Source organism: Pectobacterium parmentieri (assembly GCF_001742145.1).
In the GTDB taxonomy this organism is placed as follows: domain Bacteria; phylum Pseudomonadota; class Gammaproteobacteria; order Enterobacterales; family Enterobacteriaceae; genus Pectobacterium; species Pectobacterium parmentieri.
In genome coordinates this window covers 1095756-1211098 of record NZ_CP015749.1, presented here as the reverse complement: position 1 = coordinate 1211098, position 115343 = coordinate 1095756, and the positions used below count along the sequence as shown (strand labels likewise).

Annotated in this window: 105 protein-coding genes, 3 tRNA genes, 2 pseudogenes and 1 riboswitch (1 of these 111 only partly in view); of the genes and pseudogenes, 36 read left to right on the top strand and 74 right to left on the bottom strand. The window is 51.2% G+C overall.

From position 1 onward, the window contains the following. Positions 1–5 precede the first annotated feature (5 nt). The 5 genes from pdxY to anmK all read right to left on the bottom strand — a co-directional run bounded on the left by pdxY (position 6) and on the right by anmK (position 4780). Positions 6–866 carry a pyridoxal kinase PdxY gene (gene pdxY / locus A8F97_RS05390; RefSeq protein ID WP_033071625.1) on the bottom strand — a complete coding sequence of 287 codons (861 nt, stop codon included), beginning with the start codon at positions 864–866 and terminating at the stop codon, positions 6–8. Positions 867–950: 84 nt separating this feature from the next. Further along, complete coding sequence (tyrS, locus tag A8F97_RS05385; RefSeq protein ID WP_014700285.1) at positions 951–2228, bottom strand: tyrosine--tRNA ligase; 1278 nt, start codon at positions 2226–2228, stop codon at positions 951–953. A gap of 234 nt (positions 2229–2462) precedes the next feature. Then, positions 2463–3146 (bottom strand): pyridoxamine 5'-phosphate oxidase, encoded by a 684-nt coding sequence (gene pdxH, locus A8F97_RS05380; protein WP_014700286.1) that lies wholly within the window; start codon positions 3144–3146, stop codon positions 2463–2465. A 107-nt stretch (positions 3147–3253) separates the two neighbouring features. Next, positions 3254–3571: an MliC family protein gene (locus A8F97_RS05375; protein ID WP_033071626.1), complete on the bottom strand. Its 318-nt coding sequence runs from the start codon at positions 3569–3571 to the stop codon at positions 3254–3256. Between the two features lie 96 nt (positions 3572–3667). Then, positions 3668–4780 carry an anhydro-N-acetylmuramic acid kinase gene (gene anmK, locus A8F97_RS05370; protein WP_015730661.1) on the bottom strand — a complete coding sequence of 371 codons (1113 nt, stop codon included), beginning with the start codon at positions 4778–4780 and terminating at the stop codon, positions 3668–3670. A gap of 350 nt (positions 4781–5130) precedes the next feature. Between anmK and A8F97_RS05365 the strand changes: the two genes are divergently transcribed. Then, positions 5131–5598, top strand: a complete 468-nt coding sequence (locus tag A8F97_RS05365; protein ID WP_005972534.1) for an outer membrane lipoprotein — start codon at positions 5131–5133, stop codon at positions 5596–5598. 131 nt (positions 5599–5729) lie between these two features. Here A8F97_RS05365 and slyA read toward each other — a convergent pair whose 3' ends face one another. Next, positions 5730–6167: a transcriptional regulator SlyA gene (gene slyA, locus A8F97_RS05360; protein WP_005972535.1), complete on the bottom strand. Its 438-nt coding sequence runs from the start codon at positions 6165–6167 to the stop codon at positions 5730–5732. 230 nt (positions 6168–6397) lie between these two features. Then, positions 6398–6637, bottom strand: coding sequence for a DUF1289 domain-containing protein (locus A8F97_RS22985; RefSeq protein WP_014700289.1), 240 nt, complete (start codon positions 6635–6637; stop codon positions 6398–6400). A gap of 289 nt (positions 6638–6926) precedes the next feature. Between A8F97_RS22985 and gloA the strand changes: the two genes are divergently transcribed. Together gloA and rnt are read left to right on the top strand one after the other, a co-directional pair. Further along, entirely contained in the window at positions 6927–7334 is a 408-nt protein-coding gene (gene gloA / locus A8F97_RS05355) for a lactoylglutathione lyase (protein WP_010276601.1), read from the top strand. A gap of 159 nt (positions 7335–7493) precedes the next feature. Further along, a complete protein-coding gene (rnt, locus tag A8F97_RS05350; RefSeq protein ID WP_005972538.1) occupies positions 7494–8165 on the top strand; it encodes a ribonuclease T in 672 nt (223 codons plus the stop codon). Between the two features lie 113 nt (positions 8166–8278). On the opposite strand, the gene A8F97_RS05345 is transcribed toward rnt, so the two are convergent. Further along, positions 8279–8629, bottom strand: a complete 351-nt coding sequence (locus tag A8F97_RS05345; RefSeq protein WP_014700290.1) for a Grx4 family monothiol glutaredoxin — start codon at positions 8627–8629, stop codon at positions 8279–8281. Between the two features lie 341 nt (positions 8630–8970). Between A8F97_RS05345 and A8F97_RS05340 the strand changes: the two genes are divergently transcribed. After that, complete coding sequence (locus A8F97_RS05340) at positions 8971–9822, top strand: C40 family peptidase (protein WP_014700291.1); 852 nt, start codon at positions 8971–8973, stop codon at positions 9820–9822. A 90-nt stretch (positions 9823–9912) separates the two neighbouring features. Here A8F97_RS05340 and cydH read toward each other — a convergent pair whose 3' ends face one another. Beyond that, positions 9913–10002, bottom strand: a complete 90-nt coding sequence (cydH, locus tag A8F97_RS23810; protein ID WP_014915740.1) for a cytochrome bd-I oxidase subunit CydH — start codon at positions 10000–10002, stop codon at positions 9913–9915. 391 nt (positions 10003–10393) lie between these two features. Between cydH and purR the strand changes: the two genes are divergently transcribed. Next, on the top strand, positions 10394–11419 hold the full coding sequence (purR, locus tag A8F97_RS05335; RefSeq protein WP_014700292.1) for an HTH-type transcriptional repressor PurR: 1026 nt from the start codon (positions 10394–10396) through the stop codon (positions 11417–11419). Between the two features lie 317 nt (positions 11420–11736). Beyond that, complete coding sequence (cfa, locus tag A8F97_RS05330; protein ID WP_033071627.1) at positions 11737–12891, top strand: cyclopropane fatty acyl phospholipid synthase; 1155 nt, start codon at positions 11737–11739, stop codon at positions 12889–12891. A 59-nt stretch (positions 12892–12950) separates the two neighbouring features. On the opposite strand, the gene A8F97_RS05325 is transcribed toward cfa, so the two are convergent. After that, positions 12951–13586, bottom strand: coding sequence for a riboflavin synthase (locus tag A8F97_RS05325; protein ID WP_014700294.1), 636 nt, complete (start codon positions 13584–13586; stop codon positions 12951–12953). A gap of 248 nt (positions 13587–13834) precedes the next feature. Between A8F97_RS05325 and A8F97_RS05320 the strand changes: the two genes are divergently transcribed. The 6 genes from A8F97_RS05320 to A8F97_RS05290 all read left to right on the top strand — a co-directional run bounded on the left by A8F97_RS05320 (position 13835) and on the right by A8F97_RS05290 (position 20514). Then, complete coding sequence (locus A8F97_RS05320) at positions 13835–15208, top strand: MATE family efflux transporter (RefSeq protein WP_014700295.1); 1374 nt, start codon at positions 13835–13837, stop codon at positions 15206–15208. A gap of 499 nt (positions 15209–15707) precedes the next feature. Continuing rightward, positions 15708–15784, top strand: a tRNA-Val gene (locus A8F97_RS05310). A gap of 284 nt (positions 15785–16068) precedes the next feature. Next, entirely contained in the window at positions 16069–17622 is a 1554-nt protein-coding gene (locus A8F97_RS05305) for an L-lactate permease (RefSeq protein ID WP_033071628.1), read from the top strand. A 46-nt stretch (positions 17623–17668) separates the two neighbouring features. Continuing rightward, on the top strand, positions 17669–18388 hold the full coding sequence (locus A8F97_RS05300; RefSeq protein ID WP_014700297.1) for a (Fe-S)-binding protein: 720 nt from the start codon (positions 17669–17671) through the stop codon (positions 18386–18388). Positions 18389–18397: 9 nt separating this feature from the next. Beyond that, positions 18398–19819 (top strand): LutB/LldF family L-lactate oxidation iron-sulfur protein, encoded by a 1422-nt coding sequence (locus A8F97_RS05295; RefSeq protein WP_014700298.1) that lies wholly within the window; start codon positions 18398–18400, stop codon positions 19817–19819. Then, positions 19819–20514 (top strand): LutC/YkgG family protein, encoded by a 696-nt coding sequence (locus A8F97_RS05290; protein ID WP_033071629.1) that lies wholly within the window; start codon positions 19819–19821, stop codon positions 20512–20514. Before A8F97_RS05295 ends, A8F97_RS05290 begins: the two co-directional genes overlap by 1 nt. Before the next feature lie 53 nt (positions 20515–20567). Here the strand turns inward: A8F97_RS05290 and A8F97_RS05285 are convergent, their stop codons facing one another. Both A8F97_RS05285 and A8F97_RS05280 read right to left on the bottom strand, forming a co-directional pair. Beyond that, a complete protein-coding gene (locus tag A8F97_RS05285; RefSeq protein WP_014700300.1) occupies positions 20568–21266 on the bottom strand; it encodes an aspartate/glutamate racemase family protein in 699 nt (232 codons plus the stop codon). A 41-nt stretch (positions 21267–21307) separates the two neighbouring features. Beyond that, the gene (locus A8F97_RS05280; RefSeq protein ID WP_014700301.1) at positions 21308–21514 is read right to left on the bottom strand and encodes a tautomerase family protein; all 207 of its coding nucleotides are present in this window, start codon (positions 21512–21514) and stop codon (positions 21308–21310) included. 102 nt (positions 21515–21616) lie between these two features. Here A8F97_RS05280 and A8F97_RS05275 point away from each other — a divergent pair, with 102 nt between their 5' ends. Beyond that, positions 21617–22471 (top strand): LysR family transcriptional regulator, encoded by an 855-nt coding sequence (locus tag A8F97_RS05275; protein ID WP_014700302.1) that lies wholly within the window; start codon positions 21617–21619, stop codon positions 22469–22471. Positions 22472–22488: 17 nt separating this feature from the next. On the opposite strand, the gene A8F97_RS05270 is transcribed toward A8F97_RS05275, so the two are convergent. From A8F97_RS05270 to A8F97_RS05220, 12 genes are all read right to left on the bottom strand, one after another. Continuing rightward, on the bottom strand, positions 22489–23430 hold the full coding sequence (locus tag A8F97_RS05270) for an AEC family transporter (RefSeq protein WP_014700303.1): 942 nt from the start codon (positions 23428–23430) through the stop codon (positions 22489–22491). Between the two features lie 102 nt (positions 23431–23532). Continuing rightward, positions 23533–25005: a glycoside hydrolase family 1 protein gene (locus tag A8F97_RS05265; protein WP_033071630.1), complete on the bottom strand. Its 1473-nt coding sequence runs from the start codon at positions 25003–25005 to the stop codon at positions 23533–23535. Between the two features lie 9 nt (positions 25006–25014). Further along, the gene (locus A8F97_RS05260; protein WP_014700305.1) at positions 25015–26919 is read right to left on the bottom strand and encodes a beta-glucoside-specific PTS transporter subunit IIABC; all 1905 of its coding nucleotides are present in this window, start codon (positions 26917–26919) and stop codon (positions 25015–25017) included. A gap of 108 nt (positions 26920–27027) precedes the next feature. Then, positions 27028–27879 carry a BglG family transcription antiterminator LicT gene (licT, locus tag A8F97_RS05255; protein ID WP_014700306.1) on the bottom strand — a complete coding sequence of 284 codons (852 nt, stop codon included), beginning with the start codon at positions 27877–27879 and terminating at the stop codon, positions 27028–27030. 213 nt (positions 27880–28092) lie between these two features. Next, positions 28093–31698 carry an urea carboxylase gene (gene uca / locus A8F97_RS05250; protein ID WP_033071631.1) on the bottom strand — a complete coding sequence of 1202 codons (3606 nt, stop codon included), beginning with the start codon at positions 31696–31698 and terminating at the stop codon, positions 28093–28095. Positions 31699–31809: 111 nt separating this feature from the next. Beyond that, on the bottom strand, positions 31810–31950 hold the full coding sequence (locus tag A8F97_RS24405) for a hypothetical protein (RefSeq protein ID WP_162939036.1): 141 nt from the start codon (positions 31948–31950) through the stop codon (positions 31810–31812). After that, complete coding sequence (locus A8F97_RS05245; RefSeq protein WP_014700309.1) at positions 31941–32576, bottom strand: urea amidolyase associated protein UAAP2; 636 nt, start codon at positions 32574–32576, stop codon at positions 31941–31943. Before A8F97_RS05245 ends, A8F97_RS24405 begins: the two co-directional genes overlap by 10 nt. Positions 32577–32587: 11 nt before the next feature. Continuing rightward, positions 32588–33334 (bottom strand): urea amidolyase associated protein UAAP1, encoded by a 747-nt coding sequence (locus A8F97_RS05240; protein ID WP_033071632.1) that lies wholly within the window; start codon positions 33332–33334, stop codon positions 32588–32590. 13 nt (positions 33335–33347) lie between these two features. Next, entirely contained in the window at positions 33348–34139 is a 792-nt protein-coding gene (locus tag A8F97_RS05235) for an ABC transporter ATP-binding protein (RefSeq protein ID WP_033071633.1), read from the bottom strand. After that, positions 34136–34951, bottom strand: coding sequence for an ABC transporter permease (locus A8F97_RS05230; protein ID WP_015730670.1), 816 nt, complete (start codon positions 34949–34951; stop codon positions 34136–34138). The genes A8F97_RS05235 and A8F97_RS05230 overlap by 4 nt, the downstream gene beginning before the upstream one ends. A 23-nt stretch (positions 34952–34974) precedes the next feature. Beyond that, the gene (locus tag A8F97_RS05225) at positions 34975–36033 is read right to left on the bottom strand and encodes a putative urea ABC transporter substrate-binding protein (protein ID WP_015730671.1); all 1059 of its coding nucleotides are present in this window, start codon (positions 36031–36033) and stop codon (positions 34975–34977) included. 59 nt (positions 36034–36092) lie between these two features. Beyond that, positions 36093–36194: riboswitch (guanidine-I (ykkC/yxkD leader) on the bottom strand. A 182-nt stretch (positions 36195–36376) separates the two neighbouring features. Then, the gene (locus A8F97_RS05220) at positions 36377–36790 is read right to left on the bottom strand and encodes a MarR family winged helix-turn-helix transcriptional regulator (protein WP_025918535.1); all 414 of its coding nucleotides are present in this window, start codon (positions 36788–36790) and stop codon (positions 36377–36379) included. Positions 36791–36871: 81 nt separating this feature from the next. Here A8F97_RS05220 and A8F97_RS05215 point away from each other — a divergent pair, with 81 nt between their 5' ends. Continuing rightward, a complete protein-coding gene (locus A8F97_RS05215) occupies positions 36872–37135 on the top strand; it encodes a DUF3861 domain-containing protein (protein ID WP_033071634.1) in 264 nt (87 codons plus the stop codon). Positions 37136–37221: 86 nt separating this feature from the next. Here A8F97_RS05215 and katG read toward each other — a convergent pair whose 3' ends face one another. Next, positions 37222–39396, bottom strand: a complete 2175-nt coding sequence (katG, locus tag A8F97_RS05210) for a catalase/peroxidase HPI (RefSeq protein ID WP_033071635.1) — start codon at positions 39394–39396, stop codon at positions 37222–37224. Between the two features lie 466 nt (positions 39397–39862). On the opposite strand from katG, the gene A8F97_RS05205 reads away from it, so the two are divergent. The 4 genes from A8F97_RS05205 to A8F97_RS23800 all read left to right on the top strand — a co-directional run bounded on the left by A8F97_RS05205 (position 39863) and on the right by A8F97_RS23800 (position 41252). Beyond that, a tRNA-Val gene (locus tag A8F97_RS05205) sits at positions 39863–39939 on the top strand. A 227-nt stretch (positions 39940–40166) separates the two neighbouring features. Continuing rightward, a complete protein-coding gene (locus A8F97_RS22980) occupies positions 40167–40355 on the top strand; it encodes an Arm DNA-binding domain-containing protein (protein ID WP_081440001.1) in 189 nt (62 codons plus the stop codon). Between the two features lie 48 nt (positions 40356–40403). Then, complete coding sequence (locus tag A8F97_RS23805; RefSeq protein ID WP_099092832.1) at positions 40404–40814, top strand: transposase; 411 nt, start codon at positions 40404–40406, stop codon at positions 40812–40814. A 69-nt stretch (positions 40815–40883) separates the two neighbouring features. After that, the gene (locus tag A8F97_RS23800) at positions 40884–41252 is read left to right on the top strand and encodes a conjugal transfer nickase/helicase domain-containing protein (RefSeq protein WP_232487932.1); all 369 of its coding nucleotides are present in this window, start codon (positions 40884–40886) and stop codon (positions 41250–41252) included. A 58-nt stretch (positions 41253–41310) separates the two neighbouring features. Here the strand turns inward: A8F97_RS23800 and A8F97_RS05190 are convergent, their stop codons facing one another. Beyond that, on the bottom strand, positions 41311–42909 hold the full coding sequence (locus tag A8F97_RS05190; RefSeq protein WP_099092831.1) for a sigma-54 interaction domain-containing protein: 1599 nt from the start codon (positions 42907–42909) through the stop codon (positions 41311–41313). 1464 nt (positions 42910–44373) lie between these two features. Here A8F97_RS05190 and A8F97_RS05180 point away from each other — a divergent pair. Both A8F97_RS05180 and A8F97_RS05175 read left to right on the top strand, forming a co-directional pair. Further along, on the top strand, positions 44374–45075 hold the full coding sequence (locus tag A8F97_RS05180) for a hypothetical protein (protein ID WP_033071636.1): 702 nt from the start codon (positions 44374–44376) through the stop codon (positions 45073–45075). Positions 45076–45264: 189 nt separating this feature from the next. Continuing rightward, positions 45265–45642, top strand: coding sequence for a hypothetical protein (locus A8F97_RS05175; protein ID WP_033071637.1), 378 nt, complete (start codon positions 45265–45267; stop codon positions 45640–45642). Between the two features lie 508 nt (positions 45643–46150). Here the strand turns inward: A8F97_RS05175 and A8F97_RS05170 are convergent. From A8F97_RS05170 to A8F97_RS05150, 5 genes are all read right to left on the bottom strand, one after another. Beyond that, positions 46151–46567: a hypothetical protein gene (locus A8F97_RS05170; RefSeq protein WP_127087976.1), complete on the bottom strand. Its 417-nt coding sequence runs from the start codon at positions 46565–46567 to the stop codon at positions 46151–46153. Positions 46568–46579: 12 nt separating this feature from the next. After that, a complete protein-coding gene (locus tag A8F97_RS05165) occupies positions 46580–50815 on the bottom strand; it encodes an RHS repeat-associated core domain-containing protein (RefSeq protein WP_082218631.1) in 4236 nt (1411 codons plus the stop codon). Further along, entirely contained in the window at positions 50808–51242 is a 435-nt protein-coding gene (locus A8F97_RS05160) for a DUF1795 domain-containing protein (protein WP_033071639.1), read from the bottom strand. The genes A8F97_RS05165 and A8F97_RS05160 overlap by 8 nt, the downstream gene beginning before the upstream one ends. A gap of 28 nt (positions 51243–51270) precedes the next feature. Beyond that, a complete protein-coding gene (locus A8F97_RS05155; RefSeq protein ID WP_033071640.1) occupies positions 51271–53118 on the bottom strand; it encodes a type VI secretion system Vgr family protein in 1848 nt (615 codons plus the stop codon). 93 nt (positions 53119–53211) lie between these two features. Beyond that, the gene (locus tag A8F97_RS05150) at positions 53212–53730 is read right to left on the bottom strand and encodes an Hcp family type VI secretion system effector (RefSeq protein ID WP_014699222.1); all 519 of its coding nucleotides are present in this window, start codon (positions 53728–53730) and stop codon (positions 53212–53214) included. A gap of 611 nt (positions 53731–54341) precedes the next feature. Here A8F97_RS05150 and A8F97_RS05145 point away from each other — a divergent pair. Further along, positions 54342–54614: pseudogene (locus A8F97_RS05145) on the top strand (helix-turn-helix domain-containing protein). Between the two features lie 50 nt (positions 54615–54664). Here A8F97_RS05145 and A8F97_RS05140 read toward each other — a convergent pair. The 6 genes from A8F97_RS05140 to A8F97_RS05115 form a co-directional block, all read right to left on the bottom strand. Next, on the bottom strand, positions 54665–54853 hold the full coding sequence (locus A8F97_RS05140) for an Arm DNA-binding domain-containing protein (protein WP_433915677.1): 189 nt from the start codon (positions 54851–54853) through the stop codon (positions 54665–54667). Between the two features lie 243 nt (positions 54854–55096). Then, positions 55097–55172, bottom strand: a tRNA-Gly gene (locus tag A8F97_RS05135). A 400-nt stretch (positions 55173–55572) separates the two neighbouring features. After that, positions 55573–56499 (bottom strand): D-2-hydroxyacid dehydrogenase, encoded by a 927-nt coding sequence (locus A8F97_RS05130; RefSeq protein ID WP_015730682.1) that lies wholly within the window; start codon positions 56497–56499, stop codon positions 55573–55575. A 70-nt stretch (positions 56500–56569) separates the two neighbouring features. After that, positions 56570–58276: a DUF6138 family protein gene (locus tag A8F97_RS05125; RefSeq protein WP_025918545.1), complete on the bottom strand. Its 1707-nt coding sequence runs from the start codon at positions 58274–58276 to the stop codon at positions 56570–56572. 64 nt (positions 58277–58340) lie between these two features. Continuing rightward, a complete protein-coding gene (locus tag A8F97_RS05120) occupies positions 58341–60401 on the bottom strand; it encodes a DUF2207 domain-containing protein (protein WP_033071642.1) in 2061 nt (686 codons plus the stop codon). 4 nt (positions 60402–60405) lie between these two features. Then, on the bottom strand, positions 60406–60948 hold the full coding sequence (locus A8F97_RS05115) for a LemA family protein (protein WP_014700328.1): 543 nt from the start codon (positions 60946–60948) through the stop codon (positions 60406–60408). A gap of 374 nt (positions 60949–61322) precedes the next feature. On the opposite strand from A8F97_RS05115, the gene A8F97_RS05110 reads away from it, so the two are divergent. The 4 genes and pseudogenes from A8F97_RS05110 to A8F97_RS22970 all read left to right on the top strand — a co-directional run. After that, positions 61323–62489, top strand: coding sequence for an MFS transporter (locus A8F97_RS05110; protein ID WP_015730685.1), 1167 nt, complete (start codon positions 61323–61325; stop codon positions 62487–62489). Between the two features lie 70 nt (positions 62490–62559). Further along, a complete protein-coding gene (locus A8F97_RS05105) occupies positions 62560–63699 on the top strand; it encodes a DUF1963 domain-containing protein (protein WP_227001583.1) in 1140 nt (379 codons plus the stop codon). Positions 63700–63798: 99 nt separating this feature from the next. After that, positions 63799–64620, top strand: a complete 822-nt coding sequence (locus A8F97_RS05100) for a hypothetical protein (protein WP_033071643.1) — start codon at positions 63799–63801, stop codon at positions 64618–64620. 29 nt (positions 64621–64649) lie between these two features. Continuing rightward, positions 64650–65058, top strand: a pseudogene (locus A8F97_RS22970) (integrase core domain-containing protein); the annotation flags it as partial. 81 nt (positions 65059–65139) lie between these two features. On the opposite strand, the gene A8F97_RS05095 reads toward A8F97_RS22970, so the two are convergent. From A8F97_RS05095 to narQ, 5 genes are all read right to left on the bottom strand, one after another. Further along, complete coding sequence (locus A8F97_RS05095; protein WP_033071644.1) at positions 65140–65664, bottom strand: DUF4303 domain-containing protein; 525 nt, start codon at positions 65662–65664, stop codon at positions 65140–65142. Positions 65665–65784: 120 nt separating this feature from the next. Next, a complete protein-coding gene (locus A8F97_RS05090; RefSeq protein ID WP_033071645.1) occupies positions 65785–66174 on the bottom strand; it encodes an NTF2 fold immunity protein in 390 nt (129 codons plus the stop codon). Between the two features lie 367 nt (positions 66175–66541). Beyond that, positions 66542–66829: a hypothetical protein gene (locus A8F97_RS05085; RefSeq protein ID WP_014700334.1), complete on the bottom strand. Its 288-nt coding sequence runs from the start codon at positions 66827–66829 to the stop codon at positions 66542–66544. Positions 66830–66986: 157 nt separating this feature from the next. Beyond that, positions 66987–67619: a nitrate/nitrite response regulator protein NarP gene (gene narP / locus A8F97_RS05080; RefSeq protein WP_005970969.1), complete on the bottom strand. Its 633-nt coding sequence runs from the start codon at positions 67617–67619 to the stop codon at positions 66987–66989. Positions 67620–67705: 86 nt separating this feature from the next. Further along, complete coding sequence (narQ, locus tag A8F97_RS05075) at positions 67706–69424, bottom strand: nitrate/nitrite two-component system sensor histidine kinase NarQ (RefSeq protein ID WP_015730689.1); 1719 nt, start codon at positions 69422–69424, stop codon at positions 67706–67708. Positions 69425–69914: 490 nt separating this feature from the next. Here narQ and napF point away from each other — a divergent pair, with 490 nt between their 5' ends. Genes napF through napC form a run of 7 tightly spaced genes read left to right on the top strand, consistent with a single transcriptional unit; the run spans position 69915 to position 75844 of the window. Continuing rightward, on the top strand, positions 69915–70451 hold the full coding sequence (gene napF / locus A8F97_RS05070) for a ferredoxin-type protein NapF (RefSeq protein WP_033071646.1): 537 nt from the start codon (positions 69915–69917) through the stop codon (positions 70449–70451). Beyond that, positions 70448–70768, top strand: a complete 321-nt coding sequence (gene napD / locus A8F97_RS05065) for a chaperone NapD (RefSeq protein ID WP_014700337.1) — start codon at positions 70448–70450, stop codon at positions 70766–70768. The genes napF and napD overlap by 4 nt, the downstream gene beginning before the upstream one ends. Then, positions 70765–73251: a nitrate reductase catalytic subunit NapA gene (gene napA, locus A8F97_RS05060; RefSeq protein ID WP_033071647.1), complete on the top strand. Its 2487-nt coding sequence runs from the start codon at positions 70765–70767 to the stop codon at positions 73249–73251. Before napD ends, napA begins: the two co-directional genes overlap by 4 nt. A 5-nt stretch (positions 73252–73256) precedes the next feature. Further along, positions 73257–73949, top strand: coding sequence for a ferredoxin-type protein NapG (napG, locus tag A8F97_RS05055; protein ID WP_014700339.1), 693 nt, complete (start codon positions 73257–73259; stop codon positions 73947–73949). Beyond that, positions 73936–74799 (top strand): quinol dehydrogenase ferredoxin subunit NapH, encoded by an 864-nt coding sequence (gene napH, locus A8F97_RS05050; RefSeq protein WP_015730692.1) that lies wholly within the window; start codon positions 73936–73938, stop codon positions 74797–74799. Before napG ends, napH begins: the two co-directional genes overlap by 14 nt. Further along, positions 74796–75233 (top strand): nitrate reductase cytochrome c-type subunit, encoded by a 438-nt coding sequence (gene napB, locus A8F97_RS05045; protein WP_005970953.1) that lies wholly within the window; start codon positions 74796–74798, stop codon positions 75231–75233. The genes napH and napB overlap by 4 nt, the downstream gene beginning before the upstream one ends. Before the next feature lie 8 nt (positions 75234–75241). Beyond that, positions 75242–75844 (top strand): cytochrome c-type protein NapC, encoded by a 603-nt coding sequence (gene napC / locus A8F97_RS05040; RefSeq protein ID WP_025918555.1) that lies wholly within the window; start codon positions 75242–75244, stop codon positions 75842–75844. A gap of 573 nt (positions 75845–76417) precedes the next feature. Here napC and ccmI read toward each other — a convergent pair. The 16 genes from ccmI to nrfA all read right to left on the bottom strand — a co-directional run bounded on the left by ccmI (position 76418) and on the right by nrfA (position 90019). Next, complete coding sequence (gene ccmI / locus A8F97_RS05035) at positions 76418–77287, bottom strand: c-type cytochrome biogenesis protein CcmI (protein ID WP_033071648.1); 870 nt, start codon at positions 77285–77287, stop codon at positions 76418–76420. Then, on the bottom strand, positions 77284–77742 hold the full coding sequence (locus tag A8F97_RS05030; protein WP_014700342.1) for a cytochrome c-type biogenesis protein: 459 nt from the start codon (positions 77740–77742) through the stop codon (positions 77284–77286). The genes ccmI and A8F97_RS05030 overlap by 4 nt, the downstream gene beginning before the upstream one ends. Next, entirely contained in the window at positions 77739–78296 is a 558-nt protein-coding gene (locus tag A8F97_RS05025; protein WP_025918556.1) for a DsbE family thiol:disulfide interchange protein, read from the bottom strand. The genes A8F97_RS05030 and A8F97_RS05025 overlap by 4 nt, the downstream gene beginning before the upstream one ends. Continuing rightward, complete coding sequence (locus A8F97_RS05020) at positions 78293–80248, bottom strand: heme lyase CcmF/NrfE family subunit (protein WP_014700344.1); 1956 nt, start codon at positions 80246–80248, stop codon at positions 78293–78295. The genes A8F97_RS05025 and A8F97_RS05020 overlap by 4 nt, the downstream gene beginning before the upstream one ends. Further along, positions 80245–80727: a cytochrome c maturation protein CcmE gene (gene ccmE / locus A8F97_RS05015; RefSeq protein ID WP_014700345.1), complete on the bottom strand. Its 483-nt coding sequence runs from the start codon at positions 80725–80727 to the stop codon at positions 80245–80247. Before ccmE ends, A8F97_RS05020 begins: the two co-directional genes overlap by 4 nt. After that, entirely contained in the window at positions 80724–80945 is a 222-nt protein-coding gene (gene ccmD, locus A8F97_RS05010) for a heme exporter protein CcmD (protein WP_033071649.1), read from the bottom strand. Before ccmD ends, ccmE begins: the two co-directional genes overlap by 4 nt. Continuing rightward, a complete protein-coding gene (locus A8F97_RS05005; protein WP_033072058.1) occupies positions 80942–81682 on the bottom strand; it encodes a heme ABC transporter permease in 741 nt (246 codons plus the stop codon). The genes ccmD and A8F97_RS05005 overlap by 4 nt, the downstream gene beginning before the upstream one ends. A 68-nt stretch (positions 81683–81750) precedes the next feature. Next, positions 81751–82407, bottom strand: coding sequence for a heme exporter protein CcmB (gene ccmB / locus A8F97_RS05000; RefSeq protein ID WP_005970933.1), 657 nt, complete (start codon positions 82405–82407; stop codon positions 81751–81753). Beyond that, positions 82407–83027 (bottom strand): cytochrome c biogenesis heme-transporting ATPase CcmA, encoded by a 621-nt coding sequence (gene ccmA / locus A8F97_RS04995; RefSeq protein WP_014700348.1) that lies wholly within the window; start codon positions 83025–83027, stop codon positions 82407–82409. Before ccmA ends, ccmB begins: the two co-directional genes overlap by 1 nt. 201 nt (positions 83028–83228) lie before the next feature. Continuing rightward, positions 83229–84056, bottom strand: coding sequence for a heme lyase NrfEFG subunit NrfG (gene nrfG / locus A8F97_RS04990; RefSeq protein ID WP_014700349.1), 828 nt, complete (start codon positions 84054–84056; stop codon positions 83229–83231). After that, positions 84053–84454: a heme lyase NrfEFG subunit NrfF gene (gene nrfF, locus A8F97_RS04985; RefSeq protein WP_014700350.1), complete on the bottom strand. Its 402-nt coding sequence runs from the start codon at positions 84452–84454 to the stop codon at positions 84053–84055. Before nrfF ends, nrfG begins: the two co-directional genes overlap by 4 nt. After that, positions 84447–86321 (bottom strand): heme lyase CcmF/NrfE family subunit, encoded by a 1875-nt coding sequence (locus tag A8F97_RS04980; protein ID WP_033071651.1) that lies wholly within the window; start codon positions 86319–86321, stop codon positions 84447–84449. The genes nrfF and A8F97_RS04980 overlap by 8 nt, the downstream gene beginning before the upstream one ends. A 21-nt stretch (positions 86322–86342) precedes the next feature. After that, positions 86343–87305: a cytochrome c nitrite reductase subunit NrfD gene (gene nrfD, locus A8F97_RS04975; RefSeq protein ID WP_005970921.1), complete on the bottom strand. Its 963-nt coding sequence runs from the start codon at positions 87303–87305 to the stop codon at positions 86343–86345. Then, entirely contained in the window at positions 87302–87973 is a 672-nt protein-coding gene (nrfC, locus tag A8F97_RS04970; protein WP_015730698.1) for a cytochrome c nitrite reductase Fe-S protein, read from the bottom strand. Before nrfC ends, nrfD begins: the two co-directional genes overlap by 4 nt. Then, a complete protein-coding gene (gene nrfB, locus A8F97_RS04965) occupies positions 87970–88539 on the bottom strand; it encodes a cytochrome c nitrite reductase pentaheme subunit (RefSeq protein WP_033071652.1) in 570 nt (189 codons plus the stop codon). The genes nrfC and nrfB overlap by 4 nt, the downstream gene beginning before the upstream one ends. A 46-nt stretch (positions 88540–88585) precedes the next feature. Continuing rightward, positions 88586–90019, bottom strand: a complete 1434-nt coding sequence (gene nrfA / locus A8F97_RS04960; RefSeq protein WP_025918561.1) for an ammonia-forming nitrite reductase cytochrome c552 subunit — start codon at positions 90017–90019, stop codon at positions 88586–88588. A gap of 488 nt (positions 90020–90507) precedes the next feature. Here nrfA and A8F97_RS04955 point away from each other — a divergent pair, with 488 nt between their 5' ends. After that, complete coding sequence (locus A8F97_RS04955) at positions 90508–90804, top strand: hypothetical protein (protein WP_014700353.1); 297 nt, start codon at positions 90508–90510, stop codon at positions 90802–90804. A gap of 155 nt (positions 90805–90959) precedes the next feature. Here A8F97_RS04955 and A8F97_RS04950 read toward each other — a convergent pair whose 3' ends face one another. The 7 genes from A8F97_RS04950 to licT (A8F97_RS04920) all read right to left on the bottom strand — a co-directional run bounded on the left by A8F97_RS04950 (position 90960) and on the right by licT (A8F97_RS04920) (position 101281). Beyond that, positions 90960–91973 (bottom strand): nucleoside hydrolase, encoded by a 1014-nt coding sequence (locus A8F97_RS04950; RefSeq protein ID WP_033071653.1) that lies wholly within the window; start codon positions 91971–91973, stop codon positions 90960–90962. Between the two features lie 106 nt (positions 91974–92079). After that, complete coding sequence (locus A8F97_RS04945) at positions 92080–93270, bottom strand: alpha/beta hydrolase (RefSeq protein WP_310793606.1); 1191 nt, start codon at positions 93268–93270, stop codon at positions 92080–92082. 87 nt (positions 93271–93357) lie between these two features. Further along, positions 93358–94989: a DUF5060 domain-containing protein gene (locus A8F97_RS04940; RefSeq protein WP_033071655.1), complete on the bottom strand. Its 1632-nt coding sequence runs from the start codon at positions 94987–94989 to the stop codon at positions 93358–93360. 64 nt (positions 94990–95053) lie between these two features. Next, positions 95054–96610, bottom strand: a complete 1557-nt coding sequence (locus A8F97_RS04935) for a carbohydrate porin (protein ID WP_033071656.1) — start codon at positions 96608–96610, stop codon at positions 95054–95056. A gap of 31 nt (positions 96611–96641) precedes the next feature. Beyond that, positions 96642–98042 (bottom strand): glycoside hydrolase family 1 protein, encoded by a 1401-nt coding sequence (locus tag A8F97_RS04930; protein ID WP_033071657.1) that lies wholly within the window; start codon positions 98040–98042, stop codon positions 96642–96644. 35 nt (positions 98043–98077) lie between these two features. Then, a complete protein-coding gene (gene bglF / locus A8F97_RS04925) occupies positions 98078–99979 on the bottom strand; it encodes a PTS beta-glucoside transporter subunit IIABC (RefSeq protein WP_033071658.1) in 1902 nt (633 codons plus the stop codon). A 438-nt stretch (positions 99980–100417) separates the two neighbouring features. Next, entirely contained in the window at positions 100418–101281 is an 864-nt protein-coding gene (licT, locus tag A8F97_RS04920) for a BglG family transcription antiterminator LicT (protein ID WP_014700362.1), read from the bottom strand. A gap of 628 nt (positions 101282–101909) precedes the next feature. On the opposite strand from licT (A8F97_RS04920), the gene pykF reads away from it, so the two are divergent. Together pykF and A8F97_RS04910 are read left to right on the top strand one after the other, a co-directional pair. Beyond that, the gene (gene pykF, locus A8F97_RS04915; protein WP_025918570.1) at positions 101910–103322 is read left to right on the top strand and encodes a pyruvate kinase PykF; all 1413 of its coding nucleotides are present in this window, start codon (positions 101910–101912) and stop codon (positions 103320–103322) included. A gap of 314 nt (positions 103323–103636) precedes the next feature. Next, positions 103637–103873, top strand: a complete 237-nt coding sequence (locus A8F97_RS04910) for a major outer membrane lipoprotein (protein WP_005970385.1) — start codon at positions 103637–103639, stop codon at positions 103871–103873. A gap of 181 nt (positions 103874–104054) precedes the next feature. On the opposite strand, the gene A8F97_RS04905 is transcribed toward A8F97_RS04910, so the two are convergent. The 7 genes from A8F97_RS04905 to sufA form a co-directional block, all read right to left on the bottom strand. Then, the gene (locus tag A8F97_RS04905) at positions 104055–105077 is read right to left on the bottom strand and encodes a L,D-transpeptidase family protein (RefSeq protein WP_014700364.1); all 1023 of its coding nucleotides are present in this window, start codon (positions 105075–105077) and stop codon (positions 104055–104057) included. A 380-nt stretch (positions 105078–105457) separates the two neighbouring features. Beyond that, complete coding sequence (gene sufE, locus A8F97_RS04900) at positions 105458–105874, bottom strand: cysteine desulfuration protein SufE (protein WP_015730707.1); 417 nt, start codon at positions 105872–105874, stop codon at positions 105458–105460. Between the two features lie 33 nt (positions 105875–105907). After that, complete coding sequence (gene sufS, locus A8F97_RS04895) at positions 105908–107131, bottom strand: cysteine desulfurase SufS (protein ID WP_014700366.1); 1224 nt, start codon at positions 107129–107131, stop codon at positions 105908–105910. Continuing rightward, positions 107131–108477 (bottom strand): Fe-S cluster assembly protein SufD, encoded by a 1347-nt coding sequence (gene sufD, locus A8F97_RS04890; RefSeq protein ID WP_033071659.1) that lies wholly within the window; start codon positions 108475–108477, stop codon positions 107131–107133. Before sufD ends, sufS begins: the two co-directional genes overlap by 1 nt. Beyond that, positions 108452–109198: a Fe-S cluster assembly ATPase SufC gene (sufC, locus tag A8F97_RS04885; protein WP_014700368.1), complete on the bottom strand. Its 747-nt coding sequence runs from the start codon at positions 109196–109198 to the stop codon at positions 108452–108454. The genes sufD and sufC overlap by 26 nt, the downstream gene beginning before the upstream one ends. 97 nt (positions 109199–109295) lie before the next feature. Continuing rightward, positions 109296–110795 carry a Fe-S cluster assembly protein SufB gene (sufB, locus tag A8F97_RS04880; protein WP_014700369.1) on the bottom strand — a complete coding sequence of 500 codons (1500 nt, stop codon included), beginning with the start codon at positions 110793–110795 and terminating at the stop codon, positions 109296–109298. A 13-nt stretch (positions 110796–110808) separates the two neighbouring features. Next, positions 110809–111180 carry a Fe-S cluster assembly scaffold SufA gene (gene sufA, locus A8F97_RS04875; protein ID WP_005970398.1) on the bottom strand — a complete coding sequence of 124 codons (372 nt, stop codon included), beginning with the start codon at positions 111178–111180 and terminating at the stop codon, positions 110809–110811. Positions 111181–111606: 426 nt separating this feature from the next. On the opposite strand from sufA, the gene A8F97_RS04870 reads away from it, so the two are divergent. After that, positions 111607–112008 carry a hypothetical protein gene (locus A8F97_RS04870; protein ID WP_005970399.1) on the top strand — a complete coding sequence of 134 codons (402 nt, stop codon included), beginning with the start codon at positions 111607–111609 and terminating at the stop codon, positions 112006–112008. A gap of 63 nt (positions 112009–112071) precedes the next feature. On the opposite strand, the gene A8F97_RS04865 is transcribed toward A8F97_RS04870, so the two are convergent. Both A8F97_RS04865 and ydiJ read right to left on the bottom strand, forming a co-directional pair. Continuing rightward, positions 112072–112488 carry a hotdog fold thioesterase gene (locus A8F97_RS04865; protein WP_033071661.1) on the bottom strand — a complete coding sequence of 139 codons (417 nt, stop codon included), beginning with the start codon at positions 112486–112488 and terminating at the stop codon, positions 112072–112074. Beyond that, positions 112488–115343, bottom strand: partial view of a D-2-hydroxyglutarate dehydrogenase YdiJ gene (ydiJ, locus tag A8F97_RS04860; protein ID WP_033071662.1) — the 3' portion only. 198 nt of this gene lie beyond the right edge of the window; the window shows 2856 of its 3054 coding nt (coding positions 199–3054); the start codon falls outside the window, past its right edge; its stop codon occupies positions 112488–112490. Before ydiJ ends, A8F97_RS04865 begins: the two co-directional genes overlap by 1 nt.

The window sequence follows — 115343 nt, the reverse complement described above, 5'->3', positions numbered from 1 at the left end:
TCGTTTCACGACAGGCGAACAGCCTGGAAATGATGGCGCGGATTGGCGATACCATCCTGAGCAGCAACCAGTTGCAGTTCATACTCATTCATTTCTTTTGTCACTAGCATGACTTCATACACTGCCGCCGTTGTGTGTTCCAGCGCTTTATCCAACGCTACACCTTTCAGCAGGTTAACCAGCAGCAACCCACTAGTTAAATCGCCCACACCTACAGGTTGACGCTCAAACTCTACCAACGGGCGGCTAATGTGCCAGGCATCCGTCGGTGTGACCAACAGCATTTCGAAACTGTCTTCACGACTTGCCGCTCGGCTAAGGTGCTTCACCAGAACGATTTTTGGCCCTTTTTCACACAGTGCTCGTGCGGTCTCCACGGCTTCCGCCACGTTATGCACGGTACGGCCACCAAGCAGCTCCAGCTCAGGCAAATTCGGCGCGATAATGTCAGCCGCGAGCAGCGACTGATGGCAATGAAAATCAGAAACGCCGGGGGCAACAATACAGCCTTTCTCCGGCGTCCCCATCACAGGATCGCAGAAGTACAATGCAGCAGGGTTGGCGGCTTTTACCTGTCGAACAATATCCAGAATATGTTCGCCTTGTTCAGCAGAGCCGATATAACCACTCAACACCGCATGACACGTCTTCAACTTGTCGATATTCGCAATCCCCTGCACCACTTCAGTCAAGTGGCTGGCAGGCATCACACACCCCGTCCAGTTCCCGTATTGGGTATGGTTCGAGAACTGTACCGTATTCAATGGCCAAACGTTTGCGCCCATCCGACGCATCGGGAACTCTGCCGCGCTATTACCCGCATGGCCAAAAACGACATGTGATTGGATGGAAAGTATATTTTTCATTAGCTATGACTCAAACCCTTGCCAGCGCCTATGCGCCTCAACTTACAAGAAGAAAGGGAGCTTACGCTCCCTTATCAGTAATGCTTATGCTTGCCAGCAGATCAGGCAGTAGTGCTTTTTACCGCGACGCAACAAGGTGTAGCGATCAAACAGACGGTCGGCAGCACTGAAGGTGTATTCAGGATTCGCCTGTTTTTCACCGTTAATTGTTACCGCATTTGAAGCGATCATCGTGCGCGCTTGACCGCGTGACGGCACCAGTTCGGCACTGACCAGCGCCTGCTGTAAATCAGCGCTGTTTTCCAGTTCGATAATCGGCATGCCATCCTGCGCGAGCTGAGCAAAGTCGTCCTGCGTCATATCCTGCAATGCGCCAGAGAACAGGCTTTGCGTAATACGACGAGCCGCTTCCAGACCCGACTCACCGTGTACCATACGCGTGACTTCTTCGGCCAGTACATACTGGGCGCGTGGCGCTGTGCCGCTATTCTTGTCTTCCTCTTCCAGTGCATCGATGTCTTCGAGACTCATGAATGTGAAGAATTTCAGGAAGCGGTACACATCGGCATCTGCCGTGTTGATCCAGAACTGGTAGAATTTGTAAGGGCTGGTTTTGCTGGCATCCAACCAGATTGCGCCACCTTCCGTTTTACCGAATTTCGTGCCATCAGATTTGGTGATCAATGGAACGGTCAAACCGTAAACCTGCTTCTGATTCATACGGCGCGTCAAATCGATACCAGACGTGATGTTGCCCCACTGGTCAGAACCACCGATTTGCAGTTCGACATCATGCTGCTTGTTCAGCGAGGCAAAGTCGTATCCCTGCAACAGGTTGTAAGAAAATTCGGTGAACGAAATACCGACGTCATCACGGTTTAAACGCTGTTTGACGGCTTCTTTGCTAATCATCTGATTAACAGAAAAATGCTTACCGATATCACGTAAAAAATCCAGCACGTTCATACTGCCGAACCAATCGTAGTTATTCGCCGCAATCGCGCTGTTTTTACCGCAGTCAAAATCCAGGAAGGGAGAAACCTGACGGCGGATTTTTTCTACCCACTCACCCACGGTGTCAGCCGTGTTCAGCTTACGCTCAGTGGCTTTAAAACTTGGGTCGCCGATCAACCCCGTCGCCCCACCGACCAGTGCTACCGGTTGATGACCCGCCAGTTGGAAACGCTTCAGGCAGAGCAGTGGCACCAGATGCCCCAAATGCAAGCTGTCAGCGGTAGGATCAAAACCGCAATACAGTGCAATTGGCCCTTGCGCCAGCCGCTCTGCTAACGCTTCCTCATCCGTCACCTGGGCAATCAAGCCCCGCTCTTGCAATTGTTTAATCAGGTTACTACTCGCCATCGATAACTCCATTTTTATAAAAACAGGCCATTACGCTCCCTTTGGGTTTACGCACAGAGCCGTGAGAAATGCGCAGCATACCTGTCTGCTACCGCATGATAATTTCGCTGCTGCATTGCCTTACGCAACAGACCACGCACGCCATATCACCGGGCAATATCCAGCTAACGCGAAACTTCATAGAATAAAGTGCCGATGGTAGGAGCGCCAGCGTTTAACACGGATATTTCGTGATTAAGGCGCTAAACGATCAATCTGCCAGCTCTCTCCCTGTCGCTGGTAGAAAAATCGGTCATGCAAGCGGTGTTCACCGCCCTGCCAGAATTCGACAGAATCGATGACGACGCGGAAGCCCCCCCAAAAACTCGGTAAAGGGACGTCACCACTTTGGAACTTTTGCTTCAATTCCAAAAATTTGCTTTCCAACACGCCGCGCGCCGAAATCCGGCTCGACTGTTTTGATACCCACGCACCAATCTGGCTGTCTTTCGGACGGCTATGGAAATATTTCAACACCTCAAGCGTCGGCAATTTCTCTACGCGCCCCAACACCATCACCTGCCGTTCCAGCATATGCCAAGGGAACAGCAGGCTGATACGTGGGTTGTTTTCCAAATGATGCGCTTTGCGGCTGCCCATGTTGGTGTAAAACACCATGCCTTTCTCATCATAGTGTTTAAGCAAAACGATACGCTGATAGGGTTGCCCGTGTTCATCAACGGTCGCGACAGACATCGCAGTAGGATCGGCCAGTTTCGCCTCACACGCCTGTTTCAGCCAGCGTTCAAATAAATCCAGCGGGTTAGCAGGGAGATCGCCACGGCGCAGTCCGCCTCGCGTGTATTCGCGGCGGATGTCAGCGATATCGTTGAGGTGAAGAAGCGGAGTAGCGTCAGAGGGGGAGCGTTCCTGTGTCATAATATCCTGCTATCGCAATGTCGGGCCAGAAGCGGGCGAAAACCTCATTCTGCTCCCGTACCCGAAAAATCGCAATCAGCAGTGGCACCACTAACGTTCTGTGTCAGTTACATCGGTGACAACATGCAATCGTCCACGATAACGCGTTCACCTCGTTGGATAAATGCACGATCGCCTTTGCTCCAGAACGTATAGGTGTCATTGCTGTACCTGACGCCAGAAGCGGACACCACCTGAGGAAGCGCTAAACGTTCGCCATCCAGCAGAAAACTCACCTGCGCAGGCTTTTCGCCACCCGGCTGTAGCGTGACAGTTAGCGGCATAGTGCCACATTGATAATGCAGCGTTTCCACTGTCTGTTTATGACCAAAATAGCTACATCCGCTCAGCAGAATCAGCGCGGTTCCCGTCAGCAATTGTTTCATTTTTCCTCCTGTCATTCTTGTCAATGGCGACCGTTGACGCTGCCGCTCATTGAAGTTTAACAAGAGGATAAGCACGAACCTCTCGGTAAAATCTGATTAATCCACATTGCTCGGATAAATCGCGCCTAACACCGTTTCCTGACTCGCCCCCGTGACGGACGGCAGATTGCCCGACAATCCCGATAGCGTTCGCGACGCCAGCCAGGCAAATGCCAGCGCCTCCATATCATCGCCACTCACGCCATATTCATCCGTACTGCTGACTTCGATACCCGACAATAGGGCCGAGAGGCGCATCATAATGAGCGGGTTACGCGCACCGCCACCACAGACTAATAAACGCTCACATCCACCAACCAGTAGCACCTGCTCAGCAATGCTCATGGCCGTCAGTTCAACCAGCGTCGCCTGAACATCTTGCGGCGCAATCGGTGGCAGGCCAGCCAGCATTCTTTCCAACCAGCCCAGATTGAAATACTCACGTCCGGTGCTTTTCGGTGCCCGTAACGCAAAATAAGGATCGGCCAACATCCGACGTAGCAATAGCGGATTCACCTGACCGCTCATCGCCCATACGGCGTCTTTATCATACGGTTGTGCGCAGTGCCGCCAGATCCAGGCATCCAGTAGCATATTCCCCGGTCCGGTATCGTAACCCCGCACGGGCGCACCCGGCACCAGCAGTGACAGATTGGCGATCCCTCCGATATTGAGCACGATACGACGCTCGACAGGATGCAGTAACAGCGCATGATGGAATGATGGCACCAGTGGAGCTCCTTGCCCACCATAAGCCAAATCGCGGCGACGAAAATCGCCCACGGTCGTGATACCCGTTAATGCAGCGACACGGTTATTATCGCCTATCTGCAACGTACACGGTGCGTCGCTGGTAGGTTCATGCCAGACCGTCTGCCCATGGCAGCCAATCGCGGTAATATCCTGCGCCCCCAGCCCTGTCTCTTTAAGCAACGTCAGTACCGCTTCGGCAAACAAAATCCCCAAGCGCGTATCCAACTGGCCCAGCGCCGACAGCGTCACTGCCTGCCCCTGACACATCCCCAGGATAGCCATTTTGATATCCTGGGGTATCGGGTGACAGTAGCTGGCCTGCTGAGCAACCGTATGTTCGTCAATCGCGGCTAGCACAACATCAACACCATCAAGACTGGTGCCGGACATCACGCCAATATATCTGCCTGATCTCATTATATAGCCTTTTCCCCTGTGGGATTAAAAAGAGAACACCGATAACAACCGTTACGTTAAGAATAAAAATAGCACGTTAACACGCTGAATTATTAAATTTTTTGCGTTTTTGCCATACGGATTAGGTTTTAACCAAAAGTGGGGTTTTGATAATATTTGCTACAAAAAAAGTCGAATGTTGTGCTATTTACTCCTCTGTTTAGACGCAATTTAAGCGCACTCTTATATTCTGAAAAAAAGAGTAAAAAGAGTGGCATGCTACTCTGAGCCAGACCATAATTTATGGGTATAACACTGCGTCGGCCGAGGCTGAGCCAGCCCGACATATTCGCTATTAAGGAGTTTTTATTATGATGAAGCGTTTGCTTGTGGTTACCCTTGCGGGTATCACGCTCGCTGGTTGTGCTAATACCAGTACGCTTTCCGGTGATGTGTACAGCGCATCCGAAGCTAAACAGGTGCAGACCGTTACTTACGGCACCATCGTTTCTATGCGTCCGGTTCAGATTCAGGCGGGGGAAGATTCTAACGTTATCGGCGCGCTGGGCGGTGCTGTACTGGGTGGTTTCCTGGGTAATACTATCGGCGGTGGTTCCGGTCGTAGTCTGGCGACAGCGGCGGGTGCCGTAGCGGGTGGGGTTGCGGGTCAAAGCGCGACAGGTGCGCTGAACCGTACACAGGGCGTAGAGCTGGAAATCCGTCGTGATGACGGCAGTACCATTATGGTGGTACAGAAACAGGGCGATACGAAATTCAGCGCAGGCCAACGTGTTGCCATGGCCAGCAATGGCCGCAGCATCACTGTCTCGCCACGCTAACGTTGTGTGACGATCGCCGCTTTTTGCGGCGATCGTCACAACGAATAAACAATTCCCGGAATAAATAACCAATAATTGGTATCAGTAATATTACCGGGATTTTATTCTCCCTCTGCGTAACCCAAATTTAGTTACACTTGATTTTCATGTAATGCCAATATATTTTTCTCAAGACGCGCAACCAACAGCGCTAATTCATCAACCTGTTCCGGCGTAATTCCAAATAACACCTCACTTCGTGTATGACTAATTACACCATTGACTGCCTGTATTATTGGTTCTGCTGATTCGGTCAGCATAATACGTTTTGCCCGACGATCGTGAGCACAAACGTGGCGAGTGATTAACCCCTTCTCCTCAAGTTGATCCAATGTTCGGACTAATGAGGGTTGCTCAATACCGATTGCTTTAGCCAATTGAATCTGCGACTGGCCGGGGGGTAAGTGGTATATGTTATGCAACGTGACCCAATGCGTCTGAGTCAGTTCAAGTGGTTTTAATCGGTGATCGACCAGTGCACGCCACACGCGCACCAGACGAGCTAAATCAGATCCTAATGGCAATTCCATCACCTCTCCTTATTGTTAGCACGCTAAGTTATATCCCTGGATTGCAATCAACTCTGATTTATAAGAATAAAAAAACGATATTATTATCGTAAAAATAGAACCTTCACGGAAAGCGATTCTATCAAATAAACGCCTTTTAAAAATGATCTTAGGCTTATTTTATTCAATCGAACGCGCCTGCGTTGCTTAAACAAAATTTCACGTAAATAGATCATCTAAGACAATATGGCTTAAAACAACGATGGCTGATGGGACTCTGCTGGTGTATCGGTTTTTTCTGAACGCTGTGACCGTTTCATTCTTTGCCGACACAAACGCAGCACATCCTGTTTCTGCGCATCACTCATTTGGCTCCAACTAAAGCGTTCGTTACGGCTGCGAAAGCAACCGCGACAATATCCGCTGTCATCCGCCTGACAAATACCACGGCACGGATTAGGGACAACAAAGAGTTCAAGTTGCTCTGGCACACTACCTCCCGCGACAACTCTATTTATTGAAGCCCTGTTCTTTACTGCTGGCAAGCCCAAACGGACCGTCACAATGAAAATAATTAGATAAGCATTGTAATCACTGACGATTTTTTTATACGCAAGGTAGCCTAAAATTCCCCTACAGCGCAATTAACCCCTCCGGTTAGTACGTTTTAACACAAACCTCACCATCGTGTCGCATTTTTAGCATCATCCCAACAGCTTGGACTCACCAGAGCCACAACGCTATACTTCCCTTTTGTTGCACTTTTTTAACGAGGGCATTATGCGTTTACTTCATACCATGCTGCGTGTTGGCGATTTACAACGTTCTATTGATTTCTATACCCAGATTCTGGGAATGCGTGTACTACGCACCAGCGAAAATACCGAATACAAATACACACTGGCTTTCGTCGGTTATACCGAAGAGAGCGAAGGTGCCGTTATCGAACTGACCTACAACTGGGGCGTCGACAGCTATGATTTAGGCAACGCCTATGGTCATATCGCGTTGGGCGTTGACGATGTTGCCGCAACCTGTGAGCGTATCCGTAAAGCAGGTGGCAATGTGACGCGTGAAGCTGGCCCAGTCAAAGGCGGTACTACCGTTATCGCATTCATCGAAGATCCAGACGGTTATAAAATCGAATTGATCGAGAACGCCCACGCCGGTAACGGCATCGGTCACTAATATCCCGTATTCTACAGGTGCTGCATCGGCACCTGTTCTCCTCCTTCGATTCCTCCTGTCTTCTGCTATTTCCACCGTTTGAAAGCCAACGGGCATGCTGCATCTCCGGTCAAAATTTGCAATAATGCGCGCTGCGTTTTGCTGACAATTAAGAGACAAATGGCTGATAAAAGTGATCTGAACGCCCTGAGCGGCCGTTTTCGTGGGTTTTACCCGGTAGTGATTGATGTTGAAACCGCTGGGTTTAATGCGAAAACCGATGCCTTGCTGGAAGTCGCGGCGGTAACATTAAAAATGGATCAAGACGGTTGGTTACAGCCAGATGAAACCCTACATTTTCATGTTGAGCCATTCGAAGGTGCGATTCTAGAGCCTGCAGCGCTGGCGTTTAACGGTATTGATCCCACCAATCCGCTACGCGGCGCGGTGAGCGAATACGATGCGCTGCACGAAATTTTCAAAGTTGTGCGTAAAGGGATTAAAGATCAGGGCTGTAACCGCGCGATTATCGTGGCGCATAATGCCACGTTCGATCACAGTTTTATGGCAGCGGCAGCGGATCGTTGTAGCCTGAAACGTAACCCGTTCCACCCTTTCGCCACGTTCGATACCGCCGCGCTCAGCGGGCTGGTTCTGGGCCAGACGGTTCTGGCTAAAGCCTGTATTACCGCCGGCATTGCGTTTGATTCCAGCCAGGCGCACTCCGCGCTGTATGACACCAACCAGACCGCATTATTATTCTGTGAGTTGGTTAATCGCTGGAAACGTCTGGGTGGGTGGCCACTTGCGCTGGAAGAAAACGCTGCCGAAGACGCGTCAACCGAAGACTGAGAAAACGCGAAAATTAGTGGTAAAAAAACAACGGGTGCCATAAGGCACCCGCTGGAATATTCACGCTCACAACATAACAATACTTAGCATTGTTATTACATATGCTTAAAGCATTACTCTTGCTCGGCCTGCTGCGCTTTGTATTTATCAGCCGTTTCTTTGATCAGTTGTTGCAGTTCACCGCGCTGAAACATTTCAACCACGATATCACAACCGCCAACCAGCTCGCCGTCCACCCACAACTGTGGGAATGTCGGCCAGTTCGCGTATTTTGGCAGCTCAGCACGAATATCCGGGTTCTGTAAAATATCAACATAAGCAAAGCGTTCGCCACAAGAAGACAATGCCTGAACGGTCTGTGCAGAAAAACCGCAGCTTGGCAATTTTGGGGAACCTTTCATGTACAGCAGAATCGGGTTTTCAGCAATTTGGCGCTGAATTTTTTCAATTGTCGGTGTCGTCATCTTTTTGCTTCCTTAAATCTATAGGATGGCTAACGTCCAAAACGCTAGCCATGAGTCGCCGTCAGAGTGTTAAGACAGCGACATTGACTCAATGATATTGTACCGATGCCACTGGCTACAAAAAAACGCCATTTTTTGTAGGGTTATTTTTCTATCTCGATTATTCAGCATTGATGAAATCAACGCCAGAAAACGCTGATAAATCAAACGAAAAAATAACTATTAACGTTTTTTCACTATTCTGTATGAATAAAGCGACCGTGCCCACTTTTTTATGACGCCGTTTTCAGGAATACTGTGCGGATTGAGCGAGTTAAGGATTATGTTCGGTCACTTTTATTATGCGCTTATTTATTACTCTTTTTATATTATTTTTCAGCAACCTATCCCTGAACATCGTTCAGGCTGCGCCGCATACCCCGCATTCTGCACCGAAGAAAAGCACCGTTGAAGAAACGAATAAGAAAGGTCGTCAAACAAAGGGTAATGCTAAATCACCGACGCCAATCAAAAGCAAAAAACCAGAACCCATCGCAGTCAGCAATAAAACCAAATCTCGCACGGCGAACAAATCGACAGAAAAGGCATCATCACGGACGCAAGGCAACACACCTGCGCTAGTGAGAAAAAACCTTAAAAAGCTGAAATCTGGAGAAGATAAGCAAACAATCGCACAGACCAGAGTCAAAACCGGGTTGAAGAAGGCCACGCTCAAAGGGAAAGTGGATAAAGAGCCACCAACCACAGAAAAAGGGATGACGCTGAGTGCGGCACATAAAAAACGCTATCAGCACGCCAAAACGACAGCAATGAATAAGTTGATGAGCCAGATCGGTAAACCTTACCACTGGGGCGGTTCATCTCCTTTTACCGGATTCGACTGTAGCGGACTGGTCTATTACGCGTATAAAGATGTCGTTAAGATCCAAATCCCACGCACCGCAAACGAAATGTACCATCTGCGTGATGCCGCGCCGATTAAAAAGAGTGATCTGGAAAGTGGCGATCTGGTCTTCTTCCGCATCAATAATCGTGGTGCGGCCGATCACGTCGGGGTTTATCTGGGGGAAGGCAAATTTATCCAGTCACCGCGTACAGGTTCAGATATTCGTATCAGCAAGCTAAGTGAAGATTATTGGCAGGAGCACTATGTTGGAGCGCGTCGCGTAGTGACACCACAGACGATTCGTTAAGAGACGATTCGTCGAACAGAAGCGTATTCAGACACGTTTATTCGCCATAAACCTGTCTGAATACCTAACCCGCGCAAAAGCACTGAAGGATTAGTTCAACACCGCAATGAAACTAAACGCGATGATCACAGCCAACGAGCCGACGGTTGTCAGCAAAGACATCTTCAGATCTGTATCCATAAACCACTCCTTATTAGCAAACAAATTTCATCTGAAACTTCATCTGAAAAAAAAGACGCCCCCTTCACAGCCGAATCTGCTTAGGCAGTTAAGGCGACAAATAATAGGGTTATTATGATTCTTTCATAATTCTAGCGAAAAATCTCCGACGAATGCGTCACTAATAGTATAAATTAGCCCTTTCACTTTCATGATAAATCGGACACAATCCGCTGTTTATGAAAGCGCTGCGTATCAGTCGAAAAACGTCAAGCCAGATCCCTTCGGTATAACATTCGGCACTCTCCTTCTGAAATCCTGTTTTTTAGCTTAGAAGAAGAACTTTAAACGTAGGCAAACGATTAACAATATACTTACGTCTGTAACAGGTAAGTTCAGGAGTCATTTTTAGATGGCAACGATTAAAGATGTGGCAAAACGTGCTGGCGTTTCCACCACAACCGTATCGCACGTGATCAATAAAACACGTTTCGTCGCCGAAGAGACTAAGGCAGCCGTCAGGGCAGCAATCAAGGAATTGCACTATTCGCCCAGCGCCGTCGCCCGCAGCCTCAAAGTTAATCACACTAAATCTATCGGCTTGCTGGCCACATCCAGCGAAGCACCCTATTTCGCTGAGATCATTGAAGCAGTCGAAAACAGTTGTTATGCCAAAGGTTACACGCTGGTGCTGTGTAATTCTCATAACGACATCGGTAAACAGCGCGCTTATCTCTCGATGCTGGCGCAAAAACGCGTCGACGGCCTGCTGGTCATGTGTGCCGAATACCCGCCAGAACTCTTGGGCATGTTGGAAGATTATCGCAGCATTCCCATGGTCGTCATGGACTGGGGGCAGATGCACAGCGATTTCACCGATACCATCATCGATAACGCCTTTGAAGGCGGCTATATGGCGGGTCGCTATCTGATTGAACGCGGCCATCGGGATATCGGTGCCATCCCAGGGATACAAGAGCGCAACACGGGGAACGGGCGCTACCTTGGCTTTTTAAAAGCCCTGAAGGAAGCCGACATCACCGTGCGCGATGAATGGGTCGTGCGGGGCGATTTTGAACCGGAATCCGGTTATAAAGCCATGCATCAGATTCTCGCGCAAAAACAGCGACCCACCGCCGTATTCTGTGGTGGCGACATCATGGCGATGGGTGCCATTTGTGCGGCAGACGAATTGGGGTTACGTGTACCACAGGACATTTCGGTGATCGGTTATGACAATGTGCGTCACGCGCGTTTCTTTACACCGGCACTGACTACCATCCATCAGCCGAAAGAGCGTCTGGGCCAATCCGCCTTCTCTATGTTGCTGGATCGGATTACCAGCAAGCGCGAAGATGCACACGTCATTGAAGTGCATCCGACGCTGATTGAACGCCGCTCGGTTGCCGACGGCCCGTTCCGCGATTATCGCCGCTAACCTCGGCGATCCAACATAGACCGATTTTCTTAATTCCTGCCTGCTTCCCTTGTCAGCTTCAGCCAATTTTCTTGTACGTTGGCTGAAGCAGATTTAAACTGAAAACTGCGTTTCACTTTCACTGATAACACCCCAAATAGCGATAGCCGCACGTAAGTAAGCGGATACGCGTTTTTTGCCAATGGGCAGATAACCACCTGCTTATGTGCAAATGTCTTCTTCATTTTTCTCTGGTGACAGCCGATACATCGGCTGCGGTAAGTGCTGTCCAGGTATGTTTTTCCATACTTTCACACGTGAAAAATTTAGGAGACATCATGGGTACACCTTATGCAAAAGAACAGCGTAGCCATACCTCGCCCTGGTTCAACATCATGCAAGACAGGTTAGCCACGGCGGATATCGCCATTAACGGCCCCCGCCCTTTTGATATCTGCGTCAACCACCCTGATTTTTTTAAACGCGTCTTGCAAAAAGGTTCGCTGGGATTAGGTGAAAGCTATATGGACGGATGGTGGGAGTGTGAACGGCTGGATATCTTTTTCCATCTCGTCCTACGCGCCGGGCTAAAGAATACACTCCCCCGCCGTCTGCGCGATCTTATGAGGATCGCCGCCGCTCGCGTCACGAATTTACAATCCCACCGACGCGCCCGAGTGGTCGGCGAACGGCATTACGATTTGGGTAATGACCTTTTTGCCCTGATGCTGGATCCTTACATGCAATATTCCTGCGCTTACTGGAAACAAGCGCAAACGTTGGAATGCGCGCAGGAAGATAAGCTCACCCTGATTTGCGAAAAACTTCAGCTCAAGCCCGGCATGTCTCTGCTGGATATCGGCTGCGGCTGGGGCGGGCTTGCTGAGTTCGCGGCACGTCGCTACGGTGTTTCCGTGTATGGCATCACCATTTCCAGGGAACAGCAGACGCTGGCACAACAGCGCTGTCAGGGGCTGGATGTCATCATTGCGTTACAGGATTACCGCGATCTCGATCGGCAATTTGACCGCGCAGTATCGGTAGGCATGTTTGAGCATGTCGGGCCGCGCAACTATGACAACTACTTTAGCGTCGTGCGGCGTAATCTAAAGCCAGATGGGTTGTTCCTGTTACATACCATCGGGGGCAACAAAACGGCCTCTTATAGTAACGATCCCTGGATGCATAAATACATCTTCCCCCACGGCTGTATTCCATCCATCCAGCACATTGCGCAGGCAAGCGAGCCTTACATGGTGATGGAGGACTGGCACAACTTCGGCACCGATTACGATCGCACATTAATGGCGTGGCATACGCGCTTTCAGCAAGGATGGCCCCAGCTTTCCACACGCTATACTGCCCGCTTCCGTCGGATGTTCAGCTACTATCTGAACGCGTGTGCCGGAGCCTTCAGAGCAAGAGATCTTCAGCTCTGGCAGGTCGTCTTCAGCATTAATGGCATTGACGGTGGATTACGCGTTTTGCGTTGAGAAGAAGAGGAACCGGATGAGCACATCCATCCGGTTTAACAAAATAGGCAACACAAAACTTAATCTTCGCTACCGAGTTCGCTCGCCTGCTTGCTGGCGAGCACACGCTCGACGGTATCCACCACGGCCTGAGTTTGTGGGTCGATTTCAATATTAATGCGATTCCCCAAACGTTTCTGCCCTAGCGTTGTGCGATTCAACGTTTCTGGAATTAAATGCACGCAGAAACGCCCGCGAGTCACCTCGCCCACCGTCAGGCTGATGCCATCAATCCCGACAAAACCTTTGTGCAGCACGTATTTCATCAGCGCTTCATCTGCCAGGCGGAACCAAATCTGGTGGTTGTTCTCTGAAACCTGGATCTTAACCACTTCCGCCGTACACATAATGTGGCCCGACATCACATGTCCACCGATTTCATCACCGAATTTCGCCGCTCGCTCAATATTCACGACATCGCCTTCATGAATATCCCCCAGATTCGTTAGCCGCAGCGTTTCTTTCATGAGATCAAAACTGACACGATCGCCATCAATAGCCGTCACCGTCAGGCAGCAGCCGTTGTGCGCCACCGATGCACCGAGCGTGAGCCCTGGCAGCAGGTCGGGGGGGAGTTGAACAACGTGAGTACGAAAATTGGATTTTTCTTCAATTGACACCACAGGTGCGGTGCCCTGAACAATACCGGTAAACATGCGGCTTGCCTCTTAAAAACAAAGAAATGACGCTGTGCAGTGTGCCCGATATTCCACGGAAAACCAAACCGGAATACCGCGCGTTAAACGCGATCGAAACCGCAGCGTAACAAAAAGAATATATTCTCTTTCATGCTGGTTTACTTTTATTAAGTCGTTACAATAACGCTCTCATTTTATTCTTGACGTTTTTCATATCCAGATTATTCATCCCGCTAGCAAAATTAAGTCATTCAAGGAAGGTATCCGTGCAACAGTATCTGACAGAAGCGCGTAAATTATCGGCGCTTGCTGTTCCTGTCATTATTGCGCAAGTGTCCCAAACATCAATGGGTGTGGTTGACACCATCATGGCAGGTGCTTATAGCGCCACCGATATGGCCGCCGTCGCAGTAGGGACGTCCATCTGGCTACCCGCCATTCTTTTCGGCCACGGTCTGCTGTTGGCGTTAACGCCTGTTGTCGCACAGCTTAACGGTTCCGGCCGTCGCGATCGCATCTCTCATCAGGTGCGACAATCGTTTTTCCTGGCCGCCATCATTTCTCTGCTGACCATGCTGGTGCTATATCAGGGTGAATATGCCATCAATCTAATGAGCACCGACTCACCGGAACTGGCAGCAAAAGCCATCGGTTATCTGCATGCATTGCTGTGGGGCGTTCCCGGCTATCTGTTCTATCAGGTGTTGCGCTGCCAGTGTGAAGGGCTGTCCAAAACCTATCCCGGCATGATGATTGGGTTCATTGGGCTGTTAATCAACATCCCGATTAACTATATCTTTATCCACGGTAAATTTGGTATGCCCGAACTGGGCGGCGTCGGCTGCGGCGTGGCTACGGCATCGGTTTACTGGATCATGATGCTACTGATGATGCTTTATACCCGACGCGCGTCCTGGCTACGCGATATCCGCCTTCATCGCCCGACATTCCGGCCAGATTTTACCGTACTTAAGCGACTGTTTGGCCTCGGTTTACCTATCGCGCTGGCACTGCTTTTTGAAGTTACACTATTTGCGGTGGTAGCACTGTTGGTGTTACCTCTGGGTGTCGTTGATGTGGCCGGTCACCAGATCGCCCTGAATTTCAGTTCACTGATGTTCGTTCTCCCGCTCTCGGTTGGCGTCGCCACGACTATTCGCGTCGGACACCGTTTAGGGGAAGGGTCGGTTGAAAACGCCCGCATTGCCGCGCACACCGGTATCATGGCCGGTGTGGCGTTAGCCAGTTGCACAGCAATTTTTACCACGCTACTGCGTGAGCCTATCGCCCTGCTCTACAATCAGGATCCTCTGGTAGTCGCGATGGCTGCTCAGCTCATGCTGTTAGCTGCCATTTATCAAATCTCCGATGCGGTTCAGGCGATCGGCAGTGGCATACTGCGCGGTTATAAAGACACCCGCTCGATTTTTTATATTACGTTTACGGCATATTGGGTATTGGGGTTACCGAGCGGCTATCTGCTGGCGTTGACGGATGTCATCGTGCCACGCATGGGGCCTGCGGGATTTTGGTGTGGTTTCATCATTGGCCTGACAGCCGCAGCCGTGATGATGGTGACGCGTATTCGTTTTCTTCAGCGTCAGCCCGCCGCGCGAATTTTGGCGCGGGCCGCCCGCTAGATAACGTTTCACTCTGTTTTCTACCCTAAATAATTCGAGTTGCGTGACACAACGCTAGCGTTTTGAACAACGCTCTGCGTTGACCCTTTAGGGCAAGGCTCATTTATGGCCTTGTAACGCGGCAACCGAGTGACAAATTCGTCGGGAACGAATTTGACCAGCCAACGGCTGGCCTTCGGTGAGAGACAGGAAGTCTCTCATTTCATCTCCAGGAGCTTATACAAATATGTGACTGGGGTGACAAATCTGCCGGGAGCAGACTTGAACGCTGCTTGCAGCTGCCCTTTAGGGCGAGGCCCACGATGGGCAGAGTATTTAAGAGCAACCAACGCACAAACAGCTTGAAGTATGGCGGGTATCGTCGAAAAAAACGACGGAATGGATACAAGCTCAGCAATCGCACCAGCAAGCACACAAAATTGCATTTTTCTTCTTGCCAGTTTTCCCCTTGCTCGCTACTATTCGCCCCGCTGTCAGACAGGCAGTCCGGTATCTAAATGCGTTCATAGCTCAGTTGGTTAGAGCACCACCTTGACATGGTGGGGGTCGTTGGTTCGAGTCCAATTGAACGCACCATTTTTTGTTTTCCCCTCTTTTATTCCTTGTGTATTCCCTATCCTTTGATGCAATAAACACCGTCATTCACGACAATTGGCTAGTTTATCTTTTTCACCACACCCACTTAAGTAACTAAAATAACCATTAAGTAACTAATTTCATACCTTTTGTGCACTTCTTTGTTTCATATGACCCGATTCAGCTAAAATTATTTAATAACCACGCATTATATAAGTGTATATAGCACTACGTTGGTATCCCTTATTTTTTACCTTTTAAAATCAGGATGTCAGGACACCGCTATGCACGATTATTTATATTTTTTGCTGGGTAGCTTCCCACTGTTGGTCATGATTGTTCTTATTCTCAAAATAAAGATACCTATTCACCATGCCGTACTGATTACGCTGGCGCTAACCGTCGCGATCGCCGCCCTATTCTGGCACACACCACTAAAAACGCTGGGGTTAGCGGCAAGCTATGGTGCTCTGAAAGGTCTATGGCCAATTGTCATCGTTATTCTGGGGGCCATATACAGTTATAACCTGATGCAAAAAACACGCAGCATGGATGTGCTTCGGGATGTCCTCGCCAGTGTCAGCGATGATAAACGTATTCAGGTGTTGCTGATCTCATGGTGCTTTGGTGGTTTCCTCGAAGCCGCAGCGGGTTATGGCACCGCGGTTGCGATCCCCATCGGCATCCTTATCGCACTCGGCTTCAACCCGATGAAAGCGGCCATCGCATCACTGGTCGCCAATACCGTTCCTACCGCTTTTGGTGCCGTCGGCATTCCAGTTTCTATTTTAGCGGAACAGGTTAACCTCCCGGTCACCACATTAAGCGCCACGGTTGTACTGCAACTGGCGTTATTCAACATTCTCCTCCCTTTTGTCATCATCGCAATCATCGGTGGCGGAATTAAAGCCATTCGCGGCGTGTTCGCTATTACGCTAGTGTGCGGCGTAACCACGCTGGTGCCGCAGTATATTGTGGCCGTTCATCTTGGTGCCGAATTGCCCGCTTTTGCAGGCAGCTTAGTCAGCCTGATAGCTGTCACGTTAATGGCAAAATGCCGTAAAAAAGAGGCCGAAACGGCCTATCTTATCGACAGTGCACAGCGCACTTCCCTATCAGGGTATTCCGCCAGTCAACTGCTGCGCGCCTGTGCGATTTATATCCTGATTTTTACCTTTATTCTGCTGTGTTCGCCGCTGTTCCCCGCCATCAAAGGCGTCGTCTCTCAGATCGCTTCCGTCATTCCGTTTTATCTGACGGATACACAGGTGCTGAAGTTGAAGATCGACTGGATTGCCACTCCCGGCGTCCTGATCATCATCGCCAGTCTGTTAGGCGGTTTTATACAGGGTGCGAAGTTGGGGACCATGCTGAATGTCTTTGTCAGCACAATAAAACAACTCAAGAATTCGATTATCGCGATTACCGCCATCGTCGCCATGGCGACGGTGATGGATGTCAGTGGACTGATCGCCACGTTGGCACAAACCATGGTAGACGTCACCGGAGGGAGCTATCTGTTTATTGCCCCCGTGATTGGGGCGTTGGGCACGTTCGTCACTGGTAGCGACACCAATTCCAACGTGCTGTTTGGCAAGCTACAAACCATGGCGGCGGAAAAGCTGCATGTCGATCCTGTCTGGCTGGCGGCGGCGAATACCGCAGGAGCCACCGGCGGCAAGATGATATCGCCACAAAGTATCGCGATCGCGGTGTCGGCAACGCGCATGGAAGGGCAAGGCAGCGCAATCATGTCCGGTACGCTGAAGTATTGCGGCGTCTACATCATCATTCTCGGGCTCAAGGTCGGCCTGGTCTACTACCTGTTTATGGCCTGATGTAACAATAAAAAAATCCATCTACATTGAGTAATGGGAGTCTGTCGTGAATGTTAATTTTTTTGTTACCTGTATTGGTGACGCTCTGAAATCCCGTATGGCACGTGATTCCGTACTGCTACTGGAGCAGTTGGGTTGCCACGTACACTTTCCTGAAAAACAGTCGTGTTGCGGGCAACCGGCCATCAATGGTGGTTATATCAACAGTGCCATTCCCGGGATGAAAAGCGTGATTGCCGCGCTGGAAGATAATGACGACCCGATCATTTCTCCCGCCGGTTCCTGTATGAACGCCATCCGTCACTATCCTGAGTATCTGGTCGATGAACCTGAATGGGTACTGCGTGCCGAACGCGTCGCCGAACGCATGAAAGACCTCACCTCGTTCATCGTCAATACGCTTGGTGTGACGGATGTCGGTGCACGTCTGTCAGGGACTGCGGTTTATCACCCCTCCTGTAGCCTGTTTCGCAAATTGGGCGTGCGCGAAGAGCCCATCGCGCTGCTCAACCACGTTCAAGATTTGCATTTACTGCCGTTTAAAGCCGAAGAAACCTGTTGCGGCTTCGGCGGTACGTTTTCGGTGAAGATGGCTGAGATTTCCGGCGAAATGGTCAAAGAAAAAGTCAGCCACATGATGGACGTCAAGCCCGACTACCTGATTGGCGCCGATGTCAGTTGTCTGCTCAATATCGGTGGTCGAATGCAACGTGAAGGCCACCCGGTCAAGGTGATGCACATCGCCGAAGTCCTGATGAGCCGCTAAGGAGAGGATATGAGCCTAAAAACCAGTGATGTTAAATTCAAGGATCGTATTCAAACCCAGATTCACGATCCCATCATGCGTAAGGCGGTTGCCAATGCGCAGGAACGTATCAGCGCAAATCGTCAGAAAATGGTCGACGAGTTAGGCCATTGGGAAGCGTGGCGCGATCATGCCGCCCAGATCCGCGAGCATGTCATTAACAATCTCGACGCTTACCTTTACCAGCTCTCGGAAAAAGTAACGTCCAACGGTGGGAAGGTTTATTTCGCCAAAACCAAGGAGGATGCTACCCGTTACATTCTTCAGGTTGCTCAGGCCAATAATGCCAAAAAAGTCGTCAAAGCGAAATCCATGGTCACCGAAGAAATCGGCATGAACCACGTCTTGCAGCAGGCGGGGATTGAGGTTATCGAAACCGATCTGGGCGAATATGTTTTGCAATTGGACCAAGACCCGCCTTCGCATGTCGTCGTTCCTGCAATCCATAAGGATCGCTACCAAATCCGCAAGGTACTACACGAAAAACTGGGCTATGACGGTCCGGAAACACCGGAAGCCATGACGCTGTTCATTCGTCAGAAGATTCGTGAGGATTTTCTCAGTGCAGAAATCGGCGTAACCGGCTGTAACTTCGCGGTGGCGGAAACCGGCTCGGTGTGTCTGGTCACCAATGAAGGTAATGCGCGCATGTGTACCACGCTGCCAAAAACGCACATTGCGGTGATGGGCATGGAGCGTATTGCTCCGACCTTTGAGGAAGTGGACGTATTGATCACCATGCTGGCGCGTAGCGCGGTCGGCGCGCGTCTGACCGGTTACAACACCTGGCTGACGGGGCCACGGGAGGCGGGACATGTTGATGGGCCGCAGGAATTCCATCTGGTGATCGTCGATAACGGCCGTTCACAGATTCTCGGCTCGGCGTTCCGCGATATTCTACGCTGTATCCGCTGTGGTGCCTGCATCAATACCTGCCCAGCCTATCGTCACATCGGTGGACACGGCTACGGCTCCATTTATCCTGGTCCGATCGGCGCAGTCATTTCCCCCTTGCTGGGCGGCTATCAGGATTTCAAAGAACTGCCCTATGCCTGCTCACTCTGCACCGCCTGCGATACCGTGTGCCCGGTCCGCATCCCCTTATCATCACTGATTCTCAAGCACCGGCGTGTCATGGCGGAAAGCGGAATCACGCCGAAAGCCGAACAGCGCGTGACGAAACTCTTCAGCTACGTCAACAGTCACCCGAGGCTGTGGAAGGTCGGTATGATCGCCGGTGCTCATGCCGCAGGCTGGTTTATCAAAAACGGTAAAACGCCCATTGAGATAGGTGCCATCAGCGAATGGACTGAAGCACGCGACCTTCCGGATGCTGACGGTGAAAGCTTCCGCAGTTGGTTTAAGAAACATCAGGCAAAAGGAGGAAAATAATGGAAAACCGAGATAATTTTCTGGCCGAGATTGCCCGTCAGCTTGGCCGCAAGGTGCGCCATATTCCTGCTCCGCTACCCAGGCCAGCAAGCCATCATGCCCGCACCCGATTAACCGATCTAACCGTACAACAGCGTTGTGATGCGTTTATCGATGTCGCCACTAACGTCATGCTGGCACACTGCGAAATCACCAGTGAAGCTGACGCAGCGCAGGCTGCGCTCCGATTGTGCGATAAATACGGCCACGCGCCCGTTATCATCAGCGACGATCGGCGTTTAGCAGCATTAGGGATCACCGCGTGTTTGCAGCGTGAGTGTCAGGCCAGCGTATGGGATCCCAGCGTGGGAGAAGAAAACCTGCGGCTGGCGGAGCAAGCCAAAGTCGGCGTAGTTTACGCGGAATATGGCCTAACCGAATCAGGCGGTGTGGTGCTATTTTCCGCACCACAACGAGGACGCGCCGTCAGCCTGTTGCCGGAGTCTTCTCTCTTTGTACTACGCAAAAGCACATTGTTACCTCGTATCGCTCAGTTGGCGCAGCACCTACATCACATAGCGCAACAAGGCGAGCGTATGCCATCGTGCATTAACATTATTGGCGGCCCGAGCTCCACCGCCGATATTGAACTGATCAAAGTGGTCGGCGTGCACGGGCCGATCAACGCAGCCTATCTGATCGTTGAGGACTGTTAACACTCGGGCAGGCGGCCTCATTTCGCCGCCTGCTAACAGCATGGAAAATTTCATCACTCTTCGGCCAGTATGATTGCCAACAATCTATCAATATGGCTTTGCATGGTATCCAGACTTGCGACTGGCAATGTCACGCCACTGAACAACAGCGGTAGTTCTGTACACCCCAGAATTACCGCGTCGATACTATTTTCCTTTTTCATACGCTGCACAATATCGATAAAAATCTCCCGCGTCTCAGGGATAACAATACCGTGCTCTAATTCGGTCGTTATTTTTTCATCAATCAGCGCTATCGTTGCGGCATCGGGTGTAATCACCGCCATTCCACTCTCACGGAATGGTTTCTTGAAAAAGTCTTCCTCCATCGTGAAACGCGTGCCCAGTAAACCAGCCCTCGTAACACCCAATCGCAGAGCATCATCACGGGTGGATTCGATGATGCTGATTAGTGGAACGGTGGCCTGTTTTTGTAGTTCATCAAATACAATGTGTGGCGTATTTCCGGTTAATGCGACGACACCCACACCCGCAGCGGTCAGGTTGTTTATGCCTGCCATCAGATACTCGACCAGTGCCCCATAATCCTTGTTACGACATAGCGTCAGCACGTCAAACACGTTCAGGCTTTCTATCGTCAGGTTCGGGAAAAAGTGAGCACCAACCCGGCGTTGCGCTTCATACACCAGTTTACGATAGTAGAGCAGCGTAGATTCCGGCCCGATACCACCGATAAGTCCCAGCTTTTTCATCCTTCCTCCTTAGCAACTCGCATCACTATTTTGCGCCTGCGCTACTGCTGCTTCCGGCGCTGTGTCGTGGTTTCACCGCCAACGCCCCAGTTATCCATATCGACTTCATCAATGATGACAACCGTCGTCGCTGGATTCTTGTTTAACACTCTGGCAAGCAGTTGCGTCACTTCGCGGATGAGTTCGCTTTTCTGTTCTGTTGTCGGCGCTTCTGCACCACCGGTCACTTTGATATTTACATAAGGCATGTTTCTCTCCTGAGTCATCAATAGGGTTGAGTCATGTTAGAGAAAAGCGATATTCTTTAAAATTGAAAAGAAATGAACATACCATTCTGTTTTGGAGAAAATGTGGAAGTTGTCGATCTAAAAACGCTCATCGCACTGGTCGAGCAAGGCGGGATTACGCAGGCAGCCAAAACGCTGAATCGCGTGCCGTCCGCCATTACCACTCGTCTCCAGCAGCTTGAGAGTTCTCTGGGCGTTGCACTTTTCCTGCGCGAGAAAAAGCGCTTTATCCTTACGCCGGAAGGTCGCTCGCTGTATGACTACGCCAAACGGATTGTCGAACTGGTCGATGAAGCTGAATGCCACGTCAGGCACCGCGTTCCGGGTGGAAAATTTCGGCTTGGTGCGCTCGACAGTATGGCGGCAACACGCCTTCCCGCTCCGCTTGCCCGGCTCCACGTCCAAAACCCGACGCTAGAACTAGAACTTTCCACGGGAATCAGCAAATGGCTGCATGACGCGCTACTCGATAATCGACTTGATGCAGCATTTCTCGCCGACGCACCGCCGGACGACCGTCTGGAACGTCTAGCCGTTTTTGAAGAAGAATTGTTCATTATTGCGCCCGCCGGACAGAAAGCTATTCATACGCCGGATGATATTCGCAATGGCACCGTGCTCGCTTTCAGCGATGGCTGTTCGTACCGCGATCGTTTGCTTGGCTGGTATCAGACACACCACCGCAAACCGCAGCGTATCGTCGAGATGACGTCATACCACGCCATTCTCAGCGGCGTTGCGGCAGGTATGGGCATTGGCATCATCCCTGCCATGCTGCTTACCCTATTTCCCGATCGTTCGCTGATTGGTACACACGCCATTAACGGTGTCGAAAACCGGATTGTCACCGAGCTACTCTGGCGTAAAGGCATGCGCTCTGCCAACCTTTCCGCCCTGCTTGCCTGTCTGGAGAAATAGCGTAAGCCGGTATTTAATCAGGGGCTAATCCAGGACAGATAAAGGGTGAGCGTCAGGATAGACACGATTGTCGAGTACAGCACCGTGCGAGAAGTGATACGCGCTTCACGACGATAAAACTCTGCCAGCATGAACGGCCCCGTTCCTGTCGGCAACGCGGCCAGCAGTACGGCGGTATGGGTCAACAACGGAGGTAGGCCAAAGACTTTTACAGCTATCACCCAGGTAATGACGGGATGCAAAACCAGCTTTAACGTGACCAGCAAACCCACGATGACATTCGGCTGAAAAGGCGCATCGCGCGAGGTATTGGCCAGAAAAAGCCCTAACGCGATCAGCGCGCAAGGCGATGCCGTGTTGCCCAACAGTTTCAGGAAGACATCAACAGGTTCGGGGACGCTCAGGCCGCTCAACGGGAAAAACAGCGCCACGGTTGGCGCAATCAAGAGCGGATTACGAGCCAGTGCGCTAGCCACCTTCAGCAGCAGCGCCGTTTTGCGCGTTTCCGTCTGGATCCCGACTTCAACAAACACAATCGCCACAGCAAAAAGCACGCAGACGGTCACGATGGTAGCAATCAGCGTCGGTGCCATCGCCTCTTGCCCTAAAAACGCCAGCGCCAGCGGGAAACCGATAAATCCCGTGTTGGCGTAGCTTGAATTCAGTGCATCCAGTGCGGCATCCGCCAAATGGCGCGAGCGATAGAGCTGAAAAACCAGCGTGAGTGCAAAAACCAGCAGCGCACCAAGGCCAAACGTCATGATAAAACCGGGTTGCCAAACGTCAGACCAGCGGGCGTGTGCAATGATGTTGAAGAGCAGCGCGGGTAGCCCGAGATAGACCACAAATCGATTCAGTTCTGACGTCGCATTCGGGCCGAAGATACCGATTTTCCGAGTGAACCAGCCAATGAAAATCAGCGCAAAGATAGGTAATACAACAGCAAAGGTCGATAGCATGACAAAGGCTCAATGTTATTTGCAGGATACCGCCTGCTTCCTCTAAGCAGTAAAAAAGCTCAGCAACACCGTCGCTGAGCTTTTGCGATCGCTGACGACAGCTTAATTACTCAGATCGCTGCCGTTTGAGGCAATCACTTTCTTATACCAGTGAAAGCTTTTCTTACGCGAACGCTGCTTCGTACCGTTCCCCATGTCGTCCTGATCGACGTGGATAAAACCATAGCGTTTTGACATCTGCGATGTGCTGGCGCTCACCATGTCGATAGGTCCCCACCAGGTGTAGCCAAACAGCTGCACGCCATCCGCAATCGCTTCACGCATTTGCTCAATGTGCAGGCGAAGATAATCGATGCGGTAATCATCCTCAATTTGCCCGTTAGGCCCAGCGAGATCCACCGCACCCAGTCCATTTTCGGCAATAAATACCGGTTTCTGGTAGCGGTCATAGAGCTGATTGAGCGCTAAGCGCAGCCCTTTCGGATCAATCTGCCAGCCCCAGTCGCTTTCAGGCAGGTACGGATTTTTGATACCACCGGTGATCAGGTTTCCTTTCACGCCTTCCAGACTTTCCGGGTGAGCGCTCACGGTGCTCGACATGTAATAGCTGAACGACACGTAATCTACCGGGTACTGCTTCAGGATTTCGTCATCGCCGATCTCTTTTTGCAGCACGACGCCCTTCTGTGCAAACAACCGTTCTGTCCAGGCAGGGTAATAGCCTCTAGCCTGCACATCGCTAAAGAACAGCGACACCCGCTGAACATCTTCACAGGCTTGTAAATCATCCGGGTGACAGGTATGCGGATACAGGATCTGATAACTGATCATGCACCCCACCTGTGAACCGGGAATAATCTCGTGGCAGGCTTTCGTTGCCAGCGCGCTGGCGACAAACTGGTGGTGCGCGCCCTGATATTTCGCCTGTTCCAGATTCGGGTGGTTCTCTTCAATGACCCCGACGCTGACGTAAGGGTGATGTTTCACGCAGTTGATTTCGTTAAACGTCATCCAGTATTTCACTTTCTTGCGATAACGCGTGAACACGGTGGTAGCGAAACGCACATAAAAATCGATGACGCTACGGTTCGGCCAGCCGCCATATTCCGTCACCAGCGTCAGCGGCATTTCGTAATGTGATAGCGACACAATCGGTTCGATATTGTGCTTACGCAGTGCGTCAAAAACCTTATCGTAAAACTGAAGGCCAGCTTCATTTGGCTCTAGCTCATCACCACGCGGGAATAGACGAGTCCAGGCAATCGACATACGAAAACACTTAAAACCCATCTCGGCAAACAGCGCGATATCTTCCTCATAGTGGTGATAGAAATCGTTGCCCTGTCGTTTGGGATAGTATTTCTTGCTGTTGGGATCCTGCGCTTCAGCCACCTGCGCGTGTGTCATCCCTGCCCACTGATCTAGCCAGCGCGCTTTCGGCGCACTCGCATCAAAAATGAAGACATCAGAGGCAGAAAGACCTTTACCATCCGCATCGTGTGCGCCTTCCAACTGGTTCGCCGCCGTCGCGCCGCCCCACAGGAAATCCTCAGGGAATGCTTTGTTGAAATTCATCATTTCTCCTTACACCGCAACAGCGGACAGTTTCAAAAATGCTTCACGGGAATCGACGTCATTTTCTTTCATCACGCTGATTTCCTGATAATTTTCTGTATTGGTCACAATCATGATGACGCTTGGGTCAATGTTTTCTGCACGCAGCGCATCAAGATCAAAGCTAATCAGCAGATCGCCCACCGACACTTTTTGCTCGTCCTCAACGTGACGGGTAAAGTGCCGTCCGTTCAGCTTAACGGTGTCGATACCGATATGAATGAGCACCTCAGCCCCTGCGCTGCTCTCCAGCGTGATGGCATGATTGGTGGCGAAAACCGAGCCTACAGTGCCATTGACGGGTGAGCGCAGTTCACCTTTTTGCGGCACAATCGCAATCCCTTTACCAAAGACCTCATCGGCAAAAACCGGATCGCTGAGCTGGTGTAAGGGCACAACATTGCCAGCCAGCGGTGCAAAAAGCGTCTCGTCTTTCGCGGCCTGCGCTGGTGTCGTCGTCCCTGATGCCTCTTTTTCCTTATCACCTGCTAATGGCGTGTTAGATTCTTCGGTTTTATCAACTGGATCGTCAAAACCGATCAGGTACGTGATCACCGTAGCCACCGTAAAGGAAATCGCCAGACTGACCAGCGCCCAACCGAAGGTCGGCCCCACCAGCGCAGGCAGGCCGGGAATGCCGCTTAAGGCATAGGCATATGCCTTCACGCCCAGCGCCAGCGCAAACCCACCGCCGCAGGCACCGCCGATCAACGCCGCAGCGAAGGGTCGCTTAAACCGGATGTTGATGCCGTACATTGCCGGTTCGGTTACGCCCATCAAGGCGCTGAAAGACGTCGACAATGCCAGTGATTTGATTTTTTTATTGCGGGAGCGCAGAAAGACCCCGAATGCAGCGCCAGCCTGACCAAAGTTGGCGACATACATGATGATTTTGAACGGGTCATAACCAAGACGGCTGATGTTATTGATGATGATCGGCACTAGCACATAGTGCATACCAGTGATAATCATCAGGGACAGTGTACCGCCGACGATAACACCGGCAAGTGGCCCCATGTTGTCCACCAGCCAGATAATGCCACCGGACAGAGAATTGCCGATAAAAATCCCCGCAGGCCCGATAAGGATCAGCATGATAGGCGCGACAATCAGCAAACTCAGCAGCGGAACGAACATCATTCTGAGCGCGGAAGGCATATATTTGCTAATAAACCGTTCCACATAGCTAAGCAGCCAGACGGAGACAACAATCGGGATCACCGATGACGCATAAGACACCGGAGAGACACCAAATCCCAAAAACTCGACAGGCTGCCCTGATTTCAACAGGGTGGTAATGGTGGGGTGAAATAACGTGGCGGCCAGCGCGACACTGACAAACGGGTTCGCACCAAATTTCTGCCCGGCACTAAACGCAAGCACGATAGGAATAAAGTAAAAGACACCATCGCCAATCGCCGACAGAATCAGGTACGTCTGGTTGGTGTTCGCCACCCAGCCGAAAGAAATCACCAGCGACAGTAAACCTTTTAATACCCCAGCACCGGCGATAGCAGGAATGATCGGTGAGAAAATCCCTGAAATGATTTCAAATAGCGCCGAAATCGGATTTCTTCTTTTCGTCGTTTCGCTTTTCTCTTCGATGTCAGAATCATTATCACGCTTAGCGTGCGGAACTTCATCGAAAATAGCCAGACAGACCTGCGCGACTTTCCCGCCGATAATGATCTGAAATTGATCGCCAGACAGGTTTACCCCCATCACGCCATCGAGGTTTTCCAGCGCCTGACGATCGACTTTATCGACGTCTTTCAAATAAAAACGTAATCGCGTAATACAATGAAACAAGGAGATGATATTCGGGGCGCCGCCCAAATGTTCAATAATCCTAGAGGCCGTCTGTTTATAATCCATCGATTATATACTCCAGAAAGAAACACAGTTAAGGTCGAATAAATACCAACAGTTTTTTGTCAGTTTCATAGCTTCCTCTGGGCTTTGCCTGATTAAACAGTAACAATCCTAAATGGAATTCTTTTGTCGCTGCATCATATTTTCTATATGCACCGTCAGATATAACTTTTCAGCATCGGTCATTTGATACTGATAATTCTTTTTGATGAAATCACCAATCGCATTGACGCAATTAACCGTTTTCTCATGTTTCTTTTTGACCAGATTAAACAGGTCATCGACATCATCATTGAGTTCGGTTTTTCTCAGCACACGCTGCGCAAAGAATTTAATATGGGTAATAAAGCGCTGATAGTTGATGCTTTGCTCGTCAATCGTTACGCCATACCAATACTTGACGATATTTTGAATTTGATAAATTAACTTTGTTATTTCAGTTACTTGTCCATCAGCATTTTTCATCCCTGCGTTAACAATATGCAACGCGATACTACACGCCTCAGCATTCGGTAATAGCACGCCGCTGCGGGAGGCGATAATAGCCAGCGCCTGCAATGCGACGGAATATTCATCTTTATAAAAATGACGTACTTCCCACTCAAGCGGATTATTGATCTCCAAACCTTGTTTATGTCGCTCAATGGCATAATGCAGATGATCGGACAGTGAAACATAAAGCCCTTCGCTAATTTTATAATTCAGCGAATGCTGCGCCAAATGCACAATATCATCCGTTAACTGAATCACTTCCACCGGAACTTCATTAAGTAACACCATAAAACGGGAATAGATTTTATCGTCATGCAGATGGAAGGTTTTCTCGACCTTATCTGCTGGAATGCTATCCCCTGCGTGAGCCTCAAAACCCAGCCCTCGACCGGTTAAAATAAGCTCATTGCCCGAAGAGTCCGTGGCGCTGACAACATTATTATTTAATATTTGTTTGATATAAAATGTCATACCACTCCCCAAAAACAAAAAACGGGCAAAACGTAAATACAGTCAAGGAAAGAAATAAAAATTTCCCCGTATCTGCACCTAGGTTTTGCCCGCTTTGCGGTAACAAGCTCTAAAAGCAACGTGAATCTAACACCCTGAAAACACGATCGCAAGACACGAGCACATTTTTACTTAGCAGGGTGTTAAATATGTGATCGATACGACAGAGCGCCGCTATTCCGTCAGGGTGTCCAGCACCACCACGCACTGCCCGGCGCGAACAGACGCGCCAGGCTGGCAGCGAATTTCGCGAACCATGCCGCGCTGTGGCGATACAATCGGGATTTCCATTTTCATGGATTCGAGGATCATCAGCGTTTCCCCCTCGGCCACCGTCTTACCGACCTCCGTCGTCACCTGCCAAAGGTTGCCAGAAATCGGGCTTTCTACGCCGATCTGCCCCGGCAGGATGACGGCTTCAACCGTATCCTCAATCACCACGTCTGCGCTATCCGTCACCGCTTGCCCGGCAATGCGCCAGCGTTCGCGCTCCGCCTCAAACGCCGCCCGCTGGCGCACGCGGAATGTCTCGATGTCTTCGGCTTCCCGTGACAGGAAATCCTGATAGGCGCTTAGCGCCAGTTCGCTTTGCTCGATCCGTAGCGGATAGCGCCCTAGTGGGAAATCCCGTCGGATGGATAACAATTCGTCGGCCGAAACCGGATAAAAGCGAATTTGGTCGAAGAAGCGCAGCAGCCACGGCTTGCCGTTAAAGGCGTCAACGCCGCGATAGCGATCCCACATTTGCAGCGTACGCCCGACAAACTGGTAGCCGCCCGGCCCTTCCATGCCATAAACACACAGGTAAGCACCGCCAATACCCACCGAATTTTCCGCCGTCCAGGTACGCGCCGGGTTATATTTGGTCGTGACTAAACGGTGGCGCGGATCCAACGGTGTCGCAACGGGCGCACCGAGGTAAACATCGCCCAGCCCCATCACCAGATAGCTGGCGTCAAACACCGTGCGATATACCTCATCGAGATTATCCAGTTCGTTAATACGACGAATAAACTCAAGATTACTTGGGCACCAAGGCGCATCGCGGCGTACCGTCGTCATGTATTTCTGAATCGCCAATTGGCAGGCGGGATCGTCCCAGGACAGCGGCAGATAAACCACCCGCGATGGCACGGTTAGATTTTGCTGGGCGCAAACGTCCTGCCACAGCGTAGAAAGCACATCCAAAAGGTGCTGTAACGAAAGCACTTCGGGGCGATAGTGCACCTGCAACGAGCGAATACCCGGCGTCACGTCAATGATGCCATCGATCGTCTGTTGCTCCAGCGCCAGCATCAGCGCATGGACACGAAAACGCAGCGCCACATCCAACTCCGCCGCCCCCACTTCCAGCAACAGATGGGTATCACCGGACAGCCGGGCAACCAGCCGTTTATCCGCGTCACCGATATCCAGCACGACGGGAGAAATGAGCGAGGCAGGCGACCAGTCGATATTAATCGGCGCAAGCCGTTCTACCTCAGCATGACGCGCCAATGCCAGCGAACGCGCCGTGGTGAGATCAACGGGGATAAAGCGCACGCGATCGCCGGCATTAAGCTGCCCCAACGCCCACAGGTCGGCTTCAATCACCGTCACTGGACAAACGAAGCCGCCCAGACTTGGGCCATCCGGCCCCAGAATGACCGGCATATCTCCCGTGAAATCCACCGCCCCGATGGCATACGGGTTATCGTGAATGTTCGAAGGATGCAGCCCGGCCTCTCCGCCGCTATCACGAACCCACTCCGGTTTCGGCCCAATCAAGCGCACGCCTGTGCGGCTGGAGTTAAAATGCACTTCCCATTCGGTGGAGAGAAAGGTTTCCATATAGGCAGGCGTAAAATAGTCCGGTGCCGCATGCGGGCCATAAATCACGCGTAGTTCACGTACCGCAGACAAGGTGGTGCGTAACACATCCGGCAGACTGTCGCCGACGCGTCTGTCCTCCAGCGTAACAAGATGCAAGACATCCCCCGCCCGCAGCGCACGTCCGGCATGGCCGCCAAACTGCCCCAGCGTGAACGTGCTTTTACTGCCAAGGTAATCTGGCACCTCAATGCCACAGCGCAGGCAGAGATAGCTGCGCACGCCCTGTTTCTGTATTGCCCCTAAACGCAGTGTGGCACCGGCCGGTATCGCAAATACGCGATCCATCGGGACGGGCTGACCGTCTATCTCAATAGCGATAACCGCCCCCGTAACAACCGCCACCGCATCCGTATTAAAACGCAATGTCGGCCCGTTCATCGTGATCTCCAGCGCAGCCGTTCCCGCTGGATTACCCACGAGTCGATTCCCTAAACGCAGCGCCCGATCGTCCATCGGACCCGACGGTGGCACACCGACCGACCAATATCCAAGACGTCCAGGGTAATCCTGTACGGTGGTTTGCGTACCCGCGCTCACCACTTCGCAGGTTGCCGCCTTATAGGCCAGCGCATCAAGACAGCGCGTCCACGGTAGGCCGCAGGCAAACGGCTCTGCCGCCAGAATCTGACGTAGATAGTCACGGTTGTGTTCCACGCCGTAGAGTCGCGTATCCGCCAGCGCCCGATCCAGCACAACCATTGCCTGTTCACGGGTTGGTGCGCAGGCGATGATCTTCGCCAGCATCGGGTCAAAAAATGGGGGAATGTCACACCCGGCGGTCACCCAAGTATCGACGCGCAGGCTGCGTCCTTCTGACGCGGGGAATTCGACTTCCGTCAATAATCCCGGTGATGGTTGGAATTGTTTGCCCGGATCTTCAGCGTACAGACGCGCCTGAATCGCATGCCCCTGCGGGTTCAGTTGGGCTGCCAGCTCACGTAACGGCGGCAGATCGCCAGCGGCCAGTTCAATCATCCAACGCACCAGATCCACGCCCCAGACCTGCTCCGTCACGCCGTGCTCGACCTGTAGGCGCGTATTGACTTCAAGGAAGTAGAAACGATCGGTCGCGCTGTCATAAACGAACTCCACCGTCCCCGCGCTGCGGTAATCCACCGCCTGAGCCAGACTGATTGCCGCAGAACACAGCGCGTCGGCGACGCCGTTCGGCAGATTAGGCGCGGGCGTTTCTTCAATGACTTTCTGGTTGCGACGCTGCACCGAACAGTCCCTAACGCCCAAAGCCAGTACCTCGCCCTGACCATCGCCAAAAATCTGTACCTCAAGATGCCGGGCGCGTTCGATATATTTTTCGATGAAAACGCCCGCGTCGCTGAAATTGTTCTGCCCCAGTCGCTTTACCGTATCAAACACCTCGGACAGTTCCGTGGCGCTATAGCAGACGCGCATCCCAATCCCGCCGCCTCCCGCCGTGCTTTTGAGCATGACCGGATAGCCGATCTCTGCCGCTGCTCGCAAGGCAGCGTTGCTGTTTTCCAGCAGTTCGGTGCCTTCCAGCAGCGGAACGTTGTGTTTTTTCGCCAGCGCCCGCGCGGTATGTTTTAAGCCGAATACGCGCAGTTGCTGCGGCGTCGGCCCGACAAAAGCGATCTGCGCCGCTTCGCAGGCTTCGGCAAACGCCGCATTTTCGGACAGAAAACCATATCCCGGATGAATGGCCTGCGCGCCGCTACGCTGCGCCGCCGATAAAATTTTCGCGACATCCAGATAGGTATGTGCCGCCGCACCCTCTCCCAGACTAATAGCTTCATCGGCATCCTGAATATGCAGGCTGCTGATATCGGCATCAGAGTAGACCGCGACGCCACGGACGTTCATCTCGCGCAGTGAACGCAGAATACGGCACGCAATCGCACCACGGTTAGCAATCAGAAGTGTATCGAACATACGCTAGACTCATGCAAGGGCAGGTCGTCCCGCCAAAATGCGATCCGCATGATGGTCGTCCATCGCGGTCACGGTCAAAGAATGTAGAGATGTGCCACAACACCGAAATTATCAGGTTTTGTCAGACGAAGAACGGCTCGTCAGCGGCAGAAAATACCGATTTGCCCTCGCTTCCAGCGCACTCACCAGCCACATTTTCACACGCAGCCAACGCATGTGTTTTTCACGATCTCGATCCGGCGTCAATTCCATACCAGCACCTCCGCAGGCGTCGGATTCCAACCGTTACATGGGTTGTTAAGCTGCGGACAGTTGGAAATCAGCACGACGACGTCCGTTTCAGCACGTAACTCCACGTATTTTCCCGGCGCGGAAATGCCGTCCTCGAAGGTCAGCCCGCCTTCCGCCGTTACCGGCACGTTCATAAAGAAGTTGATGTTCGCGCCAATATCTTGCTTGTTCAGTCGGCCATCGTGCAGGCAAGCACAAAGAAAATTGTCACGGCAACTGTGCATGTAGCGTCGGTCGAGCGCATAGCGCACGGTATTGCTCTCCTGCGCACAAGCTCCACCCAAGGTGTCGTGCCGACCACAGGTATCAGCGACGATCGTCAATAACGGATTACCAAGGTTGGAATACAGCACGCTACCTGTCGTCAGATAGACGTTATTCTGACGGCGTAGCGTACGTTGTGGATCGTAGCGTTCACGCGGGTTATCGACACGATAGAACAACGTATCCACCGCCTGATTACCTTCTAAATCCAGCAGCCGCAATGTTTGCCCTTGTTTTACCTCAAACAGATAGGGTTCTCCGGCTGGGATGACATGGCGGAAGACCGCGTCCTCGACTATTTTATTGCTGGCAATTAACGTCATACCCGGCCTCCTTACAGGTAACCGCGTTCGGTATTGTGAAACGCGCGTGTATTTTCCTCACGGAACTCACGGCAGTATTTGGCGACATCCTCGCCCTCTCCTCGACTCCAGGTGAGTGCAATCGGACGCGGCGCATACGTCGGGTTGGGATCCATCGGGTGCTGCAAAGCGGTCAACACGACCAGCGTGTCCATCGGTGCATACAGCTCGATGTAGTCTCCCGTCTGCGAATGATTGGCATGAAAATGAAATTGCCCCTGCGCATCCACCGTGACTTTGCTGAATAGGTTGATCGTCATCAGCAAATCTTGCAGATTGAGGTTCCATTTCCCCATCTCGACCAGCAGGTTATCCATACCGTTACGGAAAAAACCGTTGCGCAATTCCTGATAACGTCCCTGCCCGTATTTCTCATGTACCTCCTGCGCATTAAGCACACCGCCAAAACTGTCGTGCCAGCCGCACGTATCGGTAACGATCGCTGCCAGCACGCGCCCCATATCGGAATAGAGGCAGTGCCCAACCGTTAATTTGGCGGTATGTTGCCCTTTCAGGGTGTCCGGCAGGTTTAGGCGTTCGCTGGTCTGGCGCGCGTTAAACAGCAGCAGGCCGACATTGCCGCCGCCCTCTACATCCGTGATCCGCAAAATTTGTCCGCGCTTGAGAATGAAGGAGGTATGGCCTCCGCCCGGCACCGTTTCTTCATCAAACGTTGGCCGGCCTGTCGATATCTTTGTCGATGTCTGTATCTCTGTCATAACAGAAAGCTCCTTAAACGGGGGATGCCATCGCGCTGACAGCAGGAGACAGCGGCGTAACCGCACGCTGGCGCGTGGCGAGGCGCGCCTGATTCAGCGGAATGTCATAAGTAATGCGTGCGCCATAGGCTTCCGGCGCATGGGGATCGACACGCACCTTGTCGAACACCAGCAAACGTGTGCCAAGGTGGAAGCCTTCTGGCAAATCGTGGGTGACCATAAAGACCGTTAAGCGGGTTTCACGCCACAGCTCCAGTAACAGGGTGTGCATATCACCGCGAATGCCGGGATCCAGCGCCCCAAAGGGTTCATCAAGCAGCAGGATGCGTGGCTGGACAATAAACGCTTGAGCAATCGCAAGCCGCTGCTGCATCCCGCCGGAAAGTTGATTGGGATATTTGTTCATCGTATGCCCAAGCCCGACGCGTGCCAGCATACGGGCTGCTCTGTCGCGCGCCTCCTGCTTACGCCGTCCAAACAGCCTGCCTAGCCAAGGGGAGCGCGGTATTTCTAGTCCAATCACCACATTTTCCAGCACGGTTAAATGTGGGAAAACCGAATAGCGCTGAAACACCACGCCGCGGCTGGCATCCGGTTCGGCGGGTAGCAGTTTCCCTTCGAGCCGTACTTCGCCACGACTGGGCGTTTCCTGCCCCAGCAGCAGACGTAAAAAGGTGGATTTACCGCAGCCGGATGCACCGACCATCGTGCAGAATTCCCCTTCCTCAACGTTCAGGTTGAGCCGTTCCAGCACGACGTGGTCGCCGTATTCTTGCCAGATGTTATCGATCTCGATAAAACTCATGCTTTGCTTTCCTCTGACCACGGGAACCAGCGGCGATGCAGCCAGCGCAGTACCATATCCATCAACCATGCCAGCAGCGTGATCCACACTACGTAAGGCAGAATCACGTCCATCGCCAAATAGCGACGTACCAGAAAGATGCGGTAGCCCAGCCCCGCCGTTGCTGAAATCGCTTCGGCAGAGATGAGGAACAGCCACGCCGCGCCCAGCAGCAGCCGCAGGGAAATCAACAGCCGTGACAGCAGTTGCGGCAGAATGACGCGCAACACTACCACCCAACTGTTCGCCCCCAGCGTCTGTGCTTTGATCAGCATTTCCTGTGGGATATTGCGGGCACGCTGTTCGAGATCGCGCGCCAACATCGGCGTAACACCAATGACGATCAGCATCACTTTCGAGAGTTCATCCAATCCGAAGACGATGAAAAGAATCGGTAAAATCGCCAGCGGCGGGATCATCGACAGCACCGTCATCAACGGCGAGAGCGACGCACGGAACAGCGGAAAAGCCCCTGCTGCAATCCCAAACAACAGGCTCAACAGGCTGGCGATCCCCAGTCCCAGCGCGAGACGCACCAGACTGGCCTGCGTATCCAGCCAGAACAGGTAGTCACCGCTACGTTTGTCTTCGGTCAATGCCATGCGCTGAATCGCCTCGGCCATTTGCCCAAGACTTGGCAGCAGTTTGTCATTGGGATTAGCTTCCAGTCGTAGCGCTGACCCCACGAGGTACAGCACCAGCAGCACGGTAAACGGCAGCAGGACAAGCAGCAGCCGTCCGCCTCGGCTGGGGGAGCGATTGATCAAGCGCACGATAGTCTCTCCAGTCTGCGAGGTCAGAGTTTGTTCTCTGCGGCCAGACGCACGAAGGTGTCGTCAAAGCGTAGTTTCACATTAGTGCTGTCACCTTGCGTGATCTGCCCAGGGAAGGTCATGCCGATAAAATCGGCACTCTGTGCGCCGGTTCCGAGCAGCCCTTTATCAAAGGAGAAATCGGCAACGCGTTTCATGGTGTTCGGAAGATCCGCGCTGGTCAGGAAGGTCAGATTGTCCTGTGCAGAATAAAACAGATGGGTGGTTTTTAGCTGCGCCTGATAACCTGCTAAATTGGTGCCGGAAGCGGCAGCCATCGATTCCAACGTCGACTTGTCGCCCGCTTTCATCAGCGCCATCATTTCAAACCAGGCACCGGCCAGCGCTTTTCCCAGCGCCGGATTTTCTTGCAGCGTCTGCGTGTTCACGACCATCATGTCGATCAGTTCGCCAGGGATCTGGCCGGACTGGAAAACTTCCGTCGTGTCCGGCTGGCTTTTGATCACGGAAAGCTGCGGGTTCCAGGCGACCGCCGCCTGTACGCTGCGAGTCGCGAAAGCGGCAACAATATCGGCATCCGACGTGTTGACGACCGTGACATCCCGCTCACGTAATCCGGCCGTTTCCAGACCACGTACTAGCAGATAATGAGAAACGGAGAGTTCAGGCAGGTTAACCTTCATCCCACGCAAGTCGTTCAACGTTTTCCCTTTGCCTTTGAGTACGATGCCGTCATTGCCTGCGGAGAAACTGCCAAGCAGCAACGCCGTGGTATCCACACCACCCGCAGCCGGAATGGTCAGCGCATCCATGTTGGTCATGGTGCAGCCGTCAAACTGTCCGGCGGTGTATTGGTTGATCGACTCGACGTAGTCGTTAAGCTGGGTAACCTTAATCTTGATGCCGTACTTGTCGGCCCATTTATCGATAATGCCCTGCGTGCCGATGAAACCCCACGGCATCCATCCGGCATAGATAGTCCAGCACACGTTGAATTGCGTTTTAGGCGCAGCCTGTGAAGGGAAGCTCAGCAGCGTTGAGAGACTGAGGACGCAAACGCCCAGTAAACGAGATAGATTCATGCCAGACCTCCGGTTGAGTAGGAAAAAAGCGGGAACAGCGCGACACCATGGGTGTTGCTGTCTCCCGGGCTTTTGTCCCGCCGTGTAACCTCAACTGGAGGTCGCCAGCTCTCGGACCAGACATCCATATTGCATGGATCGGAACCCTAGCCAGCTATTCAGGTTGTTCAGCGCCCTATGTGGTGCTGTCCCGAATAGATAAAAGCAAAATGCGTGCCAGTACCGGAAATGCCGCTATGGCTGGCGTTTGTGCAGGGAAAAACGCCGTTCTCGCGTCATCGCGGTGCAACCGCACGGTGAGTTCGCCTCACGGCAGTGCAGAGAGGGTTAACCGATACAGGGTTTAGTGTGCGGAATCGCTCGCCGCTATTTTTTCCAGCAGCGCACTAAACAGGGTTTGTTCGTCCGAGGACAGTGCCTGAAGCATCTGTGCCTCTATTTGCTTTTCCTTATGCAGAAAAACCTGCGTAAACGCGACGCCTTTATCGGACAAACTGAGCCATACGCTACGGCCATCATCAGGGTTATCAATCTTGCGGACATAATCACGCTTGACCAGCTCAGCCACCATTCGAGTGATCTGCGCCTTATCCCGCCCCACCGTTTTCGCCAGCGACTGAGGCGTAATGCGCCCTTCCGTCGCGATGATCTTACATAGCCTGACGTGTACCACATCCAGACTAATATCATGCGCTTTCATCTGTTCCTGCATCTGTGCCTTATAGCGTTCTAATAAGGCAAAAAGGGCTTTCATCATGTTTTATTGACTCAGTCAACCAATGATCATATAGTTGATTTTATCAACTATCTATCATGAGTTCAATTTAGCGAGGCTACGATGGGAAACGTCTATCAGATTACGGTAGAAGAAAAAGACGAGCAGAAACGCACGCTGTCGTTTGCATTCTCGCTTCACGACGACCAGTTCAAGTTACTGGAAAAAGTCGATGGCAAGATGGACATGACGCCGGAACAAACTCAGGCCTTTATGGTGGGGCTGAAGCTATTTGGTGAAGTGATGATGCAGCAAAGAAAGCATCCACTGTTTAAGGAATTTGCCGCTCCGTTCAGGGAATTTATGATGAACCTGAAGAAACCGTGATCTGCACGGACGCGCCGAAAATGTACCACAGTGGAAAATGAATCTCCCCACGCGGCACAAGCGCCCGCGCAGGGAGTCGTTACGTCTTACTCTGCCAGATCGAAGCGATCCGCATTCATCACTTTCACCCAGGCAGCAACAAAGTCATTCACAAACTTCTCTTTGCTGTCGTCCTGTGCGTAAACCTCGGCGTAGGCACGCAGAATGGAGTTGGAACCAAAGACCAGATCCAGACGCGTTGCCGTCCATTTGACTTCACCCGTTTTACGATCGCGGATTTCATACAGGTCTTTCCGGTAGGGCTTCCACGTGTATTTCATGTCGGTCAGGTTGACGAAGAAATCGTTCGTCAGCGCCCCTTCACGATCGGTAAATACGCCGTGCTTCGTACCGCCATAGTTGGTTCCCAGCACGCGCAGACCGCCAACCAGCACCGTCATTTCTTTTGCAGTCAGCCCCATCAACTGCGTGCGATCGAGCATGAGCTCTTCCACGCTAACGGCATAATCTTTCTTCAACCAGTTACGGTAGCCGTCATGGATTGGTTCGAGGACGTCGAAAGACTCCACATCGGTCAGGACATCAGTGGTGTCACCGCGTCCCGGCGCAAACGGCACTGTCACCTGTACGCCAGCCGCTTTCGCCGCTTTCTCAATCCCCACATTACCCGCCAGCACAATGGTATCCGCCACGCTGGCCCCAGTTGCAGCCGCAATACTTTCCAGTACGACTAGCACACGCGCCAGACGCTCAGGCTCGTTCCCTACCCAATCTTTCTGCGGGGCGAGACGAATACGCGCCCCGTTGGCACCGCCGCGCATATCAGAACCGCGGAATGTACGGGCGCTGTCCCAGGCAGTGGCCACCAGCTCACTAATGGAGAGGCTACTTTCCGCAATCCGCGCTTTGACAACATCAACATCATAATCGGTACGACCTGCCGGAACCGGGTCCTGCCACAGTAAATCTTCCTGCGGCACATCTGGGCCGACGTAGCGAGCTTTCGGCCCCATATCGCGGTGCGTCAGTTTGAACCACGCTCGGGCAAACACTTCAGAGAAGTAGGCCTGATCTCGGTAGAAGCGCTCGGAAATCTTGCGATATTCCGGGTCAACTTTCAGCGCCATATCGGCATCGGTCATCATCGGGTTGTAGCGAATCGACGGATCTTCAACGTCAACCGGTTTATCTTCTTCTTTAATACTGACGGGTTCCCACTGTGACGCACCCGCTGGACTCTTTCTCAATTCCCATTCGTGATTCAACAGCATGTGGAAGAAGCCGTTATCCCATTGTGTAGGATGCGTAGTCCAGGCACCTTCCAGCCCGCTGGTCACGGTATGACGACCTTTGCCCGATCCCGTCGGGTTATGCCAGCCGAGACCTTGTTCTTCAACATCCGCACTTTCTGGTGCCGCGCCCAGCAGGCTGGCATCGCCGTTGCCGTGGGTTTTACCTACCGTGTGTCCGCCTGCCGTCAGAGCGACGGTTTCTTCATCATTCATCGCCATACGAGAGAACGTAACACGCATATCTTGTGCGGTACGCAGCGGATCGGGATTGCCATCGACGCCTTCTGGGTTAACGTAAATCAGCCCCATCTGTACGGCGGCTAACGGATTTTCCAGCGAGGTACGATCGTCGCTACCATAGCGACCCGTGCTCTTTGCCAGCCACTCTTTTTCCGAACCCCAGTAGGTGTCTTTTTCCGGATGCCAGATGTCTTCACGGCCAAAGGCGAAGCCGAAGGTTTTCAGCCCCATAGATTCATAAGCGATATTACCCGCCAGAATAATCAAGTCTGCCCAACTGATCTTATTGCCGTATTTTCTTTTGATCGGCCACAGTAAACGACGCGCTTTATCGAGGCTGACGTTATCCGGCCAGGAATTGAGCGGTGCGAAACGCTGGTTACCCGTTCCGCCGCCGCCGCGACCGTCTGTTGTGCGGTAAGAGCCTGCCGAGTGCCAGGCCATACGAATCATCAGACCGCCGTAATGACCCCAGTCTGCTGGCCACCATTCCTGGCTGTCCGTCATCAGCGCATGCAGGTCTTTTTTGAGGGCATCGACATCGAGGGTTTTCAGGGCTTCACGGTAGCTAAAATCGCTGCCTAACGGGTTGGTCTTAGTATCATGCTGATGAAGAATGTCAAGATTGAGGGCATTTGGCCACCAGTCGGTGTTTGATGTGCCAGTAGAAGTGTTTCCGCCGTGCATAACCGGACACTTGCCGGCTGTTTTCGTTTTATTCTCGTCCATCATTATCTCCCAGTATGTTGCATTGCCTTAATCACTACGCCAGAAGGTGGGTCGTTCTCCGATAGTCTTGTCATGTGACAATGGAGCCTTCACCTATTCCCTCTACTTGATGCAAGACAGTGCCAGAGTCTCCCTATAATTTATAATTGTATACGCTAACTTCTGCGATAGCTTAACCTGATGAAAAGCGTGATACCGGTATGTGACGCATACAGTCTTTCCCAGAGAAATGTTTATCGTGTCCGTCAAGATTGCGTCGTCCCGCGGATAAAACCCAACGGCTTCGTCTTCTTTGACGCTGGCACCATTTGACGAATACGGCTAAACATTCGGCACTTGAAAGAAGAGAATAAACAAAGCGCTTGCCACGAACGCCGGAGCCGTCCATAATAGCGCCCATTCCAAACATTGGAATGAAGAAAAGCATTCTAATCAAAACGTTACTGATTAAGATGTTATCTCCTGTACGACCGTAGCTCAGTTGGTTAGAGCACCACCTTGACATGGTGGGGGTCGGTGGTTCGAGTCCACTCGGTCGTACCAATTCATGCTCTATAGACGTATGCTAATGTCTATAACATCTTGAAAAGAAGAAAATTTTTATCTTCTCTTGTTCCAGTAAAACCTATCAAAATCTACTCATATCCAATGGTTTTAAGTCCATTTTTAAGTCCATTTGAATACGGGTAATCTCACTTCCAGATTGTTACTGTTAAACAACACGACCAAGAACCAAAATCCAGCTCTGATGCTAATCAGGAGCGACGATCATGGTACTTTCTGCTATAGCTGTTCGCCAAGCAAAAGCAATTGGCAAAGCCTATACACTCCCAGATGATAATGGCCTTTCTCTTTCCGTCTCACCGAGCGGTGGGAAATCGTGGCATTTCCGCTATTACTGGCTAGGTAAACAAAAACGCCTATCTCTTTGCACCTACCCCAAAGTGATCTGTCCTTGATTTAGTGCCCACCTTGTTTTCAAATCAGTCAACGAAAGCGAGGTCACTATGACGAGACAACAATATACCCCGGAATTCAAGCGCAGAGCAGTGGCGTTACTGCTCGAAAGCGGCAAGTCTGTTGCCCGTATGGCACAGGAGCTTGATATCAAAGAGAACACGCTCTACAACTGGAAAAAACGCTATCAGGATAAGGCGGTGACGATCGATACCAGTTCCCCCGATAGCAGCGACGCGATGCTTGCCGCACCTGAAGCCGCCGTATCGGCCTCTCCCGCTCACCCCACATCCGTTCTTGCAACAGCACCGTCCCCCACTGCGCCACACGATGTCATGGAAGACATGCTCGCAATGCTGATACCAGCCGAAGCGCCTAGCACAGTAGCATCCTCCAGTGCGTCGAGCGCTGCACAACCCGCATCCTCGCCACCTGATGACACGGATGAGCCCATACCGTAACAGGCCTCGGATACGCCATCCCAACCTGAGTCTGTCAAACCGCTTTCGAGCGAACACTTCATCGCCTGGTTGAGGGAAGGAGTTAAATCACGCAAACTCATCATCAACGACGCCAAAGCGATGGTGCATACCGTGAACGATACGGTCTATCTTGTCAGTCCTGGGATTTTCCAGCGCTATGTGCAGGAGCACCCGACACACGCCACCCTGGAGAAACAAGAGGGATTACAGGATTGGCAGTGGATTCAAAAGCGCTTCGAAAAGCACCAGGCGCATCGAAAGCAGCCCAGCGGCCTGAACATCTGGACATGCCAGATGACGGGGCCAAGAAAAACTCGGCGGTTGCACGGTTACTTACTCACAGACCCGTCGAGCGTCTTCTCGGAGCAACCACCCAATAATCCATACTTAACGCTTCTGGAGAACGAGCCAACTTAATCATGCAATCCGGCGCAGCGCATATGCCCCGTTATCAAGACGCACTGACACAATACCGTCAATACCTGATCCCCAACCTGAGACATTTACGATTGAACGTACGCTTGGGTATATTCAGACTGTCTGCGGCAGCTTGACGATCCCCCCCGAACTGTCGCAGCCTCGCTTGCAGGACGGTGGCCTCACGTAAACACACCGCAAGGCGTAAATCCGCTATGTGTTGGAAATCCTCTCCCTGAACCTGGTCACTTGCCAGCCGTTTCTGCGCCTCGGGCGGCAGTGACTGCATGGTGATCTGCTGGCCAGATGAGGTATGAGCACAAGCAACCTCCAGCAAGTTGCGCAGTTCCCGCACGTTGCCAGGAAAGGCATACTGCATTAACTGACGCAGGAATGACTGCTCCAGCGTCACGGGTGCTTTCTGCTCCCGTCTGCAACAGAGTGCGATGAAGTGACGGCACAGCAGCGGAATATCCTCTACACGTTCGCGCAGTGGCGCTACATGCAATACACACTGGCATAGTCGGTGGTACAGATCCTGGCGAAACGCACCGTCTGATATGCGCTTTGTCAACGAATGATGCGTGGCGGCAATTAGCCGGAAATCCGAATGCACCTCCTGCTCTGCGCCGAGAGGGCGAAAACACTTGGTCTCCAGCACCCGCAATAACTTGGCCTGCATGGCAAGCGGCATATCTCCGATCTCGTCCAGAAACAGCGTGCCGCCATGGGCCTGCGCCACCAGACCAACCTTGTCGCTCAGAGCATCAGAAAATGCCCCTTTCTGGTAGCCAAACAACTCACTTTCGATCAGATTCTCGGGGATCGCGGCACAGTTAATCGCCACAAAGGGCGCATCACCCCTAGCGGAACACTGATGCAACAGGCGGGCCACCACATCCTTGCCTGTACCCGTTTCGCCTAGGATCAGCACCGACAAAGAATGCTCAGCCGCCTGCCAGACCTTTTGTTGCAATGCCCTCATGCCTAGCGACTGGCCGATCAGGGTATCCTGTATACGTTTTATCAACCTCTGCTGGCGCACCTCATCCCGAGCTCGTTTGACAGAAGCACTGAGCATTGACTGCTGATGCAGCCCTCCCGATCGCTGGCGCAAAAGCACCAGTTGGTTGCAGAATATCTGAACCAGCTTTCTGCCTTCTCCACTGTCGTGCCATTGTTGTAAACGCTCTGGTGTATCCAGTAGCGCCAGTGTTCCCAATACGGTGCCGCTATCCGATAACATCGGTATGGCATACAGCCCACACGCAGCTCCCAGCCCCGACAGCATCTGTTGAAAGGCCAAGTGCTCAATACGCGCACCACCATTCAACGATGGCCAGACATGAGCTTTGCTCTCATGCAGGGCATAGGCCAATGGATGACTGAAATCATCCACATCAAGTGTCATCACAACGGGCTCATCTGCCACCTGACCTTGACAAAAAAGTTGCCTGCCGGTGCGATCAACCAGCCCAAGTATCGTACCACGGGGCCGTAAGTGAGACGCCACCGTGGACAAAAGCCAGTCACACAGTTCAGCCTCAGTGTTCTGTGCAGTCAGCGTTAATGCCAGATCAAGCCAGGATATCTGCCCCGACTCTTTACCGTTTTTGTACCTCTGCTCCTCCTTCTGCAATCCTTTGCATTCAGACATCGCCACCTCCCTGCCGTATTTTTATACCTTTACGTTTATAAAATAATTTATTAGCCCAAGATAATCTATTATATTTTATGTCCAAACCACCAAGTATCGCCGCCTATGATACATAGGGATATTCCCCATTAACAAAACCCGCTCACCCCAAATTTAAAAACAACCACCATCATTATATATAAGTTAATAATTAACAGCCTTACAAACAGAAAAATCATCTAAAACCCACACTCCAGAGACAATCTAAAAATAGTGGAGTAAATTTATTTTAAACAACATATTCAGTATTTCAGGCAGATTAAACATGGCACAGAAAAGCAATAATCCCTGCAGAGGGCAACAAACATGGAGTGAGCTTGATCAAGTTTTTAACATTAATACTTGATGGCTACCAAATACCGCCCCTATGAGTCTTTAATTCAGATTATTTTTTGGAAATTTATAAATAGCATTTGACTATCTAATGGGAAAATTAAAGCCCTGGGCTATCCAGATAGAACTTTCGTCTTCCACGATGAACATCGTAGCCTTGAGTGCTTAAATAACTTCGCACCTTGATGCTTCACTCCTAGTCGTGCAAGGCCAGTGCTGGCGGGGGGCTAGCCCTCTGCAAGTGTAGTGCTATTATGCAAAGCTATTTAGTATTCGATAAACTGACCAGTATCGACTGGTTAAAGGCTATAGATAACAAAAAGCGTGGAACAGCATTCAGATTTGCTCAGGAAAATAAGATGAATAGGAAGGTGAAGAAAACGAGAGTTAAGCCCCCCCAGACGTAAGGATCAGGCACGCACACGGAAGCAAACATGCGCTACCAATATCATACTGATAGGCCCTAGATTTTTTGTTGCAAATTTAAATCGATAGAATAAACCATCTACACAGTTAGCATTCAAAAGAATCGTTGATATAATTAAATTCTCAACTAAAAATCGTGTCTACCTATATAAAGCACTGCAAATCCTTACCAACGACAGTTAGACTTCAATGCTGCACAAGGGTTTATATTCAATGCTTATAAAATTTATTGGAAATCTGGTGTTTTCCAAAAATCCATTGCTCACTACAGTGAAATGCGTCAATTCAACTCTAATGGCAATCAAGAGGTTCGTTTTTATTATCAAGTATTATCTGGAACTGGTGGACGATTTCGCCTTGCTACCGGACGATTCCTCAGGAGATATGCGACCGCATCTTCAGTATACGCGCCCCCTCCTCGCTTATAGAAATCCTTCCCCGGATGCAGAAGATTTTACGAAAACTGTTATAAAAATAAAACAGCCATATCCTAGGATTTTTATCAATATATCGTATGCAACCTAACACTGGACACCTAACTTTAGGTGGGATATATGAAACCATTGACCGTGTAAACCATAATGTTAAATTTTTTATTTTCGCCTCAAGAAAAATTAACTGTTCCAATAAAAAATTCAACCCCAACGTGAAATAAGGTTTTTTATAATGAAAAATATTATTGTAAAGCTATTAGATTTCGAAATTACAATGCCTTTTAAAAGAGAGGACATTATAAAAATATTTGATACATTGCCTGAATATGTGATAGAAAAATCCAAAAACAAAAACATCCCTGTAGAACAAGCCATGAAGGCCATAAATAGTGAGATCCAAACCGTTCTAGAGATGCTTAATGAAGATGATGTGGAGATTTTTTTTAATATTGCGAATGAATATAATTCATTAACAATGGATGAATCAAATGACCATGAGCTAGAAATAATGCAACCTGAAAAAGACAAGTGGGGTTTTTACATTAGATTTCAGATTTCAAGACCTCTTGGGATTGATAGTAATCCATTAGTTTTCTTAGATAAGTTTATTATAGAATCGGATTCTGAACTTTCATTGAAAGAGGCCAAGACTCTCAGATTAAGAAATTTAGAAAATTTAATATACAGAGAAATCGCACAAGTTTCTAGAAGAGTTGAGCAAGTTTTGATTTTGGCCTTCGCCGAATTAGGAATTGGCATTGCATACCCTGACAATTTAGCATCTGCAGCATTTCTTGAAAAAATAAAGAGAGAATCGGAAAAGGACTTTATTAGTCGGCATACCAAAAATCATGAAGACTATTACGAGGTACCATTAATTAATTTGAGTGACAAATTTGGCGTTAATTTATTTTTGGAAAAGTCTACGCCATAGGACACTAAAGCAACCCAAAGAACCGATGCTGTCGATATATCAAAATTCGACGACTTCTTCAATCAGCATTACGGTCGATTTGAAGATGTACTTGTTGCTGGTGAATCGTTTAAAAAAATAAAAACAGCAACCCATATCCTCACCACTTCACTTTTTGATGACTCGCTCATAAATAAGATCATTTTATCGATGACCTCTATTGAAGTGTTATCGAGCAAGGTGCGACGTCCCGATGCTGAGATTAAAGCATTAGACTATTTATCCAAAAAATTGAATGAATCAGATATCAATGATGAAGTTAAAACATCCATTGAGAAGGGATTGTTGTCTTTGCAGACTCAATCAATCGGTAAAAACTGCAAGACTCTTGTCAAAAATCTTTTGGGAAAAAAGGACTCTGAACTATTTTATAGGCTATATGATTTCAGATCGCAATTAGTACATACTGGATCCCTAAAAGAAGAAGAAGAGCAAAAAGAGATGCTCAATATTTACATGGACGCCTACAGCTTGGCCAAGAGATTATTAGTAGCATATATAGATAAATCTTCAAAAAATCCATACTAATATAAATAACTACTATTTTTTCCGGCCAGTTCCTCGACAAAGAGGGAACTGGCCGGCAGAGTCTGACTCATTCTGATGTCACTCTCAGCTTCCATAACATGCACTGGGCACTTGAATGTTAGGTATTCGAATACAATTATGCGTTCCATATATACTCTCAGAGAGAGGTGACATTTTTAAGCCGCATTGAAAAAAATCACTTTCTTTCACACAAATACAGACATTCGTAGCAAGTCGATTTCCAGTGTTACTTAGCACAAGTTTTAGGCAATTAATTCGCTCCCCCTCAACATCTCCCTTTTTGATAAGGCATGAAAAATATCGCCTGACGGTAGCTATAACTTACGAAACACTGCTATTTCTACGTCGCTTTTTGGTATTGGAGAATCTATTTTATTGGTTACACTGCCGAACAAACCACCCCCAAAAAACTATCCCTTTCATCATCAAAAATATAGCAACACTCTCTCCAACCCATAGAAGTAAAATCCAGAACTCTTTGCTAATTTCACTCATCAAAGCAAATATTCAACTCATCCTCAAGCCAACCAATACTTTTTAAATGCGTCACAAACCTTTCAATAAAAATATCCAAATCAAGGCCATCAATATTATATTTTATTAATCTAGGACAGAAAAAATCATAAAAACTGCGTCCAAGCCTATACCTTTGCTCTGCCTTACTCAAAAACCTGTAAGTATCTTCACTAACCGTCAGGTCAAAATATATAGTATTGTCTTTTTTAGACCTCCTAACTTTTGACTTCCTTTCATACTTATCCGGAAGACATCGGAAAACAAAGAACAGTTCAATATTTACATCCGAAAATTCATTTTCCAACTTTTCAAAAATCGGTATCAACTCATCAGAGATGATAGCAACCAGTGTTAAACCAGATGTATCAGACGATTTATCTAATTTCATTTGCATCACCACTTAGTGCTTACATTTATTTCCAGGAGGCCGTCGACCTTTCCACGCCTCATAGCCATTAATTTTCATTGATTCCCAGAAACGATTAGTGGGTTTATCAGTACCCTCAAATAAAGTTACATAATCCAAATTATTTCTTTTTAGCCACGCTCCCGAGTAACGTCTTGTAGGATTTTTTGTTTCTCCAATTTTCCACAATTCTCCTTTTCTTAAATAGACTTGCCCAACAGGATTCTTTTTTCCCCATTCCATAACATCGAACCATCCATCCTTAGAGGCAACCAAAGCATATAACTCATCCAATCCAAAAGGGTCTATATATGCTATGGGGTTTCGCACATAAGAATAGTTATTAACTCCACCGTATATGCTGATCGGGTCTGGCGAGATATAACAACCACCACTCGGATCATAATAGCGGAACCTGTTATAGCATAAGCTACTTTCAGCGTCACGGTATTGCCCCGCAAATGCCAATCCTGGATCGAGACTTTCAGTATTATCTGTATAGCGCTGGCCCCATAAATTGGTGCGCGGAGCCTGCCAGCGAATCTCACCTTGTGGATTAAAGATAGCCTGCGGTTCACCATTATGGCCGCTGGTGACAAAGTCCGTTTCCCAACTTCCATTTACAGTCTGGCGCTGTTGCACCAGCAGTTCCCAGCCGTTGTGTATCCAGTGCCGTCGTGAGACGAGGTCACCGTCGCGGTAGTGACGCACTTCAGCTATCTGGTCTCCATCCCACAGGTAGCGGATATCGTCCTGCGTCTGGTCGCAGCGTTTGCCAATGCGCCGCCCAAACGGGTCGTAACGGTAGAACCAGCGTTCACCCGCTGGCGTATCCACAACCCTGAGCTGGTTGCGGCTGTCCCAGCGGTAGTGCCACACCTGCGGCCGATAGCCCGGCTGCACCACCTGTTTGCGTATCAGCCGCCCGGCTTTGTCATACTGATAGTGAGTGTTGTCCTGCTGGGTCAGGCGTCCAACCTGCCATTCGGTCAGGCGCGTGGCATCTTGCGGCAACCCGCTGCGGGTATAGCGGTATTGTTCCTCGGTGTTTACGCTGCGCCCCGCGCCACCGCTCAGTACCGACAGCACCCGTCCGCTGGCATCAAGTTGGTAGCCTGCTGCTTCACGGTTGCGTCGGGTGCCGGTCAGGTTGCCCGCACCGTCGTACAGGTATTCCCGCGTCTGGGTCGGTTGCAGGCGACCGTCCACCGTCTGGCCGCTCATTTCCCGCGTCAGCCAGCCCATAGCATCGTATTCACGGTGCTGCATAAAGCCAGCCTGACTCTGCCGGGAAGACTCCCGACCCGCACTGTCGTGCGCCAGCGTCAGCTCCGCGCCATCCGGTAACTGCACCTGACGCAGTTCACTTGTCGCACTGTAACGGAAGGTGCTGGTGAGTGCCGCACTGTCTTCTTCGCCCTCCCAGTGCAGGCTGCGAGTAACGGTGTGCGACTCTCCCTGATAGTGGCGTCGGATTGCCGTTCCGCTGTTCCGCTCCTGTACCACCCGGTCACGCTCGTCATATTCAAGCTGGATATGACTGGTGGAGGATGTCACTTCGGTAAGCCGGCCTGCCGCATCGTAGCGGTAGTGCAAGGTATCGTCCGGCGCGGTTTCTTTGATAAGCAGGCCACGCCCGTCGTACAGAAAGTGGCGGGTTTCTCCTTCGCCGTTGCGGATACTGATGCAGTGACCGTCTTCATCGTAACCATAGTGGGTTTCCGTCCCCGCCATGTCCCGCTCACGGATAACCCGTGCATCGGCATCCAACCACCATTGCCAGCGGTTGCCATCCGGTGCGGTGACGCACACCAGTTGCTGGCTTTCCTTATCGTAGTCGTACCGCCAGGTGCGGCCTGCCGCATCGGTGCGCGACATCAGCAGGTCGAACGGGCCGTAGGTTTGCCGCCATACCGCGCCGTTGCCATCGGTGTAGTTCAGCAGGTTGTTGTGCTTGTCGTACTGGCGTTGCTCTTGCTTGTCGTCCGGGCGCAGCAGTTGTTCTGGCAGTTTCCAACTGGCGCGGCGGTAGCCAAGGCGATACGTTGCCCCATCCGGGCGTGTCCAGCTCGTGAGCCGGTCTTGCTGGTCATAGCGCAGTTGCCGGGTGCGGGATTCCGCATCAGTGGCACTCATCAGGCGGTGCCGGTGGTCATAAAACAGGTTGGCCTGCGTCCGGCCTTGTTCATCACTCACCTCGGTCAGCAGGCCGTAGCGGTTCCATGCAAACCGGACTTCGCTGGCGTCCGGCCCGGTCAGGCTCAGCGGATTGCCCTTGCTGTCGTACTGCCAGGCCCAACTTCGGCCCAATGGGTCGGTGATGCCGGTCAGCCGCTCGTAGTGGTCATAGTCGTAGTGCCACTGGTGGCCGCTGCCGTCGGTAAAGGTGCTGACCAGTCCACTGTTGTCCAGATAGGCAAATTCCACAACCCGCCCTGCCGGAGAGATTTCCTGCAGCAGGTTGCCCACATCGTCATACTCATAGCGGGTGATATGGCCGAGCGGAGATTTCTCCCACGCCATCAGGTACAGGTCATTGAAGCCGTATTCATGGCGTTGCCCCAACCCGTCGGTCATGACCACGCGGTCAGCCAGGTACTCGAAATTCGCCGTCAGGTAGCCATCGGCACAGGTGGTATAAACACAGCGCCCCAGATGGTCGTATTCATACCGTGCCCAGGTCTGGTCGTTGTCATGCCAGCGAGTCAGACGGTGATGGCTGTCGTAGTCGTAGAACAGGTGATAGGCATGCGCGGCGTCCGCCTCGACCAGCCGTCCCTGTTCATCCTGCCGGTATTCGGCCAGCACCGTTTTCTGGCCGCCATCAATGCGCTGCACCTGGCGCAGAAACTCGCCCTGCCACACCAGCAACAGTTCGATGCCGTCACTGTGCCTGATCTTGCGCAGGTAGCCTTTGGGGTCGCGCAGAAAGTCGATGCGGTTGCGGTGGTTGTCGGTAATGGCTGACAGCAGTAACCGGTCATCTTGTTTGATGGTAAACGCCCGCCAGGTCTGGCTGTCGCGGTGCCACAGGTGAAAGCCGTTATGGCGCTTGACCAGTTTGAATTCGGGGTATTCGGCGCAGTACACCACGGTCGCGCCGACCACGAAGGTAAAGTCGATGTCGTAGCCCTGTGCCAGGGTGAGGGTCACCTGGATGTCACCCTGCTCGGTGCGGCCCACCGTGGCCACCTCACTCCAGCTATCGTGCCAGCCATGCCCCAGCAAGCCGGAGTAAGGGCTACCGGAGCGGTAGGTGCGCTCGAACAGCAATGGAACGGTCTGGCCCAGCTCCAGATCGAGGCGTTTTTCTATGACTTCGCCACTGGCGATGTAGACGGGGTCCTGGAGGAAGCCGCGAATGGATTCGCTGACACGCGCCAGCCCTTTGTTTTCCCTGAAGCCCTTTTTGGCGCACTCCACGGCGCTACGCAGTCCTTCCATAGCATGTGCTGCGCCCGCTTTCATGCCCCGCAGCACGGCCATTGGCCCTTTGGTGAACAGGGTGCCCAGTCCCCGGAACAAACCCCGACTAGGAGGCACCAGAAATTCCACCGCGAGTATCAGCGCTTTTTCCCAGCCGCTGAACTCGTCCGCTACCGTGAGAGGCGATGCCTGGCCTGAACCAAAGAACACCGTCGAGGCCCCTTCCTTGATCGTCGCGCCGCATACAGCCTTGTCCCCCACCCGCGCCGCATAGTAGCCATCAACGAATACCGTAGCACTGCCCTGGGCAATCAGTTGCGGGCCGTTGTGTTTATCGCAGAGCACCACATCGATTTCAGCACGGGAGACCGGATTACCTTCAACAAAAACGGTCTTCGAACCGCCATCAACCTGCCCTGATGAGGGGGACATGCTGTCAACCATCGCGGATACCCGTTTGCTGACACCGCCTATCAGGTCACTCAGCCCATACACCAGCGCCGCCCCTGCAGCCAGTTTGACTACACCCACAACCAGAGCGAGGCCGGCGCCACCCGTGAGACCGGTCAGCACCACCGCACCAGCGACTGCAGCAGCAGCCACGGCAAAGACGGCAGCCGCAATCAGTGCCCCGACGGCGGCCCCCGCCAGTGCGCCCAGAAAACTGCTGTGTTTGATAGGCTTGCCCGGTGAGGTCGGCGGTTTACCCTGCCCCGGTTCAGGCAAATCGGGTGGCAGGGTGGGGCGATTCCCCGCATGCATCGCGCCAACCCGCGCAATGCGCGAGAGGATGTCGTCAAGCATGACGGTTCTCCTTACCCTCCGGGGCCGCCACCGTGAACGTCTCAATCACTGCCAGCAGTTCAGCCTTGCGCGCATCACTCAGTACATCCGCAGCGGTAATCGTAAAGGTCAGCAGCAGGCTGCCGCACACCTGCATCACCACCACCTGATGCATCCGGCCTTCCGGTGACTGCCAGGTGTATTCGACAGCCTGTGCATTCTGCCCATCTAGCATCAGTGTCCACGCTTGCCGCTCTTCGTAGCCTTTAAGCTGCGCCGACAACTGCGTCAGTGTGTCCTGATATGCCTCATCAGCAGTTTTACTGCCCTCAATCGGGGTGCGGTTGACCACCAGATTGGTGGTCTCGTCCGGCAGCACAAACACGTGCAGGGATTCATCACGCCACTGCGCAGGAAGGGTCAGTGTGCCTTCGTTCATCTGGTACATGTTCACGTGTCCTTGTTGTTTTTGTTATTCAGTTCAGGTCAATACGGCTGCCGTTGACGGTAATGGTTTTGCCTTTGATGGTGATGTCACCTTCGGCACTGATGCCGATAAAACCGCCGTTGGTCGCTATCAGGATGTCGCCCTTTTGTGACTGGATGGCGATATTGTTTTTCACCTGCAGGGAGTCGTGCGACTTTCCCTTGCCGTCTTTACCGATGACGGTGCTGCGACTGCCAATAATGGCGATAGCCTGCTCCCCCTGAATTTCAGTGTGCTGGTCTTTCTCCACCGACACCGTCTGATTGCCGCCGACGCTTTCGGTATGGTCAGCGGTCACGGTGGTGCTGCGGTTATTGAGCACCACGGTGTTCATGTCCTTCTGGGCATGGATAAACACCTCTTCCTGCCCGGCCTGGTCTTCAAAGCGCAGTTCATTGAAACCCGCGCCCTTGTGCGTTGAAGTACGCAGCGAGGTGCGGGTCTTGTTGGCAGGCAGCGGATACGGCGATGGATTGGTGGCATGGAAGGTTCTGCCTGTCACAATCGGCTGATCCGGATCACCTTCCAGGAAGCTGACAATCACCTCATGGCCGATACGCGGGATGGCGATCAGGCCATACTGACCGCCTGCCCAGCCCTGGCTGACGCGCACCCAGCAGGAGCTCTGGTCGTCACTCGCCCCGTAGCGGTCCCACGGAAATTGCAGTTTGATTCTGCCGTATTCATCGCAGTAAATTTCCTCACCAGATGGCCCAACCACGGTGGCGATTTGCGGGCCGTCTACCATCGGCTTGTACGGCAGGCCAGCACGCCAGGTAGATTTGGCACTGACCACCTCAAAGCTATTGCTGTAGGTGGTCGGCTCACCGCCGCTCTCTTCTTCCAGCGCCTGTGGCTGTTGTCCGCTATGCGTGATGGCCACCAGTTGCCAGGCCGCGTTGAGCGTCGGATTGGGGTGTTCAGTCAGGGTAAAGCTGCTGCCCGGCATCAGCATCGCGGCGTTGGATTCACCGGAACCGGTCATCGCACCCGCCCGCAGCGCATCCAGCCGATAGCCGGTAAAGGCTTTGCCGCTCGGGTCTTTCTTGAAGCGGCCCGGATAGTCAAAATGCTGGTAAGTCTCGCGCTGGTGCTCCAGCTCACCGCTCATCTTGCGGTGTAGCAGTCCGTAGGCCGGTGTTTTGAAGCTGTAGTCCTTGAGGGCGACCTCGGCGGTACTGACCGCTTCGGCATAGCGAAAGCGGCGGACGTATTCGCCTTCACTCAGGCCCTGCGTGGCAAGGTTGAAGAACAGTTCGGGGCCTTTGCTGAGTGCCCCGGCATCGTCTGCAAAGACCACCCGGTGCTTGCCGGCCTCAAACTCATGGAAGAAGTACAGCCCTTCCTCAGCAGCCAGTCGGGTGACAAACGCCAAATCACTTTCCCGGTACTGCACACAGTATTCGCGGGGCGCGTGGTCGTGCCGCAATGCAAAGGCGTAATCGGTGATGCCAGACTCTTCCAGCAACGTACCAATAATGTCCTCGGGCTTTTGTGCCTGAAAGATGCGGGCATTGGTGCGCAGCCCCAGCCGCCACAGCGCCGGGCGAACCTCTGCCTGATAGCGGGTACGACGAAAACCCGTGTCACCCTGGGCAAAGGCGCTGATGATGCCACTGACCCGGCGTTTGAGTTCCCCCTCGTACCACACCCGCAGTTCACAGGGCTGATCGAGTACCGCGCCAAAGTCGACACCCGGTAACGGGCTGGCCAGATTCAGCGACAGGGCAAACGGCTGGTTCAGGGCCTCGCTGAGCTGAAAATCCACCACCGCAAAGGTGCTTTCGGGCAAGGCACCGACCTTTACCGTGAACTGTAATCCTGTACTGTTTGCCACACGTCCTCCTGATGCTGTCATCCACACTCAGGCATGGCAGGGGCCATGACTCAGTGCAGAAAACCCGGACGTGGCGTCCGGGTTTGAATGGCATCAGGCTTCGACAGGCGTGCGCCAGTCGTCAGAGCCGGACGTACCGGCAACCGTGTGCTCCCAGTCAACCTTGCGGTAGGCCAGAGAGACTTCGATCAACTGGGTGTAATCGAGCTTGGACGGGTCCTGGCAGTGTGGCATCTGGCAGTTGATGTCGACGATGGTGGCATCGGTCAGCACGGTAGAGAAGAAGTGCTCCTGCTTGCCTTCCACCGAGGTGCGATACCACTTCAGGGTGACAGTCGGCAGCATTTCACCAGACGCCAGGGCGTTGTACATCAGCGGAACCGCTTTGTTCAGCGCGACGGTGAACTTGAACGGTTTGTGGACACGCTGGCCGGATGGCTGACCAGACTGCGGGTCGGTCGGTACGGTGACGACGTGTTTGAATTCCTGTACCAGCATTTCATCTTCGTGGCCTTCCACATAGATGTTGCCGACAGAATCAGACGTGAAAGCCCCTGCGGTGATGTTGCCCTGCGTTTTTCCTTCGATGCTGATATAGCATGGAGTTGGCATAGTCTTGCTCCTTTCCTTGTTGTTAGTGTCAATGAAACTCCCATTAACCCTATCAAGATCTATGCCAATTTTTACTTTGTTGTTTTTACTGACTATTTTCTTAAATCAAATTATTCCTAAGCCAAATTTAAGCAAGAAATGGCCCAGCCCCCACTCAAACAATGATAATTCCTTGTAAAACTGGCCCAGACAGTCGAATTATTCTGTAATCTGCGCAAGAAATTGCCTGTACTTCGCAGTTGTTCTGATATTTTTGGTTAGTTTTAGAGACTGCAGTATCTTTTAGAGTTTATGGCTATTGATCATCAAAAAATATTAGAAAAAAACCATCCTTCTTCCTGTAATTGAAAAAACTAATATAACGCACTTAAAAGATTTTGAGTGCGGCGCACTTTTCACTTACCTTGTTTAAGCCTTTGGCAAAATCCATCGGCGGGGCTTCGCAACCCCAAAGTGAGTTACCCATCAGTGTTTACGCACTGGTGTGCCTGATTGTGCCCGTATTATGGCGGTTCAGGCAGGGGAGGACTTGTCCTCGCCGGTTTGGTAACTCACCCGGTATTGCGAACCCTGTCTGAATCGCCACCCGCAACATGGAGCTTTTTATGGTTATGGCGCAACAGCAACAAGACTGGCACCAGGCAGATATCGTCGCCGCATTTCACAAGAAAAACATCAAACTGGCTGCACTCTCACGATAGGCAGGACTCAGCGATGCAACCCTCGCCAATACGTTTTACCGCCCCTGGCCGAAAGGTGAAAAATTGATAGCAGAAGCGCTGGACATGGACCCCGCCGAGATTTGGCCGAGCCGGTATTACGATGAGGCGGATAACAAAGTCATCAGAAGATTCAAAAAAACACGGGCTTCCGTTCGTGGCTAAATTAGCCACTCGCTGGCAAAATCATCTGCCAGCAATAAAATTTATCTTCATTACCCGTTTTCTTCACTGCTTTCCCAATATTCAGGGTAGGTGCCCAAGGACATACGTTTCTGTTTGCCCGCCCAAGAATAGCGGAGATGCCGAGACCGACCGCCCATGTCGGTTACAGCCAAGGAGAGGCCATCAATGTCGCCAAGTGTATAGGCTTTGCCTGTTGCTCTGGCTTGGCGAATGGCCATATCTGATAGTGCTATAGTTCCAGCTCCTAACTTGAAGAGTTAGGCTAGATCCTCACCCCATGGCTCGCTCCGACCCAGCAACAATACGGAACCCCACACACCCATTTTTTATGGACTAAAAAATGGACTAAAAAGTCCCGGACGTGGGTGGATTCCAGCGGACTGCGCTGGAACGAAAAAAGGACCCGAAGGTCCTTTTTTCAACGACTTGCAGACTTCAGTAGCAGTCTACAGATCATAAATTGGAGCGGGAAACGAGACTCGAACTCGCGACCCCGACCTTGGCAAGGTCGTGCTCTACCAACTGAGCTATTCCCGCATAGGATCGGATTTATTATCCTTTATTTCCAGCACACCACGCTGAAACCAGAACAAATAAAATCTCGCCAAATCGCACGTAACTTAATGAATTTAATCATTATTTAACAACACAGCGATTCAACGGTCAGCATTATGTACCAATCAACTTAGCGTGGCAAGCCCTTTTCACTGAAAAACCTTGCAGTACAAGTACAGTTTCAATCCGCTATTTGCGAGCGTGATGAACAATGGCGCGTCGTTGGCAGAAAATCCATTAAACATCAGCATGATAAACGGTGGTAGCTAGAGAAGTCATGCCAGAATTTGCTTTCCACACGCCGTTAAACTGCATGAAAAAGCCACCAGCGGCGTCATTGAGAAATACAATGTTCTATTCATTGGGTGCTCCACTCAACCACTTAATACTCGCGACTAAAATCCACCTCGCCATGCAACGTATTATCAGCATGAAAACGAGCGAGATTGTCCAAAAATAATCGCCCCATCAACCCCGGCACCATCGGCCCTGCAATATGTGCCGTCAACGTCAGATTCGGCGTATTCCAGAACGGATGGCTGTACGGTAATGGTTCTTGCCTAAACACATCCAGCACCGCGCCTGCAATCTGTGCATCGCATAGCGCCGCCCGCAAGTCATCATCCACCACGGCGCTACCGCGCCCGACATTAATAAACAGCGCCGAAGGCTTCATGGCCGCAAACAAATTGGCGTCATAGATATCGGTAGTTGCAGACGTATCTGGCAACAGGTTGATGACATAATCGGCCTCCGGTAGCGCGGTGGGTAGTTCCGCAAGGCTCATGACCCGTTTAAAATCAGGTCGATGCCTTGGTGTACTGACAATGCCGTATAGCATGACGCCAAAAGTCCGTAGGAAACCGGCGACTTCACAGCCGATCTCCCCTGCGCCGACGATCAGTACGTTTTTATCCGCTAACGATCCCGGCAGGCGGTGATCCCATCGCCGTTCTTCCTGACTGATCTGCCGCTCTCCCAGACGCAGTTCGTGTCTGAGCATATAGGCAATCACATATTCTGCTATCGGCTGCCCAAACACACCCACGGCGCGGCTTAAACGGTAATCACGCGGTAACCCATCGGCCAACAGCGGCTTGAACCCTGCCCAGGTAGACTGTAGCCACTTCGGTTTGGCTCCCTGAGCCAACAATGCCGCTGCGGTATCCGGCTCGCCCAGCCAAATCGGACAGTTCGCGGCCTGCTCTGCTGTACCATTTGAAAGCACCAACTCAAGCTCCGGTGCCCCATTATTTAAGACAGGGCCGATTTCATCAGCACGCGAGTCCAGCAGCAGAATAGCGGTCATAAACACGTTCCTTAGCAGGGTTGAGCCACCCACAGCTTCAACCCGATTATTGTCGTCATTACCTTTAAGATTAGGCTGAAGCCTGAATGAGCGACGTCAGCAAAGCGCCGCGCTTCGCTTCCGATTTTTTCACCAGAGCAGCAAGCTTTTTATCATTCCCCCAGATGAGGTACAAAATATGTTCGATCACAGCGGGTTCCCTCCTCCGCACCTCTTCAACCAGCAGTTCGAGCAGTGCGTCATCCTCTAGCGCAGGTAACACATTCAGCTTTAGGCTTTCCGTCGCATGGCTCAGGCAAGCAACCAGTGTCGCTACGTTCTGTACCATCACGCCATGCTTATCGAAAAACGCGCGAATGAAGGCATCTTGTACCGATTGGTGCCCGTCATCCACGCTTTCCATATACTCTTTTACGAGTGGAAAATACCCAGCATCAATCAGGCCTAACCCAAACACCGCATAGCTTCCCGGCATGCAGCACTTCTCGCCTTCTGAATCAGCGTACCATTCAAATTCTTCAATTGCAGCACGAGCATAATCTTCAAGAAACGGATAATTCGACGCATATTGCGATGCGTTAGCAAAAAAACGATGGGTATCTGATTTCGCCAGCCCTTTGATCGGGAGGTACTGCCTTACTGACGATTTCAGGACGATCTTGTAGCTCTTTGGAAAACCGAGTGTCAGTAAACGCGTAATGAAAAGCAACGCCTGCTCATACGCTTCAGCGCTTTCCTGACGAATACGAACCGTGATGGTAGAAAACACATCATTCGCCACGCATTCCACCCACTCGTTCTTCAGGTTAATTTGCGCGTGCTCAAACGCGCCGCTTCCCTCTTCCATAACGCTTACCGCACGCGGATAGCCCAGTTGCTTCGCAATATTCAGGTATTCCAGAGCCCGGGACTTACTATAGGAAGGCTCATAACGCAGGATCATGATTGCGGCATAGAGCAGTAACTCTACGGGGTGAAGCGTCTGCGAATCCTGTAAATCTAATGCCACCTCGGGCTTGAGGGTATAGATTTCCGGTTCTGAAAAATGTTCAGGCGGGGACACATCGCAATACCGCAGCAGAAATTGCTGTTCTACCCACGTTCTTAATGCGTAAATAATGGTGCGCCGATGCTCCAACAATTCCTCATGTCCGGCGTTTCGTTGCTGAATGAGTTCAAACTGAGTGATGATCCAGTGGATATCCTGCGAGGGAAAGAGCTGGACATCAAGCAGGTGACGAGCCAGAAAGAAAGTTTGTTGCTGGTCAGTCGGCGCACTGCCACGCGTAAGATGCCGATCGATATAGGCGTGAATAGACTCAAGTAGCCACTGTTTTTTCGCCTCATTAGTGAACGTAAACAGCGTAACCAGCAGGCGAGCTTCCGTTGTCGGGAATATGGCACGAAAGCAAAACCGATAGTCAATCACCGCACTCTCTGCCAGTTTCTCTACCCACTGGGCAATGGCCTGAGCCAGCGCCGGCACAACCTCCTCCTGTACCTGCGCGATGCTCAATGCCCCTTTTCGACGACCGGGAGACAGCCCATCGGCCTCACGCCTCGACTCAGAGGATATCGACGAACGACCCGGCACATAATCCAATATCACATCATTATAGATGCCCGCTTGCAGCGTGGTTCGCGATACGATTTTATCACCACCGATTCTTCTCTCCTGCGCGTCAAACCATTCGTTGATTACCGTAAGCGATTCATCCCGCATGGGCAGTTCGTGTTGTGGTGATACCCCAGTTTCGTTTGCATGCCCGCCCATCATTTTTCTCTTTTTCCTTGTTCATCGCTGATAAAATATTGCCCCAAAACACGGTACTTGATGATGTTCACCAACCGCCGCCGCCGCCACCGCCGGAACCTCCCCCCGACGATCCGCGACCGGAAGAACCTGATCCACTGGAGCTACTGCCGCCGCTCCTGCCAGAGCCGGTATTCGACACCGTCATCGACGAGGAATTACACGCTCTGTTGAACTGGGAAATACTATCCCACTGCGCACTAGAGAACACGTCAGAGACCATCTGATGGTTCTTCAGATATTGAGCAAACGTATTAGCCCAGGTTTCCCCCACGCCCAACGCCAGCGCATAAGGCAGCATACGTTCAAAATGCCCGACCAGCTTGTCGGGTGGGTACAGCGTTTCATAACGACGCTCTTCGGCGGCGCGAAGATACAGGGTCATTCCTTTGGCTACGGCCAAGCCATTCAGCCCTTTCTGAGTATGACGCGGCACAATGCAGAAGAACCCTAAACACAGTAACAGGCTTACCGATAAGGCCCCCTGGTAGTCATCTGGCAGTTGAGGCGATGTCAGTAAGCGAAATAATGCGAGGCCAAAAGGCAGTGTAAAGAGAAAGCCCGCCACGGCCAGAAAGAGCGATGCCTTGCTTTTCTCGCTATTCTTTAGCAGCGCGGAATAGCGTGCATATTTCAGTAGCTGTAGACACAACATCGTACTGAACAGCAGAAAAGGCATACCGATAACCGAGCCCACCGCCGTCCAAAGATTGAAGAACAAACCGTACAGCACCGGAACCAGCAGACTTAGTGCGATACCCACTTTCACCGCTCCCGCGATAGATAAAAACAGCGTCGGATGCGCTTTTTCATAATGCGCTTCCTGGGCTTTACGCGCCTTCTGCATTGGCACCGAACGCATACTGGTTTCCGTTATATCCAGTTTTTTCGTCTTGCCGGGAAACAACGTGCTGAGGAGCTGTTTATCCTCAGACGTCAGCTTTTCAGACCCGTTGTCAGGCAAGCGAATTAGCCACTGCTCCTCACGCCCCGGCGTCATACCGCTTCGGGTTTTTCTTGGCTTATGCTTAATTTTTGTCAGTTCGATAGCGCGCTTAGCAATCAGATCCAATACATCGCTGCTAAACGCCACGTTATCGTAGGTTCGTTGACAGAGGTAACGCACATAGCCGGGCGAAATGCCATCGGGAACGCTATACAACGGCACGACTGCGGGTTTGGTTAAACGGCTAGCGGTGATATGTTTACGCCACCATAACAGGTAGTAAATCACGATCAGGAAGGGAGGAAACCACAGCACTCCACGTTTCAGCGTGGGTGAGAGCACATACCCCAACAGAGAATCTTCCTGTGGCGCGGGGGCAGAAGCCAAAATACTACGCGGCCAGGTATAGGCAACAGTGACCCCTTCCCCGATCCCCAGCGGTGCAGTGGTTTCAATGTTGCCAGCCGCTAAAATACGAGCATGATGACCTTTCTCGCCTACCGACCCCGTATACACATCAACCGAACGCAAACGGGAGTCTTTACCATCAGGCGTCAGAAACCCATCTTGTTCTGGTAAGTACAAACGAAAACGGACTTTATCGATGGGGTAACGCCAACCATTGCCAGTGACATTCCAATACAGCTCATCCCAATCAGGAAAACGGCTAAAATGGTTACTCACCTGATAGTGGAGACGATAACGATATATTCCGGGCGGTAACAGACGATCGGCACTGCCGATCAAGACCTTCAGTTCCTCGTGGGCTTGTTCAAGTGTGTAATGTTCAGGCACACCATCACGCAGTACTTGCTTAATCTGGTATTGCAACCGAAACGTACTGCCGTCCTGCCGATGCCAGACCAGCGGGAATGTGCGGAATATTCCGCGTTTCATCTGCTCGCCGTTCGATTGCACCTGAATGGTCTCATCCACCAGCATGGAACCATCCAACTGGAAATGAGCTTGTGAATCAAACAGTAAAATACGTTCGCCCATCCCCCGTTGATACAAACTCGCCTCTGATGCAACACTAACTCCTGGGTAAAATTCATGATCCACCGCGCTTGCCGGGGCCAAAGCACTCCACCAGAGTAAAACCAGCCAGCCACACCAGCGCTGCGCATCCCTCCACCTTGCCATTACGTCACTCCATCCGTGGAACGTCACTCTCTGCGGGATTATCCAGTTCAAAGAACGGTTCAGTTTTAAACTGGAACAATTTTGCGATTAATAAGCTAGGGAAGGATTCCACCTGAATATTCAAATCCCGCGCTGTGGCATTGAAATAACGACGCGACATCTGAAGCTGTTCTTCAATTTCAGAGAGCGATTGCTGCAAGGCGAGGAAGTTTTGGTTGGCCTTCAGGTCAGGGTATGCCTCAGCCAGAGCAAAAAAACGCCCCAGCGTTCCTGAGTATTCCTGTTCATTCTGAGCAATTTGGCGCGTGCTGCCAGCCTGATGAGTACGCTGACGAGAAATAGCTTCCAGCAGATCTTTTTCATGCTGCGCGTAGCGCTTAACCAACGTAAGAAGATTGGGAGCGAGATCGTGACGGCGCTTCAGTTGTACCGCAATGCCGCTCCAGGCTTCATCTTTAAAACGCCGTAGAGATATCAACCGGTTGTAGGTAAAAATCGCCCAGATAACCACCAGACCAACCAGAGCCAAACCAAGATAAATTTCCATTTTAAACTGTCTTTTCACTGTGATAGAGAAAGAAAAACAACGTGTTGGTGTAACAATGAAGAGTACCGATGAATAGTACCGCATCCCAACGTCGTTGGTGACAGGAAATTACAATGGCTTGATTTTTCTCATGCTGCAGAAGGCCTGATCACTCAACTGGTGACAATCTCATAATATCGCTTCATCATTTAGACTATTACGCTTCTTTTTTCTTGAAGACCGCTTGATTATTCAGCGTTTGCATGCGTCAAAAAAGCGATTTATCTTGGTGCAAAACGAAAAATACGCACAATTTTATACTCAGTTAATGCAGGAGGTTACTTCCTGCCCTTCCGGAGTTGGAGCACCTTGTTAACATCGGTATTGGAAGCACAATGACAGCACATTCCCGTGAATCTAATTTCACGACACTGAACATGATTATTGCCGCGTCCCTCGTAGGATTAGTCACAGGGTACACGCTGCCGCTGATCAGCCTAAAACTTGCCGAACACGGGCACAGCACGGCGACGCTCGGCATTCTCGCAGCCCTTCCTGCGGCAGGGATGATGCTTTCCTCGTTCGTTACACCCTGGCTCAGTCACCGCCTACACGCCAGATATTTGTTATCCGGCAGCCTGATTATTCTGGCAGCATCAACCGTGGCCTCGTTCCTGCTGTCACACCCGGTTTCGCTCATTTTACCCCGCCTGTTAACTGGGCTCGCTTCGGGGATCCTTGTGGTGCTGGGAGAAACCTGGGTCACTAGCCGGGCTTCTGACAAACATAAAGCGACACTGACGGGGCTGTATGCCTCGGTTTTCACAGGGTGTCAGTTGATAGGGCCGCTGCTTATTGCCGCTGGCGAGCCTATTCAGACTTATGCACTCTGGTTAATTTGTGGCGTATCCGCTGCGTGTGCGCTCATGCTGAGGAATTGCGCCACGATGGTTCGAGCAGATGAACAGTCCTCGGCATCTTATCGGGATCTTATCCCTTTTCTCCCGGCGATCGCCTCTGGCGTATTCTGCTTCTCCTTTTTCGATGCCAGCATACTGTCGCTCTTTCCACTCTATGGTATGGCGCAAGGCTTAGACGAAAAATCCGCGATCTTATTGGTCACACTCATCTTTCTGGGTGATGCCGTATTCCAGACGCCGATTGGCTGGCTGGCAGACAAATGCGGCATCATAAAAATCCACATCGGCTGCGGCATTCTTTTCTGTGTGATGCTGGTATGCATCACCTTTTCATTCTCTTCTCCTTCACTTCTGGCACCAGTCTGCATCATACTGGGTGCAGCAGCGGGTGGGCTTTACACACTGTCCCTCGTTCGGGCAGGTCAGCGGTTTGCCGGCCAGAGACTGATTGTGATGAATTCTCTTCTGGGACTGGTGTGGTCTATAGGCAGCGTCAGCGGCCCCCTACTCTCCGGTGCTGCGATTACGTTTTACGGTTACGACAGCTTCATCGTCGCATTGCTACTCATCGGCGTGTTGTTTGTCGGCACACAGAGCATATTAAGAAAAGAACGCTTATCACGTTCACTAGGTGAAGAGTGAATAACAGGGACGCCCTGATAATATCGATCCTCACAGCGACATTGAAAGTGCATTCAAACAGGGAATAGTCATGACATTCATACATACGGAAGCTCCGACCGATACCGCCTTGCCCGTAGATCCTACTTTGTCCCCATTTCTGGCGGAGCATTCTCCATTACGCCGGTGCCTTGTGGATGCGCTACTCGCGACTAACCCCATCCCCTCTATCAGCCATGCGGTAGCCGGCACCTTACGCAGTAGCATCGATTTCTATCATGGCGCAGAAGACGACCACACTGAACTGGGTAACCACCGACTCGGTGGCCTGCCAGATTTACCTGTCGATATTCCTTACCCTTGTGTCAGCGTCGACGAAGACGCTCTGCTCGAGTACGAAGAGTGCTGGGAAGCAGGTGATGACGAAGAAGATGTATGCATTTTCCCTTGGGACGACGTCACACAAACTTACCGTGTACCGTTGGAATTTATTGCGCAGGTAGATTGTCGCGCTTTGGCACCGTTGCAAGACTACTTACCGCGCGAAGGTACGTTATTCTTCTTTCTGGAATGTGGAAGCAGCCCTTTGACGACCAGAGGAGAGGTGATTTATGTGCAGGATGCAGACAGCCTGTGCAGCGGCACGCGCTTTGCCGATCTTGCTTTCAATGATGAGAAGACGCTCGGGCAGAAACCCGCCTTCACGTTGCACCCCAAAGCTAGTATCGCCGTACCTAGTTTTTATCCGCTGCACCAGAACCCCCATCTTGAGACAATGCTATGTCCGCGCATGAGCCAGGAGCAGCAGGCAGCACTGGACGAGGGTGAATACGACGATGCGTTATCTAACCTTGGCTTTGCAGAATATTACGCCTGGCAGCTACGGCAACTGGGAACGTTCAATCTTCTGCCTGGTAGTCGAGCCTCTAAAGAACAGCTAGCCTGGATGGTCGAAAGGGATATGCTACCGTCAGATTTTTCGCTTGATGTCCCGTTGCCCGAATATCGTGGTATCGCACGAATCAACGGCAGTGGCTTCAGCCAGCATGAATTGCCAGAATTACAGGCAGCACAGAAATTCGGCGGCGAAGCACAGGACTGGCTGGTGCTGTTTCAGGTCTGTCTGGACGGGCAATTCCAGTGGGATGATGGCGTGCTGAACTTCATCATCCACCGCACCGACCTTGCCGCTCAACGCTTCGACCGGATATTCATGGTCTGCGACTACTAAGAGCATGCATTTTGCTAAGGCGAAATGACTCAGAATAAAAAGGGATAAATGTCTCATCGCAACAGATGCGAAATGAGCCAAACATAGGATGGAATCACGATGCAATTACCAAACTGGGATGAGTTTTCCGATTTTTTTGCTGCTCAGGATGATGAGCAGGCCAGTATAAGACGTAAAGCCTTTTTAGAGCAGCAGGGGGAATCATGTCAGACTGCCCTCGAACGAGATGATTATCAATCAATATTCATGAGTGTCTACGGTATTCATATCGATTGGAAAGAGGGTATTTTCAGTCTGCTGGAGGCACTTTCGGAGACGCTGGGCGAAGCGACGTTCTCCGCTGAATTCGACTATGACAGTGACATCGAGAGCGCAACCATAGACTTTGCTGGTGGTCAGTCTGTATTTCACCATTATTCCATAGGCTGTGATGAGTACGATATGGAACATACACGGATTGAGCATCTGTTACTTCTCGGCGGATATGCTCTGCGCGTACACAGGGAAAGCATGATGAGCGATACCCTGTCGTTCCTACTCATGCCCTTAAACGAGTGGAAACGCGCTGAGCAGCAGTTCGGTGCAGAATCAATATCAGCACACTTTACCCCGTATGAAAGCCTGTGCCTCGAACCTGAATATGAGGAAACAACGGCGAACGATACGTCAGCCAATCACCAAAAGACATACTATGCTGGCCTTTTTTATGTCTGGAGAGCTAGGATCCTCTTTTGGTGTGTGCTTCCGGTGTTGGCCGTGTTCATGCTTGGTGCTTTATGGAGTGCTCTGACGAGCACTGAGCCATTACCACCATCTCAACCTAAGGGCTGTGAAAACGTAGAAAAAGTACATTCAAAGTTACGCCCTGAAGTCGCTGAGCCGCTAAAAGCCCGAATGCGCAAAAGCTTAGGGTGTCAGTGAAGTGGCACTGTAGTCCCCCCTGAATTTAGGCTTACCACATAAGCGTGCGACGGGGATGTGGTGTGCTGATGCAGAGCAGAGCCGTTTACTACTGTCAGAGTCGGCGAGATGCTCGTGCTATAACGATGCGCATTCGGGAGATAGCGGAAACGCGAATTCGCTATAGTTGTCCACGCATTCATATCCAGTTGCGTCGAGAAGGTTGGTTAGTTAACTACAAGAAAACGCATCGAATTTATTAATACATTTATTGAATCATTTAACGGCAGCCTGCGGGATGAGTGTCTTAACATTCACTGATTCCTTTCGTTGGAATACGCGCAAGAAAAACTCGACCCGTGGAGAATAGGATATAATCATGAAAGGACACATTCCTCGCTAAATAACATGACACTGGCAGAATTCATCCGAAGTCTCCGGAAAGATGAAGATCTCTAGTTCAGCACTGCATTGATTTTTGGCCAAGATCACGTCTGTAGGATAATGAATGTGAGTTGAATTCCCCCCTACTCGATTCAATTAATCATTACCATATCTTTCTAAGAACAAGTTATGTGCCACTCTGTTATTTATAATTTTAGATGACATATTTTCTATATCTTCCGCACTATCGTCATCTGTAACAGATACAAACATAACAGCTATAGTATGTCCCTCTTGGACTATCTCTTCATTAGCTCTTTTTAATGCATTCGTTAGAGAATAAATCAGGCTGTTCTTAAAATCATAAAAATGCTCTCTTTCTGGCGATAACCTTAATTCTTTACTCATATCAGAAAAAAAATCAGTACCATATCCTTCATAAGCCCATTCGGAAATAGCCCATTTGTAATAACTCTGATTTTCTTTGCTTTTATCACTATCCGCATCAAGTATAGCTTTTAACTTTTCTTTGGAGTTTGCACTCAAAGACACCGTCATAGCACTACTATCTGTATATAAAGAAAAAGCATAAAAATTTTCATCAGGATTTTCAGATAAAATTCTTGTTATCAATTTAACTGCGAGTTGATAACAATCCCCTTCAAATCGATACCAATCCATATAGACCTCACAAGGTTAACTTCCAAAATTCCCAGGTTCAATTTTTAGAACGTTGATTTCATTTCTTCTATTATTCGTAGTTGTTTTTCTACCTAAAGTTAATATCACTTCTGGATTTTATTATAGATAGGCCTGTTTCCATCCCTCGTCATCAAGCCATTCTTTTTTATCAATACGCCACTCATTATTTTTAAAATGAAGCGTATAGCGGTATCTATTTTCAAATCCAGTATGCTTTTGTACAATAATAGATGTTTTGTTTTTTACAGTATTTTCATCTATGATTTCATCACTTTCAGGATCGTAATCGGGTGGAAAACCAACCCTCATCGATACTTGACGACCATATTTTCTTTCTTTAACTGTACACCTATTGTTGAAGATTTTATTTAATTCGGCCAGGTATGGCCCTTTGTCCACGTTGTGATCGGCCATAAAAGCATCACGATAACTATTTTCCCAGCTATTCATATCCTTCATAAAGGCAATCAATACTTCTTTTGCATTCATAATTAAGCCCCAAATATAGAGTAAAGAATTGCTCTCCCATTTTTGGAATACGTTGTAAATAATATCAGTCTATCTTGTACCACTATTTTTATATACAAATGACCAGTCGATATCTACAACCCCATCCTTGTTAATATATTTTATCATCTTATTTTAAAATACGAAATATCCTCCATGGCTAACTGTTGATAATCCTCAAAAACATTAACTTGACTAGAGAACCACCAAAAATATTACCTAACATATGCCCTAAATCATCGCTTTGATCACCTAACGAACGAGCATAATATTTGTAATATTGATTCTTTGCATAACCCAGAAAATAAAACAGTCCGGAAAAGCCGTCTGGGACGCTTCCATTTTTTTATTAATCATCACTAACGGAGTGATAATCAGGATTTTCTTTTTTTATATTTATGTATAGCTCTTTATCCTCTACCTTCCACCAATATTCGCTATAAAACAAAGGGGTTTTATATTCATAAATTGCAACAACACCAAGCAACCCGCATGGGGTTTCAGCCATAAAATCCCAGCCATTCCTCTCAGCACAAAACATATCCAAACTTTCGTCATACCATACAGAAAATCCTTTTTTATCAAGAATATTTAACGCCGTATTATATACATTACTATATTCTGACAAAACAGGCATATATACTCCACTATTGTATAGCTAGTAAGGTTAACCAATTATATCAATTGCAGCAAACGATATAATACACTGGTTGTTCCATCTGGTGTGTTCATCAGATTGAGGTGTAATCACCCCATCCATCAGGCCGTGAAATCAGTAGCGATACATCGCAGCCCTACTGGCCGCGAGTTTCCAGATACAGCACCGTAGCGGCAACGCGAGAACGCACGTTGAGTTTGCGCAGCATGTTGCGAATATGCACTTTTACCGTCTCTTCTGAGATATACAGCACGCTCGCGATTTGCTTGTTAGATAGCCCAGACGCCACTTCCTGCAACACATCCAGTTCACGCTCCGTCAATACGGTAAAGGGCGACGGCGTTTCCTTTATGGCGATACGGTGACGCAACACGTCGCGCACCTGTTCGCTGAAGGCATCACTGCTACGGATGGCATCCAATAAGTGTTCCGGCGCGCTGTCTTTAAGCAGATAGCCATCAGCCCCAGCATCCATCAGTGCATAAATATCGCTCGGCGCATCGGAAACCGTCAGCACAATCACACGGGCGCAGATCCCATCACGTCGCAGCGCGTGCAGCGTATCCAGCCCGCTTAATCCTTTCATGTTGAGATCGAGCAAGATGATATCGGGAGAATCCCGATTAGCGAGGCTTAGTGCCTCCATGCCATTGCTGGCTTCCCCAATCACGTCAAAAATGGCGTCAGTTGCCAGTAACTGACGGATTCCCCGGCGCATAAGCGGATGATCGTCGACGATCAGCACGCGATAAGATGGTTTTTCTGACATGCCCAGCCCCAATGTAATATGGATCTATTATTTTTTATTTATGATTTATCCCTGTTATCTTTCAAGCGGCATAGGCGCAGCTCGAATTATTCAGGGTAGAGATTGTTCGTGTTACCACGCTCGCGTGCTGTCGTCGGCGTCGAAAAACAGACACTCACCTGCGTCCCCCCTTCAGGGTGGAGGCCAATAGATAACCGCCCTCCTAACCGTTCCGCGCGTTCCTGCATAATATTTAAACCGTAATGCCCTGCGGGTTCTTCTTGATTGGCAATGCCACAGCCGTCATCACGAATATCAACACAATGACTCCCGTCAGGTTGCATACAACAGTTTACGGTAATCGTAGTCGCCTGCGCGTGTTTAATCGCGTTCAGCACCGCTTCACGAATGATTTGCAGCAGGTGAACCTGCTGTGATGCATCCAACGCCTGCGTAGGGATCCGGCAATCAATCGCGATTGTCGCCTGGGTCTGCGCCCGTAGCGGCGCGATCATTTCCTGCATCGCCGCAGGCAAATCGGCCTGTTGTAGCGTCAGCCGGAACGTTCCCAGCAACTCTCTCAGTTGACGGTAAGCATCACTCAACGCCTGTTCAAAATCGGTGATGATCTGCCGGGCCTGCGCATTTTCCTGCGCTACTGCACGCTTTAGCAATGTCATCTGGATATTCAGATAAGAAAGCACCTGAGCCAGTGAGTCATGCAGTTCACGCGCGATAGTGGCGCGTTCTTCCATCAGTAACAGTTGCTGGTAGTGCTTCTGTGCCTGATTAAAATAGAGACCGCGGCCCAGCATATTGGCAACGCTCTCCATCACCTGCGCTGACGGCGGTTGCGTTGATGCCTGCCACCGCAGTTGCCCAAACTCCACCTCTTGCAAGCGGATGGGCAGCGCCTGCCACGCAACCTGTGCGTCCGACTGACCTTCGCATAACAGCCAGTTCTCCCCTACCCGCATTTCCAGGCAGTCGACCGTTTCATAGCGGCGAACAATTTGCAGAATCTGCTGAAAGCAGTGCCTGTCGATCGTGCTAACATTCATCGCCTGAGAGCAGTTGTACAGCACCTTCAGCATGCGGTTCACTTCCTGTAAACGCAGCGTTTTCTGCCGCACCTTGTCTTCCAGAGAGCGGTAGAGCTTTTGCAATTCGTCCGTCATGCTACTGAAGGTTTGCGCCAGTAATCCCAATTCATTAGGCAGATTGACATCCAATCGCGAATGGGTAAAGCGCCCCTTTTCAATGGACGCACAGGCCGCCATCAGCTTATTCAACGGCACGACCACCTGACGACGAATACGACGCAGCGTAAAGAAGATCAGTATATAGATAGTGATCGAACCAATTATTGATGTCACAACCACTATCATCATCTTGCGTTCTGAATAATGTTGCAATGCCAGCACAAAGAGATCGATCTGTGTGACATAGTGAACAATATTGTCCTGATACCACACCCGATCCCCCGCACTCAGACGCTCGTCCATCGTTTTCCAGTTCTGCAACAGCGCGGTATAGCGATCGCGTACATCACGCGGTACATACCAGCGATCCAACAGATGAAAAACCGGAGAATCCAGCGTTTGTGCATAAAGGCGGCGGTGCGGTTCTAACGCCGTGCGATCGCCCTGCAGATCATACCCCATGCGATAGCTTTGCATACGCATGGAACCCGCAACGTTGACCGCTTCCGCATCGCGTAAGCCACTGGCTAACGTCAGTAGCGCAATGCCCGTCGTCAGAAATGAAAGCAACGCGATATAAAAAAAAGCGCGGGCCAGACTGGTAGAAACAGGACGTTTGACCATCACAACAAGCAATCCTCTTTAGCAATACAAACTCGATACCCTAAATAATTCGAGTTGCAGGACAAAACGTTAACGTTTTGAACAACGCGAAGCGTTAGCCCTTTAGGGCGATGCTCAGCTATGAGCATCGTAACGCGGCAAGCGAAGGACAAATTCGTCGGGAACGAATTTGACCAGCCAACGGCTGGCCTTCGGTGAGAGACATCCTGTCTCTCATTTCATCCCGATGAGCTTACTCAGGTAAGTGATTCGGGTGAGTAAACGCAGCCAACGCACATGCAGCTTGAAGTATGACGGGTATCCACTATCACGATCCCCGCACGCTCAGGCAAGCCGATAAGGCGCGAATCCTACATAAGCTTGATCCGGCACTCCCATTTACCTCTAAAGGGTGATTATCTCATACAGCCTAGGGAGCATAGTGTAACCCCTATAAAAACAACGTGTTTTTTATTGGATATTTTACCGAGTGCCAGAGCGACAAACTGCCATGACTAACCTTTCCCGACGTTCTTTACTGACCGGTGGCCTACAGCGGGCAGACAACGCGCTGCGCCCGCCGTGGAGTGGGCCGGAAAGCGCATTCCTGAGCCAGTGCATTCGTTGCAACGCCTGTGTTGAGGCCTGCGGAGCGGGGATCATTCAGCGTGGTTCAGGGAGCTTTCCCACCATCGACTTTCAGCACGGCGAATGCACTTTCTGCTACGACTGTGCTCGCGCGTGTCCACAAGCGCTGTTCGCGGAGAGCCACACCACACCGTGGGAATACCACCTGGCGATTCAGGATACCTGTTTATCGCTGCATCAGGTGGAATGCCGCAGTTGTCAGGATGCCTGTGAAACCGATGCGATACGGTTTCGTCCCACCATCGGACGCGTTGCTGCGCCTTCGATCGATGATGACGCCTGTACCACCTGTGGTGCATGTATCTCCGGGTGCCCTGTCGGTGCAATGTCGATGAAAAAAATAACAGCGGGATATCACCCCGCGCCAGCGCGTCTCACGACGCAACAGGAAAACCGATGAGCACAGTCTGGCATGTTTGCAGTGTAGTGGTTCACGTCAATACGGAACGTATGGCGGCAGTAAGCGACGCATTGGAAAAATTACCCAATGTGGAGGTTGCCGCCAGCGATAGCGATACCGGAAAAATGGCCGTGGTGCTGGAATCGGATTCAGAAGACACGCTGTTAAAACACATAGCGTCAATACGCGAACTTACAGGCGTATTGGCGGTTTCGCTGGTTTATCACCAGCTTGATGAACAGTCTTTTGATGAACAATTTTTTGCTTTCGATGAACAACCTCTTGATCAACAAGCTCAGGGTGAGGAAATACCATGAAACTCAGTCGACGACACTTTATGAAGACGAATGCCGTTGCGGCGGCGGCGGCGGTCGCAGGCATCACCATTCCTATCGCGGTTCGCGCCGCGACCGAGCAATCAGACGCTATCCACTGGGATAAAGCCCCCTGCCGCTTCTGTGGCGTAGGGTGCGGTGTGCTGGTAGGGACGCAAAACGGCCGCATCGTCGCCAGCCAGGGCGATCCCGAAGCGCCGGTTAACCGCGGACTAAACTGCATCAAAGGCTATTTTCTGCCTAAAATCATGTACGGGCAGGATCGCCTAACTCAGCCTTTACTGCGTATGCGTGATGGTAAATTCGATAAAGAAGGCGAATTTACTCCAATTTCCTGGGACAAAGCGTTTGACATCATGGCGGAGAAATTCAAAACCGCACTGAAGGAGAAAGGCCCGAACGCGATAGGCATGTTTGGCTCCGGGCAATCGACGATTTGGGAAGGGTATGCCTCCGCCAAACTGTTCAAAGCTGGTTTCCGCTCCAACAATATCGACCCTAACGCACGCCACTGTATGGCATCGGCGGTGGTGGGCTTTATGCGCACCTTCGGTATGGACGAGCCCATGGGCTGCTACGATGATATCGAGCAGACCGATGCGTTTGTGCTGTGGGGTTCCAACATGGCGGAGATGCACCCGATCCTCTGGTCGCGTATTACCGACCGCCGCCTGTCGAATAACAATGTCACGGTCGCCGTGCTGTCTACCTATCAGCACCGCAGTTTTGAGCTGGCAGATAACGGGATGGTGTTTACGCCGCAAACCGATCTGGCCATTCTCAACTACATCGCCAATTACATTATTCAAAATAACGCAGTGAACGAGGCGTTCTTTACCCGCCACGTGAACCTGCGTAGAGGCGTGACCGATATCGGCTACGGACTGCGCCCGACACATCCTCTGGAGAAAGCAGCGAAAAACCCTGGCTCTGATGCGTCCGAACCGATGAGTTTTGAAGAGTACAAAGCCTTCGTCGCCGACTATACGCTGGAAAAAACGGTCGCGATCAGCGGCGTTCCTGCTGACCAGTTGGAAGCGCTGGCAAAACTCTACGCCGATCCGAAGAAGAAAGTGATCTCCTACTGGACGATGGGCTTTAACCAGCACACCCGCGGCGTCTGGGCGAACAATCTGGTTTATAACATCCACCTGCTGACCGGCAAGATCTCTCAGCCAGGCTGCGGGCCATTCTCATTGACTGGTCAACCTTCTGCCTGCGGCACCGCGCGTGAAGTCGGCACTTTTGCCCACCGCTTGCCAGCCGATATGGTGGTCACCAACGAGAAACACCGCGCGATGGCGGAAAAATTGTGGCAATTACCGACAGGCACCATCCCTGAGAAAATTGGTCTGCACGCCGTCGCACAAGATCGGGCGCTGAAAGACGGCACGCTGAATGCCTATTGGGTGATGTGTAACAACAATATGCAGGCAGGACCCAATATCAATCAGGAACGTATGCCGGGCTGGCGCGATCCACGTAACTTCATCGTGGTTTCCGACCCTTACCCGACCGTCAGCGCGCTGGCTGCCGATCTGATTTTGCCTACCGCGATGTGGGTGGAAAAAGAAGGCGCTTACGGCAACGCCGAACGTCGGACGCAGTTCTGGCGTCAGCAGGTTAAAGCGCCAGGTGAGTCAAAATCGGATCTGTGGCAGGTGGTGAGCTTTGCCAAACGCTTCGCCGTAGAAGACGTGTGGCCGGAAGAACTCCTGGCGCAGAAACCGGCCTATCGCGGCAAAACGCTCTATGACGTGTTGTTTGCCAACGATGTCACCACGCGCTTCCCGCTCAGCGAATTAGCGGAAAATCAGTTGAACGATGAATCTCGCGAATTTGGTTTTTATTTGCAGAAAGGTCTGTTTGAAGAATATGCCGCGTTTGGTCGTGGGCACGGTCACGATTTAGCGCCATTCGATGCTTATCATAAGGCTCGCGGACTACGCTGGCCGGTGGTTGACGGTAAGGAAACGCAGTGGCGCTACAGCGAAGGGCACGATCCTTACGTCAAAGCGGGAGAGGCCTACCGTTTCTATGGCAAACCGGATGGCAAGGCAGTGATTTTCGCGCTGCCATACGAACCCGCAGCAGAAGCGCCGGACGACGAGTACGATCTCTGGTTCTCTACTGGTCGCGTGCTGGAACACTGGCATACCGGCAGTATGACGCGTCGTGTCCCAGAGTTGCATCGCGCCTTCCCCGAGGCCGTTCTGTTCATCCACCCGCAAGATGCCAAAGCGCGCGATCTACGCCGCGGTGAAAAGGTACGCATTATCTCGCGCCGTGGCGAAGTCGTCTCCGTGGTTGAAACGCGTGGTCGCAACAAGCCGCCTCGCGGGCTGGTGTATATGCCGTTCTTCGACGCCGCGCAGATGACCAACGTCCTGACGCTGGATGCGACCGATCCTCTGTCGAAAGAAACGGACTTTAAAAAATGTGCTGTCAAGCTGGCTAAGGTGTAGCGAACATGGCACGCCCGGAGCATTCACCACCCGCTCGCCGCCGCTTTCTGCGTGACGCCGTTCGTGCCGTTGCGGGTTTATCCGCAGCGGTGACGATTCTCGGTATTCAGCAGCGGCGCGCACAGGCTGACGTACTCCGGCTGCGGCCACCGGGTGCGCTGCCTGAAGCGGCATTTTCCGGTGCCTGTATTCGCTGTGGCCAATGTGTCCAGGTCTGCCCCTACGACACGCTGAAGCTGGCGACGCTGGTATCCGGCCCCGCAGCCGGTAGCCCTTACTTTGTCGCACGCGATATCCCATGTGAGATGTGCGAGGACATTCCCTGCGTGGTTGCCTGTCCCAGCGGTGCGTTACAGCCGCTGGATACTATCGATGATGCCCGCATGGGATTGGCGGTGTTGTTAGATCAGGAAAACTGCCTGAACTATCAGGGGTTACGCTGCGATGTGTGTTATCGCGTCTGCCCCCTCATCGATAGCGCCATCACACTGGAACCAGAGCGCAATGCCCGCACTGGCAAACACGCCCGTTTTCTGCCCACGGTACATAGCGATATTTGTACCGGCTGTGGAAAGTGTGAAAAGGCCTGCGTACTGGAGCAGCCCGCGATAAAGGTCTTGCCGCGTGCGTTGGCAAAAGGCGAACTCGGACACCACTACCGTTTCAGTTGGCTGGAGGCACACGATGGCAAATCGTAAACAGGACGCCGGACGAGAAGCTCAGGCAAAGAAAGGCTGGTGGCGCAGCCATCGCTGGCTGGTACTGCGCCGCCTGACCCAATCTCTGGTGCTGCTCATGTTCCTCAGCGGCCCGCTGTTAGGGTTCTGGATCTTGCGCGGTAACTACAGCGCCAGCCGATTGCTCGACACCGTACCACTCAGCGATCCGCTAATGGTGTTGCAAAGTCTGGCGAGCGGTCATCTGCCTGCCACTCTCGCGCTGGTCGGGACGTTGATTATTGCGCTGAGCTATGCACTGGTGGGCAAGCGCCTGTTCTGTAGCTGGGTCTGCCCCGTAAATCCGTTAACCGATTTAGCCGCTTGGCTACGTCGTCGTTTCGGCATCACCGCCTCGGCAACACTCCCCCGCAACCTGCGCTACCTGCTGCTGATATTTATTCTGGCAGGCAGCGCGCTGACGGGTGGGCTGCTGTGGGAATGGGTCAACCCGGTATCACTGGCGGGGCGTGGGCTGATTTTCGGGTTTGGAGCCGGTATCTGGCTGCTGTTGACGCTGTTTCTGTTTGATTTATTGGTCGTGGAACACGGCTGGTGCGGGCACCTTTGTCCGACTGGTGCGCTGTATGGTGTGCTTGGTGCTAAAGGCGCATTGGTTGTGGCTGCCGCAGAGCGTGAACGCTGCACGCGCTGCATGGACTGCTTCCATGTCTGTCCAGAGCCGCAGGTGCTACGCGCCCCCTTACTAGATAAACACAGTCCGGTACAGGTTACTGACCGTGACTGCATAACATGCGGACGTTGTATTGATGTCTGCGCTGAAGACGTTTTTAAAATAACCCTTAGATGGAAATCGGGAGCAAAGTCATGAAAAGCCTGAGAATGGGATGGTTTCGTTGGATCACCGCCCTAGCGATAATGTGCAGTGCAATAGCCACTGCACAGGTCGATTTAAGCCAATCGCCAGAAGTCGCCGCGACACAGCCGGGAAATAGCCGGATGCCGAAGCAGCAGGAGCGTATGGCGCTCAACTATGTCAACCAACCACCGATGATCCCGCATAGCGTGGATGGCTATCAGGTCACCCCGACCTTTAACCGCTGCTTACAGTGCCACGGCGTGGAGAACTATCGTTCCACCAGCGCCCCCCGCGTCAGCCCAACCCATTTTGTCGACAGAGACGGCAAAGTGCTGAGCAATGTGGCACCCGCACGCCATTTCTGCCTGCAATGCCACGTGCCGCAAGCGGATAGTTCGCCGATTACCGGCAACACGTTCGCTCCTTCTAAAGGCTTTGGACAGTGAGGTTTGCTATGAAACAACCAGGAAAAGTAGGACGGTTGTTACGCCAACTGTGGCAATGGTGGCGTCGCCCAAGTCGGCTGGCGCTGGGAACGTTGCTGATTATCGGCTTCGCAAGCGGCATTTTCTTTCTGGCGACGTCTCAGAAAGGCATGGAAATGAGCAACAGCGAAGCGTTCTGTATCAGTTGTCATGAGATGCGCAATACCGTTTATCAGGAATATATGGAAACCGCGCACTACAGCAACCGCAGCGGCGTGCGTGCCACCTGCCCGGATTGCCACGTTCCGCATGAGTTTGTGCCGAAGATGGTTCGTAAGATTCAGGCCAGTAAAGAGCTGTACGGCAAAATCATGGGCACGATTGATACGCCACAAAAATTTGAAGCACACCGGCTGACGATGGCGCAAAGCGAATGGCGGCGCATGAAAAATAACGGTTCTCAGGAATGCCGCAACTGCCATAACTTTGATTACATGGACTTCTCAGGGCAAAAAACGGTCGCAGCGGAAAAACACAGCGAAGCGATAAAACTCGGTCAAACCTGTATCGACTGCCACAAAGGCATCGCCCACAAACTGCCGGACATGCACGGCGTCAAAAGCGGGTTATAACCCGCCCCCTTCGTAACACGCGGACGGCGTATGCCGTCCTATCGTTGCTGACAAAGTCCGGCGAGCGGGTGTAACGTATTCTTGTAAGTACCGTGAGGGTTTCGTGCGCAATTGAGTCATGTGATTTTCTGCAACTCGCGTCGCACGCGCCCGACGCGGGGCGGCTCAATTGCCGTCGCCCCGCGACCCCTGGCTTTTTGCGGTAAATCGCGCCGCTTCGCGGTGCCTTCGGTGTTCATGCCCGCTGTTCGGACCGTCTGCGACGCGTTCCTTACGCGGCGCAGACTTTCGCGGCGTCCGTGCCGCTCATCCGGCGGTCATGTACACCTCTGCGCGATTTTTTTACGCAAACTAATCCCATAAAATCCAAAGACTGAACTTCGTTCATTGTTATTTGAGGCAGATGTTTCCGTCTGTACTGAGAGCGGTCTTAGCAGCTCCGTGTCGGGTGCGTGCTGCAACGGTTGCAGAAAAAACCGTGGGTAATGCGCACGAAACCTTCACCGTAACAACAGAAACGAAAAAAGGGCGATATATCGCCCTTCTGCTATTGATAATGAAGATAAAAAGGATCTACTTCCCTGTTGTCGCCTGCACCGACAGTGAAGCTTTCGCCTGTGCGACGCTGCGCTCGATAACCGCACGGCGCGTGTCGTTTTGCGGTAGCAGTTTTAGCATCGCTTGCCAAGCATCAATCGCGTCTTGATAGCGCTGGGCTTCATAGGCATTAAAGGCCAGCAGGCTCAACACCCGCACATTGGTCGAGCCGGAATTCATCAGCTCACGCAACATGTCACCACCACGCTGGCTATCACGCGGATCGGTGGATCGCGACAGCAGATCGGCATAGTCTAGCGCCAAATCCATATTTTTCGGTTCGAGCTGAAACGCCTTGGCAAAGGCCTGCACAGACATGTCGTAGTTATTCAGCAAGCCCGCAATGCGCCCCAGCATCCACCAGTCTTGTGCGTTGTCTGGCTGCGCCTCCAATTGACTACGCAACCCCAAGCCGAGACGCGCCACCTCTTCGATCGTCAGTGGTTCTGCATCCGCATCTAGCGCTCTCTTCATCAAGTCCGGCGTTAACACCACAACTTGCTGCAATTCCTGCACCCGATTAACCGCAGAAGTCTTCCAAAATACACCGAGGCTGACGATAACCAGCAACAACACGCCCGGCAGCAAAACCCAGTGGCTCAGCGGTCGCTGTTGTGCCTTCACCCCGCCGGGAATATCCTGCAATAACGTATGCTGAAGCTCTTCAACCAGTTGAGCACGCTCCTGCTCATTGGCAACATCCCCGTTAAGCTCACGTAGACGATCGCGATATAGCGCCTGATTGATCGCATCGCGATCGTACTCGCCCCGCGACGACCATGGCGCAAGCAGCAGCGCAGACAGTGCAATCAGCGATAAAACAATGATGGTTGTCAGTAATATCATTCCGATTTCCCCTCATGTCCCAACAACGTCTGCAAACGCTTTTTATCCTGTTCGCTCATCGGTTCTTTGGCACTTTTGATACGACGCGCGCGCCGAATAATCATCGCGGCCCCCACCGCCAGAAACAGCCCAGGCAGTAGCCATAACAAGATCGTGAAAGGCGTGATCGGCGGTTCATATGTCACAAAGTAGCCGTAACGATCCACCATGTAATCGACAACCTGCTCTTTCGTTTGCCCCTGCTGCATCAGTTCATACACTTTCTGCCGCATGTCTGAGGCAATCATCGAATTGGAATCAGCGATACTATTGTTCTGGCATTTCGGGCAGCGCAGTTGCATGGTCAACTCGCGGAATTGTTGCTCCTGTGTGTCGTTGTCAAAACGCAATACTTCGGATGACGCCAGCACGCTGAACGACAGCAACAATGCACCAAGGAAGCTGAGCACTCTCATGCGCCACCCTCCTTGCTGTATTTGTCCCACAGTGGTTGCAGCGTTTCTTGCCACACCTGCATGTTGAGATCGCCCGCATGACGATAGCGAATGATGCCCTGTCCGTCGATCAGGAAGGTTTCCGGCGCACCATATACACCCAGATCCAGCCCCAACATACCGTCGCCATCAAACAAGCTCATCGCATAGGGGTTGCCTAGCGTCTTCAACCATTCAACCGCTTTGGGGCGCTCATCTTTATAGTTCATGCCCACGACCCGGATCCCCTGCGCCGCCAGCGTGTTGAGAAATTGGTGTTCCGCCCTACACGTTGGGCACCAGGTCGCCCAGACGTTCAGCAGCAGCGGTTTGCCATCGCTCAGTTCAGATTGGCTATACACCTTTCCCGGCTGATCCAGAGATTCAAGCCGAAACGCAGGAATTGGCTTGCCAATCAGGGCTGACTCCAGCCGCATGGGATCGTCGCCACCGCTGTTCCGCACCAGTTGCCACAGCAAGGCGACGGCCAGCAGCAAAAACAGGACGAGCGGGATTAACAAGATCTTACGGCTCATGATGATATCTCCCTCACGGCACGACGCAGGCGATAACGCGGATCAAACATGCACAGAATACCCCCTAGCGCCATCAGCCCACCGCCATACCAAATCCAGCGGATAAAGGGTTTGTAATACAGTCTTACCGCCCAGCTATCGTCATCCAACTCTTCGCCTAAGGCCGCGTAAAGATCGCGCGTCACACCCGCGTCAATTGCCGCTTCCGTCATGATCGCGCCGCTGGTGTTATAGAAGCGTTTTTCCGCCGTCAGGATCGCCTCCGGCTTGCCGTTGCGCGTGACCTCGATCGTCCCTTTACCGCTGTGCCAGTTCGGCCCCACGACATCCTGCACACCTTGAAACGTAAAACGGTAATCATGGATCTGTATGCTGTCGCCTGCCCGCATCCGCACATCTCGCTCAACGCTATAATTCTGGCTGAATGCGATACCTACCACCGTCACCGCCAGCCCAATATGGCCGCACACCATGCCCCACTGGCTCAGTGAAAGCGTGGTCAAACCGCGCAGCAGACCGTGGCGTCGGGTGGAATTGCTATGCAGTTCGTACACTGTTAAGAAAAATACCCACAGCGCCATCGACAGACCGACCACCGTCATGGCAACAAGGGAATCCTGTAACAGCCACGGAAGCAGCAGCGACAGGGCCGCCGTCACGGCCATCGCCACCAGCAGCAGTTTGCGCAGCTTTTGTGGTTCATCGCGCCGCCAGCGAACCAGTGGCCCCACGCCCAGCAGCAGGGCAAAAGGTGCCATTAACAGGGTAAACATCGTATTGAAGAACGGTGCACCAATCGAAATGCTGCCCAACCCCAACTGCTTATGCACCAACGGCAGCAGCGTTCCTAACAGCACAACAAGCGTGGCCGCCATCAGAATCAGGTTATTGCCGAGCAGAAAAGTTTCACGCGACCAGAGCGAGTTCGTTACCCGTGCCCGCACTCTATTACCTTTGATAGCGAACAGCAGCAAAGAACCGCCGATGACAATGACCAAAAACGCGAGAATAAACATGCCGCGCGCCGGATCGGAGGCAAACGCGTGCACCGATACCAGCACGCCGGAACGCACCAGAAAGGTTCCCAGCAGGCAGAGCGAGAACGCGCCGATAGCCAGCAGTACCGTCCAGGCCTTAAAGCTGCCGCGTTTCTCGGTAACCGACAGCGAATGCAGCAGCGCCGTGCCCACCAGCCACGGCATCAATGAAGCATTCTCCACCGGATCCCAGAACCACCAACCGCCCCACCCCAGCTCGTAATACGCCCAGCCAGATCCCAGCACGATACCCAGCGTCAGGAATGACCAAGCCGCCTGTGTCCACGGTCGGGACCAGCGAGCCCACGCGCTATCCAGTCGCTCGGCCAGCAGCGAGGCGACCGCAAACGCAAACGCCACGGAAAACCCGACATAGCCCATGTAAAGCAGCGGAGGGTGAAAGATTAACCCGACATCCTGCAATAGCGGATTGAGATCGCGTCCGTCAATCGGATAGTCCGGAAGCGTGCGCGTAAAGGGATTCGACGTCAGGATGATAAACAGCAGGAAGCCGACATTAATCATCCCCATGACGGCTAGAACCCGGGCGACCGCATCCAGCGACATTCCTCGGCTGAAGACCGCCACGGCGAAGGTCCAACCGCTCATTAACAGAACCCAGAGCAGCAGCGATCCTTCATGTGCCCCCCATGCCGCGGCAACGCGATACCATACCGGCAGCGCACGGTTCGAGTTATTTGCTACATAGAGGACGGTGAAATCATTGATCACCAGCGCATGAACCAGCACGAGGAAGGACGCCAAAATGCATGCGAACAGTACCCAGGAAAGAGGACGCGCCAGCGCCATCAGGCGTTCATCCTGACGCGACGCGCCCCACAGTGGATACACGCTGAGCAACAGCGCAACACCCAGCGCCAGACAGAGCAGATAGTTGCCCACTTCAGGCATCATAACCGTTTACCTTCTGTGGCCGCCGCCGGAGCGTGACCGTTTTGCCCTTCCATCGCCGCTTTGATTTCCGGTGGTGTGTAATTTTCGTCATGTCGGGCAAGCACTTCTTTCGCTGCAATATGATCGTCGCTATCCAGAATGCCCTGCGCCACAACGCCTTGCCCTTCGCGGAACAAGTCCGGCAACATCCCGTTATAAGTCACATCAACTGAACCCTGCGCATCATAAACGGTGAAGCGGACTTCCAGACTTTGACTATCGCGGCGCACGCTACCCGGCATCACCATGCCACCTACGCGTAAGCGCTGCCCAATCGCCGGTTTTTCCTGTGTTTCATTCTTGCCATAAAGAATTTCACTGGGCGTATAAAAGAGATCGATATTTGAGCTCAACGCATAGAACGTTAGCCCTACTGTCAACACCGCGCCGCAGGCGACGGCCAGAATGGCATAGAGACGGGTTTTACGCGGTACACTCATTGCGTCACCTCCACCGCAGTCGACTGACGAGCCGTACTCTTGCGCTGCTCACGTGCCTGCTGGCGGCGGATGTCGTTCAGTAATGCACGCCGATGCCAGAGGGTATGACCGATCAATGCGCTAAGCGGCAACAGCGTTAACACCACAGCTAGCCATACGTATAAGGCATAGCCACCCATCGCAAAAAAATCTTGCCAGTTCGTGAAAGCGATGTTCATCGTGCTATTCCTCCTTTATTAACCAACGCGGCAACCCAGGGCGCGCGACGTTGTTGCACCAGTATCAGATTACGCAACCGCATGAGTGACAACGTCACGAACAAACTCATAAACCCTAACATCATGATCCGCAGCGGCAGACGCATAGCGGGATCGATGGTTTTCTGCATTTTTGTCGATGCCTGATGTAGGGTATTCCACCACTCGACCGAGAAATGAATGATGGGTAAATTCACCACGCCGACCAGCACCAGAATGGCTGCCGCTCGACCAGCGAGGCGGCGATCGTCAAATGCGTTGTAGAGCGCGATGATACCGACGTACAGAAACAGTAGAACGAGTTCCGACGTCAGGCGCGCATCCCAGACCCACCAGGTTCCCCACATCGGTTTGCCCCAGGTCGCCCCCGTTGTCAGCGCAATAAAGGTAAACACCGCACCAACCGGAGCCATCGCCGCCACGGCAAGCTCCGCCGTTTTTGACTGCCGAATCATCCCGATAAGCGCAAACATCGCCATTACGGCATAGACGCCCATCGACCACACCGCCGCTGGCACATGCAGGTACATGATGCGATATCCTTGCCCTTGCTGGTAATCCGCAGGTGCAAACCCGAATCCCAGCAGGCAACCGCCAATCAGCAGCGCCACGCTAATCAGTGCAAACCAGGGGATAAGCTTGCCGCAAAGGCCATAAAGGCGATCCGGTTGCGTAAGCTGATAGTTTTTTCTTAACATAATCGTGTGCTCACTCTGCGTAAAACTCATCCCAGCGGGACGATAAAGGCGATCCTGAGATCGGAAAATTATTGTATGCTCACCCGCAACGCCGCCGCCGTAGCAAACGGGCTCAGGGTGGCGCTGCCTGCCAGAAAGGCACCGAGGATTGCCAGATACCCACCCACCGGCAGTTGCATCATGGCGGCCTCTACCGCCGCTGTAGCAAAAATCAGCAGCGGTATGGTGAGCGGCAATACCAACAGACTTAACAGTACACCGCTGCGACGCAGCCCAACCGTTAACCCCGCACCAATCGCCCCCAAAAAACTGAGTGTGGGCGTACAAAGCAACAGCGTTAGCGCCATCACCCACCAACCGTGGCTGTCCAGTCCAAACAGCAGCGCCGCCAGCGGGGAAAGCAGTAGCAACGGCAGCCCGCTGACCATCCAGTGCACCACCACTTTCGCCAGCACCACTAACGGCAGCGGCAACGGCAGCAGCGTCAGTTGTTCCAGCGAACCGTCCTGATAGTCATCGCGAAAAAGACGATCCATCGCCAGCAGAGAAGCAAGCAATGCCGCCACCCATACCACGCCCGGCGCTACACGCATCAATAGCTGCGGTTCCGGCCCGATGGCGAGAGGAAACAAAATGATGACAATCAGGAAGAACCACAGCGGGTTAAGAATCTCCGCGTTATTGCGCAACGCGACGCGCAACTCTCGAGCAATCAGTCGCCGCATTATGGTGCTCCTTCACTCGGTGTAAGCTGGATACAGCGGATGCTTTGAGCAAACGGACGTAGCGGCTGATGAGTGGTTAAAATGATGATGCCACCGTGTGCAATATGATGTTCCATCCGCTGTGTCAGCATTTCAACGCCCGCCACGTCAAGCGCAGTAAGCGGTTCATCCAGGATCCACAGCGGTACGTCGGTGAGCCACAAGCGTGCCAATGCGACACGGCGCTGTTGCCCCGCCGAAAGGCGCGCCACAGGCACGTCTTCATATCCTGACAACCCGACGGCGGCGAGTGCCTGCCAATGGGCATCCTGATGCTGCTGCGGAGAGAAAAAGCGCAGATTTTCTTCACCGGTCAACACGCTCTTGATGCCCGGCTGATGGCCTAACCACAGAAGCTGCTGATTAAAATGTTCACGTATACGGTTGATCCGCTGTCCTTGCCAGCATACGTCTCCCGACTCGGGGGTCGCCAAGCCGCTTAAAATGCGCAACAACGATGTTTTCCCCACCCCGTTGGCACCGGCAATCTGCACCATTTCTCCCGGGCCGGCGGTAAACGACAACGCGCTGAACAGCACATGCTCATCGCGTATGCAAACCACATCACGCGCTTCTAACATCGGGGTGTACTCCTACTTTCTAATGCCATATACCCTGGGTATAGAATAACATGGTGCCTTTACTCCCCCTCTCGGGGACCGTAACCATAAAGAGTTAATCTTTTTTATTGAGATCAATAAAGCCAGAGATTCCGGTTATTCCCGCCACCACCACGGCGCAACGGCCGCACTGGAGTCCTCTGATTCGAGGAGTATCACGCGTTATTTCTGGCTATTCTTCAGCAGCGTTGCCGTATTGATTGCCTCGATTAGCTGAGCACGATTAACCCGAGGGCTGTACGTATCCAGCAGGTGCTGCCAAATCGTAATAGCGCGTGCATAATCCGCCTTCAAGAACGCATCAGATGCCAGCAACATCAGCGCCGTCACTTCATTGGCATCCAGTGCCAGCGCTTTATCGACCATCTCCTGCATCGGAGGCGTGACGGCCTGACCCGCCTGGTAATACAGTACCGTTGCCAGCGCTGAATACAGCTCTGCACTGTCGCCCTTCAGCGCAATCGCCTGTCGATAAGCACGCAGCGCATTGTCATAGGCGTTACGGTAAAGATAATATTCACCCAGCTCGGCCCAGAGGACGCTGTTGCCAGGCGTTTTACGAATGTTGTCCTGCAAGGCAGCAAGCTGTTTTTCCTGCTGTTGTGCGTCGCTAAAATCGTGTAGCGGATCGGCAAGCCGCTGTCGCTCCGCTTGAACGAGCGCACCGCGCGGGCCCAGCGCATAGAACACCGCGCTACTCAAGAAAATAACGATGACCGCGGCCACGACGACGATGATTGGCATCGGGCGCGGCACGAAGGGGGGGGATGACGTTAGCGGCAGGTCATGCACCAGTTCACGCCCCAGCATCTTTGCCTCATGTTCGGAGAGATGCTTCGCAGCTTGTTCACACTGAAAATGCCAGATACGCTCCGCTAATCGCAGTAGCTTGCCATCGCCCTCCGGTTTGCGCTGGGGCAGTAGTGGCCATAACAACCCAGCCATTAGGATAATGGCGACAGCAGCGATCAATACGTCTAACAGGCTCATGAGCGCGCCCCTCGGTTTTGTCGCCGCATCACCCGCCACGCAATAGCCACAATCGCTAGCAGTAAAAGCCCTGGCGTTAGCCAAAGTATGCCGGTTTGCATTTTCATCGGTGGGTTGTACTGAACAAAGTCCCCATAGCGCTGGTTCATAAACGCCATAATTTCTGACTTATCTTTGCCCTGTTCCACCATGGAAAAAACCTCATGGCGCATACTGACCGCCACAGGCGAATTCGATTCCAACAGGCTCTGGTTTTGGCATTGCGGGCAGCGTAATTCCCCAGCAATCGCCATCGCATCCTGACGCTGCGCCTGACTGGAAAATACCCAGGTATCGACCACCTGAGCCTGCACAGAAAAAACCAGCAGCATGAGAAGAAGCGTAAGGTATTTAGTCATAGACCTTTCTCCCTCGGAACCACCCCAGCAGAGCGCCCGCGACCATTAACATGCCACCGCCCCACACCCAGCGAACGCCAGTCTGCACATAGAAACGCATCGCATAGCGATTTTCGCCGGTTTTCTCGCCCATCACGGCATACCATTCTCTGATCGGCCCCCAGGCAATACCCGGCTCAACCATCTGCTGTTTACGTGCATTGTAGTAACGACGTTCCGGCATAATTTGGGCGATCGGCGCATCACCACGATAAATCGCAATCACGGCCTGCTCGGAGGTGTAATTCTGCGCCGCCACTAAATCCAACCGTAAAAATCGAAAATGATAGTCACCCAGCGTGACCTGCTCTCCCTGAGCGACATTGACGCTGATTTCCTGCTTACTGCCCGCAGAAAACGCGATGCCCAAGGCAAACAATGCCACGCCGGTATGTGCTAACAGCGCAGGAAGTTGCTGGCGTATCGCCGACAGCGGCTGCAGCCACTGCACGGCCATCACCCAGCCTATCAAGCCTGCAGCCAGCGCCACGTCATACCCATACGGCCATACAATCAGAGCAGTGATGACGGCGACTGCCAGCGAGTTCCCTAAACGTCGGGCAGACCAGCGCGCACTACGCTTCCAGTAGCCTCCCGCCGCGCCCCCAATAAGCAACAACATCAGGCCACCGAAGGGCAAGAGCACGCGGTTAAAATAAGGAGCACCTACCGAAATTTTCCCCCAACCCGCCAAACCATAAATCATCGGATAAAGAGTGCCGATCAGTACCACCAGCGCCACCGCGCTAAATAACAGCAACACCAGCAATATCGCCATTTCCCGCGACCAGCCAGAGAAGCGTGCAGCAGAATGGATAAGCTGAGCACGCCAGCCATAAACAGCCAGCGCCGCCATACTTAAGCAGGAAAATAGGATAAATAAAGGCACCGCGCGACCATGTTCGAGGGCGAAGGCGTGAACCGAAACCAGTATCCCGGAACGAACAATCAACGTGCCCAGCAGGCATAAAATGAAGGTCAACAACGCCAATATCAGCGACCAATGGCGGAAGATGCCGCGCATCCGGGTGACAGAGAGACTGTGGAGCAGCGCGCTAGCCGTTAACCACGGGAGCAATGAGGCGTTTTCTACCGGATCCCAGAACCACCATCCTCCCCAGCCCAGTTCGTTATAGGCCCACCACGATCCCAGGATGATGCCCAGTGTTAACAGGCTCCAGGCGGGCAGCGTCCAGCGCCAGCAAATCCAGGCAGCCGGGGCCGTAAACTCGCCATGAATCAAGGCAGCTAATGCCAGTGCCGCACTCACGGTTAACCCGCCATAGCCCAGATAGAGCAACGGCGGATGAAGAATAAGGCCAATATGTTGCAACATCGGGTTGAGATCCCTCCCCGCCACAGCGGGCGGGAAGAGACGCACAAAAGGATCGGAAAAAAATACAATGAACACCAGCAGCGCGGTCGCTATCACGGCCAGCATCGCCAGCGTCAGCGGAAACAGTGCGCTCGTCGCCTTGCGATAGCGGCAGGCAAATGCCGCGCTCCAGCCGGACAAACATAACAGCCACAGCAGCAGCGACCCTTCATGTCCGCCCCAGACCGCTGCGATCTTTAGCCCCAGCGGTAAATCACGATGGCTATGTTGAGCGACATAGTTGACGGAAAAATCATCCTGCACCACGCTCAGCGTCAGCGCGATAAACGCGAACAGCACAAGGCCAAACAGCACCAGCGTCCAGCACCGCGCCAGTCGGTATGTACCCGACCAGCGCAGGGTGTAGCCTGAAAATGTCAGCAACGCCGTCGCCACACCTACGCAACTCGCCAGCGACAACGCCACATATCCAAATTCTGGCAATAACAACATCAACAGGCCTCTTGCGGGGAATTAGACAACGGTTAACTGCCCCGCATAGAGGATAAAGAAGCGCAGCAGCAAGACCCCCACCAGACTCATGCCACAAACCGCCAGCACCCCATAGGGTGAATGCAATCGGTTAGCCCATGACTTGAGCAGCAAGGGAATGACTAATCCAATCCCTACAACACCCAGCCAGAACCACGCGGCCCAAAATCCACCACCCAACGCAGCCACCAGCGCCCGCTGTTTCCCATCGTCCCCTAACGCGAGGCCAATAAAGAACGCGAACAGTAAGAAGATTTCTAGCCACACGACGGGCGTTTCGACACGATGAACAAAGTGCGCCTCTTCGCTATGCGGATTGCGACGATAGCGGCAGGTCATGGCGATCAGCGCCACTGCCGCACCGGAGGACACCCCCGAAAACAGGAACAATGCGGGTAGGATCGGGTTATTCAGCAGCGGGTAAGTTTTCAACGCGGAGAGTAAAAACCCGGTATAAGCCCCTAACATCACCGCCAACAGCAACATCACGATATCCAGCGATTTTTGCAGCGGTGCCAGCCAACCCAATACCTTAGGAAGGATACTCAGCTTCGGTAACCAGCGCTGTTGCAGCACGATAGTCTGCTCGCTAAAAATGTTGACCAGCCAGACCGCCAGCGCCGCCATGTAAACCTGAAACAGCATGACCCCAACGGACATCACCGAGGTAAAGCTGTAATGGAACATGAGCTTCCAGAACGTCCAGGGACGCGTCAGGTGGAAGACAAGAATCAACAATCCCAGAATGATGGTGCACGGCGCAAGGATCAGCGTGGTGCGCATTAGCGTACTGTCTGCGGTGGCCTGTTCGGGATGGTAGCGCCGTAGTAAGACTGACAGCGTGACCAGCCCCGCAGAAATGCCCACCAAAAACAGGTAAATCGCAATCGGCCAGTCCCAGACTAACGAATCAAAATGGAATGCGCTTGAAGACACGGGCGTCATTGATGAACCTCCCCGTATTTAAACGGTACGCGATAGACCTTAGGGCGGGTGCCGAGCGCAATTTTGTAGCGATACGTCGGCTGTTGACGAAGCAGGCGGGAGATCTCGCTGTCAGGATCGTCAAGGTTACCGAACGTCAGCGCCTTCGTCGGACACGACAACACACAGGCCGGCAGCTTTCCTTGCTTCAGGTTGGTCTTGCGGCAAAAATCGCATTTATCCGCCGTTTTCGTCTGCGGATGAATAAAACGCACCTGGTAAGGGCAGGCAGCAATACAGTATTGGCAGCCTACGCACAGATCGGGATTCACATCCACAATGCCGCTTGCCGCATCGCGGAACGATGCCCCGGTAGGACACACATCAACACAGGGGGCATGATCGCAGTGCTGGCATGAGTGACGGAAAAAGCGGTATTTCACGTCAGGAAAGGTCCCGATCGGTTCGCTGCGAATGATCTTCAGGCGTGATACCCCTTCTGGCACCTGATTGACTTCACGGCAGGCATCCATGCACGCCGTACAGCCGATACAAAGCGATTCATCGTGGATCATGCCGTAGCGGACGCCGTTAACGTTCAGCGTCTGTGCGACAACCTGCCCCGCCGTACTGGTGATGGCAATCAGCCCGCCCATACGGGCAAGAAATTGACGACGAGAGCAACTCATGGCTGCCTCTTATTACCCAGATGCACTGAGGCTGGGTTGAAATCTGGGTTATTACGCTGATCGCTATGGCAATCTACACACAGTTTAATGCGGCTCTTGTCGTTCAGCGTTTGCATACTATCCTGCGTAGGATGCAACTGATGGCAACTGGCGCACGCCACTTTGGCTACATGCACATCGTGTGGCCAAAACGACTTCTGCAACTGCTCCGGCATATGGCATGACATACAGACGCTGTTTTGCTCTTCCACCTTATACATCGGGAAGTTAAAGCGCATGACATCTTTAACACCCTCACGGTGCAGCAGCGACGGCTTGCCATGACAGTTGGTACAGGTCAGTTGTTGTTGATTATGCGGGTTGACTGCGGAGGCATGTTTGCCCTGCATGCCATCCTCTTCCGGTTTATGGCACTGTAGACAAGCCTCATCGGGATTGCGCTGTGGCATTACCGTCCACCGCTCTCCTTTTTCCGCCTGAGGTGCGGGCTGCGTCAGCCCTGGCAAGGCCCAAAGCATGCCTGATACCAGCACCCCGGCAGTCAATAACGAACGTGATACGCTCATATCCACTCCACTTTATGATCGCCCGCGTCCGCGGGCGATGGGGTTATTAGTTCAGTCGTCCAGCTTTACGCGCTTGCTCATTCCACTGCGGCACCACCGTATTCAGGAAATCCTGTTTCTCGGCTTTTATTTGCTGCATGTTGAGCCCGATCGCCTGCTGCGCTTTCTCTTTCGTCGAGATATCCGGCAGTTTGACTTCGCCAGTCACCCCTTTCTGAGCCAGCAGACGCACCAGCTTGGTTCTCGCTTCAGCGGATTTACTCAGCGAGGTGCCGAGCATCCGTAAACCTTCGTCCGGCGCATGCATGTGAATGCCGTGAGAGGCGACGGCCAGATCCCAGCGCCACTGCGCATGGCGGATATCCATAAGAATTGGCTGCATGTCAGCTTCGGTTGCACCGGCATCCCAGGCCGCTTTAGCCTCAAAATGCGCATGCACCAGTTGCTCTTCTGCTTTCAGTTTTAATTCCTGAATAGCCGTTTTACGCTCGGCGACAACCGCCTGCATTGCCGCTTTATCCTGCGTGTGGCAATTGGTACAGGTTTCGCCGTACTTATCGAAGGGGTTACCTATCTTGTGATCGGTGTACAGCTTGCCGTCTGCGTTTTTCACTTTCGGCATATGGCAGTCGATACAGGTCACGTTGTTTTTACCGTGGATACCGATGCTCCAGGTTTCATACTCTGGATGTTGAGCTTTCAGCATCGGTGTACGGGAAAGAGGGTTGGTCCAGTCGGAGAAGGAAATAGCATCATAATATTTCTCCATGTCTTCGACTTTCGTACCGTTATCCCATGGGAACTTCACGGCCTTGTCTTTACCGGAAAAATAATACTCAACGTGGCACTGCCCACAGACCATAGACTGCTGTCCGAACCGACTGGTTTGATCAAACGGCTTACCAATCGCTTCCATCGCACGTTCAGCATAAGGGCGGGACAACGTCAGCGCCGGTTTACCCTGCGCAAAATCGGGTGACGCGGTGTCATGGCAGTCTGCACAGCCGAGATCGTTAGCAATCTCCGGCCCGCCTCGTGCCCACTTACCTTTAAAGTACCCTTCTTCACCCTCTTGCTGGATCAACCGTGCCACATCCGGGCTTTTACAGCTCCAGCACGCCATTGGTAACGGACCATCTTCCGCCGTCTTCGGTGCACCGGTGCGTAGCGTTTCGCGCACGTCTGTTAACGCATAAGCGTGACCACGCGGCTTGTTATAGTCTCTGGAAAAGGGGTAACCCGCCCAGAGGATCACCATCATAGGGTCTTCTGCCAACGCATCGTGGCGCTCAGCTTGTTCGCTGGTCGCTTTCCATGAGTTGAACTGATCGGGGTGTTGATTGATGAACGTTGAATTTCTTGCTTCTATTGGGGCGGGGGAAGACGGCGCCGGAACATCAGCGGAATAGGCTGGCATCAGTAGAAAGAGACTGGCTACCATGCCCCACAGATAGGAGACTGACATGCTTATCCTGACCATGCGTTTGTGTCCAAATTAAGCCGCCTGCCGGCGGTCGTTTTAGTTATCCATTCGACAGAAACCACACCAACTGTCGTGACATTACTCGGTGCTATAAATAGCAAAAAGATGCATCCTAAATATTGTTTTTGATCAAAGGTAAAGAAAAGTAATGAATCGTATCGAGGAATGTATGAAGGTTGTCCCATTTTCCCACTAATGGTTAGCTCATGACTCTTTAGTGCCTTAACAAGATCCCAACATCGGAGCGCATCAGATCATACCAAAGAGTTAATAGACTATTTTTCATGGGGATATCATCAAAAGAACAAACTTTCAGCACATGGTTTGAAATGCAGAGTTAAGGGCTTGTCAATCGCCTCAGAGGAAGGCATTGTTTTCCTCTCCCACGGTAAAGGAAGGGAGGAAGACCCATTTAATCGATTGATAGATTATGCTGTTTTTACTGTACGACTGTAGCCCAATTGGGGCGCATTAAGGAGTTTGTTGTGTGCAAAAAAGGAATGCCGCGTTTTTCACAAATTTTGCTGGCCATCGCAGCCATATTTTCCACCATAATGGCCAGCCTGTTCGGTTCCCTCTACTTTATACTTTACTGGCCATACCGTAATAAATTCAATGAATTGGGTCGGTACTTTGATGAAGAAAATTCTGTCGTCTACGAGGAATCAGCAAGTACGTTCCTTCTCCCCATGGTGTTTTTTATCGTCCTAACCTTGCTGGCTGTGGCCGTTGGCATTAAGCGCTATAGAGACGTCACCAAGCCGATCAATACACAGCCATAACACCGGGTAGGGTCGCGATAAACACCACATGAACGCTTGCCGCGTTCATCATTCTGGTGGCTTCACCAAGGCCATCATAGGAAATGCATTCACCGTAACAAGCCACTCCGTGTAGTGGCAGATTGGTGTGCTTTCCGCACTACTCCGTCACGATCTTATTCTTTATTTCCGCAGGCTAGCGCCAGCTTGGCGTAAAAATCCTCCAGCGTGAAGCGAGCATCAACCGCGTTATACACCCTAATCTGGCGTGCATTTTCCTGAGGTGCATAGGTCAGATCGTCGTTTAACTGTGGCGCGTTGACCAGCGTGTAATGGTATTCGTGGTCATCCAACAGTAGAGAAACCGAGGGGTTGTCACCTAATACCCAGACTTCGCTTTTCGGCCAGGGAACATCTTTTATGGTTTCGGAAATCGCACGATTAAACTCGATGAGCTGTTGCCACAGATACTCCCCGACTTTCCCCTGTGGCTTAACGCGCACCGCAAGTTCAGACAGCGAGACGCGCACAGACATGTAGACATCATGCGGAACCTGCCACAATGGCACCTGAGATTTGAATACCGTGTTCGCCGCGACTGGATCATTGAACATATTATATTCCCAGCCGCCTTTCGGATAAGGCATGCCGCCAATCCACACTACCGTCATTTTGCTGGCGATCTTCGGTTCAGCTTGCAGCGCAGCAGCAATATCCGTAATCGGCCCCATGACTAACACAAACAACGGATGCGGATCGTCTTTTAATGCCTCCTTGATCAGCATTTGCGCACCTTCGCTCAACACAGGCGCACCGCCATCAACCTTCAGCGCCTGCGTTGCACCGCGATAAACGGGGACGTCAGTTTTTCCCATCACGTTCATCAGGCGTTGAAGTTCCTGATAACTTTCCATCATGCTATTTTCGCCATCACGCTTCATCAACGGTGCGGTACGCGAATAATGGGCAGCAATCACCCCTTTCACCTGCATCGTTGGCGTGAGTACTGCATGAGCAACGGCAAAATCATCGTCAGCCTCGTTTTTCGCATCAGCGCTGATAATGACGCGGATCTGTTTATGATCGGCTACATCAAAAGGTGACGCTTGCGCCTGGACGGCGAACGCGCTGAGAAACTGCAATGCCACTATCAGCATGGCAAACCGAGAAAAATATCTGTGAATAAACATAATTATCCTTAACTGTGCTGAGCCGTCGTTGATATGGCAGCCCGATGATTCAAGCTGCCATCAGAGAAAGCGGGCATGCGACTATTCAGCCCTCAGCATGAAGACGCTATTTAAAAAGCTTCTGAACAAATTCGCTGTAGGCAGGCCGCCAGACATCCATCTCATGGCCAAGGTTAGGGTAATGGGTATAGTCAAACTGGATGTTTTTCTGCTCCAGTACCGCTTTCAAACCCGCGATGTCCTTGCCCGTGATGTTGTCAGTTTCGCCAATCACCACCGTGAAGTTCTTCAGTTGCCGATTAATCTGCTCAGGTCGCTCAAGCTGTGCAGCAACCGCAGTATTCGGCACCGTTTCAGTGGTCACGCCGCTGAACGTTGCCAGCCAGCCAAAATGATCCAAGTGGCTCATGCCGGATACCAACGCCTGATAGCCGCCTTGAGACAATCCAGCCAGCGCCCTGCCGTTCGCATCCTGGCGGACGTTAAAGCGTTTGCCGATCTCGGGGATAATGTCATGAATGAGTTCCCTGTCCGCTGCTAACGCGTTACGCGGATAGAACACATTACGCCGCTCCTGCGGTGGATATTCTTCTGGGATAATCCCAGGAATATCGGTTTCCGTATCAGGGATGACGACCAGCATTGGCTCAATTTTTTTCTCTGCTAGCAGGTTGTCCATTATCTGCGGTATCCGCCCCTGCACCACGGCAGATGCGCCCGTGTCGCCGAAGCCATGATAGAAATAGAGCACGGGTAACGGTTTTGACGATTCGCTATAACCCGGCGGCGTCCAGACATACATCTGACGCTCTGATTTCAATGCGTTGGCGTGATAAGTTAGCGTTCTCAGCTCACCGTGCGGTACCTGACGCACATCCAGAATACTCCCCGGCACCAGAATCAGGCTGGTATTCACCTGACGCTGTGGCTTGGTAAACGCTGTCCCGGTATCGATGGTACGGAAACCATCAACGCTGAAGAAATATTCATACAGGTTCGGTGCCAGCACCGGCGTTTTGAACGACCATACGCCTGATTCACCTTTCGTCATCGCGTGGGAAACGATGCTATCAGGTGTCGAACCGGTAAAAACACTGACCTGTTTCGCCGTGGGCGCAAACAGGCGAAAAGTGATACTGCTATCGGCATTAACCGCCGAGACATATTGGCTCACGGGAACAGTTGCCGCAGGCATAACAGGAAAATCGGCGGGGAGTGCAGACACATTGATAGAAACGCCAGCCAGCATACTCAGGGTCAATAATGATAAAGATATTTTCTTCATGTTCATTCGCATAATCCCATCCCGACTATCACGTAATCGAGTCTGTTTTTGCTAAATGTGACGGCACCGCCTCAGCGGTGCCAACGTTTTTCATGGCTCTTAAATTTTTTTCATGAGCAAAATGGCGGGTTTGCCGACCAGTTCAGGCGGCTTGTTAGCATCAATCCAGACATATCTCACATCTCTTATACCTGCACTATATTCTTTACCTGTGAGCGTTGAGATCCATGTCATTTCAAACTTATCGTCTTTATAATCGGGAGTTAGATGCCCTTTTATACCATCACCATCTGCTGGTAAATAGAACACGATCCCTTCCTTATCATTAACCAGTGACCAGGTAGCGAAATTGAAGCGATGAGGTTTCCAGTGCGTCAAAGGATATTTATCAACAAAAGATTTAAATATTCTCTGATAAGCCATATTAGGCTGCTTATCTTTAGGCAATTTCTGTGGTTCATAATTCAATTCGAACCATGATGTATTTTGCCAGTAATGACTTGTAAATGCGCCGTTGAAGTAGATTTCATAATTCCGGTTAAGACAAGCTTCCGCAGTGTTATAAGCACCATTGAAAATACGATGCGTTGTTGTCTCGTAGCATCCATTCTCAATATTATGAACGGGTTTATTTGGATGAAGCGCTACAAGATCCGATGTTTTTTTAGCGATATCCGGGGACCATTCCTGAATGGAAATATAATCAAGATTTGCAGCCAGGAATGGGGATTGTGCATAAATAAAATCATGCAACGTAATCAAGTGTTTATTTGAGTCCAAGAATTTTATTCGATCAATTTTATCATTTAAGAACTGCGCATTTGCATGATTATAATCCATGGCTTCTTTAGCAACATCCCAAATGATATTATCATAACCGCTATAGCGTTTAATAACATAATCAAAGAATCGTTTATCTTCTTTGCTTCCCAGCGGAGCCCAATTGACAGATTTATTCCATACATAAATCATTAAATGCGCCTGAATATCTTGTTCATTCAGGTAAGCGATTTTTTTATCAAGTGCTTTGAAAAACTCCACATTTAGTGAAGAGTAGTCTGGCTTAGAATTCGTCCCTAAAAATGGAAACTCCGTTACCTTATTGAAATTATAACGCGCATCAATATCTTTAGTGACCCATCCCCCCGTGTTTATAGCACCATACCCATAAACATTCATTAATACCTGATTAAAACCACCTGTTTTAATATAATTAACAATGGATTTAGTTTGTGCCAAACTGGCATCATTTTTATCAAGACTAAATAACCAGTCCAGTTCATAGGCATGTGGGGTATAAATATCCCCATTTTCATATCTAAAGCTCTTCTTTGTAGCAGGATCAACGATAACCTTGCCTTTTGAAGAGGCAGTGCTTACGGTTACAACTCCTGACCTGCCATTAAGATCTTTGATATCACCTTTAATTTCATAAACCCATTTCCCTTCTTCTGGTAAAGAAACACGACTAACATACTGACTTTCACCATCATAAAACATGTGTGAAACATAGGTTTTACCCGTTTTATCGTTGGTGAATGTTGCGATTAAGTCCTGATCAAAGGGATTGTCCATTTTTTCTTTTGTTTCAAAGACAAAATCTTGTGTTTCCCATTTTTTAAAAGTATTCGGAATGGACTCCGCCGCCATTACATAAGTTGAAGCCAGCACAGACAGTGCAACCATAGAAAGTTTCAGCGATGGTATTTTATATTTACGGATGCTATTCATAGTATCTCCTCGATACACTGACCCAGAAAAATAAATAACTTGAAATGTAAATTCGGTATCAGTATTACCACCAAACTTCAGACTGGATACCAACGGTAAACTGATCTTTTTTTCCATCCCTGAAACTATAGTTAGTCAACTCATTTTCTTGAGATTTAAGGTAAGTACCATATAAACGAATTTCAGGTCGAGATGTAAGCATACTCGTATCGACTTTTAGCGCATGGTACAACGTGGTTTTATATCCCTTCTCTTTCAGTTTACGTCCATCGCTAGCGGTATTTTCCTGGTAGAACCAACCTAACTCAACACCAGTCTGGTTCGATCTATCCCATACCCAAGCGGGTCTGACAACCATTTTATAACTTTCAAAATCAGAATGTGCGCCAGATTCATAGCTATAAACATCACTGCCTTTAGAAAATACAACCGCATTTGCCATCAAGATATTATTTGTTATAAATGCTTCCCCCTGTGAAATAGCACGCCAGGCTAAACCGTTTGTATGGTCACCATAATAAATGCCATTCAATCCAAGAAATGGACTTGAACCCGTAGAGCGAGAGAAACTGCTCGCTATTGAATTATTAGCAACCTGCAAGGTAAATTCATTAAAGCTCATCTCCTGAAATTCTTGTCTCAAAATAGCTGCCGTCATCCAAGCATCCTTGAGTTTGTATGACGTTCCATTATCCTCATTATTTTTTTGCTCATTAGTTTTATTCGCCATTGTATAACGGCCAGCCAAAGTTAATGAACCACGATCCCACAAAGGAATATTTCGGTATCGCAAATCAATTGAGTTTGTATTTTCTTGCTTTTTACTCGTTCGACTTCTGTTATTAACATCAATATCTTCTCTCGTCAAAGACACATCCAGCTTTGCCTTGCCAAGGTTAATATTTTCGATACCGACACCTGAACCGGAACTCGTTCTCACACTTTTCCAGTCAAGCATCTGAATTTCATAAACAGGTAAAGCATGTTTACCCACCCAAAAATCAGCTTCCGGCGCGAAAGGTAAAAAACCTTTTGTAGTAACATATACATCTGAGAATTGTAGCTTATTTTCATTTGCACTGTCATCACCGAACCAACTTGATTCATACTGTTGACCGACTTGACCATCTAATTTTATTACAGCAGTGGCACTTTTATCTCCATCACGATACACCCGTTGTTTTAGAAACAAATCAAACCACGTACTGTTTTCATTACCAAATCTACCGAGAGAACCAATAGCATAACTTTTAGGAGAACCATTATTCCCCGCAGACCAACCAGTTCTAAAATACCCCGAATACGTAAACCCAATATCATCCTTTACATATTTACTAATGTCTTTCATAGTCACTGATTGAACAACAGGCTTATCAAGCATTAACTTCGCCTCTTGATTATCTCCCCCCCCCGCCGAAGGGGCTAATGTTATAACCTTATTTTCATTTTTTTGTTTATACTCCATAAATTCTTTTTTAGTGTCACGAAGCTCATCCCTGTTTTTATCTAACTCTTTTTCAAGAATTTCTAAGCGCTGCTCTAAACTTAACTTCTCAGCCTGGGCAATACTAAGAGGCAATAGCAAACATGATATAGCTAATGCAATCTTTGTAGGATTCATTTTTATTTACCCTCGATAAATTATTTTCATTTTAATATTTAGACAATGAAGCTCCCTGATTTTCTATTACCTCTTTATACCAATAGAAACTTTTCTTACGCCGACGTTCTAATGTGCCGTTTCCTTCATCGTCGCGATCGACATAAATGAAACCGTAGCGTTTCGACATTTCGGCTTTTGATGCACTCACCAGATCGATAGGCCCCCAGCAGGTATAACCCATCACCTCAACGCCATCTTCCAGCGCTTCGCCTACTTGATACAGGTGATCGTTCAGGTATTTGATGCGATAGTCATCATTAATGCTGCCATCACTCTCAAGTTTATCTTTGGCACCCAACCCATTTTCCACAATGAACAGCGGTTTTTGATAGCGGTCATACAGATAATTCAGGATATAGCGCAGCCCTTCCGGGTCGATCTGCCAGCCCCACTCCGAGCTTTCCAGATGCGGGTTCGGCACCATATTCAGAATATTGCCACGGGCTTTCTGGTTCACTTCTTCATCGGTGGTTACGCAGCCCGTCATGTAATAGCTGAACGAGATGAAATCGATGGTTTCCCTCAGAGACTGGCGATCGTCTTCGGTTACCGACAACGTAATGCCGTGCTGTGCGAAAAAACGTTTCATGTACGCCGGGTAATATCCTCGGGCTTGTACATCACCGAAGAACAGCCAGTCGCGATTCTGCTGCATCGTTTCCATTACATCCGCAGGCTTGCAGGTTAATGGATAGAACATGGAACCCAACATCATATTGCCAATTTTGGCATCAGGGATGATGTCATGACACGCCTTCACCGCTTTAGCGCTGGCAACGAGCTGGTGATGAATCGCCTGATAAATATCCTGCTTACTACTCTCAGTAGGTAAACCAATTCCTGTAAATGGTGCATGTAATGCGCAGTTAATTTCGTTAAACGTCAGCCAATATTTCACTTTGTTTTTATAGCGCTGGAATACCGTACGAGCGTAGCGCTCGAAGAACGTAATCGTTTCACGACTTCCCCAGCCGCCGTAATTCTTCACCAGACCGAACGGCATTTCATAATGGGACAGCGTCACCAGTGGCTGAATGCCGTATTTTGCCATTTCATCAAACAGGCGATCGTAAAATGCCAGTCCTGCTTCATTCGGCTGGGTTTCATCGCCCTGCGGGAAAAGGCGCGTCCAGGCGATTGAGGTTCTCAGGCATTTGAAGCCCATTTCAGCAAATAGCGCAATATCTTCGGGATAGCGGTGATAAAAATCGATCGCGGTGTCTTTAATTCCGCTGTCACCCGGGGTACGCATAACAATCTCGCCAAAAATGCCCTGCGGCTGTAAATCGGACGTTGATAGCCCTTTGCCGTCCGTTAAATACGCACCTTCAACCTGATTGGCCGCAATCGCGCCGCCCCACAAGAATTCTTTCGGAAACTGATGGCTCATTTTTTCTCCTCCCAATTGGGTCGTAAATGTCAATTTCAGCGGATTAACGTCAACAGTGCGCCCTGTTCCTGCACGGTGTTTCCGGCGGTAGGCAGAACATCAACGTAGTTTTCGCTATTCGTGATAATGACGGGGGTTGTCGTGTCATAACCGGCTTTCTCGATCTCCTGATAATCAAACTCCACCAGAAGGTCGCCCTGCTTCACGACATCACCGGTCTTAATGTGCGCAGTAAAATACCGACCATCCAGTTTCACCGTATCGATACCGACGTGGATGAGCACCTCGGCACCGTCTTCCGATTCGAGGCCAATGGCATGATTGGTCTTAAACAGCGAAGCAACCGTCCCATTCACCGGAGAAACCACACGCCCGGCTTGTGGCTTGATCGCAATGCCTTTTCCCATTAATCCACTCGCGAACGTTTCGTCGCCAACCTGTTCCAGCGGCAGTACGATGCCCTCAATCGGACTATTGATTGCTTGTTTACGCGTTGCATCATTTTGGTTATGCGTGGCTTGCGGTGCCGCTGCCGGTGCATTTACTGCTGCAGTATTTTCTTGCGGCGGGATCCCAAAGGCCCAGGTAGCCACAGCAGCGAAGGTAAAGGCGATTGCTGTACCGATAATGGCAGCCCAAACCGTAGTATCGACACCTGTCGGTGGGATAACCTGAGTAAAGGTAAAGATGCTCGGGAAGCCGAAAGAATAAATGGTGGTATGGAAATACCCCAAAATCGCAGCGCCCAATGCGCCCCCCAAACAACCAAAAATGAAAGGACGTTTTAGCGGCAGCGTAACGCCATATACTGCAGGTTCCGTAATACCAAAAATGGCTGCCGAGAACGCCGAACCCGCAATCCCTTTCAGCTTCATATCACGCGTGCGCAACAGTACGCCAAGCACCGCGCCCGCCTGCCCTAATACCGCAGGGATCAATAGCGGTAGCATAGTGTCATGCCCCAACACGCCGAGATTATTCATCATCAGCGGCACCAGTCCCCAATGCAGGCCGAAAATCACGAAGACCTGCCACAGCGCCCCGATCATTGCACCCGCAATCGCAGCATTAAGCTCGTAAATCAGTTGGTAACCGCTAGCTAGCATATGTCCAAGCCAGGTTGCTGCTGGACCGATTAATAAGAACGTGACGGGGACCGTAATACAGAGGCACAACAGCGGCGTGAAGAAATTGCGGATATTAATATGCAATATAGCGTTTAGGGGTTTTTCCAGACGGGAAGAGAACCATGCGGAGAAAATAATCGGAATAACGGATGAAGCATAATTGATGAACGTAATCGGGATACCAAGGAAATAAAGCGACTGGTAATCCGCATGCTGCATCGCACCAAATTCAGCAATCATTGATGGATGAACCAATGTGGCACCAATCACCATAGTAACAAAGGGATTTCCACCAAATTTTTTCCCTGCGGTATACCCTAACACCACGGGGAAGAAAAAGAATAATGCATCACTTGCAGCAAATAACATTTTATAGGTGCCGCTGGTTTCAATTATCCAACCACAGGCCAAGCTAAGAGCAAGAAAACCTTTTAAAATACCCGATGCGGCCATGACCCCAATTAGCGGCGTAAATATCCCAGAAATGACATCGATGAAGCGGGAAAGAAGATTCCCTTTCTTCTCATCACTTTCCTCATTATTTGTCGCATCAGCCTGATCGCCCAGCCCCGATACATTTAATAAACTGCGATAGACATCACTAACATGATTACCCACCACGACCTGAAATTGCCCGCCACTTTCCACTACCATGATCACGCCTGAATTATTCTTCAGCGTAGCAGCATCCGCTTTTTTGTTATCTTTTAGTTTAAAACGCAGTCGGGTTGCACAATGTATCACGCTGATAATGTTGCCTCGCCCACCGACACCATCGAGTATCTCACTTGCTAATGCTTTGTATTCCATCGTCTATCCTTAATGCTATATCCGTCATACTTCGAGCTACATGTGCGTTGGCTGCGTTCGCTCACCCGAATCACTTACCCGAGTAAGCTTATCGGGATTCACTTTCTTGCCGCCTTCCTGTAACTCGAATTATTTAGGATATAAACAGACTTAAATATCAATAAGTTATATTTACCAGCTCGATTTGAGACAAAAAAAAACCTAACTCGCTTTTCCCAATAATCATTGAGAAAACGATTTAGGTTTTGCCTGCCCGCCTAAACTAGCCGCCTGACAGTAACAATCCTCGTTGTTTGTCAGCGCTATCTACTTGCCGACAATAAAAATGTTATCTGATAATTTACTTTCCACACATACTTTATTCTTTCATTTCCATCGCACGCAAGGAATTTATCTTGCCACGCGGCTATTTTGTGACGAAAAGCAAATTAGCAGAATTTATTCTCCATCGCCGGGTTCTATTTTATCCTGCCCTTCCGTTCGCACACGTTCAATATGAATAGTTAAGAACATCAATTCTTCTTTTGTTAACGTGTAATGGTACTTTTGAATAATATGCAACTGTATTTTCTCTGCGCAATGATAAGACAATTGATATCTTTCTTTCACTACGTCATGTAGTGATTCATCATCACTACACACGGTGTTTTTTCCTATTAATCGCTGCGCAAAAAACTTCAAATGCGTAACAAAACGATGGTAGCTTAACGCTTGTTCGTTATAATCCAGACTCAGTTGATATTTTACAATATTCAGTATTTCCTGCATGATCTTGGTGATTTGCAAGACTTCAGGCATTTCGCTATCAAGTTGCGCATTCACCAAATGCAGAGCAATAAATCCGGCCTCATCCTCCGGTAACCGCACAGCAAGGCGCTGTTCAATAATATCCAGCGCTTCCAGACCAACAGCAAATTCCTTTGGATACAGGCGCTTTATTTCCCACAACAGCACATTGCGGATATCTACGCCTTGTTTATGGCGCTCTATCGCAAAGTGGCAGTGATCGGTTAACGAGATATAGACACTATTTTGCAGTTTCCCAGGCAAACGCGTTTTTGCCAGCAGAATGATCTTGTCTGCCGTTGTGATGACATCCAGCGGAATCTCTGATAACAGCTCCTGTAGGCGTGAGGTCAGTTCTCCTGACTTCATCACAAACACACGTTCAATCAGCGTTTCGTCCAGCAGATCGCCAGAGTGCTTTTTGAAGCCCAGCCCGCGTCCCATCACAACCGACTCATTATTGTTTTCGTCGATTACGGTGACGACATTATTATTGAGTATTTTGGCAATCTTCATTTTTCAAACCCTGGAAACAAAAAAACCAGACACCCGTAGCAAGAACGAGCATCTGGTTTTGCCTGCTTACGCAGTAACAATCCGCAATGACTGGTAAACTACCATCTGCATTCATCTTCTCAAGGAGAATGACACAAAAACGTGATGCGGATCGCCAGAAAAGCATGTCGCTTACACGCACTTTATTTATTGTTGGCTATTACAGGAATCAATCTACCGCAATAGCGTATTTATACAGTGGGTTTCTTAGGCAGTTGCGCAACAAAGTTAGGTAAAAATACCAAATCGCGCAGTTTTTTGCGTAAACGCACTGAAATATTCAATTTCTGACCTTTTACCACCTTGTTTCTCGCCGCTTAATAACTATAATACGAAACGTCGTTTCAATTGAATGGTTTCAGCTAAACAACGTGCCACTATCAATAACATTATTATCAACGGCATCGCCAACGCTAGCCCCCGCGAATCCCATGCGACGAGCGGTTGCGCACTTCATCACCCATTCGCTACGACCCTCTATACTTACCTCTTTTATACCGTTCCTCCATGCATTCTTTCCAGCGGCTTGCCTCACACGGCCACTGGTTCACTCGTTTTTTTATCCATCACAACTTGTAGAAACTATCGTATGAAAAAGACAAAAATTGTTTGTACCATCGGGCCGAAAACAGAGTCAGAAGAAGTGCTTGGCAACCTGCTGTCTGCCGGCATGAATGTTATGCGCCTGAACTTCTCTCACGGGGATTACGCAGAACATGGCCAACGCATCAAGAACCTGCGTGCCGTCATGGAAAAAACCGGTCAGAAAGCGGCTATCCTGCTTGACACCAAGGGCCCAGAAATTCGTACCATGAAGCTGGAAAACGGCGCTGACGTCACGTTGACCGCAGGCCAAACGTTCACGTTCACCACCGATCAAAGCATCGTGGGTAACAAGGATCGCGTCGCTGTCACTTACGCTGGCTTCACCGAAGACCTCAGCGTCGGTAACACCGTTCTGGTTGATGACGGCCTGATCGGTATGCAGGTTACGGCGATCAACGGCAACGATGTCGTCTGTAAAGTGCTGAACAATGGCGATCTGGGCGAAAACAAAGGCGTTAACCTGCCAGGCGTTTCCATCCAGTTGCCAGCTCTGGCTGAAAAAGACAAACGCGACCTGATTTTCGGTTGCGAACAAGGCGTCGATTTCGTTGCTGCCTCTTTTATTCGTAAACGTTCCGACGTTGAAGAAATTCGCGCTCACCTGAAAGCACACGGTGGCGAGCACATCCAGATCATCTCTAAAATCGAAAACCAGGAAGGTCTGAACAACTTCGACGACATTCTGGAAGCCTCTGACGGTATCATGGTTGCCCGTGGCGACCTGGGCGTTGAGATCCCCGTTGAAGAAGTGATCTTCGCGCAGAAGATGATGATCGAAAAATGTAATCTGGCACGCAAAGTGGTTATCACCGCGACGCAAATGCTGGATTCAATGATCAAGAACCCACGCCCTACCCGTGCTGAAGCTGGTGACGTCGCTAACGCCATCATCGACGGCACCGATGCCGTTATGCTGTCTGGCGAAAGTGCGAAAGGTAAATACCCGCTGGAATCCGTTACCATCATGGCAACGATCTGTCAGCGTACCGATTCCGTGATGAAAAGCCGTCTGGATACCATCAAAACACCTGGGATCCTGCGTATCACTGAAGCGGTCTGCCGCGGTGCGGTAGAAACCGCAGAAAAACTGGATGCACCGCTGATTGTGGTTGCAACCAGCGGCGGTAAATCAGCCAAATCTATCCGCAAATACTTCCCGAACGCTCGTATTCTGGCGTTGACGACTAACGATGTCACCGCGCGCCAACTGCTGTTGAGCAAAGGCATTGATACACTGCTGGTGAAAGAAATCGCTTCTACGGATGATTTCTACCGCATTGGTAAAGAAGCCGCGCTGAATAGCGGTTATGCGCAAGCGGGTGATGTGGTAGTGATGGTATCTGGTGCACTGGTTTCTAGCGGCACAACCAATACCGTTTCCGTACACCGTATCTGATCCTAACAATCCGATCGGTAAAAAGCGCCTTAATGGCGCTTTTTTTATATTCTGAAATGACTTTCTACAGCACGATAACCTAATTAATGCCTTTGTGTAACACGCCTTTTTAATAGCCTTAAGCCTCAGAGTTATCCGACAAAAATAGCGCTGTTTTCCTTACTTTTTTAATGAATAGGTAAAACTCGCTGTTTCTTTGAGCGAACGATCAAAATTAAGCATGTTCTCATCAAAAATTTATTCTCATTAGAAAATAGTTTGTGTAATACTTGTAACGCTACATGGAGATTAACTCAATCTAGAGGGTATTAATAATGAATCGTACTAAACTGGTACTGGGCGCGGTAATCCTGGGTTCTACTCTGCTTGCTGGTTGTTCAAGCAATGCTAAAATTGATCAGCTGTCTTCTGACGTTCAGACTCTGAACGCTAAAGTTGACCAACTGAGCAACGACGTGAACGCAATCCGCTCTGACGTACAAGCTGCTAAAGATGACGCAGCTCGTGCTAACCAGCGTCTGGACAACCAAGTTCGTACTTACAAAAAGTAATCGAGCTGGTTAAGTAGTGAAAATGGCGCACAATGTGCGCCATTTTTTTTGCCTTCGTTTTATTCTTTCAACCTTTATCTTCAATCCCTTTTTCACGTTATCGGGTATATTCCCTCCCCCACCCTACACGCTGAAGCAGCACAGATGCGTCTGAAACGCATCTGGCTGACTTATCTCATCATTACCGCGAGGTAGTGTTAATAGAGGTGATTGGTGCAACCTGATGCGTCTCAGGCGTTTCTGGAGACGACTCGACCGGCGATTGGTAGGTATTGATATCTTGCCCTACGCTAACCACAATCGGCATACCGGAACGGCGCACAATCGCATCAGCAACGGCTTTACTGTCTGTCTCCGCATCCTTAACAAATTTCTGCGTCTTTGCCGTCAGCGGAATTTTCATCGTTTGTGGATCGTCTTTATCGGTCTTCGACAAAGGCTGATGCACTTCAACGTAGCGTTTGCCATCCGGTTCAACGGAGGTTTTAATCGCATCGTTAAGGATCTGTACACGCGTACCGACTGGCACGTTATCAAACAACGCCTTGATGTCATCTGGGCGCAGGCGGATACAGCCAGAGCTTACCCGCATACCAATACCGAAGTCCGCATTCGTGCCATGCAGCAGATAAACGCCGCCATGCGCTGACAAACGTAGCGCATGTAACCCCATCGGGTTATCTGGGCCAGCCGGAACAACAGCAGGCAACTTAATGCCCTGCTCTTCGAGATAATGCTTACGGATGTTCGCCGTTGGCGTCCAGGTCGGATTCTCACGTTTCTCGCTTACGCTGGTCGTCATCAATGGCGTATTGCGCCCCAGTTGACCGATACCGATCGGGTAAACAATGACGGTATTCTTCCCTTTCGGATAGTAGTAGAGCCGTAGCTCCGCCAAATTGACCACAATGCCTTCGCGCGGTGTATCCGGCAGCAGCATTTGCGTCGGGATCGTGAGGGTGGAACCCGCTGTCGGCAAGTAAGGGTCTGCTCCTGGGTTCGCTTCCAGCATGCCCAATAGGCCAATCTTGAAGTCCGCCGCGATAGCTTCCAGCGGGCGGCCGTCATTAGGGACCGTATAAGCGATATTCTCACCGATAAGACGGCTGTTTGGTGGCGGTAGCGGGTATTCCGTCGCACTGGCGGCGGTGCTGGCCAGGTATGTCGCAAAGGCCATACCAAGTAAAGTTAACGCGCGTTTCATAGTAAATTCCCTACAATCAATAACATCTGGTTGTGTACCCAGAATGCAGTATCCGGCTGTACCTCTCGACCTGGTGTTCAATGCGGCTGTTGCTGCCTCTTTCCACCGGACGTGGGTATATATTAGCATTGTTGTAACAAAAGAATATTTGATTTAAAAATCAACGCATTGATATTCAATTCTTTACAAAGCAAAGTCAGCATAAAATTTAGCGGGAAATAAATATACGGGACGAATTCTGAAATATCAGCGAGTTAATAAATGAACTGGAAAACAATAACGTATCGTTGGTAAAAATCAGTAAATGAAAAAAACAAAAAGCGCCGAACGTTTTTTCCGTCACAGCGCTTTTTTATACTCAGATAAAGTAGGAAAGAAAATTAAAGCAGAGCAGCGGCATGCGCACGAATCGCACGTAGCATCGCCTCAAGCCCCTGCGAGCGGGATGGCGTCAGGTGTTGATTCAACGCCAGCGATTCAAAGAACGGCCGCACATCCAGCTCAACAATCTCCCGCGCTGTCAGCCCCTGATACAGGCTGAAAACGACCGCGATCAGGCCTTTCACAATAGCGGCATCACTGTCGCCGTGCAGAACGATCACGCCCTGCTCATCCGGCTGCGTCACAATCCACACCTGACTCTGGCACCCAGAGATCAGGTTATCGGGATTACGCCACTCATCGGGCAGTGGATCAAGACGCTCCCCTAGCTCGATGACATACAGATATTTTTCTTCCCAGTCATTACAGCGCGCAAAATTGCGCGCCAGCTTCTGCGGTTCTGGCAGACTCGCCATGGTTTCCTCCCCGGACAGGTTCGCGCGCAGCGCTTAACTGCCCAGCAATCGATGGATACGTTGCAATCCGGCAACCAGCCGGTCAATTTCTTCGCGCGTAGTATAAACGGCCAGCGAGGCGCGGCACATACTGGGAACACCATAGTGTTCCATCAGCGGCATCGCGCAATGGTGGCCGGTGCGAATCGCAATACCGTACCGATCGAGGAAACTTCCCACATCATAGGCGTGGTGCTGCCCAAGATTAAACGCAATCACACCGTGGCGTTCAGCCGGGCCATACAGTGTTAAATCAGGCACCTGCGTTAACGCTTCCAGCGCGTACTGCATCAAAGAGGATTCATAGCGCTGAATCTCTTCACGTCCCAGTGCCGTCACATAATCCAGTGCGGCACCCAGGCCCATGATACCGCCCGTGTTAGGCGAGCCGGCTTCAAAGCGCCACGGCGAATCCGCATAGGTAGTGCCTGTTCGCAGACTAACCTGACGAATCATCGCCCCACCGCCTTCCCACGGCGGCATGGCCTGAAGCAGGTCACGTTTGCCGTACAGCACACCAATACCCGAAGGACCGTAGATCTTATGCCCTGAAAAGACAAAGAAATCGCAGTCCAGATCCTGTACATCGACAGGCTGATGCATAATCGACTGCGCACCATCGATCAACGTCACCGCGCCCGCCGCTTTTGCCTGTGCAATCATCCCTTTTACTGGGTTCAGCGTGCCCAATACGTTAGATATCTGCGTCACTGCCAGCAGGCGAGTACGTTCATCCAGCAATGCAGGAAGCTGCGCGACATCCAGCGAACCATCTTCAGCCAGCGGCAATACGCGAACTTCAACGCCACGCGCTTCTGCCAGCATCTGCCAGGGAACAATATTCGCGTGATGCTCCATCTCGGTGATGATCAGGTTATCGCCCGGCTGGATGAAGGTACGGCCATAACTGTTAGCCACCAGATTGATGGCCTCCGTTGTACCGCGTACAAAAACAATCTCTTCCACTGAGGCAGCATTGATAAAGGATGCCACCTGCTCGCGCACCGCTTCCATCGCGCTGGTCGCCTGCGCGCTCAGCGTATGAATACCGCGGTGCACAGCGGCGTATTCATGGCGATAGAATTCGGCTTCGCGCTCGATAACCGACTGCGGCTTTTGCGCACTCGCCGCGCTATCAAGATAGGCTAACGGCTGGCCGTTAACCTCACTTGCCAGCAGCGGGAAATCGGCACGAACCCGTTCAATAGGATAACTCATCATACCGCCTTGCCGGCATTCGCCAGCGCGTTGGGCAAACGCTGCGCGATACGTTCCAGAACCACATCTCGCAGAGACTCGTTTTCAATCGCTTCTGTGACTTCCGCCGCGAAGGCGAAGATGATCATCTGTTGCGCATCCTGCTGCGTAATACCGCGGGAACGGAGATAGAACAACTGTTCTTCGTCCATCCGACCGATAGTGGCACCGTGGCTGCATTTCACGTCATCCGCATAGATTTCCAACTGCGGTTTGGTGTCTACCTCCGCCAGTCGGCCCAGCAACAGGTTGTTGTTGGTCATCTGTCCGTCAGTTTTCAGCGCATGTGGCGCAACCTTGATCATGCCGTTAAACACCGCTCTGGCACGATCGTTGACGATGACCTTATGCAGTTGGCGACTTTCGCCATAGCCCTGATTATGTTCCAGATACGTTCGCGTATCACACACTTCGCTGCCGACAGGCAGAATCAGGCTGTTCATGGACAGATTCGTCCCTTCGCCGTTCAACTGAGCACTGGTGTGGTGACGCGTCAGCCCTGCGCCCAACAGGAAGCTGTGGCTGCGAACCCGGGCATCGCGTGCCAGAACCAGATCGTTATGCGCGAAGTGGTAGCTCGCCGCCGCTTCAAACGCCAGCTTATAGTGGCTAACCTGGCTATTTTCCGCCGCATTCACCGTCAGGCGTGCACCGGTAAAGTGCGCATGTTCGTCCAGACTGACGTAATGCTCGATAATTTCCGCACTGGCACCACGTTCAACGTTCAGATGATGGCGATGGTGAACCGTATTCAACGCTGCCGTCTGACTGCTGCTGATGTGCAGCAGGTAAAGCGGTTTTTCCGCCTGCTGCCCGGCAGCCAGACGAATCAATGTACTCGTACTAGCCAGACTTTCAGTCAGATGCAGGAACACTTCGGGCTGGATCGCCGCAGGCAACGCGCCACGCGCATGCGATGCCTGTACATCAACCTGATAAGGTCCCCATGCGCTATCGCTGAGTTCTGCATTGAACACACCATCGACAAACACCAGACGCCAGCTATCCACCGCGAATGCCAGCGCATCCACCGCAGCACGGTCGATAGACTGCGCCTGCGGTGCGACAAATTCGTTACTCAGCAAACCATCCAGCGGCGTGTATTTCCAGTGCTCATGCTTACGGTGCGGTAAGCCAAGACGCACCACGTCCTGCCAGTGTTGGTTCGCATCGTCAGAACGGCGTGACGCATCGCGTTCAAACAGGCCACGCCATTGTTGCAGCGCGTGTTCTTGTTTCTGCACGATGCTGGTCTTACCCGTTGCGTTCTCGCTCGTCACATTATTGCCCGTCGGTAAGCCAGCCATAGCCTTGCTCCTCCAACTGTTTCACCAGCGAGAAATCACCGGATTTCACAATGCGACCTTGATACAGAACGTGTACGTGATCCGGTTTGATATAATCAAGAATACGCTGGTAGTGCGTGACGATGATGAACGAACGTTTGCCGTCGCGCAGGGAGTTCACGCCGTTAGAGACGATTTTCAGTGCGTCGATATCCAGCCCGGAGTCAGTTTCATCCAGAATGCACAGATCCGGCTCCAGCGCCGCCATTTGCAGAATGTCGTTACGCTTCTTCTCGCCGCCAGAGAAGCCCACGTTGACCGAGCGGGTCAACAAATCTTCCGGCATATTCAGCAGCTTGATCTTTTCTTCGATAAAGTCGGCAAAGTCAAAGCGATCCAGCGGTTCCTGTTCACGGTATTTGCGCACCGCGTTCACAGAGGTTTGCAGGAAGAACTGGTTGCTGACGCCGGGGATTTCTACCGGATATTGAAACGCCATGAAGACGCCTTCACCCGCGCGATCTTCTGGAGACAATTCCAGCAGGTCTTTCCCTTTGAAGCTGACCGAACCGTCAGTCACTTCATATTCTTCACGTCCAGCCAGCGTTGCGGAGAGCGTACTTTTCCCTGAGCCATTCGGGCCCATAATCGCGTGCACTTCACCCGGCTTAATGGTGAGATTAAGCCCTTTGATGATCTCTTTACCTTCTACGCTAACTTTTAAATTTTCGATGCTTAACATGCTTATTCCTTCCAACGCCCAATATGACGGACGCTTAATGAATTCCGGGACCGATGATTCTCATTATTAGTCTGTGAAAATCCCGGCAACCGCCGAATTAACCCACGCTGTGTTCCAGGCTAATCGCCAGTAACTTTTGTGCTTCTACCGCGAACTCCAGCGGCAACTCAGAGAAAACGTCCTTACAGAAACCGTTTACGATCATTGAGATAGCATCATCTTCGCTAATTCCGCGTTGCAGACAATAGAACAGTTGGTCATCGCCGATTTTCGACGTGGTCGCTTCATGCTCCAACTGTGCAGTATTGTTGCGCACTTCCACATACGGGAACGTGTGCGCACCGCATTCGCTGCCGATCAGCATCGAATCACACTGGGTAAAGTTACGGGCATTGGCCGCGCTCGGCATGATCTTCACCAGGCCACGGTAGGTGTTCTCGCTGCGCCCGGCAGAAATCCCTTTGGAGATGATGGTCGAACGGGTGTTTTTACCAATGTGAATCATCTTGGTGCCGGTATCGGCCTGCTGACGACCGTTGGTCAAGGCGACAGAGAAGAATTCGCCGACGGAATAGTCACCGCGCAGAATGACGCTCGGGTATTTCCAGGTGATCGCCGAACCGGTTTCCGACTGCGTCCATGACATTTTCGAATGCTCACCCGCACACAGCGCGCGCTTGGTCACGAAGTTCAGGATCCCGCCTTCGGCGTCATCTTTACCGGAGAACCAGTTCTGTACCGTGGAATATTTCACTTCGGCATTCTTGTTGATGATCACTTCCACCACCGCGGCGTGCAGTTGGTAGGTGTCACGAACAGGCGCGGAGCAACCCTCGATGTAGCTGACGTAGCTGTCATCATCGGCGATCAGGATCGTACGCTCGAACTGACCGGTTTTTGCCGCATTGATACGGAAATACGTCGACAGTTCCATCGGGCAGCGCACGCCTTTCGGGATGTACACAAACGTGCCGTCAGAAGCGACCGCTGAGTTTAACGCGGCAAAGAAGTTATCGTTCGCCGGTACTACAGTACCGAGATACTGACGTACCAAATCGGGATGTTCCTGAATCGCCTCGCTGAATGAACAGAAAATAATGCCCTTTTCAGCCAGTTCATGCCGATACGTGGTCGCAACGGACACCGAGTCGAAAATGGCATCGACCGCGACTTTCTGGCCTTCGCGGACGGGAACACCCAATTGGTTAAAGGCATTCTCCACTTCGCTAGTCAGGTAATTATTCACGTCCGTAATCCCGGATTGCTGCTTGGCGCCGGGCTCAGAGCCACAGCTATCGTCGCAGTTACCGCAGGAAGGCGCGGAATAATAGCTATAGTCCTGATAGTCGAGTTTCTCGTACTGGGCTTTCAGCCAATGCGGTTCTTCCATCTCCAGCCACGCTTTGTAAGCGTTAAGACGGAATTCCAGCATCCACTCAGGTTCATTACGCTTCGCCGAAATTGCCCGGACAACATCTTCATTGATGCCGTGCGCTAGCTCATCGGTCTCCAGTTGCGTGAAGAAACCTTCTTTATAGCGTCCATCACCCATCCAGATCTGGACATCATCAGGTACATCTACCGTGCTACGTGCCATAATTTTTCATCACTTAAATGCCAAAGCTTTCGCCACATCCACAAGCATGCTGCGCTCTGGGATTATTAAACTTGAATATCTGATTCAGCCCTTCACGGACGAAATCAAGTTCTGTGCCGTCAATGAAAGGCATTGCTTTCAATGGGACATACAGTTTTGCGCCATCACGTTCGAACACCAGGTCGTCGGTTTCGAACTCCTGTACCAGATCCAGCACATAGCCAAATCCCGCACAGCCTGATTGTTTAACGCCAAGCCGCAGTCCTTGCACGGCCTCATCCTGCTTCATCAGATTCTTAATCTGCTTCACGGCACTATCTGTCAGCGTCAGTCCTTGCCAGACATTTTCATCCAGTGAAAACGTCCCTACATTTTCCGCTTGCATATGGAATACCTCATTGCGTGTGGTACCAGTTTTAGGCTGGTTTCCCCTAATGTTAGTGATAATGAAACTAGCTTCAACCTCTTGTTTTGCAGGGCTATTCGTAACATTTGGTTTTTTAGCGAGCCAAGAGCGCTATTTTACACGTCTTAAATGCCCCAGATAACACAGCAAGAAACAAACTAACCAATTGATAAAAAACAGATTAATATCATGACCGTTATCCCTTTCGGTCAGATAAAAATCATCATCTCGTTATCATTATTATAACATTTATCGGTGATACCTATTTATAAAACAGGGAAGGTATATGAAGATTTATGTGATTTCCGATCGTACTTTTGATGTTAAAGCACGTTTTGCCCATTGATCACCGCCTTTTTTATCAATATGATAATGATTATCATTTGATATTCAGGATCGATGACCATGCTTTCCGTGAATGCCTGGCTGCACCACCAAATTGACGAATATAAATTTCAGATTCGCGATGCCACTGTTGATTTCTATATGGCGGAAGCCCGCCTGAACCGTCCGGGAAGCAATATCGATCATTTACGTCGCTTTCATAACGCCTGCATGGATATGGTTGAACTCTGCCTAAGAAATGGCGATGACGACAGCTATCTGCACGCGCTGGTCAAATTGCACAATCGGTTGATTAAAGAGATCAATAATGAAGGGCGTTGCCACCTCTTTCGAGTGCAAAGTTACTACTTTGCCCGTAACACGCTGAAGTCGATTTGCCATCAGTTAAGCATGCAAGGCTCATGGGATAAAGCGACCGCCTTTCAGACGGACTTCGTTAAGCGCGTACCGTTTCTACCCTGAAAAAATATTTTCCCAAAGCAACCGAACCAGACTGACCTGCAGCCTGGTCCGGCGTTTCATGCTTTATGGCGTAATCACCGACGTCGTCAGACGTGAAATGCAGCACAGGCGGTTCTGATTATCAAAAATCTCAATCTGCCACACCTGGCTACGGCGACCTACGTGAAGCGCACGGCATACTCCCCGGACTTCGCCTTCACGCACCGCACGCAAGTGATTGGCATTGATTTCCAGCCCCACCACCTGCTGATCGCCCTCAGAACACAGATAGCCCGCGACGGAACCCAGCGATTCCGCCAGCACGACAGAAGCGCCGCCGTGCAGCAAACCAAACGGCTGACGCGTGCGTGAATCCACGGGCATCACCGCTTCCAGAGAATCCTCCGTAAGGCAGGTATAACGAATACCGATATGGCCGACCATGCACGCTTGGCTCTGTTGGTTAAGCTGCTCCAGCGTAACCTGTCTTTTCCATAGCATCAGAGGATCTCCAGTAAGGCCTGTAACGGATGGCGTAATGCGCGACCTTCCATACGTTTTACCTGACTACGGCACGAATAGCCGGTGGTCAGACAGCGTTTCTGCGGTAACTTCTGCAGCACCTGTTGCCAGGATAGCGCATAAATTCCCTGCGAGCTGGCGAGGTTTTTGGTTTCATGACCGTAAGTTCCCGCCATGCCGCAACATCCGACGCTAATATTCTCCAGTTTAGCGCCAAAGCGAGAGAAGATATCAGCCCACTGTTTCGTACTAATCGGCAACGCGGTCGTTTCCGTACAGTGACCGAGTAGATACCAGGATTCGCCGGTAGCAGGTTGAGGCGTATTTTCTGCTAGGGCCGTCACTAGCCATTCATGCACTAGCTGCACCCGAAAATCACCACGTTTCTCACCCAGAATTTCTCGGTATTCGTCGCGGTAGCACAGCACCAGAGCTGGGTCGACCCCCACCATCGGCATACCAAGCTTGGCAACGCGATTAAGGAAATCTGCCGTCTTCGATGCGGTTTTAGCAAAGCGCTGTAAGAAGCCTTTAATGTGTTGCGCCTTCCCATTCGGCGAGAATGGCAGCAGCACTGGTTTCAGCTTCAGTTTTTCGATCAGATGAACGAAATCCGCTACCACCTGCGCATCGTAATAGCTGGTGAACGGATCCTGTACGATTAACACGTATTGCTGACGCGCCTGCTCCGGTAGCTGTTCCAACTGTTCCAGCGTGGTGTTAACCCCGTTATGCCCGGCAAACTGCTGGCGCAGCGACGGTGATGACAGCAAGGGCAAATCAACCATGCCGATCTGGCTACGGCTCAAGTTATTCAGCAATGGCATTTTCAGGAAGAAGTTAAACATCTTCGGGCTGCGTGCCATCAGCGGCGCATAGCCTTCAACACCAGCCACCAGATAGTCACGAACCGGACGCAGATAGCGCGTGTGATAAAGTTGCAGGAAGCGAGAACGGAAGCCCGGCACGTCAATCTTGATAGGGCACTGCGTTGAACAGGCTTTACATGCCAGACAGCCTGACATCGCCTCTTTTACCTCATGCGAGAAATCGTAATCCCCTTGCTTCGCCTGCCAGGTATTACGGGTTTTCTGGATAAAGGCGCGCAGGCTCAGCTTCTGCTGTGGTAACGCGTTCTCCAGCGCCACCGGATCGACGCCCTGTTCCGCTAGCAGACGTAACCATTCACGTACCAGCGTTGCACGTCCTTTCGGGGAATGAATTCGGTTTCCGCTGATTTTCATCGACGGGCACATTGGGCTACGCGCATCGAAGTTAAAACACAGCCCATTGCCGTTACATTCCATTGCGCCACGGAATGCAGTGCGAACCGTCAGCGGGATCGTGCGGTCAAATGTGCCACGCTTGACCGCATCGACTTTCATCATCGGTGCATCAACATCCAGCGGCGCACAAATTTTCCCAGGATTCAGCCGGTTATCAGGGTCGAATGCGGCCTTGATACGGCGCAGCTCGGTATACAGTTCCGGTCCAAAGAATTCAGGGCTGTATTCGGCGCGGAAGCCTTTACCGTGTTCTCCCCACAGCAGACCGCCATATTTGGCCGTCAGCGCGACAATCTGATCGGAAAGCTGTTTCATCAGCATTTCCTGCTGCGGGTCGCACATATCCAGAGCAGGACGGACGTGCAGTACCCCTGCGTCCACATGACCAAACATGCCATACGTCAGATTGTGGCTGTCCAGCAGTGCGCGGAACTCTTCGATGTAATCCGCCAGATGTTGTGGCGGTACGCAGGTATCTTCCGCAAACGGAATGGGTTTGGCCAATCCTTTACTGTTGCCCAGCAGCCCGACGGCTTTCTTACGCATGGCATAAATACGTTCGATTCCGGCCAGGTCGTTACAGGTTTGATAGCCAATCACCCCGCCCTCTCCGGTAACCAACAGCGAATCCAACCGCTGACAGAGCGATTCCACCTGCCCATTGATCAGCGCTTCATCATCACCCGCAAACTCAACGATATTCAGGCCAAGCATTTCCTGGTTAGGCACATCGGTAATCAGTTCACTGACGGAATGCCAGACGATATCTTCACGGGCAAGGTTTAGTACCTTGGAATCCACCGTTTCGACGGATAGCGCTTTCGCTTCCACCATGAACGGCGCATTGCGCAACGCTGAATTGAAGGAGTCGTACTTGATATTCACTAGACGGCGGCTCTTCGGCAACGGCGTGATATCGAGCTTCGCTTCGGTGATAAATGCCAGCGTACCTTCAGCTCCGGTCAGAATGCGCGTCAGGTCAAAGGTGCGCAGATCGTCGCTGAACACATGACGCAGATCATAACCAGTCAGAAAGCGGTTCAGCTTAGGGAATTTGTCGATAATCAAGGCACGCTGTTCGCGGCAGCGGTGCAGCACCGTATGGTAAATGCGGCCAATGGCGGAATCTTCTTCTGCCAACTGCTCTGCAAGCTCGACTGGCATCGCCTGCGTATCCAGCATCTCGCCGCCTAGCAGTACCGCACGCAGCCCCAACACATGGTCTGAGGTTTTACCGTACACCAGCGAGCCTTGCCCTGACGCATCGGTATTAATCATGCCACCCAGTGTCGCCCGGTTGCTGGTCGACAATTCAGGTGCGAAGAAATAACCATAAGGTTTCAGGTACTGGTTGAGTTGATCTTTAATGACACCCGCCTCAACGCGCACCCAGCCCTGTTCAGGGTTGATTTCCAAAATACGGTTCATATAGCGCGACATATCGACCACGATACCGCGATTCAGCGCTTGCCCATTCGTTCCTGTCCCACCGCCGCGTGGGGTAAAGGTCAACCCTGAAAAACGTTCCTCACCTGCCAGTCGCGATAG

Coding starts and splice junctions, on each gene's coding strand:
- pdxY (WP_033071625.1), bottom strand. CDS start 866: ATGAAAAATATACTTTCCATCCAATCACATGTCGTTTTTGGCCATGCG.
- tyrS (WP_014700285.1), bottom strand. CDS start 2,228: ATGGCGAGTAGTAACCTGATTAAACAATTGCAAGAGCGGGGCTTGATT.
- pdxH (WP_014700286.1), bottom strand. CDS start 3,146: ATGACACAGGAACGCTCCCCCTCTGACGCTACTCCGCTTCTTCACCTC.
- A8F97_RS05375 (WP_033071626.1), bottom strand. CDS start 3,571: ATGAAACAATTGCTGACGGGAACCGCGCTGATTCTGCTGAGCGGATGT.
- anmK (WP_015730661.1), bottom strand. CDS start 4,780: ATGAGATCAGGCAGATATATTGGCGTGATGTCCGGCACCAGTCTTGAT.
- A8F97_RS05365 (WP_005972534.1), top strand. CDS start 5,131: ATGATGAAGCGTTTGCTTGTGGTTACCCTTGCGGGTATCACGCTCGCT.
- slyA (WP_005972535.1), bottom strand. CDS start 6,167: ATGGAATTGCCATTAGGATCTGATTTAGCTCGTCTGGTGCGCGTGTGG.
- gloA (WP_010276601.1), top strand. CDS start 6,927: ATGCGTTTACTTCATACCATGCTGCGTGTTGGCGATTTACAACGTTCT.
- rnt (WP_005972538.1), top strand. CDS start 7,494: ATGGCTGATAAAAGTGATCTGAACGCCCTGAGCGGCCGTTTTCGTGGG.
- A8F97_RS05345 (WP_014700290.1), bottom strand. CDS start 8,629: ATGACGACACCGACAATTGAAAAAATTCAGCGCCAAATTGCTGAAAAC.
- A8F97_RS05340 (WP_014700291.1), top strand. CDS start 8,971: ATGCGCTTATTTATTACTCTTTTTATATTATTTTTCAGCAACCTATCC.
- cydH (WP_014915740.1), bottom strand. CDS start 10,002: ATGGATACAGATCTGAAGATGTCTTTGCTGACAACCGTCGGCTCGTTG.
- purR (WP_014700292.1), top strand. CDS start 10,394: ATGGCAACGATTAAAGATGTGGCAAAACGTGCTGGCGTTTCCACCACA.
- cfa (WP_033071627.1), top strand. CDS start 11,737: ATGGGTACACCTTATGCAAAAGAACAGCGTAGCCATACCTCGCCCTGG.
- A8F97_RS05325 (WP_014700294.1), bottom strand. CDS start 13,586: ATGTTTACCGGTATTGTTCAGGGCACCGCACCTGTGGTGTCAATTGAA.
- A8F97_RS05305 (WP_033071628.1), top strand. CDS start 16,069: ATGCACGATTATTTATATTTTTTGCTGGGTAGCTTCCCACTGTTGGTC.
- A8F97_RS05295 (WP_014700298.1), top strand. CDS start 18,398: ATGAGCCTAAAAACCAGTGATGTTAAATTCAAGGATCGTATTCAAACC.
- A8F97_RS05290 (WP_033071629.1), top strand. CDS start 19,819: ATGGAAAACCGAGATAATTTTCTGGCCGAGATTGCCCGTCAGCTTGGC.
- A8F97_RS05285 (WP_014700300.1), bottom strand. CDS start 21,266: ATGAAAAAGCTGGGACTTATCGGTGGTATCGGGCCGGAATCTACGCTG.
- A8F97_RS05280 (WP_014700301.1), bottom strand. CDS start 21,514: ATGCCTTATGTAAATATCAAAGTGACCGGTGGTGCAGAAGCGCCGACA.
- A8F97_RS05270 (WP_014700303.1), bottom strand. CDS start 23,430: ATGCTATCGACCTTTGCTGTTGTATTACCTATCTTTGCGCTGATTTTC.
- A8F97_RS05265 (WP_033071630.1), bottom strand. CDS start 25,005: ATGAATTTCAACAAAGCATTCCCTGAGGATTTCCTGTGGGGCGGCGCG.
- A8F97_RS05260 (WP_014700305.1), bottom strand. CDS start 26,919: ATGGATTATAAACAGACGGCCTCTAGGATTATTGAACATTTGGGCGGC.
- licT (WP_014700306.1), bottom strand. CDS start 27,879: ATGACATTTTATATCAAACAAATATTAAATAATAATGTTGTCAGCGCC.
- uca (WP_033071631.1), bottom strand. CDS start 31,698: ATGTTCGATACACTTCTGATTGCTAACCGTGGTGCGATTGCGTGCCGT.
- A8F97_RS24405 (WP_162939036.1), bottom strand. CDS start 31,950: ATGGAATTGACGCCGGATCGAGATCGTGAAAAACACATGCGTTGGCTG.
- A8F97_RS05245 (WP_014700309.1), bottom strand. CDS start 32,576: ATGACGTTAATTGCCAGCAATAAAATAGTCGAGGACGCGGTCTTCCGC.
- A8F97_RS05240 (WP_033071632.1), bottom strand. CDS start 33,334: ATGACAGAGATACAGACATCGACAAAGATATCGACAGGCCGGCCAACG.
- A8F97_RS05235 (WP_033071633.1), bottom strand. CDS start 34,139: ATGAGTTTTATCGAGATCGATAACATCTGGCAAGAATACGGCGACCAC.
- A8F97_RS05225 (WP_015730671.1), bottom strand. CDS start 36,033: ATGAATCTATCTCGTTTACTGGGCGTTTGCGTCCTCAGTCTCTCAACG.
- A8F97_RS05220 (WP_025918535.1), bottom strand. CDS start 36,790: ATGATGAAAGCCCTTTTTGCCTTATTAGAACGCTATAAGGCACAGATG.
- A8F97_RS05215 (WP_033071634.1), top strand. CDS start 36,872: ATGGGAAACGTCTATCAGATTACGGTAGAAGAAAAAGACGAGCAGAAA.
- katG (WP_033071635.1), bottom strand. CDS start 39,396: ATGGACGAGAATAAAACGAAAACAGCCGGCAAGTGTCCGGTTATGCAC.
- A8F97_RS22980 (WP_081440001.1), top strand. CDS start 40,167: ATGGTACTTTCTGCTATAGCTGTTCGCCAAGCAAAAGCAATTGGCAAA.
- A8F97_RS23805 (WP_099092832.1), top strand. CDS start 40,404: ATGACGAGACAACAATATACCCCGGAATTCAAGCGCAGAGCAGTGGCG.
- A8F97_RS05190 (WP_099092831.1), bottom strand. CDS start 42,909: ATGTCTGAATGCAAAGGATTGCAGAAGGAGGAGCAGAGGTACAAAAAC.
- A8F97_RS05180 (WP_033071636.1), top strand. CDS start 44,374: ATGAAAAATATTATTGTAAAGCTATTAGATTTCGAAATTACAATGCCT.
- A8F97_RS05175 (WP_033071637.1), top strand. CDS start 45,265: ATGACCTCTATTGAAGTGTTATCGAGCAAGGTGCGACGTCCCGATGCT.
- A8F97_RS05170 (WP_127087976.1), bottom strand. CDS start 46,567: ATGAAATTAGATAAATCGTCTGATACATCTGGTTTAACACTGGTTGCT.
- A8F97_RS05165 (WP_082218631.1), bottom strand. CDS start 50,815: ATGCTTGACGACATCCTCTCGCGCATTGCGCGGGTTGGCGCGATGCAT.
- A8F97_RS05160 (WP_033071639.1), bottom strand. CDS start 51,242: ATGTACCAGATGAACGAAGGCACACTGACCCTTCCTGCGCAGTGGCGT.
- A8F97_RS05150 (WP_014699222.1), bottom strand. CDS start 53,730: ATGCCAACTCCATGCTATATCAGCATCGAAGGAAAAACGCAGGGCAAC.
- A8F97_RS05140 (WP_433915677.1), bottom strand. CDS start 54,853: ATGGCCATTCGCCAAGCCAGAGCAACAGGCAAAGCCTATACACTTGGC.
- A8F97_RS05130 (WP_015730682.1), bottom strand. CDS start 56,499: ATGACCGCTATTCTGCTGCTGGACTCGCGTGCTGATGAAATCGGCCCT.
- A8F97_RS05125 (WP_025918545.1), bottom strand. CDS start 58,276: ATGATGGGCGGGCATGCAAACGAAACTGGGGTATCACCACAACACGAA.
- A8F97_RS05120 (WP_033071642.1), bottom strand. CDS start 60,401: ATGGCAAGGTGGAGGGATGCGCAGCGCTGGTGTGGCTGGCTGGTTTTA.
- A8F97_RS05115 (WP_014700328.1), bottom strand. CDS start 60,948: ATGGAAATTTATCTTGGTTTGGCTCTGGTTGGTCTGGTGGTTATCTGG.
- A8F97_RS05110 (WP_015730685.1), top strand. CDS start 61,323: ATGACAGCACATTCCCGTGAATCTAATTTCACGACACTGAACATGATT.
- A8F97_RS05105 (WP_227001583.1), top strand. CDS start 62,560: ATGACATTCATACATACGGAAGCTCCGACCGATACCGCCTTGCCCGTA.
- A8F97_RS05100 (WP_033071643.1), top strand. CDS start 63,799: ATGCAATTACCAAACTGGGATGAGTTTTCCGATTTTTTTGCTGCTCAG.
- A8F97_RS05095 (WP_033071644.1), bottom strand. CDS start 65,664: ATGGATTGGTATCGATTTGAAGGGGATTGTTATCAACTCGCAGTTAAA.
- A8F97_RS05090 (WP_033071645.1), bottom strand. CDS start 66,174: ATGAATGCAAAAGAAGTATTGATTGCCTTTATGAAGGATATGAATAGC.
- A8F97_RS05085 (WP_014700334.1), bottom strand. CDS start 66,829: ATGCCTGTTTTGTCAGAATATAGTAATGTATATAATACGGCGTTAAAT.
- narP (WP_005970969.1), bottom strand. CDS start 67,619: ATGTCAGAAAAACCATCTTATCGCGTGCTGATCGTCGACGATCATCCG.
- narQ (WP_015730689.1), bottom strand. CDS start 69,424: ATGGTCAAACGTCCTGTTTCTACCAGTCTGGCCCGCGCTTTTTTTTAT.
- napF (WP_033071646.1), top strand. CDS start 69,915: ATGACTAACCTTTCCCGACGTTCTTTACTGACCGGTGGCCTACAGCGG.
- napD (WP_014700337.1), top strand. CDS start 70,448: ATGAGCACAGTCTGGCATGTTTGCAGTGTAGTGGTTCACGTCAATACG.
- napA (WP_033071647.1), top strand. CDS start 70,765: ATGAAACTCAGTCGACGACACTTTATGAAGACGAATGCCGTTGCGGCG.
- napG (WP_014700339.1), top strand. CDS start 73,257: ATGGCACGCCCGGAGCATTCACCACCCGCTCGCCGCCGCTTTCTGCGT.
- napH (WP_015730692.1), top strand. CDS start 73,936: ATGGCAAATCGTAAACAGGACGCCGGACGAGAAGCTCAGGCAAAGAAA.
- napB (WP_005970953.1), top strand. CDS start 74,796: ATGAAAAGCCTGAGAATGGGATGGTTTCGTTGGATCACCGCCCTAGCG.
- napC (WP_025918555.1), top strand. CDS start 75,242: ATGAAACAACCAGGAAAAGTAGGACGGTTGTTACGCCAACTGTGGCAA.
- ccmI (WP_033071648.1), bottom strand. CDS start 77,287: ATGATATTACTGACAACCATCATTGTTTTATCGCTGATTGCACTGTCT.
- A8F97_RS05030 (WP_014700342.1), bottom strand. CDS start 77,742: ATGAGAGTGCTCAGCTTCCTTGGTGCATTGTTGCTGTCGTTCAGCGTG.
- A8F97_RS05025 (WP_025918556.1), bottom strand. CDS start 78,296: ATGAGCCGTAAGATCTTGTTAATCCCGCTCGTCCTGTTTTTGCTGCTG.
- A8F97_RS05020 (WP_014700344.1), bottom strand. CDS start 80,248: ATGATGCCTGAAGTGGGCAACTATCTGCTCTGTCTGGCGCTGGGTGTT.
- ccmE (WP_014700345.1), bottom strand. CDS start 80,727: ATGAGTGTACCGCGTAAAACCCGTCTCTATGCCATTCTGGCCGTCGCC.
- ccmD (WP_033071649.1), bottom strand. CDS start 80,945: ATGAACATCGCTTTCACGAACTGGCAAGATTTTTTTGCGATGGGTGGC.
- A8F97_RS05005 (WP_033072058.1), bottom strand. CDS start 81,682: ATGTTAAGAAAAAACTATCAGCTTACGCAACCGGATCGCCTTTATGGC.
- ccmB (WP_005970933.1), bottom strand. CDS start 82,407: ATGCGGCGACTGATTGCTCGAGAGTTGCGCGTCGCGTTGCGCAATAAC.
- ccmA (WP_014700348.1), bottom strand. CDS start 83,027: ATGTTAGAAGCGCGTGATGTGGTTTGCATACGCGATGAGCATGTGCTG.
- nrfG (WP_014700349.1), bottom strand. CDS start 84,056: ATGAGCCTGTTAGACGTATTGATCGCTGCTGTCGCCATTATCCTAATG.
- nrfF (WP_014700350.1), bottom strand. CDS start 84,454: ATGACTAAATACCTTACGCTTCTTCTCATGCTGCTGGTTTTTTCTGTG.
- A8F97_RS04980 (WP_033071651.1), bottom strand. CDS start 86,321: ATGTTGTTATTGCCAGAATTTGGATATGTGGCGTTGTCGCTGGCGAGT.
- nrfD (WP_005970921.1), bottom strand. CDS start 87,305: ATGACGCCCGTGTCTTCAAGCGCATTCCATTTTGATTCGTTAGTCTGG.
- nrfC (WP_015730698.1), bottom strand. CDS start 87,973: ATGAGTTGCTCTCGTCGTCAATTTCTTGCCCGTATGGGCGGGCTGATT.
- nrfB (WP_033071652.1), bottom strand. CDS start 88,539: ATGAGCGTATCACGTTCGTTATTGACTGCCGGGGTGCTGGTATCAGGC.
- nrfA (WP_025918561.1), bottom strand. CDS start 90,019: ATGGTCAGGATAAGCATGTCAGTCTCCTATCTGTGGGGCATGGTAGCC.
- A8F97_RS04950 (WP_033071653.1), bottom strand. CDS start 91,973: ATGTTTATTCACAGATATTTTTCTCGGTTTGCCATGCTGATAGTGGCA.
- A8F97_RS04945 (WP_310793606.1), bottom strand. CDS start 93,270: ATGCGAATGAACATGAAGAAAATATCTTTATCATTATTGACCCTGAGT.
- A8F97_RS04940 (WP_033071655.1), bottom strand. CDS start 94,989: ATGAATAGCATCCGTAAATATAAAATACCATCGCTGAAACTTTCTATG.
- A8F97_RS04935 (WP_033071656.1), bottom strand. CDS start 96,610: ATGAATCCTACAAAGATTGCATTAGCTATATCATGTTTGCTATTGCCT.
- A8F97_RS04930 (WP_033071657.1), bottom strand. CDS start 98,042: ATGAGCCATCAGTTTCCGAAAGAATTCTTGTGGGGCGGCGCGATTGCG.
- bglF (WP_033071658.1), bottom strand. CDS start 99,979: ATGGAATACAAAGCATTAGCAAGTGAGATACTCGATGGTGTCGGTGGG.
- licT (WP_014700362.1), bottom strand. CDS start 101,281: ATGAAGATTGCCAAAATACTCAATAATAATGTCGTCACCGTAATCGAC.
- pykF (WP_025918570.1), top strand. CDS start 101,910: ATGAAAAAGACAAAAATTGTTTGTACCATCGGGCCGAAAACAGAGTCA.
- A8F97_RS04910 (WP_005970385.1), top strand. CDS start 103,637: ATGAATCGTACTAAACTGGTACTGGGCGCGGTAATCCTGGGTTCTACT.
- A8F97_RS04905 (WP_014700364.1), bottom strand. CDS start 105,077: ATGAAACGCGCGTTAACTTTACTTGGTATGGCCTTTGCGACATACCTG.
- sufE (WP_015730707.1), bottom strand. CDS start 105,874: ATGGCGAGTCTGCCAGAACCGCAGAAGCTGGCGCGCAATTTTGCGCGC.
- sufS (WP_014700366.1), bottom strand. CDS start 107,131: ATGAGTTATCCTATTGAACGGGTTCGTGCCGATTTCCCGCTGCTGGCA.
- sufD (WP_033071659.1), bottom strand. CDS start 108,477: ATGGCTGGCTTACCGACGGGCAATAATGTGACGAGCGAGAACGCAACG.
- sufC (WP_014700368.1), bottom strand. CDS start 109,198: ATGTTAAGCATCGAAAATTTAAAAGTTAGCGTAGAAGGTAAAGAGATC.
- sufB (WP_014700369.1), bottom strand. CDS start 110,795: ATGGCACGTAGCACGGTAGATGTACCTGATGATGTCCAGATCTGGATG.
- sufA (WP_005970398.1), bottom strand. CDS start 111,180: ATGCAAGCGGAAAATGTAGGGACGTTTTCACTGGATGAAAATGTCTGG.
- A8F97_RS04870 (WP_005970399.1), top strand. CDS start 111,607: ATGCTTTCCGTGAATGCCTGGCTGCACCACCAAATTGACGAATATAAA.
- A8F97_RS04865 (WP_033071661.1), bottom strand. CDS start 112,488: ATGCTATGGAAAAGACAGGTTACGCTGGAGCAGCTTAACCAACAGAGC.